We start from the raw sequence: 111,763 nt of genomic DNA, 5'->3' as shown, positions 1-111,763 counted from the left end.
CAGCCGGTCGATGGTCACGCGGTCGAAATGCTTCGTGACTTCAGGCAGCGCAGCGAGCGCCTCGGCCAGCGTGCCGCCCTTTTCGTTGACGGCGCGGCAGGCGTCGTAGACCACGTCGTGCGCCTGCTGCCGGCCGATGTGCGGGGCCATGCCCATCATCACGGCCTCGGCCACGATCAGGCCCTTGGTGATGCCCAGGTTGTGGGCCATGCGGGCCTCGTCCACGATCAGGCCGCCGAGCGCGAACTTCGCCTGATGCAGTGCGCCCGCGGTGAGGATGAAGCTTTCGGGGATCGCGATCCACTCGGCGTGCCACGGACCGGTGGCGCGCTCGAAGTCCTGCACCATCGCGTCGACCATCAGCCCGGCGTGCTGACGCACCGCCTTCGAGGCCGCCAGCATCAGCTCGCTGGAGATGGGGTTGCGCTTCTGCGGCATCGTGCTCGATGCGCCGCGCCCCTTGACGAAGGGCTCGTAGACCTCCGCGAATTCGGTCGACGCCATGATCATGATGTCCAGCGCGATCTTGCCGAGTGAGCCGGTGACCAGTGCCAGGAGATTCACCGCTTCGGCAAAGCCGTCGCGCGCAACATGCCAGGTCGTGGCCGGCACGCCCAGCTTGAGTTCGGCGGCCAGCGCCTTCTGCACGTCGAGGCCCTTGTCGCCGAGAGATGCGAGCGTTCCGGCCGCGCCGGCGAATTCGACCACCGCAACGCGCGGGCGCAATTCGGCAAGGCGCTGCTGGTGCCGGTCGAACATCGCGAGCCAGATCGCCACCTTGTAGCCGAAGGTCACCGGCAGCGCCTGCTGCAGATGGGTGCGGCCGGCCATCGGCGTATCGCGGTGCTTGCGCGCCAGCGAGGCGAGGATGCCGCGCAATTCGCGGATGTCGCCGTCGATGCTGTCGAGGGCGTCGCGCACCTGCAGGGCAACCGCCGTGTCCATGATGTCCTGCGTGGTCGCGCCCCAGTGCACGTAGCGGCCGGCGTCGCCGCACATTCCGACGAGCTGATGCACCAGCGGAAGGATGGGGTAGCCGACGATGTCCGTCTCGTGGCGCATATGGTCGAAGTCGATGCGCTCGATCTTCGATTCGCGTGCGATCACCTCGGCTGCATCGGCGGGGATCACGCCGACCTTCGCCTCGGCCTTCGCCAGCGCGACTTCGACATCGATGTAGCGCTGGACCAACGCCACATCGGAAAATAGCGTTCGCATCTTCTGTGTGCCGAAGGCATCGCGAAACAGAATGGAATCAACAACGGTACTGGCCATGAATTGCGAAGGGGTCGACATGGATGCCTCTGTAAGTCGGGGGAGGTTGAGCGGTGAGGTGGTGCTAATATGTTCGAACATATTGGACTTTAATATGTTCGAACATAACTCCAATTTGGGGTTTACCCTTAAGTCATGAACTCCGTCCTTGAACAGGCGCCTCACAAGGCCAATGCATCGAACATCGCCCGGCATCTGACCGAGGCGATCACCTCGGGTCACTTCGCGGTGGGCGACCTGCTGCCGACCGAACTGGAGCTGTGCAAGCACTACGGCGCGAGCCGCTACACGGTGCGCGCCGCGCTGGCGGAGCTTCAGCAATTCGGGCTGGTGTCGCGGCGCAAGAACGTCGGCACGCGCGTCGTTTCCGCGAAGCCGAGGGCCGCGTTCCGGCCGTCGCTGGCGTCGGTGGACGATCTGGTCCAGTTCGGCGAGGAGCATCTGCGCGTGGTGCAGTCGGTCGCCACCGAGACGATCCACGGCGATCTCGCGAAGGAGCTGGGCTGCGGCGACGGCACATCCTGGCTGCGGATCTCCACGCTGCGCATGGTCGAGGGCGAGGATGCGATGCCGATCGGCTGGACCGACGTGTACATCGATCCCGCCTACGCCGAGATCGAGGAGTTGGTGAAGGCGTCGCCCGGCGCCTTGATCAGCTCATTGATCGAGGAGCGCTACGACCGGCAGATCGCGGAGATCCAGCAGGAAGTCCGCGCGTTCACCATCACCGACGAGGTGTTGGCGAGCAGGCTGCAAGTGCAGTCCGGCGCGTCGGCGCTGAAGATCGTGCGTCGCTATTTCGACGCCGAGGGCGAGCTCTTCGAAGTTTCGGTGTCGGTGCATCCTGCGGACCGGTTTTCGGTTTCGATGCGATTGCGTAGGTGAAGGTGGTTCGACCCCTATCTGAGAAGAGTGCGCGCGCGAAGGCGGTCACAAGAGGGCAGGGGGTCGGCCCATCTCATGCTAGGTACTCGAGATTGCCAGCAGCCCCTCGGGCAACTCGGTTCGTAGTTTTCAAGTCGGCCAGCAGCGGTCGGTCGTGCGCCGACTTTCAACGGGTGGTCGCACCCACCAAGCGGCCCAAATACGCGCGCCATCGCGCAGCAGCGAACCTATGACGGTCCTTGCGACGGCTGGAGTTGATCAGCCCCAGAAGACGATCGAGGGATCGAGGCGGCGGCGGTTGGAAATCAAACCAATCAAAGCCGACACTTCGGTTCGATGCCAGCGATCCTCCGGGTGATCAGCTTCGACGCTCAGTTCCGCGGACGGAAGCGAGTCGAGGGAAAAGCTGGAACGCATTTCCCTTCGCGATGGCCTCGTGCTCGGACTTCGTCAAGCCGGTGAGCGTGCGAAAGCTCTCGACATTGGCTTCGATGCCTGCCGCGGGGGTGAACGGGAAATCGCTGCCGAACAGGATGTGGGTCATCGATGTCAGCCGCCGCAGCCGCTCAATTGCAGCGTCGCTCGCCGATCCAGCCAGGTCGTAGTAGAGCGACGCGAGCACGCGGCTCACCTCCGCTGCACCGCCGGCCGGCCGCTGGTTCAGGAACGGCAGTGACGAGAACGCTGCGATTCGCTCGGCCACCGCGGTCAGCGCGCCGCCCGCGTGCGGAATGATCATGCGGACGTCCGGGTAGCGGGTGAGGGTGCCGGCAAAGATCAGGTCGGTGACGGTGCGCGCAGTGTCCATCGGGAATTCAAGGATGGGCGCAGGCCTTCCGAGGCCCACACTTTCCAGGCATGGGGGCGATGTCGGATGCAGGAACACGGTGGCGCGCCGCCGGTTGAGGTCCGCAAAGATCGGATCCAGCCGCGCATCGCCCAGGTAAACCCCATGCACATTCGTTTCCATGACGATACCGTCAAGACGGAGCACCTCCAGTGCGTATCCGATTTCATCCAGCGAGGCCTGAACGTCCGGCAGCGGCAAGGTTGCGAAGCCGCCAAACCGATTGGGTTTGTTTTTCACCAAGGCGGCCGCGAACTCGTTGACCTCGCGCGCCAGCCGCCGACGCGCCAGCGGATCCTTCAGGAATCCAACCGTCGGGGAGGAGACCGACAACATCGACGCCTCGATGTCGTGCCGATCCATGTGCGCGAGTGCCTTTTCTTCGGACCACTGCGGCACGGGAAAGCCTCCGTCAAGCGTCACCAGCCCTTCGTCAGCCAGAGCCTGCGCATACGTCGGTGGCAGGTAGTGCGAATGCGCGTCAATGAGCCCGCAGCTACAGCGGCTTCCTGTTGGGGTTGTGCGAACGCGGGCGGCGGCATCGACAGCCATCGGCGTGGGATCGGATGGGCTCAACTCGCTGCCTGCGACGGAAGCGCCGCAGCCCGCTGCACTACCCATACCTAGCGCCGCGGAAGACGCGATCCTGCCAAGCGCTGTACGTCGCGACAGGTTCTTCGACTCATGCGTCATGGCTTCACCGACGATGTCCATGGTGTCGGGGCTGGCACGGCGCAGGGTCCGGTGGCCTCGGTACTCCCGAAATCGGCAGGTCCGACGACCTCCAGGTATTCCATATCAGGGGAATAGTCGAACAGGAAGTGGCGGATCCCCGGGGCCTGATGAACGCAGTCCCCCGCTTCCACCAGCGTGTTGCGATCCTCGTACATGAAGCGTGCCCAACCCTTCAACATGTACACGATGTGGAACTGTGCTTCGTGAACGTGCCAGCCGGTGCCCTTCTCTGGCTCTTCATTGGCGCGCACCAAGTGCGCTACGACGCGCCCTCCGGTCGCTTGAGCGACGCCCAGGTCGCGATACGTGAAGAAGTCGCGCAGCCCTCCGGAGACGAAGGATGTGTCGGTAGGCTTGACGTGAGAAAAGCGTGTGGAAAGTTCGGTCATGTTCATGCTTGCGATGTGCAGAGGGGGACGAGCAGCGGCGAGCCGTGGGGCTCAAGGCGCATTGACGTCTATGCGCTCCTTGCGTGCATTGAAGACCTCGACCGTGTCGCCGATCTCGAAACGCATCAGGTCCTCTCCGAGCGCGAGTGGTCCGTCATAGGTGCTGCGTGTACGCGATACGACCTCGGTGGCAGGAACATCCAGCCCCTGATTCGCCTTGAGCACGATGATGTGCGTGAAGGCCGCCACCTTTGGCTTGGCCATCGCGAAGATGCGGCCTGCTTCTTCTGGCGACGTGTGATGGGCGGTGATCTCCTTGAAGCGTGGATAGTCCTTGAGCAGTTGGGGGTCGATGTCCGCGACCTCGTGAAGCAGCAGATCCGCACCCTGCGCCCGTCGAGCAATACGCTCGTCATAGGTGGTGTCGCTGGAGATCACGACCTTCTTGCCTTGGTATTCGATCGTGTAGCCGAAGTTCGGCTCGATGAGGTCACCGTGATGGGTCGGAAACGCGGTGATGCGCACGCCATTGCGCTCATAGACAACCCCCGCTGCGATGTCGTGCGCATCGAACGCGATGCCCGCAGGCGGCAGCTTCTCGTCCGCCAGGCGAATGCGAATGTCTTCCGCAAAGGCAGCGGTCAGATTCTTCGTCATGGCGACGGTGCCCTTTGGGCCGTACACAGCCATCGGCTGCTTCCGTGATGCGAAAGGCGTCGGCAGCCAGCCCGTGAGCCAAAGGTCCGGCAGGCCAACCAGGTGATCGGAATGGAAGTGCGTGATGAAGCTCGCCGTGATGTCTTTGAACGGAACACCGAGCTGGCCCAGACGCACGGTCACGCCACGACCGAGATCGAACAGGAACTTGTCATTGCCAGCCTCAACCAGTGTCGACTGGCTGAAGCGGACATTGCTGGGCACCGGGCTGCCGCTGCCGAGGATGGTGACGTTGAGAGGCGCGGCCAGTGAGTGCGAGGCAAGACCAGAGACGGATGCGGCGACGATCGCCATGCAAACGCCGCGACGCAGCGATGCGGACATGAACCGAGGAAGTTTCATTTTGCTTGTACGGGAAGGTGGAGAAGGAGTTCAGCGACGCCGAGCAGGCGCTGTCTCTTTGAGCAGCAGTGCAACCACCAATCCGACCACGAGCGCTATCGCGGCAAGATGCATGATGTACTGGATGCCGTAGTGGTGCGCCACATAGCCGGCGATCACAGGTGCTATGCCGCCACCAAAGATCTCACCGGTGCCAATCACGATGCCCGAGGCGGTCGACATGAGCGTGGCCGGTACCGATTCGGCGCTGATCGGCCCCACGGTCAGGCAGATCATGCTGAAGATGAAGAAGAGCGTCGCCGCCAGGCTCGCGAAAAGTGCGAATGGCTCGGGTCCGGCATGCATCAGGAAGTACAGGCCGATGCCGGCACCGATGACCGAGATGATCATCACGGGCTTCCGGCCGAGTCGGTCGGACAACGCCGGCATCACGAGCGTACCTAGAGTGCCGCCGAAGCCGATGGCTGAAAGCACATAGCCCATCTGTTCGAGCGTCAGGTGCAGGTAGTCGATCAGGTAGCTGGGCAGCAAGGCGCTGAGCACCACGAGGTTCGTGAGCCAGCACAGCATGCCGATCATGTTGAGCGGGATGTTGCGGTACTTGAAGACGTCGCTCCACGGGTGAGTCGCCGCATCGTGGGTCGCGGTGTGCGCTGCGGCCGACTTCGGATCGGGATCGCGAAGCCCGCGGTACAGCAGGTACGCAACCACGAGGCCCGGGATGGAAACCATGGCGAAGATCCAGTGCCACTCCACGACCTTCAGCAGTTGCGTGACCAGGATCGGCGCGATGCCCAGGCCAAACAGTGGCAAGGCCGCCTGCTGAATCCCCACGTTCATCCCCTGGCGGCTCGGCTTGGAAGCGTCGATGGTGGCGACGATGCTCGCCGGCGTGTAGGCGCCTTCGGCCACACCCATCAGCGCTCGGATGATCATCAAACTCCCGACACCGGTAGCGAGCCCGCTGAGCCCGGCCAGCAGCGAGAAGACGACGATCGCAGGAATGATCACCTTGCGATGACCGAGACGATCGGAGAGGTTGCCCATGAAGAGCGCGGCCACGCCCCAGGCAATGGCGAGCACGCCGGTGATCTGGCCGAGGTCCTGATAGTCGAGGTTCAGTTCCTTCGAGATCACCGGAAACAGCGGCAGGATCATGAAGCGGTCGATGCCGACCAGACCGAACCCGAGGCACAACAGGGTGACGGTCTTCCATTCGTATCCCGAGTTCCTGCGCGTGGCAGGGCGGCTCAGGGGTTGCGCGGCGATGTGTGTGTTCATGGCTTGTCTCCTTCGGTCTTTGTATGGCCGTCGTGTCAGGCGTGAATGGCAAGCGGCTCGTCGGCTTGCGTTGTCGACCGCGCGGGTGCGCCATCCAGCCGCACGCCGTGGCGCTGCAAGTCCGCGGCGAGGTCGTCGACCAGTGTGTTGACTTCATGGGCGTTGTCGACGGCGCCGTACAGGTAGAAGTCCGGCCGCACGAGCATGGTGTCGATGCCGTGCTGCGTCATGTACGGGATGAATTTGTCGTCGAGGTCGACCAGCACCCCAACCCTCGCCGGCGTACCGCGTGCTGCGACCTGCACGCGCTTCGCGCCCAGCTTGTCGAGAAAGGCACGCTGCTTTTCGCCGAGCGCCGCCTCGGCTGCGTTGCTGCGCGATACCAGCAGGAAGCCCAATCCAGCCACCTCGTCGAAGCGCCCTTCGCGAGCACCAGCTAGTACCCTGCCGTGCGGGCTGAGCAATCCGGCAGGCGCCTGCACCGCGCCGTCGGCGCCTCGGCGAAGGATGCCGTCCGTCAGGCTCGGGAAGGCTGGCGGCGGCGGCGCCTCGCCGCTGAAGAAAGCCCGGTCGCGCTCCGCGGCCTTGGCGGCGTCGGGGATACAAATGATCTTGCCGAGGTACATCGACAGGTCGATGACATCGCTCACATGGGGGCGACGCTCGGGCTGGTAGGTGTCGAGCAGGCGGTCATCGGCTTTGCCGTCGAGGACCAGGTTCAGCTTCCACGCCAGGTTCCAGTCGTCGCGCAATCCGGCACACATGCCCTGACCCATGAAAGGCGGCATCACGTGCGCCGCGTCGCCGGCGATCAGCATCCGGCCTTTGCGCCAGGTGTTGGCGAGCAGCGAGCGGAAGGTGTACACCTTGTGCCGCACGATGGTGGCCTGGTCCGGCTTGACCCACGGTGCAAGCAGATCCCACGCGACGTGCTCGTGCTCGAGTTCCTCGCGCGTCTCATGCGGCAGGCGCATGAATTCCCAGCGCCGGAAGTAGCGGCCGTCCTTGACGCCGGCGGGCACGATGGTCGTCGGGCGCGCGGGGTTGCACCATTGCGCTGCAGGCGGAATGTCGAGCGTCACGCCTTCGTTGGGGAGCACGTCGATCACGAGCCAGTCGGCCTCGAACCCGCGGTCCTCCTGCGTGGACCCGATCGCCTGCCGCACCAGGCTGTTCGCGCCATCGGCGCCGATCAGGTACTTGGCGCGCACGGTGCGGCGTTCGTCGGTCTCGAAGTCGCGTACCACCAGCTCGACGTAGTCCGGCGTCTGGGTCGCTTCGATGGCCTCCCAGCCGAGGTTGAGCTCGACGTTCGGGCAGGCGTGCACGACGTCCTCGAACATCTTCTCCAGCGTCGGCTGGTGCACGAAGTTGACCTCCGGTCCGCCGGAGATCGATTCCGACTCCCAATCGATGGCCAGGAGTTCCTTCCAGTCGGCATTGAACCAGCGATACATCGGCCCCTCGTGGCTGACCGCCGGGAGGTCCGTGCTCATGCCCAGCGCGGACAGCACGCGGTACAACTCGTGGTCGATGCACACCGCGCGAGGCAGTGCGAAGCGGACTTTCCAGCGTTCGAACACGGCCACGCTGCGCCCCTGGCGCGCCAACGCAAGGGCCATGATTTCGCTGACCGGGCCGTAGCCGATCTGGACAACGTCGTAGAGGGGGATCTGTGCGGTCATGATGTGTTCCTGGTTCGTGCGGACGCTGGATTGGTTGATCAGCGGTTCGCGAGTTCGTGGTTGAAGATGAAGTCCTCGGGCAGCTCCGGTCCCCAGACATAGAGGGAGTCCTCACCCGGGTGGTCCGCCGAAGGCCACGCGTGGTCGGGCGCAACGAAGTCGATGTCGTAGGAGTACTCGGCGTAGCTGCCCCACGGGTCTCGCACGTAGCGGAAGTAGTTGGAGCCCAGCACGTGCCGCCCAATGCCCCAGCCTTGCGGATAGCCGGCTTGTGCCATCTGCTGCGTGCCGATGCCGACGGCATCGATCGACGGCACGCACCAGCTGCTGTGGTGCAACCCAATGCCCTCGGACTTCGCCAGCGCGATGAGGTGGTGGTCGCTGCCGTGGGGGCTGTGCAGGAAGGCGATCACGGAGCCTGATTGGTCCGAAAGGCGCAGGCCGAGCACGTCCTCGTAGAACCTGCGGGCACGATCCACGTCGGCGCTGAACAACAGGATGTGCGAGAGATAGAGGGGGCGCGTCAGTTGCGCCTTGCTGCGGCTCGGGGAGCGACCGACGTTCGCGCTCTCCGGAGGAATTTCCCTCGGGGAGGGCTGCGAGGGCGAGCTTTTGGCAGCGATGCGCAGTTGCACCGGAAGCCCATCCGGCCCCTGAATCCAAATGCCTTCTGTGCCTGCGTTCGAGGGCGGTGCGATGCGTTCGATCCCATGCTCCGCAAGGCGCCGCTCGAATCGGGGAAGATCATCTGCATAGACGCCGAGGCTGAGCCAAAGCAAGCGCTTGGTCGGGCCCCGGACGATGCGGGCCCAGCGATGCCGATGGCCGAAGGTATGGAGCGCGAGCGCTTCGCCTTCCTCTCGCACGTCCAAGCCAAAGCTTGAGTAGAAGTGCCGCGCCTCCTCGAGGTCCGGCACGCTGAGGACGAATTCGTCGACTGAGTGCACAGCCAGCAGCGGTTCGCGCTTGCCTTGGTTCAGTGTCATCGTTATCTCCATGTCATCGGGCAAAGCTCCGCCCGGGACCGTGCGGAGCACGGCCTTGTCTCTCGTTGGGATTCGACCGACCCGGGTGGGTCAGACCACTTGCTGGCGCTGGGTGCCGAGTGGGCCGGCACTGAGCGTCATGACGTCGCCGCGCCGCAGGAACACAGGATTCGGCTTGACACCGAGGCCGACGCCTTCCGGCGTGCCGGTGATCACCACGTCGCCCGGCAGAAGGGTCATGAATTGGCTGAGGTACGAGACGATCTCGGCGACCGGGAAGATCATGTCGGCCGTGTTGCTGCGCTGCCGGGTCTCGCCGTTGACTGCCAGTTCGAGCGGGATCTTCTGCGGGTCCGGCAGTTCGTCGCTGGTCACGAGCCATGGGCCGATCGGGCCGAAACCGTCGAAGCTCTTGCCCTTGCCCCATTGGCCGTTGCGCTTGATCTGCCAGTCGCGCTCGGAAACGTCGTTCGCCAGGCAATAACCGGCCACATACGAAAGAGCGTCGGCGACCGAGACCTTCTTCGCCTGCGTGCCGATCACGAACCCGAGTTCGATCTCCCAGTCACCCGCTTCCGAACCTTCTGGCAACTCCACGTCGTCATTTGGGCCGGCCAGCGAGGTCAACGCCTTGGTGAAGACCACCGGCTCCTTGGGAATCTCGAGTCCGGATTCAGCCGCGTGCTTGCGGTAGTTGAGCCCGATCGCGACAAATTGCCGGGTACCGGCTACCGGGGCGCCGAGCCGGGTGCCTGCGGGCACCAGCGGCATGCGGCTCAGGTTGATGGCCTTCAGTGCTTCGAGCTTCGCGGGCGCCATCCAGTCGGGCGTGAAGTCAGGAACGAGAAGGGAGAGGTCGCGCGCTTGTCCGTCCGAGTCCAGCGCTCCAGGTTTTTCGGCCCCGACGGGGCCATGGCGTAGCAGCTTCATGGTGATTGCCTTCCGTGTTGATTTAGACTGTTTGTCTAGAACGAACTCTATCCGTGCTGACGTTATCGTCAATATGACAAAGAAGGCAAAATGACAGGGATTTCCCTAGGTACTGGCGACGCGCGCTCAAGGCATATGTCTCGTGTACGCTCGACACCGATGACAGAGCTCAAGAGCGAATCGAAGGTTGAAGATCACCGCGTCAGGGTCGGTGCGCAGCGGCGCGAGAAAACCCGTCTGCGCCTACTGGAAAGTGCCTTGTCGGTGTTCACTGAAAAGGGACCGGATGTGGCCGTCATCGACGACTTCATCGCTGCGGCAGGCGTGTCGCGCGGCACCTTCTACAACCATTTCAAGACCACGAACGAACTGCTGCTGGCACTCGCAACCGCCATGAGCGACGAGGTGCTCCAGATCGTCGATCCCCTTGTGCTTCACCTCGACGATCCGGTGGAGCGCTTTGCGGCGGGCACCCGGCTCTACATGCAGATGGCACTGCGGTACCCAGTGTGGGGCAGCTTCATTACGCAGGTTGGAACGCGCATCGCGACGCGTGGGCAACTGATCGACATCTATCTCACGCGAGATCTCGAACTTGCCAAGAGCAAGAACCGCTTGACGGTCGAAAGCGTGCGCGTGGCACGTGACATCGTGCTCGGCGCGATCTTCTATGGCATCGAGACGATGCTGACCGAGCCCACGCGCGCGAACCATCCCGAACTTATTCTGCAAAGTGTTCTGGTCGGCTTTGGTCTTACGCCCGCGGAAGCAGACCGGATTGCCTTCATGCCGCTCGAGATTCCAGGGGCGGTGGAAGGCCCGATCTTTTCCGGTCTGAAAGCCAGTCCGAAGAGATCGGGATCAAGCGCTAAACGACAGCTCGCGGCCGAGCCTGTCCCCCATCACCAGACTGAGCGTTCTGAAGCCAATGTCGGCTCTCGCCCCATGCGGAAGCTGGCGGCAAAAACCTGAGAGTCGCCGGTGGGCCCACCACGTCGAGTGGAAGAGGGCGGCCACCTTTCAACGCAGACGCCCGGCTCGCCGCTGAAGTTTTACTGAAGTTTCGGATGATCGACTGAAAACTTCAAAGGGTTCCTACATCTAGACAAAGCTGTACCGCTCCGAGTGGTACTTCCCGATCGGCACCTTCATCTCGCCGAGCGCCACTTCGATCGCATCCATCATCACGTCCGGCCCGCAGATGAAGTACTCGTGATCGGCGTAGTGTGGCGGCAGGTGGCGCTTGAACACGTCGGCGCCGATGTAGCCGGTCTCGCCGGTCCATCCCGCGGGTGGTTTCGAAAGAACGTACACCACCGTGAGGTCGATGCGGCGCGAAAGCGCATCCAGTTCTTCGCGAAAGGTCATCGATTCGAGATCCTTGCCGCCGTAGAGCAGGATCAGCGGGCGCCGGTCATCGCGATCGGCGAGGGTGCGGATCATGCTCATCATCGGCGTGATGCCGATGCCGCCCGCGATCAGCACATGCATGTCGGCCGGGTTGCCGATGGTGAATGCGCCATAGGGCCCGTCGAGGTAGACGCGCCGGCCCACCGGCACCTTCGGGATGCCCTGCGTGAAGTCGCCGAGGTTGCGGATCGTCATCTCGACGCGGCCGTCGCTCGCCTCGGCGCTCGACGAGAACGAGAACGGATGGCCGGTGATCTTGAAGGGACTGCCCCACAGCGTGAGCCAGCCGAACTGGCCCGGCCTGAAGCGGAAGCCCGCATGGCCGTCGGGGTGCATTACCAGCGTCGTGGTGTCGCCGCGTTCTGGGCGCACCTCGGTCACGCGATACGGCCGGCGCAGCATGAAGAACGGCTTGAACACGCGCACGTAGAAGAGCAGGGCGATCCAGAAGATCGTCATGCAGATCCACAAGGTGCGCTTCCACGGGTCCGCGAGGTAGAAGCCCCAGCCGACCATGTGCAGCAGCCCACCGCCGACCGCGGCCACCGCGAGCACGATGTGGCTGATGTGCCATAGCTCGTAGCTGATTTTCAGCCGGACGCGCCACAGCGCCATGATCACCAGAAGCACCACCGAGCCCAGCGACAGCACCGCGAAGATGGCGCCCATCGGCACGTCGGCGAGTGAATCGGGCATCGCCAGCTTGTCCGATCCCGCAGCGATGAGGATGGCCGGATGCACCACCACCAGCGCCACCGCGATCAGCGAGATGCGCCGGTGGAAGTGGTAGATGACGTCCTCGCCCCACGGCTCGGTGACGTGCCGGAAGCGCGCGGTGAGGCCGAACTGCAGTCCCATCATCGCGAGCCCGCTGTAGCCCAGCGCGACCGAGAACTCGGTCCAGAAGCCGCGGGCGGGCGGCATTGCGCCTGTGAGCATCGCCAGCAGCGGCGCGAGGATGAACAGCAGATAGATGACGGCCCAGACGGTCTTGCTTCGCATGGGCGCCTCAGATGCAGGTCGTGAGGAGCAGCGACGGACCGAGCGCGAGCACCGCGCTCGCGAATGCCGTGATGACGGTCCAGAGGATGGCTTCGTGCAGGAAGCGGCCGGTCGTGCCGGTGGCGGGGTCGGGCCGTCCGCGCGCGAACTTGTGCCACATCCAGCCGATCACGAGCAGGTGCGCGATGAACACCAGCACGAGGCTCCAGCGCAGCGCGCCGGCCGACCAGCCGAAGGCGCAGCCGATGGCGTGCAGCGCATAGAGAATCACCAGCGCCACGCACCACACGACGAAGGCCGCGGCAAGCCACCAGACGCGGCCGGGTGGCACCAGGACTGCGTTCATTGGGGAACCTCTACGCAGCGGCGCTTCGGTATTCGCCTTGGGAGCGGCCCGGCGGCTCATGGCCTCACTCCCAGGACGGTCACCAGCGCGGGCAGCGACAGCACCAGCCCGAGCGCGATGATGCCGGTGACCAATGTGTAGTCGAGCCACAGCCGTGTCAGCCGCAGGTCGTTGAAGCGGCGCTGCGACACATGCCCGCTGCCGATGCGCTGGGCGTTGCTGATGAGGAACAGCAGGCCCACGCCCGCATGCAGGACCACGTAGCCGAGCAGCACGCAGGCCGTCGAACCCAACGCGTGCTTGCTGGGATCGGGCGTCACGCCCATGATGAGTTGCACCACCTGCGAAATGACCGCCAGCAGCGCGATCGCTGTCAGGCCCATCCAGCCCCAGGGCTTGCCGCCGCGCTGCACGATCCCGAGCGAGCCGCGCGCCGTCGCCACGGCCACCACCAGGCAGGCGATCGCGCCGAAGGCGAGCATCCTGCTGGGTTCGGGCGGCGTCATCTTCTGCCAGTCGGCGCCTGCCAGCCAGAGGTAGAAGGTGCCGAACACCAGCGAAGTGAAGAGCGTGCCGTTGGCCACCAGCGCGCAGATCAGCGACAGCCACGAGGGCGCACTCGCCGATTCGGTGTGCGGCGGCACCTCGACCCCGCGGCCCACCGGCAGCGGACCGTAGTCGCGCGGCAGGCCCGCATGACGCGCGCCGTAGACGAACAGGCCCAGCGTGACCAGCGCGAGCGCCGCCGACACCCAGTAGGCCTTGAACAGGAAGCCCAGCACCACCCCGGCGGTGACGATCGCGGTGACGAGCGGCAGATAGGTCGGGTTCGGCAGCACGATCAGCTGCTCGGGCTTGCCGCTGGTCGCGTGCACGCCGAGGGCTTCCTGCCAGCCGTTGCGCGTGAACCCGAGGTAGCCTTCACCGCGCGCGAGCGTGACGGCGAGTTCGCTCTTGGGTACGCCCTCCGTCTCCGGCCCCACGTGCGGGATCGATGCGAAGGCATAGGGCGCCGGCGGAATCGGCATCGCCCACTCGAAGGTCTGCGCCCGCCACGGGTCGCGCCGCACGCGGCGGCCGTGGCGTAGCTGCACGAAGAGATCGATCACCAGCAGCCCGAAGCCGATGGTCATCACGAAGCCGCCGACCGACGACAGCAGGTTGAGCCAGTTCCAGCCCTCGTCCCCCTGGTAGGTGTAGATGCGCCGCGGCATGCCGAGCAGGCCGGTGAGGTGCATCATGAAGAAGGTCATGTTGAAGCCGATGAAGATCAGCCAGAACGCCGGCACCGAGAGCTGGTGCACCGCGGTGCGTCCGGTGAGCAGCGGCAGCCAGTAGTAGAGCGCGGCCATCATCGGGAACGCGAGCGCGCCGGCCACCACGTAGTGCATGTGTGCGACCACGAAGTAGGTGTCGTGTGCCTGCCAGTCGAACGGCACCATCGCGAGCATCACGCCGGTCAGCCCGCCCATCGCGAACACGAAGAAGAACCCGAAGATGTAGAGCATCGGCACGTCCCAGCGCGGCTTGCCGTGCGACAGCGTCGCGAGCCATGCGAAGACCTGCACCGCGGTCGGCACCGCGACGATCGCCGAGCCGGCCGAGAAGAACGCGAGCGCGAGATGCGGAATGCCCACCGTGAACATGTGGTGCACCCAGATGCCGAAGCTCAGGAAGGCCAGCGCGATGATCGCGACCACGATGATGCGGTAGCCCACCAGCTCGCGCTTGGCGAAGACCGGAATGATGGTCGACAGCACCGCGGCCATCGGCAGGAAGATGATGTAGACGTCCGGGTGGCCGAAGAGCCAGAACAGGTGCTGCCACAAGAGCGAGTCGCCGCCGCGCGTCGGATCGAAGAAGGGCAGGCCGAAGGCGCGCTCGATCTCCAGCAGGATCGAGCCGAGGATCAGCGGCGGGAAGGCGACGATCATCATCATCGCGGTGACGAGGATGTACCAGCCGAAGATCGGCATGCGGTCGAGCGACATGCCCGGCGCGCGCATCTTGAGCACCGAGACCACGATCTCCATCGCGAGCGAGAGCGCCGAGATCTCGACGAAGGTGATGCCCAGCAGCCAGATGTCCGCGTTGAGGCCCGGCGTGTAGACGTTGGAGCTCAGCGGCGTGTACATGAACCAGCCGCCGTCCGGCGCGATGCCGAGGATCAGCGAGGCGGTGACGATCGACGCGCCGAACAGATAGCACCAGTAGCCGTAGGCCGTGAGGCGCGGGAAAGCGAAGTCGCGCGTGCCGAGGATCTTCGGCGTGAGGTAGACGGCGAAGCTCTCCACCATCGGGATGGCGAAGAAGAACAGCATCATCGACCCGTGGATGGTGAAGACCTGGTTGTAGGTCGCCGGATCGAGAAAGCCCGAGTGGGGCGTTGCGAGCTGCACGCGGGTCAGCATGCCGAGCACGCCCGCGATCAGGAAGAACGTGAAGGACGTGATGAACATCCGCATGCCGATGACCGAGTGATTGACCGAGGCCAGCCGCTGCCAGCCCGGGCCGGTCGCCCAGATCCGGGTCAGCTCCCGGTGCAGCCGCAGCGCCTTCGCGCCTTCCGGCTGGGGATCGACGGGTCCGCTCATTTCCTTGCCTCCGGTGCCGCGCGTGCCTGTTCGAGTGCAGCTGAGAATTCGCCCTGCCCGTACACGATCACGCCGAAACGCATGCCCGCATGGCCGAGTCCGCAGAACTCGTCGCAGGTGCCTTCGAAGCGCCCCGGCTGGTCGGCCTGGATGCGCAGGCGGTTGACCCTGCCTGGCACCGCATCGACCTTGCCGGCGAAGCGCGGCACCCAGAAGGCGTGGATCACGTCCTTGCTCGTCACCACCATGTCGACCGGCGTGCCCGCGGGCAGCAGGAGCATGTTGCGCGTCTCGACGCCGCCGTGGTCGGGGTAGCGGAACGTCCAGGTCCACTGCGCCGCGATCGCTTCGACCCGCTGCGGCGGCGCGCTGCCGGGCAGGGGCAGGAGGCGCTCGCCGGTGACCAGCCCGTAGGCCAGCAGCGGCAGCAGCACGATCGCGGGCAGCACCAGGCCGCCCAGCACGACCCAGCGGGTCGGCGACACGCTGGAGCCCCAGCCCGGACGCCGTACGACCTGGATGAAGATGCCCACGACCAGCAGGAAGAGCACCGCCGAGCCGATCAGCATCACCCACCACATGGTGGCGATCGACGCGGCCGCGGGGCCCGAAGGATCGAGCGTCGACAGCGGGCCGCTGCAGCCCGACAAGGCCACCAACGATCCGGCTTGGAGCGCAGCGCGCATGAGGCTAGGATGGCCGCCGATCGACAACGGCATGCGCTTCAAAGGAGAAGAACCATGGCGAACAGAGGCAACGCGACCCAGCCCAAGAGCGAAGTCCTGCTCGAGCTCCAGCGTCTGGACGTCGGCTCCGCCGTCGCGGTGGTGGGTCACCCGCTCCATGTGATGCTGGTGCACTTCCCGGTGGCATTCGTGGTGGCGACGCTCGGTGTCGATGTCTTCTACTGGTGGTCGGGCGACCCCTTCTGGCTGCGTGCGGGCCTCTGGGCGGCGGGCATGGCCTTCTGGAGCGGCGTGGCCGCGAGCATCGTCGGCACCGGCGAGCTGCTGCTGGTGCGCGGCATCCGGGCGCACGAGGCGAGCTGGTCGCATGCGGTCGCGGCGATGACGCTCGTCGCCATCGCCGGCGCGAGCTGGGGCGTGCGTCTGACCGATCCCGCCTCGGTCCTGCCGCACGGGCTGGTGCTGTCCGTGCTCGCCTCCGTCATGGTGGGCTTTGCCGGCTGGCACGGGGGCAAGCTCGTGTTCGATCATGGCATCGGCATCCTGGTGTCGCCGAAGGACTGATGCCACAGGCGTGAGAGTCCGCCGGGCTCGAAGAGCCGCACCGCGAACTGGTTCGAGTCGATATGCGGCTTGGCCAGCACCACCCAGACGATTGCGGTGATCAGCACCAGGTAGGCCACCGTGAGCGTCACGAACGAGATGCGACCGAAGCGGCCGGTGGGCAGGAAGAGCTGGTGCATCACGAGGCCTGCCACCACGTGCAGCATGGCCATCAATCCCACGAACACCATCTTGATGGAGAACCACTCCACGAAGGTCGTCTGCAGGAAGATCAGCGCGGTGCCACTGGCGATGGCGATGAAGGCGGCGGGCGAGGTCAGCTCGACGTAGACCAGCCGCGTCACGCGGTGCAGGCGATCGAGCTCCTGGCCCGGGCCGAGCAGCCGACGCTGCCAGAACAGGAAGGGCAGTGCGATCAGGCCGCCGGACCACACCGCGATGGCGGCGAGATGGACGAACTTGAGGAATGTCGTCACAGCGCGGGCTCGCTCGGTCGCAGGCTGGCCCATGCCGTGTAGAGGCCCACGGCCAGATAGGGCAGCATGGCCGGCACCCACATCAGCAGGCCGGCGAGCTGCTGATCGGCCAGCGGCGTCAGGCCCCATGGGAGCGTGCTCGCGAGGTGCACCGGATAGAGCGGCACGGACGCGAAGACGATCACCGCGCCGAGCAGGCCCATCTGCGCGACTGTTGCGACCAGCGCCACGAGCGCAGGGCCGGACGACTCCACCGGCGCCAGAATCGCACGCCACATCAGCCATGCGCTGCCGAGAAGCGAGAGCTGCATCAGCCAGTAGGCGGGCACGCTCGCGAGGCCCCATGCATAGGGCCCCGGTGCATGCCAGAGCCACAGGATGACGGCATGCGCTGCCACCACCATGGCAAGCGGCGGGTAGCCCAAGGCGCGCACCGGGAAGGCCCTCGAGAGAAGCGGCGCCACCGCGGCAACGAGCACGACGTGGTGGAACACCCGCGCCGAGAACAGAGCCGACGACAGCGCGCACAGCGGCGAGACGAAGACAATGAACATCAGCGCCAGCGCGCTCCAGCCCGCCCGGGCGTCGGCCGAACGGCCGCTGCCGATCACCGCGGCCACGGCGGCGAGCACGGCGATGAGCAGTGGGTCGGTATTCCAGCGAACCCAGAGGTTCTCCGGTAGCGCTGCTGGACCGCAGTAGGCGATCAGGAAGTCGGGCATCGGTCTCCTTCCTCCTTCGGCTCAGGGCGGCGACGCGGCGTCGCCTGACGAATCTGCCGCAGGATAGGCCGAGTAAGCCCGGCGCTCAAGCACCGAGTGTTCGCGTTGACAAACTTTGTGGGGGGTGGCCTATTGGGCAGCCCCTTCCGGGAGTCCGAGCTTGGCCCGAATGGTGCGCGCGGTGAAGGTGGTCTTCATCCCGAGGTGGTCGGAGACGTCGATGTCGCTCATCCCATCCCGGATCAAGCGGGCGGCGTAGGCGTTGCGCACCAGCTGCGGCCCATGGAAGGCGGCCTCGTGGCCCAGCGATTCGAGCGTGCGCTTGACGCAGCTCGTGATCACCCGCTCGGCCAGGTCGGGCGCCACCGGGCTGCAGGCGTCGCCGAGGCCGCCGCCCACCAGTTCCACCGACATGACCTTGTCCGCCTGGCCCAGGAACAGCCGGTTGGACCGCCTGCCTTCCTCTGCGTGGGCGCGCTGCGTCTGGACGATGCGCAGGCCGCGTCGTGCGTCGAGCCAGCCTTTCAGGGCCCTGGCCAGCAGCGGACGGCCGACGAGGGGCCGCGTCACCACCTGACGGTGCCCCGGGGAGCGGATCAACACCGTGCCGTTCGACTGGATGGCGATGTTGCGCGGGATCAGCTTGCAGATCTCGGACAGCTTCAGTCCGCACTCGGCCACGATCAGCCGAAGGGCGAGGTTGCGCGCAGGCGTCCACGCCTGCGGCAGCTCGGCGCGTTCTTCCCTGAACATCCGCTGGGCCATCTTCTCGTAGGCCTTGAGAAAGCCCGGCCCGGGGGGCAGCGGCGGATCGGTTTCGAACTGCGACTCGGGCGCGAGTCGCTTTCGCGCGAGCACGATGGCCGCGGGATTGGCGTGCAGGACCCCGACGGCATGCAGGTGCGTGAACACGCGGTGAATCTCGGCCAGGTAGGTGCGCATGGTGCGCACGCTGGCAGGCGCGCCGCGACGGCCCTCCAGCGATCCGAGGAAGGCTTCGATGTGCGTCTGCCGGACCTCGTCGAGCTTCAGCGACCGCCCCGCCAGCCAGCGGCAGAACTTGCCCCAGAGCGATTGATAGAGGTTATTGCTGTGCTCGGCATAGCGCGGGGCATCGGCATCGCTGGTCGATGTGTCCCGCTTCCAGCTCAGGGTCGAACGCCAGCGGCGGTGCGCGTCGACCGGGTCTTGCAGCCAGGGCAGTTCGTCGGTGCCGCGCGCGATGTTGAAGGCGTAGGTACGGGACATGATGGGGAGTATATGGTGCGGTATATCATGAGTATGCGACAGAAAGGCGGCCGGATGCTGGTCGCGTGTGGAGGCGCAGATCCTCGCGCTAAAGTGCCGCCATTGAAAATGAAATGAAAAGGGCGCATGCATGAGCAGCAGTGTTCAGCCCGGTGATCTCGGCTTCTTCTCGACCCTTGCGCGCATGGGCAGTCTCAGCGCCGCGGCGCGGGAACTGGGCGTGACGACGCCGGCGGTCAGCAAGCACCTCGCACTCATGGAATCGCGACTGGGCGTCGCGCTGGTCAATCGCACGACGCGGCGGATGAGCCTGACACCCGAAGGCGAGCTCTACCTGGAGCACGCGCGCCGCATCCTCTCCGACATCGACGGCCTCGAGGAACTGCTCGGGACGTCGAAGGCCCTGCCCACAGGGCTTTTGCGCGTCAACGCCACGTTGGGGTTCGGAAGAAGTCACGTGGCGCCGATCATTTCCCGTTTCGTGCGCAAGTTCCCGGATGTCGAGGTGCAGCTCCAGCTCTCGGTGAATCCTCCGCCGCTGACGGAGGATTCATTCGATGTCTGCATCCGTTTCGGCGAGCCGCCCGATGCGCGTGTGATCGCGCGCCACATCGCCCCCAACCGCCGGCTGCTGTGCGCCGCGCCGAACTACCTGGCGAAGCGCGGCACCCCCAAGGTGCCGAACGACCTGACCAGGCACAACTGCATCGGCATCCGCCAGGGCGAAGAGGCCTACGGCGTCTGGCGGCTGTCGAGCGGCCGCGGCCGGGCTGCCACCACGCAGTCGATCAAGACGCGTGGCAATCTCACCACCAACGACGGCGAGATCGCGGTCAACTGGGCGCTGGACGGGCACGGGATCCTCATGCGGGCGGAGTGGGACATCCAGCGCCACCTGCAAAGCGGCCGGCTGGTCCAGGTGCTGCCGCAGTACTACACGCCCGACGCGGACATCTATGCGGTGTATCCCCAGCGTCACCAGATGGCCACGCGCGTGCGTGCTTTCGTGGACTTCGCGGCGGTGCAGATGAAGCAGGGGCGGGGGCCCGCCTAGGCTGACATCGGCGATACACCCTCAGACCTCCGACCACATCCGCAGGAGGTTGTGATAGTGGCCCGTGAGCGCGACCGTCTCCTCGTTCTCGCCGTGACGAGCGCGCAGTTTCTGGATGGTCTGGTCGAGTTCGAAGAGCATGCTTCTTCGGCCGTCGTCGCGGATCATGCTCTGCAGCCAGAAGAACGAGCACACGCGCGCCCCGCGCGTCACCGGCTGTACGCGGTGAAGGCTGGTCGAGGGGTAGAGGATCAGGTCGCCTGCCGGCAGTTTGACTTCGTGCGTGCCGTAGGTGTCGACGACTTCGAGTTCCCCGCCGTCGTACTCCCCGGGGTCGCCGAGAAACAGCGTGCACGACAGGTCGGTGCGCAGCTGCTGCCCGGTTCCCGGCAATGTGCGCACCGACCCGTCGATGTGGAAGCCGTAGTGCTCGCCGCCTTCGTAGCGGTTGAACAGCGGTGGAACAAAGCGCAGCGGCAGGGCCGCTGCGAAGAAGAGCGGATTGCGCGCCAACGCGGCGAGGATCATCCCGCCGAGCTCGCGCCCGACGGCCGAGTGTTCAGGCAACTGCCGGTTGCGCTTGACCTGCGCGCCTTGCGCTCCGACGGTTTCACGGCCATCGACCCAGTCGGCCGAATCGAGCGCCGCGCGGATCCTGCGCACCTCGTCCGCGCTCAGTACTTCGGGCACATGCAGCATCATTTCGTCGTTCCTTCAAAAGCAGGAAAGCCCCGGCCTGGCGGCGGGGCTGGATTGTCGCGCCGCAGGGGCGCGACGCCGCAGCAGTGACTCAGAACTGGAAGTTCGCGGTCAGGCGGTAGGTCCGCGGCGCACCCGGCGTGTAGCGGTAGCCGCTCTTGTTGATGGCCGCCACGTATTCCTTGTCCGTCAGGTTGAACACGTTGAACTGAAGGTCCAGGTTCTTGTTGATGCGGTAGGAGGCCATGGCGTCGAAGACCCAGTAGTCCTCGACATAGGCCGGCGTGCCGATGGCGCTATCGGTGCCGCGGTACATCTTGCCGTTGTAGCGCGCACCGATGCCGAGGCCGAGGCCGAACGGCAACTGGTACGTGGTCCAGGCCGAGAATGCGTTTTCCGGCGTGTAGGCCAGGACCGAACCGCCGTCCGCGAGGACCGACGGGCCGCTGAGCACCTTCGCGTTCTGGTGCGTGAAGCCCGTGGTCACGCTCCAGCGGTCGGTGATCGCACCCACGGCGGCGAGCTCGATGCCTTCCACACGCTTCTCGCCGGTCTGGTAGTAGTTGCCGCTGACGGCGTCCTGCACCACTTCGTTGCTCACGTCGGTGCGGAAGAGTGCCGCAGAGACGGCCAGCTTCTTATCGAGCAGATCCCACTTCGTGCCCAGTTCCCAGCTCTTGGTCTTCTGCGGCAGGAAGTCGGTACGGTTCGCGCTGTTGCCGGTGCCACCCGCCGCGAGCGTGAAGTTGTTGCCGCCGGGCGGCTGCGCGCCGGTGCCGTAGGCCAGGTAGACGCTGCTGTTGTCGGTCGGCTTGTAGACCACACCCAGCTTGCCGGTCCACTCGCTGCCGGAAACGCTGTAGGCGCTCGGCGTCAGCACGCCGCTCGTCGCATTGAGCGCCGTGGCCGAGTAGTCGGTCGAATAGTGATCGAAGCGCAGGCCGCCGGTCAGCATCCAGCGTTCGCTGAGCTTCGCGGTGTCGAATGCGTACAGGCCGACGGTGTCGGTCGTGCCGGCCGTGGTCGTGCCATTCGGCAGGCGCAGGTAGCCGTTGACGTACGGGTTCGGCGAGTAGAGATTGGCCGCCGGCCAGCTGCCGCTGTTGCGGATGCCGGGAACGCCGAAGACGGTCGCGTTCTGGCCGTAGTAGCCCACCGAGTCCTGTTCTTCGTGGATCAGCTCGACGCCGGCATTCATCGTGTGGCCGATGCTGCCGGTATTGAACTTCGCGCTGACGTTGGTCTGGTTGGTCAGGATGGTGTTTTCCTGATCCTTGTTGGTCGGATTGCTGCGCGCGATCGTCCAGGTCTGCGGCTGCGAAGGGACACGCGTGACCAGGTTCGCGGAGCTTCCCATGAACGACGTGAGCATGTAGTCCTGCTCGGTCTTGCCGTAGCGGAAGGTGTTGCGCAGCGTCACATCGGGCGTGAAGTCATGCTCGACGCGCGCGGTGAACATCGTCTGCGTGACGTTGTCGAAGTCCCACTGCGTGCCGTAGAAGTTGCTCGAGTCGACCGGCGACGCGGTGGTCAGGAAGCGGCGGCTCGTATCGGGCGACGAGTAGCCCGGCAGGCCGATCGTCGGCACGCCCCCGTCGGGGATGTTGTTCTGCTTGACGTAGAGCACGTCGAAGTACACGCGCGTGGGCGAGTTCAGGCCGAATGCGAGCGACGGCGCGATGCCCCAGCGCTTGTTGTTCACGACATCCCGGCCGGCGGCGTCCGCATCCAGCGTGAATGCGTTGAGGCGGAACGCCGAGCCGATGCCGTCGGGACCGCTCAGGACCTTGTTCCAGTCGATGGTGGCGCGCTTGAAGTCGTCGCTGCCGATGCTCACGGAGCCGAGAAAGCTGTCGGAGAGCTGCGGCTTCTTGGTGATCAGGTTGATGTAGCCCGTCGGCGAGGTCCGGCCCGTGTCGGTGCCGGCCGGGCCCTTGACGACTTCCACCTGCTCGATGTTGAAGGTGTCGCGCGAGACGGAGCCGGTGTCGCGGATGCCGTCGACGAAGATGCTGCTCGAACTGTCGAAGCCGCGCATGTAGATCGAGTCGCCGGTGTTCGTGTTGCCGTTCTCGCCGAGGAAGAAGGTGCCGACGCCCGGCGAGTTGCGCAGCGCCTCGGTCAGCGTCGTGGCGCCTTGCTCGCGCATCACGGTCTCGGGAATGATCTGGATCGTCTGCGGCGTATTGACCAGCGGCGCGGTGAACTTGGGGTTGGCCGAGTTGTCGACCTTGACTTCGGAAGCTGCGCCCTCGACACGAACTTCCTTGAGCGTGTTCGTGGAGGTCTGGGCGGAGACGGGGAGGGTCAGTGCGACGAGGGTGGCAGCGGCTGCGCTGCCAAGCGGCGGCAAGACGCGCGCATGCTTGCGGCTCTTGATGTAGGCCATGAAGGTTCTCCTGAAGGAATGCAGATGAGAGAACTCGACTGGCTGATCGCGTCGGGGCCGAAGGCCCCGCAATTGGCTGGCTGGAGTCTGAGATTCGCGGTTTGCGAAATCTTTTCAAATGATAATGAATCGCAATACTGTTGTAACGAAAAATCCTCGGTTTCGTCGCACTGCAGCAACGTAGGACGGAGCTTCCAACGCCTGAAGAACTCAGGCGATCCGAGATTGCGCGTCGGTATCGTCAGACGCTCGATGGAGAGTCATCGAGCAAGAAGGCTGTGCGCAAAGGTGGTCAGGAAAGCAGTTCGCCGACGGGAACCTCGTACCCGTTGCGAAACGCGCCCACAACCAGACCTTTAACGGTATCCCGAGGCCTCGCGGTGATGAACTTGTTCTCCGCGGCCCGATACACCACGATGGTGTTGCGAAGGCTCTTGCTCAGGATGCGTGCGACGTTGGTGGCCTGGGTGGATGTCGGGTACGTATTCATACTTTTGTCCTCGTTCGATGAGTCGAATAGTAAACCGAACGTATTCAAATGTAAGCAAACAGGGCAAAATATTTACGATGCCGTCCATTTTGGACAACATCCCGATTCTGCTGGCCCGCTTTGCACGAAAACTACGCTTGGCGCCGCTTCCAATGGCGAGGAATCAACCCCTTCCCCGACGCCCGAGTCCAGCGCTCCTTGGTTGCCCTCAAGATCCTGCTGCCGTTCGCCCTGGCGTAGGCGAGGGCCCCGCGCAGGTCGTTCGCGGGCACCTTCGCGTTGCCCAGCCGTCCGGGGCCATCGTGGGATGTCAGCCGCTGAAGCTGGACACGTCCACCGGTTCAATGTCCTGGCTCCTGCAGAAGTTCAGATAGCGATCCATCATCAATTTCCAGTTCTCGATGGCCAGCACCGCGCCTTCGGGCGACATCAGGTTCCAGTCGCCCTGCACGATGTTCAGCGTGATGACCTCGTCCTCGCCGACGCTGATCGGGGTGTGGCGCGAGCCGGCGGTCTCGAAGACGAAGCTGCCCGGGCCGGCGACCCAGTCGTGCTCGATGTACTTCCACTGACCGGCGATCGTCCACACCATCACGGTGCCTGCGTGGTGGTGCATCGGCAGCTCAGTGTGGGGCGGCAGCTTGAGCAGGGTGATCCACTGGCCGCTGACCGGGTCGACCTTGATCAGCTTCAGGAAGATCGTGTCGCTGTAGGGCGCGAAGGGCATCCACGGCAACGACTCGACGTCGATCAGCGCGGTATCGATGGTTTCGTAGAACATGGGCATGGCATTTCCTTGGGTGAGTTGGGCCGGCAGGCCGAAGCGGTGAGTGGTGACGGGGCGGGCGGCGGCCGCACGGCGGCGGTCGACGTCGGTGAAGAACTCGAGCAGGCGTTCGACGACCCAGGCTGGCCGTTCCTCGGGGATCCAGTGGCCGCAGCCTTCGGCGACGCCGCCGCGCACGTCGCGGGCCACGCGCTGCCACGAGTCCATCGCGTAGAGACCGCGGCCGACGTTTTGCGCGCCGCCGCCGTACACCAGGATCGGCATCGGCAGCTTGCCCTGCTTGATGAAGACCTGGTTGTCCTTTGCGTCGCGCGCCATCTCGCGGTAGTAGTTGAAGCCGGCGCGCATTGCCCCGGGCTGGGTGTAGGTGCGCAGGTATTCGCGCTGCGCCTCCTCGGACACCGCGTCGGGCCGCGCGCCGCCCTTGCGGTACATGTGGCGCAGGTACAGTTCCTCGCGCCCGGCGATCAGCGCCTCCGGTAGGTCGGCCTCCGCGTGGAAGCCGAAGTGCCAGCGGCCGAGCGCGGTCATCACGGAGCCGTCGCCCGGCACCGGCGCGTCGAAGATCGCCATCGAGGTGATCGCGTCGCGGTGCTGCGCAGCCAGCGCGTAGGCCACCGGGCCGCCCCAGTCGTGGGCGACGACGTGGAAACTGCGCTCGCCCAGCACGTCGTGCATCAGGCGCCAGACGTCCTGCGACACGGTCTTGGTGTCGTAGCCGGCGGCCGGCCGTGACGACTCGCCGAGTCCACGCAGGTCCACCGCGACTACGCGGTAGCGCTGCATCAGGCCTGGCAGCACGTCGCGCCACATGTACCAGGTCTGCGGCCAGCCGTGCAGGAACACGATCGCCGGGCCCTGGCCACCGCTGACGTAGTGCAGTCGCACGTCGCCGAGATCGGCCCAGTCGTGCTTCAGGTTCAGTTCGAGTGCGCGGTCCATCGCCGTCTCCTTCAGACCGCCCGGTCGCCGACGATCGTGGCGCGGTTCATCTTGCGGTGGCAGGGGGGGTAGTCCATCACCGCGTAGTGCTGGGTGCAGCGGTTGTCCCAGATCGCAACGTCGTTTGCGTTCCAGCGCCAACGCAGCTGGTACTCGGGGATGAAGGCCTGGCTGATCAGGTACTGCAACAACTGGGACGCGCCCGGCTGGAAGTCCTGCCCATAGCGCACGTTCTTCGCGGTGTGGAAGTTGGTGAAGTGCGTCGTGAAGGCGTTGACGAACAGGCTCTTCTTGCCGGTCACCGGATGCGTGCGCACCACCGGGTGCTCGGGGTCGGGGTAGCGCGCCTTCATTGCCAGGCGGTCCTCGATCGGCTTGGCCGCCATGAACGAGGCTTCCATGCTGTGGCGTGCCCGCAGGCCGTCGATGGCTTCCTTGATGTGCCGGGGCAGCCGCTCGTAGGCCAGCTCCATGTTGGCCCACATCGTGTCGCCGCCCACTGGCGGGCATTCGACGCAGCGCAGTACCGCGCCCATCGGCGGGATCTCGCGCCAGGTGGCATCGTTGTGCCAGCTGTTCTCGTAGCGCTCGGGCGGGTTGTCGGGCGTCTTCCAGATGTGGATGATGCCGGGCTCGGTGTCGGCGCTCTGGGCCAGCGGATGGGCCTCCAGCTCGCCGAAGTGGCGCGCGAATGCGGCGTGCTCGGCGTCGGTGATCTGCTGGTTGCGCAGGAAGAGCACCTTGTGCTCGAGCAGCAGCGCCTTGATCACGGCGCCCAGCGCCGGGTTGCGCGACGCCTCGGCCAGGCTCACGCCCTGGATTTCGGCGCCCAGGGCACAGGTCAGTGGTACGACTTTCATGTCTTGTCTCCTTGTCGGGTAGGTGGCTTCGGCCCGGTGGGGCCAATCTGTCGCCGTCGTCCTTCGCGGTTGCGGCGTGATAGGGACTGTGCGCCGACCCGGCCCATCCGGCTTGACTTGCCGGGAAACGCGGTTGACATTTCGGGAACTGCCCGTGAAGCCATGACGATCCTCGTACGCGCCGCGACCCTGACGAACTTCGAGACGGTCGCGTCAGCCTGCGGGCTCGATGCGCGCAGCTTGCTGGCCGAGGTCGGGCTGCCCTCGCGTTGCCTGAGCGATCCCGACCTGATGGTGCCGGCGGCCGCGGTGGGGGCCCTGCTGGAACTGGCGGCCGAGCGCGCCTGCGAGCCGGCCTTCGGGCTGCGCATGGCAGCCGCGCGGCGTTTGTCCAATCTCGGCCCGCTGGGCCTGCTGCTGCGCGACCAGCCGACGCTGCGTCAGGCGCTCGAGGCGTTGGCCACGCGCATCCATATGCACAACGAAGCGATGACGGTCTCGGTCGTGCAGGACGGCCCGCTGGTCGCGATCCGCGAAGAGATGGTGATGGAGGGCCTGCCTTCGGTGCGGCAGTCGGTCGAACTCGCGATGGGCACGACATTCCGCGTGCTCGGCATCTTCCTCGGCGAAGGCTGGCGCCCCCGGCAAGTGGCGTTCCGCCATCCGGCGCCGACCAGTACAACGTGGCACCGACATGTGTTCGGCGACGTGGTCGTTTTCGGGCAGGCCTTCAACGAGATCGTCTGCCGTGCCGCCGACCTCGAGGCCCCCAATCCGGGTGCCGACCCGGTGATGGCGCGCTACTCACAGCGCCTGCTCGAACGCGACCCGGGTGCCAACCCGAGCATGACCGAGCGCGTGCGCCGGCTGATCGTGCTGCTGCTGCCGCGCGGGCACTGCCGGGTCGAGAGCGTCGCCCAGCACCTGGGCGTGGACCGGCGCACCGTGGCCAACCATCTGTCCGCCGAGCACACGACGTTCAGCGCACTCGTCGACGGCATGCGCGAGGACCTGCTGTCGCGCTACCTGGAAGACGGGGCCCGCTCACTGTCCGAAGTCGCGTTGCTGCTCGGGTTCTCCGAACTCAGCGCATTCTCCCGCTGGCATCGCCGACGCTTCGGCGTCGCGCCGCGCACGAGGCGCCGCATCACCCCGTCCTGAAGTCAGGCCAGCCGGCGCCGCCGCGATCGACAGGGAGCCCATGTCGTCAGGCCGTGGGCAGCTTGTGGTCCTTCAACTGTTCGCGCAGGCGGTGCTTGAGCATCTTGCCGGTGGCGCCGAGCGGGATCGCGTCGAGGAAGACCACGTCGTCAGGCGTCCACCACTTGGCGATCTTGCCCTCGTAGAAGGCCAGCAGTTCGTCGCGTGTCACCTCGACATCGGGCTTCTTCACCACCGCCAGCAACGGGCGCTCGTCCCATTTCGGGTGGTAGGCGGCGATGCACGCGGCCATCGCAACGGCCGGGTGGCCCATCGCGATGTTCTCCAGGTCGATCGAGCCGATCCATTCGCCGCCGGACTTGATCACGTCCTTGGCCCGGTCGGTGATCTGCATGAAGCCGTCGGCATCGATCGTCGCGACGTCGCCGGTCGGGAACCAGCCGTTCACGAGCGGATCGCCGCCGGCGCCCTTGAAGTAGCTGCCGATGATCCACGGGCCGCGCACCAGCAGCTCGCCCGAGGTCTTGCCGTCCCAGGGCAGATCCTGGCCATCGGCATCGATGATCTTCATATCGACGCCGAACACCGCGCGCCCCTGCATGGACTGCACGGCAAGCCGCGCGTCGCTGCCCAGGGCCTGCTGGGGGGCCTTGAGCGTGCAGACGGTGCCCAGAGGGCTCATCTCGGTCATGCCCCAGGCATGCAGCACCTGCACGTCGTAGCGTTCCTGGAACGCGCGCATCATCGCCGGCGGGCAGGCCGAGCCGCCGATCACCGTGCGACGCATCGTGGTGAACTTCAGGTTGTTGGATTCGACATGCGACAGCAGCCCCTGCCAGACGGTCGGCACGCCCGCGGACATCGTCACGCCCTCGGACTCGAACAGGTCGTGCAGGCTCTTGCCGTCGAGGTGCGGACCGGGGTAGACCAGCTTGGCGCCGACCGCGCAGCCGACATACGGCAGGCCCCACGCGTTGACGTGGAACATCGGAACGACCGGCAGGATCGTGTCGCGGGCCGAGCAGTTCAGGCTGTCGGGCAATGCGGCGGCGTAGGTGTGCAACAAGGTCGAGCGATGGCTGTAGAGCGCGCCCTTCGGGTTGCCGGTCGTGCCCGACGTGTAGCACAGCGAGCTTGCGCTGTTCTCGTCGAAGCTGGGCCAGTCGAAGCGGTCGCTGGCCTCGGCAAGCAGTTCCTCGTAGCACAGCAGGTTCGGCACCTGACTGGCTGCCGGCATATGGGTCCGGTCGGTCATCGCGACGAAGGCCTTGATGGTCTTCACGCGCCCGGCGATCGCCTCGACCAGCGGCAGAAAGCTCAGGTCGAAGAACAGGATCTGGTCTTCGGCATGGTCGGCGATCCATACCACCTGATCGGGGTGCAGACGCGGATTCAGCGTGTGCAGCACCGCGCCCGAGCCCGAGACGCCGTAGTAGAGCTCCATGTGGCGGTAGCCGTTCCAGGCCAGCGTCGCGACGCGGTCGCCGAACGTCACGCCGCGCCGTGCCAGCGCGTTGGCCACGCGGCGGGCGCGTTCGGCGAGTTCGCGGTAGGTATAGCGGTGGATGTCGCCTTCGACGCGGCGCGAGACGATCTGCTGTTCGCCGTGGTGACGTTCGGCATGGGTCAGCAGGGTGGAGATCAGCAGCGGCTGCTGCATCATCAGTCCGTTCATGGGATTTGCTTCCTTGGGTTTCGGTGGGGACCCGCAGGACGCGAGTCCGGAGTCGAGGATCAGTGGGCGGGGATCATTCCTGCGGGCGCCGCCTGCAGCTTCGTGCCGCGTGCCGCCAGCACGAAGAACGCCGCCGCGGAGATCGCCAGCACGTCGGTAACCAGCAGCACCGCCGTCAGCGCGTGAATCGAGCCGGCCGCGCTCAGGTGGTCGCTTACCGCGCCGACGGCCAGGTTGCCGAGCGCGATCGCGAAGATGTTCAACAGCAGCATCGTGAATCCGGTGACGGTCGAGCGAATCTTGTCCGGCGTCAGGCCCTGGATCAGCGCCAGCGATGGCCCGTAGGTGGCCAGCGGCAGGAAGAAGCCGGCGCACATGCCGAGGTAGAACAGCGCGGAGCCCGCGGGTGCGAAGCGGTAGGCCAGCATCAGCGGGCCGCAAAGTGCGATCAGCAGCACCACGAAGCCGGCGTGGCCGCCCTTCATGCGTCGAGCCACGCGGTCGCTGAGCACGCCGCCGACCACCGCGCCGAGCATGCCGAACACGATCTGCAGGCCACCCATCTGGCGGGCGATGGCCGCGGCGTCGAAGCCGCGTTCGCGCACCAGCCAGAGCTGAGCAAACGACAGCCCGGCGAACACCATGTGCACCAGCACGAAGCCGGCGATGGTGTACATCACGGTCGGAGTCTCGCGCAGCGTCTCGATCATGATCTTCACCTGCCGAAGGAACGGTGCGCCGCGTTCGGTCTCGCCCTGCGCGTCTCGGCGGTCCTTCAGGAACAGCAGCGGAACGCCGATCGCGACACCGACGACGCCCAGCAGGTAGAAGGTGCCGCGCCAGCCCTGCGTTGCGCCCACCGTGCCGGCCAGCAGGAAGCTCAGGCCGATGCCCAGCGGGATGCCCATGAAGAACACCCCCACCGCACTGGCCGGTCGCCGCGCCTGGAACAGCTCGATCACCAGCGACACCGCCGCCGGTACCAGCGCCGCCTCGCCGCTGGCGACCAGGAAGCGTGCGGCCACCATCTGCTCGAAGCTCTGTGCCGCGCCCGAGGCGGCGGTGCAGACGCTCCAGATCAGGATGCCGGCCGCCATCACCCTGGTGCGGCTGAAGCGGTCGGCCAGGGAACCCATGAACAACGCCATGAAGCCGTAGCTGAGCACCCAGACCGCGCCTGTCAGGAGGCCGTACTGCGCATTGCTCAGGCCCAGGTCATGGGTGATCTGCGGCGAGAAGCCGAGCAGCATGTTGCGGTCGATGTGGGCGACGACATGGATCATCAGCAGCGCGATCAGCACGCCGTGGGGTTTGTCTTTCCAGCGCATGGTTGTCTCCTTGGTCGCTGTGAATCGGGGATGCGTCGGATTCTTCGTCACCCGGTGCATCTCGACTTGACCGAACGGGAGTTCGATTTGACATTTCGGGACTTTCGATCCGATGCAATGTCCGCCGTTGTCGCCGATTCCGACCGCTCTGGCGCGCTGCGGCCGAGTGTCAAGCAGGCATCGAAGTCCTGCTCATGGTCCAGTCGACGCCAGGCCGGCAAACCTCATTGGCGATTGATCTGGATCAAGCCGCGTCGGTCAATGGCGCTATGCAATGAACGTCTCAAACCAAAGGCCGGAGACAGCCATGACGGACAAGCTCGAAGACCTGAAAACATGGACCCACCAGCTCGACGATGTCATGCACGAGATGGTGCGCGAAGCCGCAATCTGCGATGTGAAGCTGCTGGACCCTGGTGTGATCGAGGCGGTGCTGCAGAACAACGATTCGGTGTGCGGCCACGAGAACCCGAAGGCCTTCAAGAAGCTGCGCGACATGCTGATGCTGGGATTCATCATGCGCGACAAGGCCTACGAAAAGCTGGGCCCGGTTGAAGCGGACGAATTGATCAGCGCCATTCGCGAGAAGCTGCGCCAGCGCATGGGCGACAGGCTCGGAGGCAGTTCGACGCCGGCATCTTGAGATGAGGAACGACACCATGAAGACCACGCGAAAGAACGACATTCCCGACGAATCTGTCGCAACGGAAATCACGCCACCGGCCAAGCCGGTTCCGGAGCCGGCGGAGAAGAAGGGCAAACCGGGTCAGATCTCGAACAAGGAATACGAGAAAGCGCTGCGCAAGCTGCACGTCGAGCTCGTAAAGATGCAGGAGTGGGTCGTGCGAAAGGGCCTGAAGGTCTGCATCGTCTTCGAGGGACGCGACGGCGCTGGCAAAGGGGGAACGATCAAGGCGCTGACCGAGCGCGTGAGTCCGCGCGTCTTCCGTGTCGTCGCGTTGCCCGCGCCGACCGAGCGTGAGAAGAGCCAGATGTACATTCAGCGCTATCTGCCGCACCTGCCGGCCGCTGGCGAGGTGGTCATCTTCGACCGGAGCTGGTACAACCGCGCGGGCGTCGAGCGGGTGATGGGCTTCTGCACCGAGGAGCAGGTCGAAGGCTTTCTCGAGATGACGCCCCTGGTGGAACGCGCGATCGTCGGCTCGGGCGTGATCCTTCTCAAGTACTGGCTGGAAGTCACCCCTGAAGAGCAGACGCGCCGGCTGGAGGCGCGTGTCAAGGACGGCCGCAAGACCTGGAAGCTCTCGCCGATGGACCTGAAGTCGTACAGCCGCTGGTACGACTACTCGCGTGCCCGCGATGCGATGTTCGCCGCAACCGACACGGGCTTCGCGCCCTGGTACTTCGCTCCGTCGGACATCAAGAAGAAGGTGCGGCTGAACATCATCAGCCACATCCTGGAGCAGGTGCCCTACAAGGATCTGCCTCACGAAAAGATCGTTCTTCCCAAACGGCAGAAGCGCGGCGACTATCGCGAGTCTCACTATTCATTCAAGATCATTCCGGAGAAGTACTGAAGGCCGAGGCCTCTCATGCAGGATCTCGCCAAGCCGCCAGTCGAGCGCGCTCCAATGTTCGCGCGGCTCGAGGACGCGGTGCAAAGGTACGAATCGACCGCAAGGCCAGCACAAGTCAGCGCAGAAGCCTCATCGCCCGCAGGGTGAGCGCGCGCGCCATCGAGTAAGGCAAACAGATCAGCACGGGGCCCAGGACCACGGCGGCGCCAGGATAGGCCCGGCCGTAGATCAGGAACTGCGCGACCATGTCGAGCACGATCGACATACATACCAGATCCCGCACCGCAGCCAGGCCGCTTCGCAGAAGTGCCTTGCGGTCATCCGCACGCGCCAGCAGCGCATAGAGGTAGGGTGAACGCCCCATTTGCGCGTCGACCCTTCCCCCGCGAATTCCAAGAAAGATGGCAACCGCCGGTTGCAGGATGAAGCGCATCCGCCCCGGCCCGGTGAACCGTTGAGGAAGCTCCTGCAGGAACTGATGAGAGAACAGGTAGACGCGCCCGGTCTCGAACGTGTCGACGATCGCGGATGGAAGCGCCGCCAGCAGCACCAGTCCGGCGGCGACGGTGATGATCGTGCTCAACGTCTTTCGGCTGAATTTCATCGTGGACCTCGACGCGCTTCGTACGCGGATGATGCGACACGTTCCAGTGCCGGGCTTGCGCCCGAGCAAGTTTTCGAGCCGGGCACCGTACCCGGATTGATTCAGATCAACGTGCGTGCCGCGCACGCGTCTAACCTCCTTCGGATAGTCGCCTGATCTCGAAGGAGTCGCCATGAAGAGCAAGTCCGAAAAGCCGGTGCAGAGCACAGCGGAGCCGCACGGCGCAGCCCCGTACATGAGCGCCGATCAGCGAGCAGCCCAGGGTCGGAAATTGCGCGACAAGGTACCTCGCGCATCGCACGCCGGATGGTCCGAGCCGCGCAACCGCCACGACCCGCTCGAGATACTCCTTGAATCGAACAAGGGCCGGATTCCGGAACTGGTTCCGATCCGGTTCGGCCGGATGTCGTCGTCTCCCTTCGCGTTCTATCGGGGCGCAGCCGCGCTCATGGCGGCCGACCTCGCCACGACGCCGGTCAGCGGGCTGCGGGTGCAAGCGTGCGGCGACGCGCATCTGATGAACTTCGGCGGCTTTGCCACGCCCGAGCGCAACATCATCTTCGACGTGAACGATCTGGACGAAACCCTGCCCGCGCCGTTCGAGTGGGATCTGAAGCGGCTCGCGGCCAGCGTGGTCATCGCGGCCGAGCACTTGATGTTCCCCAACAGCGACACGGCGCGCCTCGCGGGGGACATCGTCAAGGAGTATCGCGAGCGGATGTTCGACTACGCCGGAATGCGTGCGCTGGACATCTGGTACGACAAGATCGACCTGCGCAAGTACTCCGACAGAACGGGAGACCCGGGAATCGTGGCCGATGCGCGAAAGCGCCTGGCGGAGAGGATCGAGACGGAGCAGCGCAAGACCGTGGTCGACCACCTGTATCCGAAACTGGTCTCCGAACAGGGAACGCTCCCCCGGATCAAGGACGACCCACCCTTGATCTACCACCCGAATCTCGAACAGGCCCCGGGTCTCGAATCCGGCTACAGCGACGCCATTGCGCGTTACCGGGAAAGCCTGCCCGAGCATGTCAGGACGCTCTTCGACAGGTTCCATTTCGTCGACCTCGCCGTCAAGGTGGTGGGTGTGGGAAGCGTCGGAACGATGTGCGCCGTGTGTCTCTTTGTCGCCGGCGACGGGGATCCGCTGTTCCTGCAGGTGAAGGAAGCGAAGGCCTCTGTGCTCGAGCCGTATGCGGGAAAGAGTCTGCATCCCAATCACGGACAACGTGTGATCGCGGGCCAGCGTCTGATGCAGTCCGCGAGCGACGTGTTCCTGGGTTGGACGAAGGGAGCGAACGGACAGCATTTCTACATCCGGCAGCTTCGCGACATGAAGATGTCGGCCGTCATCGAAGACTGGGATTCGGGAATCCTGCGCCAGTACGGGCGCATGTGCGCGCACGCCCTGGCCCGCGCGCACGCGCGATCCGGCGACCCGGCGGCCATCGCGGGATACATGGGGTCCGGACAGTCCTTCGAGGACGCTGTGGGCGAGTTCGCGACCGAATACAGCCAGCAGAACCGCAGGGACTATCGCGCGTTCCTCAAGGCGATCCGGTCGGGCAGGATCGAGGCGGTCGTCGAGGGCTGACCTCCTCGCGGCTAAGGATTCGCGGTCGCCTTCCCGTGATGGGACGCGGCGCCTTCCTGCTGCAATTCGCGAAACGCCGGCGTCTCGCGCAGCAAGCGGCCTCCCAGTTCACGGAGGCGGTCGACGGCTTCATCGGGCAGGGCAAAGGTGGTCGGCAGATTCATGAAGTAGCGCCGCTCCTCCGGGTCCGCGATGGATTCGAAGCTCACGTCGATGGCATCGAAGCGCAGCTTCGGCACCGACGCTTCGGCTTGCGCCTTCGACATGCCCGCGAGCTGCCGTTCGGCCACTTCGAGCCGGCGCTTGTCGGCCCAGCGTTCGGCGATGTCCTTCAGCAGTTCGACCGACTCCGACGAGAAATGATCGATCGGCACGCTCGATGACTGGAAGAGCTGCGAGACGATGCCTGGAGGATGCGATCGGCGATCCCAGTCGGTATCCGGCGCAGAGCGCGAGTTGACGACGACCACCACGATTCTGCGCAATTGCCTCAACCCGATCTGCTCCTGGTACGCGCGGCTGGCCTCCAGCTCTTCGAACGCCTCCAGCAGTCCGCGCAAGCCGAGGTTGTCGGAAACACCTCCGTCGACCACATGAAGATAGGGGCGGTTCTCGCTGTCCTGGAAGCTCTGCATGTCGCGGTAGCGAAGCAGGGCGCGCCCGGCCGGGCGCGAGGGATCTCCCGAGCGCGTGACGTCGCTCACCCACGGCGGCAGGATCGTGCCGCAGCTGCCGCCGTAGTTGTAGTACGTGACCGGCGAAAGCACGGCAGGCACGGCGGAAGACGTCGCCGCCGCGCGGGCCAGGCGCACCTTGCCGACATCGGAGCACAGCAGGTCGAAGTGATCCTGCGAGAACTGAAAGCGCGCGCCGGTCGAGAGGTCGGTGCCCGTGACGGCGGTGATGGGCGTGGGCTTGTCCATCAGGTCGTCGAAGGTCGCGCCGTTGAAAAGGATCTCGTCGTAGTAGTCGGCCGCCATTTCGGAGCGGCCGTAGAGGCCGCTGGTGAGCGCGAACCAGTTGATCGGGTTCAACAGGCGCCACGTCAGCGCACCCTGCACATCCCGCTTCAGAAAGCGGGACTCGTATTCCGCAAACAGCTTGTCCCCATACAGTGCGTACGCGAGTGCGGTGAAGCTGCCACCGGAGACACCCGCAATGGCGTCGACCTCGGCGAGGAGATTCACGCTCTTGCCGTTGACCTCGATGTTCGTGCGGCGAAGCTCTTCGAGCACGCCGTACGAAAAGGCCGCCGCGCGTGTGCCGCCGCCGGAGAAGGTCAGCAGAAACAGCGTGTCAGGGTTGTTCTTGGCACTGTGCGTGTGCCTGAGCCTGTTGCCGACGCGGTAGCCGCTGTCCAGGTCGACGTGGTCGATGCGGGGGTTGACCGGCGCGAGCGCGGCGCATCCCCCAAGAGCCAGTGCTGCTGGCAATACAAGGGCGCAAGCCAATCTGCAGGAAAGTCCGGCCTTTGGGCCGACATGTGGATTCAAGTGGGTTCCCCTTCCTCGCGGGATCGCAGGCCAAGACTGGCCTTTGTACCCGGACCTCCAACGATGTGCTTGATCCGAATCAAGCACATCGTCGTCGAGGTTCAGCGGTTGGCCTCCTGGTTCCGGGTTGACTCATATCAAGGTCACTCCCCGATGCGAGGCGTAAGTTTTGTTCGGGGCGTCTTGTCCCTTTCAACAATCATGCTGCTGCTGGCAGCTTCCCGTTAGGAGCGAAGAATGCAAAACACACGCAGGAAACTCATGCTGGCTTTCGGGGCACTGGGCCTCACCGCCGGATTCGCCACCATGCCGGCGCACGCATCGGACGCGGAAGATGCCAAGGCGCTGGTTCACAAGGCGCAGACGACGATTAATGCCTTTACGCACAACAAAGACTTCTCCGGACTCGGGGCCGAACTCGGAAAGGCCAAAGGTGTACTGATCTTCCCGAAGGTTCTGAAGGCCGGCTTCGTTCTGGGAGGCTCGGGCGGCACCGGCGTGCTGCTTGCGAACGACGGCAAGGGCGGCTGGGTCGGACCTGCGTTCTACACGATGGGTTCGGCCAGTTTCGGATTCCAGGCCGGCGCATCGGCTGCGGAGGTGGTCATCCTGGTGCGCACGCAGAAGGCCCTCGACTCGCTGCTCACAAGCAAGGTGAAGCTCGGTGGCGACGCGTCGGTCGCGGTCTGGAAGAAGGGCATGGGGGCCGGTGGGACGATCGATGCGGACTTCGTGGGATATTCAGCCGTCAAGGGCGCGTTCGCAGGCCTGGCGATCGACGGCTCGGTTCTTGATGTTCGCGAGTCGCTCAACACCGCCTTCTACGGCAAGCCGGTGACGCCGTCCGACATCCTCGTGAAGCGCGAGGTCAGCAACCCTGCCGCGGCGGGTTTGCTCGCGGCCGTATCAAAGGTCGCGAAGTAGGTTTCGCAAACCAGCCGGCTTTCGGATCGATCGAATAGGTCTCTCCACCGGCGCCTTCCCATTGGATGTTGCCATCCTCGTCCAGCGTGAGCCGATAGGCGATCGAGGGATAGGAAGTCTGAACGAACCGATCCAAGCGCGTGGCCATGGTGGGGCTGCGCTTGACATAGCCCGTATAGGCGGACTTCTCGTCGGTTGCGCAGCCAGGGAATTTGTCAGGATGCGCACCCGGACACCCCTTTGGGCGAGGGCTGCCGGGCCGACGGATCGACCGCACGGCCGAACGGTGTGTCGGCGGAAGGTTCGAGCGCGTAAGTCGCGGGCCGGTCGTGCAGCGGCGGCAGGCCGGCGCAGCCAACAAGCAGTCCTCCAGCTTCTCGTCACCAGTGGCGAAATCCCGATCGCGTCCTGCTCACGCGGGATGACCCGAGCCCGTTCGAGCACGGCCGCCCTGCACATGCATCAAGGTCATCGTTGCGTGTGATCGTGCGCCGCGGTCCCGGGAGACTCAAACTCGTCGATGGCGTCGGCCACCGAGATCCTGCGTCCAAAATAGCCCACACTCTCCTCCAGCCCTTCGGCACGAAGGATGTCGCGTACCGACGCATGCGCGGCGACAAGCCGCATCCGGATCCCCGCCTCGGCGAGTTCCTGATGCAACCTGGCCAGCATCTTCGCGCCGGCCAAGTCGACCTGGGCAGTGGTCGACAAGTCGCCGATCACCAGCTTCACCGCACCGGGGGCGGAGCGCAGCATCTTCCGCACGCTCTCCAGTACGTGCTCGACGTTGAAATAGAGCAGGGCCGCGTCGACGCGAAAGACCAGCACACCCGGCTGCAGCGTGTTATCGGGATTCCGCTCGATGTCAGAGAACTTCCGCGTGCCCGCTATGCGGCCGAGTTCGGCCACGTGCGGGTGCGCGACGCGACGGATCAACAACGCCAGCGACGCGAGTACCGCAACGATCACGCCGTTCAGGATGCCCAGTAGCAATACCGCGACGAAAGCGATCATCGACACTGTGAACTCGTAGCGGCTGACCCGCCACAGTCGCTTCATCTCGCCGATATTCACCAGCCCCTTGACTGCCACCAGAACGATGGCAGCGAGGACCACATTGGGCAGGTTCTTCAGCCCGCCGCTCAGGAACATGAGGCACAGGCCGATCGTGATCGAGGCAAACACCAGCGCGAGCGGGGTCTTGGCGCCAGCCTTGTCGTTCACCGACGATTGCGACAGGCCTCCAGCCACTGGGTAGGCCTGAAACAACGCTGCACCCAGGTTGGCAGCACCGAGGCCGAGCAGCTCCTGGCGTGGGTCGATCTCGTACTTGTGCGCTTCGGCCAGGGCGCGTGCGGCCGAGACGCTCTCGACGTACGAAAGCAGCAAGCATGCGAATGCGAGCGGGACCACGCCCTGCACGTCGCGCACCCGCAAACCTGGCAATTTGAAGTCCGGCAGGCCCTGAGGCAGCGCACCGACGACCTTGAACCCGAGTTCGCCGAGCGAGGTCAAGGACATCACGACGATGGATGCCACCACCACGAACAACGCGGCCGGTCGGCCCGGGAGGAACTTCTCGGCCAGCAGGAGCAGGACGAGGGCGACAAGACCGAAAGCGAGCACAGCGAGGTTTGTCTGCGGGATCTGACCGCCAAGGATGAAGAGACGTTCGAAGAAGTCTTCGCCGCCGCCCTTGACTCCGAACAGCTTGGGAAGCTGGGTCAGCGCGATCGTGCACGCCGCTCCCGCCTTGAAGCCGAGCAGGATGGTCTCGCTGATGAAGTTGACCAGAGAACTCAGGCGCAGCAGCCATGCCAGCACACACATGACAGCGATCAGCATCGCGGTCAGCGCGGCAATGCTCGCCCAGCGCTCGGGGTCGCCTTGTGCCATGCCGGCCACGGTCACGCCGACGAGCATCGAGATGGCGGAAGTCGGGCCGATCGCCAGCTGGCGTGACGATCCAAAAAACGCATAGAAGAGCCCGCCGACCAGATAGCAGTAGATGCCGTACTGTGGCGGCAGGCCGGCGAGCGAGGCATAGGCCAGCGACACCGGGATGCCATAAGCGGCCAAAGTCAAACCGGCGATGGCGTCGTTCGCCAGCCACTTGGACTGATAGGACGACAGCCACTTCGCCGGAGGAAAGACAGTGCGCCAGCCGCGCGCTTCTGCATCCGTCCCGATCAGACTCGCGGAATGAACTTCTTGGGTCATGACGAACCTCCAGTGGCTTCGCGATGCGCCCTCATTGCGCATTGGTATCAACAAGGTGGGCCAGTCGAGATTGCGCGCCCGGGCCATGTGGCAAGTTGACGAATATCAAACACGATGCGCACCGCGCACTCGGCACACCCCTTGATGTACGTCAACCTCTCGGCGGCGTAGTGTCGGAGGATCGAGGCAGGCGATAGCCATACGGACACTTGTCCGGTTTGAAAGCCTCACATGCAGATCCTCAGCCGACTCTTTCGCGAGACCAGGGACAGGACCGAACGCCGCAACGACGGACTGGATCGACTGGTCGCCCGGGTACTTCGCATCAATCCGTGCTTGCGACGAGCATATAGGCACGAGGAGCACCTGCAAACGGCGCTGGCATGGTCTGCGAGCTTTCTGGGCAAGCTCGTCACGGAACTTCCCTTGCCACGTCTTCTGAACTCGCAGAGTTGGGCAAGGGATCCATACCTGCAGGCTTTTTTTGCCACAGCCGACCAGGTGTCCGCCACCTTGGCGAATTCACACGAGTTGAATCGCTTCTTCCAGCAGTCGCACCCGCTGAAGGAGGCCTTCGCAGTGCTGGGAATGGACATGACGGAAAGCCGCAATCTCGACGTGATCGAGAACGGCAGCGTGGTGCGCCGGCACGTTGCAGCGATTGGCTCATGTCCTGAGACCCGTCAGTTGAGCGCCTGTCAATCCAACGGATCCGAACTGCTCAAGGAAATCGTCAATCGCCTGATCGATCAGTTGGCCCTGGATGCGCTCGAAATGATTGTGATGGAACCCGAGCGGTGTGACATGCTCGAATGCGAACGTGCGCTGTTTGGCAGACGCCATTTGATCCTGGAGCGACTGGGCATCGGCATCCCTTCAATGGCCGGCGGCGGGCCGCATGACGGCGCCGAAGAGGCCCAGCTTGGTGCTCTGCTTGATGAGAGCGACCACGATCTACGGGGTTTGGGTCTGCTCCCGGAGGCGTTCGAGGATCAACTCCAGCGCACTTGCGGCGTGCTCTTGCGGCCGGACCTGCACATCCAGGGGGCGACGAAGCTTGTACGGCTTGGTGAAGCCGACGGCTTGTCTCCGGCCGCTACTGCGGCTGGACCACGTACCACGCCGCTGGGCGTGGTGCGCATTCCGGGAAGCCCATCGCGCGAATTTGCAATCACGCTGGTGCGAGTGGCCATGATCGACATGCCGCAGCCCACGAACGCGTGGGATCAGCCGATCCGCATCTACGGCTGATCGACGCGCATCCGACTGGACGCGATCGGACACATGACGAACAGGATGACAGTCAGCAGCATCATGGATCCGCAACGCGGCGAGCATCGCCATACAGGCCCAGATCTGCCCGTCGTTCATCTCGTCGAAGCAGAAGGTGCATTTGAACTCGCCCCGGATCTGTTGGCGGTTCTGGAGTCAGCAGGCTATCGGGTCATTGCCTTCAGATCTGTCGAGGATGCGCTTCATCGAGACATGGGCGCACATCCGGGCTGCATCGTCCTGGGGGTCCGGATGCTCGGGCCAGGCGGCCTTGATCTGCACGCGCTGCTCGCTTCCCAGTCGGACTTGCCCGTCATCCTCGTCACCGCCAGCACCACCGCGAGAGAAGTCGTGCGCGCGATGAAGCAAGGGGCAGCCGACCTGTTCTGCAAGCCTTGGGACGATGAGGCGTTCTTGTCGGCCGTCAACAAGGCCGTCACGGAACATCGGAGCCGAGCCGAAACCCGCGAAAAGCAAGCTGCACTGCAATTGCGTCGAGAGAGCCTTTCACGGCGAGAGATGGAGGTGTTTGATTTGATGATCCTTGGCGTGACGAGCAGGGGCATTTGCGAGCAGCTGGGATTGGCGGAGCGGACCCTCAAGCATCATCGTTCGCGCGTCATGCAGAAGATGGGGGTGAAGTCCGTCATTGAGTTGGTGCTTGCCGTCGAGGGTTCGAAGGACAGGCCCAGTCACCCTACCCGGAACATCGACCATGCGACGCCTTGACGCGCTCGAGCTGCGCCCCAGTCTGGCCCAGATCGGTGGTCGCCTGACGCGGGGCGCCACGCTGACCGGCTACGAGGATTTGGCCCGTTCCAAGGGCCTCGATCCCGTCAGCATGTCCAGGAGTGCAGGCCTGCCGCTCAAAGTGCTCTCAGATCCCGATACGCTGGTCAGTATCGACTCAGTGGCAACGTTGCTCGAGGCGTCGGCTCGCGAGTCGCGCGAGCAAGCCTTCGGGCTGCTACTGGCCGAGAAGCAACGCGTCGGCAACTATGGGGTGCTTGCCGCTGTGCTGCGCGAGGAGCCGACCTTGGGCGCCGCGCTGCAATCGCTTGCGCGCTATATGTGGGTGCAGAACGACGGCCTGCGCCTCAGGGTCGACGATATGGGCCACTTCACGATGGTTCTTCTGGAAATCAGGCTCCAGAAACAGGGCCGCTCTCGCCAGGGGATCGAGATGGCGGCGGGCACGATCCTGCGCACACTGCGGGCGCTGACGCAGGGGAGCTTCCGACCTGTCAGCGTCTGCTTCAGCCATACGCGGCCTCGGGATCTATTGACTCACCACCGCGTACTCGCGACGGCGCTCGATTTCTCGCAGCCATTCGATGCGATCGTCTGCCGCAGTGGCGACCTTGCCCTGCCAGTCCCTTCGGCAGATCCGGAACTCGGCCGCGCCCTGAAGGGCCTTCTCGATCAGCACCGCGCCAGCTCGAAGGAACAGCCGCTCGACGGGGTACGCCAGATCGTCAAGATCCTTCTTCCCCTCGGGAACTGCTCTGTCGAGCGGGTCGCCGAGCGACTCGGCACGCACCGCCGCACGCTGAATCGTCAGCTCGCGACCGCTGGAAAGAGCGTCTCTGCGGTCATCGAGGACACGCGCGCCGAGATGGCCGAGACCTATCTCGCCGGCGGCATGCGAAACTTTTGCGAGGTAGCCTACCTCCTTGGCTTTACCTCGGGTGCGGAGTTCTCGCGCTGGTTTCGAGGGCGCTTCGGCATGACGGCCTCGCAATGGATAAGTTCGATGCGAGGCGAACGAACAGAAACGGGGCGATGAAGAGCGATGCTCCCAGACATTGCAACGTCCGCACAGCAATCCGGATGCAGCTTTCCTGAACTGGGCCACGTTGCATACGCGTTCACGGTAGAGCCCGATTCCAACAATCCTGTGCCTTTGAAGAGATTGATCGGGTGATGTGAAGCGCCTGCCCCCGATTCGGCCCTAACCTCGATCCTGCCTAAAGCGATTGCTCGGGCAAAACCTCAATGAGACATGTGTGGACGCACGTCGGGCCATGCGACTTCCATGCCGATCATGGCACGCGCATAGAAATAATTGAGACGTGCGCGCTCCGTGAGGGAGTCGATGTCGACATGGCCCAGGCCATCGCATGGAAAGCTGTATGAGCGGCGGTTAGAAAAGAGGGCGTCGAAGCGGAGTTCGTAGGCGCCGTCAGAGATTGGGTTGGCCATTTGAGTCTCCTGGTTGATTGATCCTGCGAAATCACTCTAGGCCGGGTGCATTGCGAACCCATCAATGGTGCGAAACTGAAGGCAACATTGAGTGAATGAACGGTGCCTTCACGATTGCAGCACGACGGGCTGCACCTGAGGCTCGACAACATGGGTCAATGCACGATGGTTCTTCGGGAGTTCAGGCTTCAGAAGCGGGACCGCTCCCGTCAGGGCATTGAGGTGGCGGCGCACGCGGACCTCAAATGCGGACTCCAGAGCGAGGATTCGGTCAGTAGACGTCGCGGCGATAGCGATCGGCCGCCGACAGTTCACCCATCACCGCTGTGCCGAGGATCTGCCTGAGCGCCGCATCGACGCCCGACGCCATGCCGTTCAGGCTGCCGCAGACATAGATCGCCGCGCCGCTTGCGATCCACTGCGACACCTGTTCATGGGCCTGCAGCAGGCGGTGCTGCACGTAGAGCGCCTCTTCCTGGTCCCGCGAGAAGACCATGTCGACGCGACCGAGAACGCCGCCCTGCTGCCACGATGCGATCTCGTCCCGGCACAGGAAGTCGCATCGCGCGTTGCGTTCGCCGAAGACGAGCCAGTTCTCGCGCCGACCCCTTGCCGCCCTGGCGCGCAGGTGGCTGCGAAGTCCTGCCAGTCCGGTGCCATTGCCGATGAGGATCAGCGGGCGATCGGCATTGCCGCCAAGCCGGAAGCCGCGATGCGGGCGGATGCGGAAAGTCGCCGTGTCGCCGATGGGGAGGGTGGAGGTCAACAGGCCGGAGGCGGCGCCCAGCGTGCCGTCGGGGTGCCGTTCCTGTCGAACGAGGAACTGCATTTCTCCGTCGGCCGCGATCGAGGCGATCGAGTATTCGCGCGGGCGACCCGGATCGCTGTCGAGCGTGATCTGCGCGGTGTCGCCGGACTCCCAATGCGCAGCGCTTCCGTCCGCGGGCGTGAACGCCAGCTCGAAGATCGGCCCGCCCGCGCTGCCTTCGTTGAGCAGCGTTCGCCGCACGAGGCGCCATGGCTGTGGTGCCGAGACAGGGGCTTCCGCCACGGCCTCGGCGTTGCTGCCGCTGCAATGCGCCTGCCACGCAGCGAGTTGAACCGCATCGCCGTTGTCCACCTCGATGCGTTCGGACTGGCGCCTGGCGCCTTTGGCGTGCAGCCATTCATCGAGTGCACGGCCGAAGGCGCAGAAGTTGGCGTACTGCCGGTCACCCAGGGCGAGCACCGCATACCGGAGCGACGACAGATCAGCCACCGCGCCGCCCATCACGCGCTCGGCGAAGACGCTCGCGCCATCCGGCGCGTCGCCCTCGCCGTAAGTGCTCGCGATGAAATAGGCGCTGCCCGCCCTGCGCAGGGTTTCCGCATCGGCATCGTTGAGCGGCATCAACCGCGAAGGTGTGCCGCGCTCATGAAGCCAGCGCGCCGTCTTCCACGCCAGGGTTTCGGCGTTCCCGGTCTGGCTGGCGAAAAGCACCAGGGCCTGCTGGCCCGTATCGCCGCCGGCCAGCGCAGCAGCTGCGCGGGCGTTGTCGGCGCGAAGCCGGCGCTGCCGCCAGTACACGCTCGCGCAGAGCGCCGCATAGGCGAGCACGGTCATGCCCGCCCCGATGGCGCGCCATGCGGGATCGTTCATGAGGCGTGGACTTGCGCGCGTGCCGCCCAGTCGTCGGTGGCACACGCCAGGTGCCTGCCCCCGTCTTCCTTGACGAACAGCGCGGCAAGCTTGTGCCGCTGCGCAAACGCGAAGCCGTCCTCCGGACCGAGCACGGTGAGCACCGTGGCCAGCGCGTCCGCATGCATGCACTGCGGATGAAGCACGGTGACGGAAACGAGCGGGTGCCTCACCGGCTCTCCGGTGCGCGGATCGATCGTGTGCGACCACCGCTGTCCATCCAGCTCGCGCGCGTGCCAGCGATTGCCGGAGGTCGCGACGGCCATGTCGGTGAGCGCAACCGGAACCGATTGGGGACCGGCCTCCACCAGCACGCGCCAGGGCGCGCCGAACGGACGCCGGCCTGCGCAGCGCACTTCGCCCCCGACTTCCACGAGAAAGTTTCGAAGGCCGAGCGCTTGCAGCGAATCTGCCACGCGGTCCACCGAAAAGCCCTTCGCGATACCGGACAGATCCAGTCGCACGCCACCGGGCTGCGTGATCGTGCGTGCCGCGCCGTCGAACTGCAGCTGCTGCCAGCCAACGCGAGCGCGCGCGGCAGCGAGTTCGGACGGCGAGGGCAGGTGTGTGACCGGGCTGGCGTGCGAACCGAATCCCCAGAGCGACACCAGCGACCCGATCGTCGGATCGATCGCCCCACCGCTGGCGGCCGCCCAGTGCAGCGCGCCATCGAGCACCTCGGCGAATTCCGGTTCGAGCACATGGCGGCTGCCCGCAGGCGCCTCGTTGAATTGAGCGATGCGCGAGCCGGGCTCCCAGGTGCTCATCTGCGCGATGACCCGATCCAGCGCGCCCTCGATGGCCGCCCGGATCGCCTCGAGCGGCACCATCGAGGGATTGTCCAGACGGACGCTCCAGGTGGTCCCCATCGTTCGGCCACCCAGGCTTTGCAGGCTCGCGGGGTCCGCAAGCCGGGGAGCGGCGCTGTTCGCATAGCCGCCGGGTCGCCAGGTCGCGAAGGAAACGCGCGGCGATGTCGGGTTCGCCGGGGACGTCAGGGCATCACTTCCAGAGTCGCGGCGTAGCTCAGGCGCCGTTCCTTGGCGGCCGGCACGGAGGTCTTCGTGTCCTTGCCGGTGGCCTCGAGCCAGTACATGCCGGCCTCGGGCCAGGTGACCGAGAACTGGCCATTGGCGTCGGTGCGGACCGTGGTCTCGTTGATCTTGTCGCGATAGCGCGTATTGCCCTGCGTGATCGTCACGTCGAAGTTCTTCGCCGGCTGTCCGTCGATCTGCAGCGCGAAGCCGGCCTTCTCGCCCTTCACCAGGTCGGTGGGGTTGGCGGCGATGAGCTCCAGCCCCTTGCCGCTCGGCTTCAGCGCGCTCGGCTTGCCGACCGTGACGAAGGTCTCGATGCGCCCGGCGGACTGCGTGACTTCGACCTCCTGCGCATCGGCGGGGATCTGGCTCGTGATGTTCTCCGGCGTGCCGCGCGCGCGCTTGACCTGGCCGGTGGCCTTGTCCTTCCAGCGCGCGAAGACGCCGCCGTTCAGCACCGCGACCCGGTAGGTGCCCGGCTGCACGAGGTTCAGGTCGAACACGCTGCGCAGCTTGCCCTCGTGGATGTTCTCGGGCTTGATCGTGCTGCCGTCCGGCGCAGTGACGACGAGGTTGTCGAGCCCCATCGGGCGGTGGTTGAAGAAGAAGAGGTCGTTCGAGACCGCGGCATCGACCGTGATCCAGTCGCCCTTCGACAGCACCGTGCTCGACGGGAGCAGCCAGACGTTGTGTGCGTGGACCGCGGCGCTGGCGGAAAGAGCGAAGGCGATCGAGGCAATGCGGGTGGCAATCTTCATCATGAATTCCCGAAGTCGAGGATGGAAGGGGTTCAGGGGGCGAGGTCGAGCTTGATCTCGCCGAGCTCGCTGGTCCCGGCGACGGTCGCCGTGTCCGCCTTGGCCGGCGGCCACTGGAAGGGGATGCCCACGATCTCGCGCCCGCCGACTTCGCGCGCTGCTTCGACATGAAGCTTGTAGGCGCCCGGCGCCAGCTTGGGCATCTGGGCTGAGCCTTCGGTGAAGGCGAGCTGGTGCTTGCCCGCGGGCCGCGTCGCACTGCTCACCCCGTCGACCGGCATCTGCAGTTCACGCCCCGTGCGGCGCCACCACTGGCGCAGGTCCTTGAGCCATTTTGTGCCTTCGCCCTCGGCATTGCCCTTGTTCTTGACGTCGTACCAAACCGCCAGCGTCGTCGCGACCGACTGGTCCGGCCGCTCGATCCACGCGGCGACGTAAGGGCGGTGGTACTCCGCGACATTGAGGCGCGGCACTTCGATGTTGACGGAGAGCCCTCCGGCGAAGGCCGGCGCGCCCAGGAGCGCAACGAGAGCGAGGGAGTAGCGAACTTGCACGAAAACCTCTTTCCGAAGAATCAATGGATGAACAACAAGGCGAGCAGCACCGGAATCACGAGCCCCATCCCGGCCACCGGCCAGGTGAGGGGCCTGTTGCCCGCGTGCATCTTGAGAATGAACAGGCCGGTGATCGAGAACACCAGCGCCGCCACGGCGAAGATGTCGATGAACCAGCTCCAGGCCGCGCCGGTGTTGCGGCCCTTGTGCAGATCGTTGAAGTAGGAGAGCCAACCGCGGTCGGTGCGCTCGTACTCGATCTCGCCGTCGTCGAGGTTGAGCCGCAGCCACGCGTCGCCGCCCGGACGCGGCAGCGAAAGATAGATCTCGTCATCGGACCACTCGGCCTCGCGGCCTGCGGTCTGGACCGACCATTCGTGCCGGACCCACGCCTGGAGCGCCTCGGGCAACTCGGCCTTGCCCTTGTTCGACCTGGCTTCGGGCACCGCCTGCACGAGCTGCTCGCGCAGGTGTGCATCGATCTTCGCGATGCGATTCGTGACCTGGGGCTTGGCTTCGATGCTCGCCGCATGGTTGAGCGTGAAGCCGGTGACGGCAAACAGCACCATCCCCACGAGGCAAACCGCGGAGCTGATCCAGTGCCATTCGTGCAAGGTTTTCAGCCAGTAGGCGCGGCGGCGGGCGTTGGGAGCAGAGGTCATTGGAGCCCGCCATTCTAGACATCAAATGCGAATGAATGTCATTTGCGGAAATCTGGGTCCAGGAGGGCTGGACTTGCCTTTCAGCCGGAAACCCTTTGCTCTCGGTCCTTTGATGCTACGAATTTCATAGCAAGTGAAGTTAAGTAAAGGGATTCGTTCAGGTGAGCGCCGCCCTGCCGAAATTTCTCCATGCGTGAGAATCGGCGCCATGCCGAGCGCACCTCATCCCCTTCTCGCTCAAGCCGAACAGCTGTTCCGCTCCGGCGGCGCGCCCCAGGCCGAGGCCATGCTGCGCGCCATCATCGACAAGCCGGACGCACCCGCGCGTGCCTTCGAGCTTCTGGCTTTCATCCACGGCAACCAGGGCGACCTGGCAGGCTGCGAGCACTACCTTGCAAGCGCGGTCGCCTTGCCCGACTGCTCCGCCGAAGCGCACTTCTACCTGGGCCGTGTTCGCCTCCAGCGCGGAAGCGCGCGCGAAGCCATCGCCTGTTTCGAGCGCGCGATCCGGGAGGCCGGCGAATTCTTCGAAGCGCTGCATGAAATCGGCGTCGCCCACAGCGCGACGGGCGAGCATGCGCTCGCGCTCGCCGCGTTCGAGCGCGCGGCACGCATCAACGACCGGGTGCCGGAACTGCAGCTCAATCTCGGCAGCAGCCTGCTGGCATTGCAGCGTCCGCAGCAGGCCGTGGTGCACTTCGAGCGCGCGCTGAAGCTCCAGCCCCAGCTTGCCCGCGCCTGGTCGGAGCGTGCCATGGCGCTGGCCGAGCTCGGCCGGCTGGACGATGCCATTGCGAGCTGCGAGCGCGCCCTTCAGTTCGCACCGCAGGATGTCTACGCATCGATGAACCGCGTGGCGCTACTCGAAAGCACCGGCCGCCAGGACGCCGCGCGCGAAGCCTTGTCGCGCCTCGCGCAGCTGCCCGCCGACACCGGCTACCTGCGCGGCTACTGGCTGCATGACCGCATGCTCGCGTGCCGCTGGGACGGATACCCATCGCTGCTGCAGGAGACCTGCGGTCGCGTGCTGGCCGGCGAACAAGCGGCCGAGCCCTTTGCCCTGCTGCCGACCGGCGCGGACCCGGAAGTGCTGCTGGCTTGCGCAAAGCGCTACGCGCAGGACCATGCGGTGCCGGCTCGCGGCCCGGCACCCGCGCCTCCCGACGCAGCGCCGCGCCGCCTGCGCATCGGCTACTTTTCATCCGGCTTCGGTCCGCATCCGACTTCCCAGCTCATCGCGCGTCTCTTCGAGTGCCACGACCGCGCGCGCTTCGAGAGCTTCGGTTTCTCGTTCGGCCCGCCGATCTCGGATCCGCTGGGCCGGCGCGTCATGCAGTCGCTCGATCATTTCGACGAGGTGGCGAACCGCGACGATGCACAGATCGCGGCGCTGGCGCGCGAAGCCGGCATCGACATCGCGATCGACCTCAACGGCTACATCGAAGGCTCGCGCCCCGGCATCTTCGCCCACCGCGCCGCACCGCTGCAGGTCAGCTATCTCGGCTATCCCGGAACGATGGGTGCGGACTTCATCGACTACATCCTTGCCGACGCGGTCGTCATCCGGCCCGAAGAGCAGCGCTTCTACAGCGAGAAGGTCGTCCGTCTGCCGGGCTCCTACCAGTGCAACGACGAGCTGGCCGAGGTCGCGCCCTGCACGTCGACGCGCGCGCAGGCCGGGCTGCCGGCGGACGGCTTCGTGTTCGCCTGTTTCAACAACAACTACAAGATCACGCCCGACGTCTTCGAGGTGTGGATGCGCCTCCTGTCGGCCGTGCCCGGCAGCGTGCTCTGGCTGCTGGAAGGCCACGCCGGCGCGCCGTCGTCGCTCGCGGCCGAGGCGCGGCGGCTCGGCGTCGATCCGTCGCGCATCGTGTGGGCGAAGCGCTCGTCGCACGCGGAACATCTGTCGCGCCACGCGCTGGCGGACCTGTTCCTCGACACCTTCCACTACAACGCCCACACCACCTGCAGCGATGCGCTGCGTGCCGGACTGCCCGTGCTCACGCGCGAGGGAGACACCTTCGCGGCACGCGTGGCTTCGAGCCTGCTCGGCGCGATGGGGCTGCCCGAACTCGTGACGCACGATGTCGCGTCGTACGAGGCGCGCGCACTCGAGCTCGCAGGTTCGTCCCAGCAACTCGCGGCGGTGCGCGGCAAGCTGCTGCAGCAGCGCGAAGCCAGCGGCGTCTTCGATGCGCGCCGCTTCACCCGCCACTTCGAGGCCGCATGCGAGGCGATGTGGGCGCGCCATGTCGCGGGCCTGCCGCCCGAGCCGATCGACGTCGCCCCGTTCGCGGCGTGACCGCCGTCAGGGCTGTGCGGCGCGGATGCTGACGCCGGCGCTCACGAAGTTGCCGCCGCCATGATGTTGCGGCGCCCGTCTTGCCAGCGTCATCCTTCAACGGCATCATGCGCGGCGCTGAGGAAGGAGCCCGCTGATGAAAACGTGGATTCGCCATGCCGCCGCTCTCGCAACCCTTGCCATCGCTGCCGGTGCCGCTGCCACCGCGCAGGCGGCCGGCACCGTCGGCAACACACTGCCGCCAGGCTTTCCCGCGATCGAGGACACCTCGCTCGGCAAGCCGCTCATCGGCTTCGGCGCGGCCGGCCCGGTGGCGCGAACGCCGGTGATCTTCATCCACGGCAACAACGACACGCCGTTCGCGACCGCCTGCAATCCCTATGGCCGGGCGCAGGCGCTGGCGCAGTTCCTCGCGGACAACGGCTACTCGACCAGCGAGCTCTGGGGCATCGGCTACCAGGGCGACCAGTGCGACCTGGCCGCCGACCCCACGCGCCGCTCGAGCATCGCCCACACCAACGCGGCCAATGTGCCCGACCTGCGCCGCTTCATCCGCGCGGTGATGAACTTCACCGGCGCGAAGCAGGTGGACATCGTCGGCCACAGCCTCGGCGTGACGCTCGCGCGCGAATGGATGCGGCAGGACGAGGCGCAGGACATGGTGCGCCGCTTCGTCGCCATCGACGGGCCCAACCACGGGATCATCAACTGCTCGCCGGACCCGGCCAACTATTGGCAGGCGGCAGCGGCCGGCGGCTTTACGCCGCAAAGCGAGCTGTGCCAGGAGCTCGGCTCGCCCGACACGCCCTTCCTGCAACTGCTCAACGGACGCAGCGGCGGCAGGGAAAACGACGGTCCCACGAAGGTGCTGGTCATCCGCAACGGCGACGCGAGCTTCGTCTACTTCCCGGTGCAGGACGGCTCGATCGCGCCGGTGCCCGCGGTCGATTCGTTCGGCAAGCCGACGGATTTCTCCAAGAGCGCGCGCCTGCGCGGTGCACGCGAGATCGTGCTCACCGGGCAGGGCGCCTACGACCCCTTCCTGCACACCGGCCACCTGGGCATCCTGAATTCGCCGCAGACCTGGCAGGCCACGCTCGACTTCCTCACCGGCCGCTCGAAGGACAAGGACAAGGACGACTGAGCTTCCGTCCGGGGGGATCGAGCCGCTATGCTGGGCGGCGATGAATCCCCAGAAGACGCTGCTCGTTGTCTATCACACGATGACCGGCGGCACCGCGCAGATGGCGCAGGCGGCCGTCGAAGGCGCACGCGACGAACCCGGCGTGCAGGTGAGGCTGCTGCGCGCGACGGAGGCCGGCCCCGACGATGTGCTGGGCGCCGACGGCTACATCTTCGCCACGCCCGAGAACCTCGCTGCGATCGCAGGGCTGATGAAGGACTTCTTCGACCGCTGCTACTACCCCGCGCTAGACCGCATCAACGGCCGGCCCTACGCCGTGCTGGTGTGCGCGGGGAGCGACGGGCAGAACGCAGTGCGGCAGATCGACCGCATCGCCACCGGCTGGCGGCTCAGGTCCGTCGCGCCGGCGTTCATCGTGTGCACGCATGCCCAGACGCCCGAAGCCATCCTGCGGCCCAAGCAGATCGGCCAAGAGGATCTGGTTCAATGCCGCGAACTCGGCGCGGCGCTGGCCGCCGGAATGGCACTCGGGGTCTACTGAAGCGGCCTTATCGGCTATGCCTTCTGGCGGTTGCGCCCGGCCTTCACCGGTCTAGCATCCGCGCCATGGAGCCGAGGATCGACAAACGCTGGCGGGTCCCCCTCCCGGTCTATCGCAGGCTGCGCGTCTTCGCCTTCGACCCGGGCACCACCGCGCGCCTGGACACCGCGGTCATGAACGAGATGACGCTGCTGGTGCCCTGGGAAGACCTGAAGCCCGGCCCCGTCGGCGAATACATCGCGGTGGTGGACAAGGACGAGCACGGCCGCCAGGTGCATCCCGCCGTCGACCTCGACGATCCGCAGATCCTCGCGAACGACGGGCTCGCGCCCTCGGACGGCAATCCGCAGTTCCACCATCAGATGGCGTACGCGGTTGCGATGCGCACCATCCGCAACTTCGAGCGTGCGCTCGGGCGTTCGATCCACTGGCCGCCGAGCGTGAAGGGTCGCCGCGTCAGCTACCGGCGCCAGTTCCCCATCTATCCGCACTACACGAAGGATGCCAACGCCTACTACAAGCCCGGCGACGGCCTCTGCTTCGGCTACTTCCGCGCGCAGCAGTCCTCGGCCTACGAGGGCACGACGATCTTCACCTGCCTGTCGCAGGACGTGATCGCGCACGAGATCACGCACGCGATGCTCGACGGCATGCGCATCTCCTTCAAGGGCCAGCACCCGGACGTGCTTGCGCTGCACGAGGCCTACGCCGATCTCATCGCGGTGCTGCAGCACTTCTGGCCCTCGGACGTGTTCCGCGGCCAGATCGCCGGGATCCAGGGCCGGCTGGAGAACTCGCGCCGGCTCGGCGCGATCGCCCCGCAGTTCGGCGAGGCGATCGGGCGGCCCGAGGGCATCCGCAATGCGCTCGGGTCGATCGACGAGGCCGGCGCCTGGCATCCGCGCAAGCCCGATCCGAAGGCCTACGCCGCGACGCTGGAGCCGCACGATCGCGGCGCGATCGTGGTGAGCGCGGTCTTCGAGGCGCTGAAGAAGATCTACGAGGCGCGCACCGCCGACCTGCGCCGCATCGCCACCCAGGGCACCGGCATCCTTCCCGAGGGCCAGTTGCATCCCGACCTCGTGAACCGGCTTGCGCAGGAGGCCTCGCGCTCGGCGCAGCGCGTGCTGGAGATGATCATCCGCGCGCTGGACTACATGCCGCCCGTCGAGACCACCAGCGGCGACTTCCTGCGCGCGATCGTCACCGCCGACCACGACCTGCGCCCGGTGGACGAAGGCAACTACCGGCTCGCGTTCATCGACGCCTTCCGCAGCTACGGCATCCTGCCGCCGGACGTGGGCACGCTTTCGCAGGACACGATCCTCTGGCGCGCACCGGCGAAGTCCGCGGCAACCCGCGCGGTGAGCGAGTTCGTGCGCGAACTGTCGCGCGAGTTCACGCCCTGGACGCTGCCGCACGACCGCGAGGCACTCTGGCAGATGCTCGAAGGCAAGCGTGCGCTGCTGCACCAGCGGCTGTCGGACAGCCCGATCGCCGCGATCGGCCCGATCGATCTGCGCCGCCACTTCGAGGTCGAGTCGTTCCATCCGCGCGAGCGCAGCGACGTGTCGGGCAACTTCGCGTTCCAGTGGGTCATCAAGCTGGTGCAGGAAATGCAGGTTGCGCCGGCCCCGAAGGCCCGGGGCAAGGCGCTCGAGCTCACGGTCGAGGTCGACACCCGGCCCTGGGCCGGCGTCACGCTCATCGTCGACGGCGACACTGGAAATGTGCTCTACCAGATCGAGCGCAAGACACCGAAGGCGAACGCGAAGCAAAGCACCCCGCTGGCGCCGAAGATCGAAGCGATCCCCATCGCCCCGTCCACGCAGCGCCTGGTACGCGTGTTCGCCTTCGACCCCAGCATGGGCCGCCAGCGCGAGACCGCCGGCATCAACGAGACGCTGATCCGCGTGCCCTGGGAGCGCGATGCCAACGGCCGCGACATCCTCGGACCCGGGCCGACCGGCGAATACGTCGAGGTGGTCGATCGCGATCCGGCGAGCCGCTGCTTCTATGAGCCGGTCGATCTCAACGACCGCTACGTGGTGGCGCAGCACGGCTTGCCGCCATCGGAAAGCAGCCCGCAGTTCCATCAGCAGATGGTCTACGCGGTCGCGATGCGGACCATTCGCACCTTCGAGCGCGCGCTCGGCCGGCTGGCCCTGTGGCGTTCGCACAATGCGAGGGACGCCGGGGGCGGCCCCAGCGAGGAGTACGTGCAGCGCCTGCGCATCTACCCGCATGCGCTGCGCGAGGCCAACGCCTACTACAGCCCGGACAAGAAGGCGCTGCTCTTCGGTTACTTCTCGGCGCCGGCGGTCGAAGAGAGCGGCGCCCGGCTCACCGTCTTCAGCTGCCTGTCGCACGACATCGTTGCGCACGAGGTCACGCACGCGCTGCTCGACGGCATGCACCGGCGCTTCAGCGAAGCGAGCAACCCCGACGTGCTCGCCTTTCATGAGGCCTTCGCGGACATCGTCGCGCTGTTCCAGCACTTCTCGCTGCCCGAAGTGCTTCGGCAGCAGATCGCGTCGACGCGCGGCGACCTCGCCGGCCAGAGCCAGCTCGGCCAGCTTGCGCAGGAGTTCGGCCAGGCGATCGGCAACCGGGGTGCGCTGCGCAGCGCGATCGGCGCCATCGACGAGAAGACCGGCCGCTGGCAGCGACAGGAAGGGCATCCCGACGACTACCAGCGCTCCATGGAGCCGCACGAACGCGGCGCGGTGCTGGTGGCCGCGGTGTTCGACGCGTTTCTTTCCATCTACAAGAGCCGCGTCGCCGACCTGTTCCGCATCGCGAGCGAGGGCACCGGCGTGACGCGCGAAGGCAACCTGGACCCCGACCTGATCGGCCGCCTCGCCGACGAGGCCTCGCAATCGGCGCGGCAGGTGCTCGACATGTGCATCCGTGCGCTCGACTACTGCCCGCCGGTGGACATCAACTTCGGCGACTACCTGCGCGCGCTCATCACCGCCGATTTCGAGAACGACCCGGTCGATGACGAGCATCGCCGCGTGGCTTTCATCGAGGCCTTCCGGCGGCGCGGCATCGTGCCGGAGAACGTGCGCGCCTTCTCGGTCGAAGGCCTGCTGTGGCGTGCCGCCACGGCCGCGCCCGACGAGAACGAGCATGTGATGGTCGGCATCGCCAAGGAGTGGGCCAAGGACATCCGCTCCTGGGGCCTGTCGAAAGACCGCAAGGCGCTCTTCGAGATGACGCGCGACCGTCGGGCGGCGCTGCATGCGTACCTGAGGCCGCGTCTCGCGGAGGAGAAGGTCGTGCTCGCCGGGCTCGACCCCGAGCTGCCGTTCGAAGTGCACTCGCTGCGGCCCTCGATCCGGATGGACTGGGAGGGGCGGCCCAACTTCCAGTGGGTGATCGAGCTCACGCAGCGCATCCCCCAGTACGTCGACGGCGAAAAGGCACGCGGCGACCGCAAGGCCGACTACTACTTCCGCGGCGGATGCACGCTGCTCGTCGATGCCGAGACCGGCGAGGTGCGCTACAGCATCAAGAAGAAGCTCACTGACGAGCGCAAGGGGCGGCAGCGCCGCTTCTTCATGGACGAGGGAAGCCGCAGTCTCGCGGCGACCTATTTCGGCCCGCCGGGCGCCGAGGAGCGGGAGCCCTTCGCGGTCCTGCACCGTCATTGAAGCGAAGGAGCACGAGGTGGAATCCGCCGTCCGAATCCGCATGTTCCGCCAGGGCCTGGGCGATTCGTTCCTGCTGAGCTTTCCGGGCGATGCCGGCGAGGTGCATGTGCTCATCGACTTCGGCGTGCTGCTCGGCACGCCCGATGCGAAGGCGAAGATGCAGAAGGTGGCGGGCCACATCGTGTCCGCGACTGCTGGCAAGCTCGACGTGATGGTCGCCACGCACGAGCACTGGGACCATGTCTCGGGCTTCGCGCAGGCGCAGGCGCTGCTGGAGCGCGACAAGCTCCAGGTCGGCGAATCCTGGGTCGCGTGGACCGAGAAGCCCGGCGAGCCGCTCGCCGACGAATTGCGCGGGCGTCGCGCGGCAGCGCTGAACCGGATCGCGGCGGCGAGCCGGCAGATCGGCGCGAGTGCGGACCCCTCGGCGCAGAAGAGCGCGGCGCGGCTGAACGCGATCCTGGAGTTCTGGGGAGGGCAGGGCGCGGCCGCGCGCGCCACCACTCGCACGGCGATGGACTGGGTCAAGTCGCGCACCGCGCCGCGCCCGCCTCGCTACCTGTTCCCCGGCGAGACCTTCACCCTGCCCGGCGCGAAGCGCGTGCGCGTGTATGTGCTCGGCCCGCCGCACGACAGGAAGTGGATCAGGAAGAGCGATCCGACGAAAAGCGCGAGCGAGGTCTACCAGCTCGCCGCTGCGAGCGGCGCGGACTTCAGCCTGTTCTCGGCCATCGACGCGCTGGAGGCGGGCGCGATGCCCGGCGATCAGCCCTTCGACGAGTGGTTCCGCATCAGCGAGAAGTCTGCGCGCCGCAGCCGCTACTTCCGCGACCGCTACGAAAAGGGCCCGGCGTGGCGGCGCATCGAGAACGACTGGCTCGGCCCGGCCGGTGCGCTCGCGCTGCAGCTCGACTCCGACACCAACAACACCAGCCTCGTCCTCGCCTTCGAGCTCGAGGACTCGGGCGAGGTGCTGCTGTTTCCCGCCGATGCGCAGGTCGGCAACTGGCTCTCGTGGGACGAGATCGAATGGAGCGTCGACGCGGGCCATGGCGCCGCGGCCCGGAAGGTCAGGGCCGAGCAACTGCTCGCGCGGACCATCTTCTACAAGATCGGCCACCACGGCAGCCACAACGCGACATTGCGCGAGAAGGGCCTGGAGCGGATGACCGACGACGGCCTGGTCGCGATGCTGCCGCTCGACCGGCCCACTGCCTCAAAGATGGAATGGAACATGCCGTTCCCGTCGCTCCACGAGAGGCTCGGCGAGCGTTGCAGGGGCCGCATCCTCGACCTCGAGCTCGGCATGCCCGAAAAGCCGCCTGCGATGTCCGACGCCGACTGGACGCGGTTCCAGCAGCGGGTCGATGTGCAGGACGACTGGATCGACTACCGCATCCCGCTCTGAAGCTCGGCCCTGGGCTTCGCCGCTATCATTTCGCTGCTCGCGGAGCCGGGCCTCGGTCGTGGGATGCGAAGCGCACGGCGACATCGAACGCAGCCGCGGCACATCCGTTTCGAGTTTCGATTCAGGCAGGACCCCTCATGACACTCATCACTCGCCGCCGCCTCGCCGCGTGGGCCGGCTCGCTGCTGCTCGGCACCTCCTTCGTCGCGCAGGCCGCCGACAACTTTCCCTCGAAGCCCATCCGGATCCTGGTCGGCTATACCGCGGGCGGCGCGGTGGATGCGGTCGCGCGCGCCGTGGGGCTGCGCATGTCGACGATCCTCGGCCAGCCGGTGATCGTCGAGAACAAGCCCGGTGCGGGCACCAACATCGCGGTGAAGACGCTCACCACGAGCCCGCCCGATGGCTACACCCTGTTGCTCGCGGCCAATGCGCTGGCGGTGAACCCGGCGCTCTTCAAGCCCGCGCCCTACGACCTCGACCGCGACTTCACGCCCATCAGTCTCGTGGGCCGCGTGCCGGTGGTGTTCACGGTGCGCGAGGATTCGGACATCAGGACGCTCGCGCAACTCGTTGCCGCTGCCAAGGCCAAGCCGGGCGGCGTGACGGTCGCAACGCCGGGCAACGGCTCGACGCCGCACTTGGCGATGGAACTGTTCCAGCACACCGCTGGCCTGTCGCTGCGCCATGTGCCCTACAAGGGCGGCGCGCCGGCGCTCACCGACGCGCTCGGCGGCCATGTGGACGTGGTTGCAGTCAACGCGCTCGAAGCCCTGCCGCTCGCCAAGGCCGGCAAGCTGCGGGTGCTCGCGGTGATGAGCAGCGAGCGTTCGGCGGTGCTGCCCGGCGTGCCGACCGTCGCCGAATCCGGCTACCCGGGCTTCGAGGCCAGCGTGTGGTATGGCCTCGTGGCGCCGGCCGGCCTGCCGAAGCCGGTGCAGGCGCGCCTGCACGAAGCAGTGCAGAAGGCGATCGAATCCAGCGAGGTGCGCGACCTGCTCGCCACCGCGGGCGGCGTGCCGCTGCCGGGACCTTCGGAGCAGTTCGACAAGTTGCTCAAGAGCGAGGCGGCGCGCTACGGCAAGCTGATTCGCGAAGCCAACATCCAACCCGACTGAGAGGCGGCCGATGCAGGACGGAATCACGCGCCGGCAGGCGATGCTCTCGGCGGCTGGCGGTGCGCTGCTCGCCACGTCGCGCGGCGCGTTCGCGCAGGCCGCCTACCCCACGCGGCCCATCCATTTGATCGTGCCGTTCACGCCGGGCGGCTCTTCCGACGTCCTCGCGCGCGCGATCGGCATGGAGCTCGGCCTTGCATGGAAGCAGCCGGTGGTGATCGAGAACGTGCCCGGCGCGGGCGGATCGCTCGGCGCCGAAAGGGTCGCGAAGGCGCCCGCCGACGGCTACACGCTGCTCATGGGGCATATCGGCACGCTGGCCATCAATCCCTCGCTGTATCCCAAGCTCAACTACCAGCCGCTGCAGAGCTTTGCGCCGGTCGCATGGGTCGCGCGCGTGCCGAACGTGCTCGTGGTGCATGCCTCGGTGCCGGCGCGCTCGCTCGCCGAGCTGATCGCGCTCGCGAAGGCCAAGCCCGGCCAGCTTGCCTACGGCTCGGGCGGCAATGGCAGCGCCGCGCACATCACGATGGAATACCTCAAGCTGCAGACCGGGGCGTCGTTCCTTCACATCCCGTACCGCGGGACCGCGCCAGCGGTGCAGGATCTGCTGGCGGGGCAGGTGCAAGTGCTGTTCACCGGCGCGCCGGCGCTGCTGCCGCACATCAAGGCCGGCAAGCTGCGCGCGCTGGCGGTGTCCAGCCCGAAGCGCATCGCCCTGCTGCCCGAGGTGCCGACGGTGGCCGAAAGCGGCGTGCCCGGCACGAAGGGCTTCGAGGCCGACCAGTGGTACGGCATCACGGCGCCCGCGGGAACGCCCGTGGAAGTGGTGACCGCGCTCAACCGGCAGATCAACCAGTCGCTCAACTCGGCGGAAGTCAAGTCGCGGCTCGCGGCCGAGGGCGCGGAAGCGACGCCCGCGTCACCCGAAGAGTTCGGCAAGCTGATCGCGACCGAACTGAAGCGCTGGGAGCCCGTGATCCGCAACGCACACGTCACCGTCGACTGAACCAGGAGAAGACACCATGGGCATCAAGCTCGGCATCATCGGCTACGGCGAAGTGGGGCGGATCTTCGGCCGCGGCCTGCTCCCGAAAACGGACATCGACCGCATCGCGGTGTGGGACCTGCGCTTCGCCGACCCGGCGGCGGGCGAGGCCGCCCGCGATGCTGCGCGCGCCGATGGCATGCGTGTGGCAGACGGCATGGCCGATCTGTGCGAAGGCGCGGAGCTGCTGATCTCGGCGGTCACGGCGTCGAACACGCTCGACGTCGCGCAGGAAGCCGCACGCCGCGTGGGCGCGGGTGCGCGCTTCCTGGATCTCAACTCGGCCTCGCCCGGCACCAAGCAGCGCGCCGCGGCCGCGATCGATGGCGCCGGCGCGCACTACGTCGAAGCGGGCGTGATGACCTCGGTGCCGCCCTACGGCATCCGGGTGCCGATGCTGCTCGGCGGCGCGCAGGCCGCATCGCTCGCGCAGATGCTGGCCGGCTGGGGCATGGATGCGCGCGCGGTCAGCGATCGCATCGGTGTGGCCTCGGCGATCAAGATGAGCCGCAGCATCATGATCAAGGGGCTGGAGGCGCTCGTCATCGAAAGCTACACCACCGCGCGCCGCTACGGCGTGGAGGCGCACGTGCTGCCGACGCTGAAGGAAACCTTTCCGCAGATCGACTGGGACAAGCAGGGCGCCTACTTCTTCAGCCGCGTGGTGCAGCATGGCAAGCGCCGCGCGGAAGAGATGCGCGAAGCGGCGGCCACCGTGCGCGAGGCCGGCTTCGAGCCGCTCATGACCGCCGCGATCGCCGACAAGCAGGACTGGGTGTCCCGCCAGGCGCAGGGCGGCGTGTTCGAAGGCGTGGACGCCCAGAACCCGTGGGAGGCGTATGCGGACCGGCTGATCGAGCACAGCGCCGGCAAGGGTCCGTCGCGCTGAGCAAATCGCGCGAAGGCAGCAGCCCGATGGCGCCCGCGCAGCCGGGGTCTCAGCGTGTCGAGCAGACCTTGACCGTGACCTTGCAGGGCTCGGTCGGCAGGTAGCTCTCACAGGTGCCGACGGCGGTCTTGATGGCCGCCGCCTCGGTCGGCGCGACGCCTGCGCCCCATTCGCCGAAGTTGCCGGTCGCGAGCGCGGCGCAGGAGCGGTCGAAATAGGCGCGCACCTCGCATTGGCCCGAGCGGCTCGCCACGCGATTGCACTGGGCGAGCGCGGCGCGCTCCGCCTCGCCGCGCGAGGGCTGGTTGTACGAGAAGCCGTAGGCACCCTGGCGGGACGCGATCGCGCCCCAGCTCGCCCCCGGGTCGGCGTGTGCCGGCAGGCTCGCCGTGCCGGCAAGAATCCCGCTGCCTGCCAGCGCCAGAGGGGCCAATGCGCGCCACACGCGCGTTCGAAATGTCATCTTCGTCTTTCTGTTTCCGGGGGCATCGAGGCCCGATCGTGACGAGATGGACAACGCGCGCGCCCGAAGGTTCGCCGACGCTAGCCGCCTTCGAGCCAGTCGCTAAGATAGCCGCCGGCCACACCACGCGGGCGAAAGGACGCCACCACCATGAGTGTCGACGAGCAGGTTCGAAGAAACTACAGCCGATACGCTGCCGGCAAGCCCCGTTCGGCGTACTTGCGGGCGCGCAAGCGGCGAGGGCTGCTGATCTTCTTCGCAACGGTCGTGGTCGTCGCGGCGGCCTCGTTTTTCGCGTTCGACTACCTCGCCGAAAGCGAACCGACACCGCTGGCCCGCGAGGCCGCCGCCTCGGTCGCGTCGCCCTCCGACAGCATCCAGAAACCGAAGGAGCGGACCGCCGCGCTCCCGCCCCTCAACCTGCCCGCCGACGAGGCGCCGCACGGCTCCGCCATGGAGTGGTGGTACTACAGCGGCGTCCTCGATGCGAAGGGCGGGCAGCGCTTCGGGTTTCACATGGTCGTCTTTGTCGCCAACGGACTGATCAAGCACACGGTGATGCATGCGGCGCTGACCGATCTCCAGACCGGCAAGCGCTACACCAGCCAGCTGCGAACCGCCGGCACGCCAGCGAACGCCGGGATCAACGGCTTCGACTTCCGGCAGGAAGGCTGGCAGGTCACCGAGACGCCCACGTCGCGCAAGCTGCACGCCGCGATCGACGGCGGGGCCCAGGTGTCGCTCGCGCTGCAGGGCGGCGGGCAGGTGGTGGCGCATCGCGCGCCGGGTTCGGAAACGCCGGGCCTGCTCGATTTCGGCGCGAGCGGCATCAGCTACTACTACTCGCGACCCCGCCTCCAGGCCGCTGGCGAGATCACCGTCGGCGGCAAGCCGATGAAGGTCCACGGCGACATCTGGTTCGATCACCAGTGGGGCGAGTTCGACGTTCTCACGCTTGGCTGGAACTGGTTCGCGCTGCACCTGTCGGACGGCTCGGACCTGATGCTCTACGAGCTGTTCGACATGGAAGGCCGCAGCGTCATGACCGCCGGCACGATCTCGAATGTGCAGGGGTCGGTGCCGCTCAAGGCCGGCGAGATCGAGCTGGTCGCCGGCAACCAGTGGACCAGCCCGAGGACGCGCATCGCCTATCCGACCGAGTGGCGTCTCAAGCTGCCTTCGGGCGTGCTCGACGTCAAGCCGTTCCAGCCCGACAGCGAGTTCGACTCAAGCGTGACCAGTGCCAACATCTACTGGGAAGGCCCTGTGAAGGTCTCCGGCGTACTGACCGGTGAGGGATTCCTCGAACTGAGCGGCTACGACCGCCTGAGCGCGAAGCAGGCCGTCCGCAAGTAGTGGCAACAGCAGCAAGCAGCGCGCTCGCGCTGTAGGAATTCAGCGAGGTTCGGTTTCGGGCTCCGCCTGGTTGCTGCCCGTCAAGAGGGGAGGTCGAGGCTCAATGCTCAATGCGACTTGACCTGCATCGCCATTGCACTCATCCCTGCGCGACTCTTCGAAGCCTGGCTTCGTCCAGTACTGTCAGCTTTCCGCGGTGTTGCTCCACCAGGCCATCGCGCGCCCAGTCCTGCAGGACCTGATTGATGCGCTGGCGCGTCGCGCCCACGAGTTGGGCCAGGGTTTCCTGCGAGAGATGCAACTCGATGCGCACGCCGTGCGAGTTCGACGCACCGAAGCCCTCTGCGAGGGCGAGCAAGCGGCTTGCGAGCCTTGCCTCGAAGCTTTGCGTGGAGAACTCTTCGAAAGCCCCGGCCACCAATCGCAGGCGCGCACATTCGAGGCGCAGGAACAGGCGCGGCAGTGCAGGGTGCCGATCGAGCAATGCTTCGAAGTCGGCTGGCTGCAGCCACAGAAGCGTGGTGGGCTTGTGCGCCTGAGCGTCGTGGGTACGGGGCAGGCCATCGAAGGCTGAAATTTCGCCGAACCAAGCCCCGGGCTCGTAGAAGGTGAGGATCGCCTCCTGTCCGCCGCGCGTGACGCCACTGATGCGAACCGAGCCGTCGAGCACGCCGTAGAAGCCCTCGTAGGCGTCTCCACGACGAAAGAGGTATTGCCCTTGCGCGAGCTCGCGCCGGCGCACGCGCGCGAACACGTCGTCGCGGATCTCCGCGGCGAGCTCTGCGAACCAGGGGTTCGACAAGAGGACTGCCTGCTGCCGCGGTGTCAGTTCGAGCATGCCAATGTCTCCATGGCGTCACGGGTGCAAATATCCGACAAACGCGGCAAGGCGGGACGCCAGACAATTTTTATCAGATCGGCGACTGCCTGCATGAGCGTTCTGCACTTTCCTGTGTTCCGAAATCGCGGGGCACACAACCATGAAAAGAGAGGTGACACCATGGCCTTGATCGACGCACTTGTCGCGCCACCGAGCCGCACGCCGGACGAACGACGGCCCTCCGGGCTCTTGCTGGGCCTCGAGGGTCGCGCCCTGCTCGAATGGGCCACGATGCCGGTGTTCCTGCCGTGGCTCATGCACAGTGTGCCGCGTGGGGATGGGCATCCGGTCCTGGTGTTGCCCGGACTGCTCGCGGATGACCTGTCCACCGACCCATTGCGCCGCTTCCTGCGCTCGCGCGGCTACAACGTGCACGGATGGCGACAGGGCTTCAACTTCGGCCCCCGCGCGGGCGTGCTCGAAGCGCTGATGGAGCAGTTGGACGCGCTGCACACGAGTTCGGGCCGCACCGTCAGCCTGGTCGGCTGGAGCCTGGGAGGCATCTACGCGCGCGAAATGGCGCGCGCCGCGCCTGCGCAGGTTCGCCAGGTCATCACGCTCGGCAGCCCCTTCCACGGGGATCCCGCCACCGGCACCCATGCCTGGCACCTGTATCGCGCCGTCAACCGCCACAAGGACATGGCCGACCGTGCACTCCCGCAGCACCCGCCACCGGTGCCCACGACCTCGATCTATTCGCGGTGCGACGGCGTGGTCGGCTGGGGCTGTAGTGTGGAGCGGCGCGGCGACCACACGGACAACATCGAGGTGAACAGCAGCAGCCACATGGGCATGGGCGTCCATCCCCTGGTGTGGTACGCGGTGGGTGACCGGCTCGCCTTACCTGAAGGCCAGTGGCAGCACTTCTGCCCGCGAGGGTGGGTGCAGCTGCTCTATCCCTTCGACACGCCGCACCGGTAGGGCGCTCGCTCGGCGGCCAGCGCCAGACCACCGGCGAGCGGCCGCGTTCATGCCCTCCGGGCGTCCGCGTCGGGCAGAAGGATCGAGCGCCGCGGGGCCGCCATGAGCCGCTTCACCATCGGCTCGAAGGTCTCGATCGGCAGGATTTCCCGGCTCGGATCGAAGGCCGGGTTGTCGTAGAGCTCGATGAACTCCGCCGTGCGTTCGTAGTGCGGATGGCCTTTGAACTTGTCGCGCAGGTTGCGGTCCAGGCCGACGTGATGAAAGAAGTTGTAGCCCTGGAAGATCGCGTGGTTGTCCACCATCCAGTGGTTGGCCTCTGACACGAAGGGCTTGAGGATCGCGCCGGCAATCTCCTGGTGGTTGTACGAGCCCAGCGTGTCGCCGATGTCGTGCAGCAGTGCGCAGACGACGTATTCCTCGTCGCGTCCGTCGCGCAGCGCCAGGGTGGCAGTCTGCAGGCAATGGCTGTAGCGGTCGATGGGAAAACCGCCGTAGTCACCCTGCAGGAGTTTCAGGTGGGCCAGCACACGGTCGGCGAGTGCCTGGGCGTGCTGGATCGCCTGCGGCACGATGATTTCGAAGTCTTCTTTCGTGCTGTCTTCCATCCGTTTGAAAGTTGCGCGTGCATTCATGTGGGTCGCGATGGTTTGGGGCATGGGGTTCTCCTTTGGATCGTGTGGGAAGTAGAGGACTCAGGCGCGCGCCGGCCCGCCTGCGAAGGCCCGGCGCATGCCCAGCGTCACTGCGATCGAGGCGAGCACGAACATCGCGCACAGGATGTAGATCGCGAGGTCGAGGCTGCCGGTCTGCGTCTTGATCGCACCCACCACCGCGGGGCTGATGCCCGCGATGCTGGCCAGCGCGTTGATGTAGGCGATGCCGCCGGCGGCCCGGTCTTTCGAGAGGTAGCGCGTGACCATGGCCCAGAAGACCGGCGTGGACGACACCAATCCCGAGCCGCCGACCGCGATCGCGACCAGGGTCCATGCCAGGCTGTGGTGCGTGGTCCAGCTCAATGCGAGGAAGCCCGCGGCAGCGACCAGCAAGGCCAGGCCGTAGTGCAACCGCTGTTCGTTGTGCCGGTCCGCGCGTCGCCCGTAGAGCACCATCGCGATGATGCCGAAGACATTCGGGATCACCGCGTAGAGGCCCACCATCTGCAGGTCGGCCACGCCCAGGTCCTTGATGATCGTGGGCGTCCAGAAGGCAAGGAAGTACCCGGCGCACCCCGCGACGAAGGCGCCCATTGCCAGCAGGTACACCTTCGGGTCGCGCAGCATGCCTCCGAAGGCATGCGCTTCGGGCTCGACGTTGCCTTCGCGGCTGAGCGCACGCTCCACCAGGTCGCGTTCACCCGCCGTGAGCCAGCGGGCTTCCCTCGGGCCGTTGGGCAGCAGGAACAGGACGATGACACCCAGCACCACGGTCGGCAGGCCTTCGATCAGGAACATCCACTGCCAGCCCTCCCATCCATGCAGGCCGTGCATGTTCTTGAGGATCCAGCCCGACACCGGGCTCGTGATGAAGGCGGCGGCGACCTGCGCGGTGATGAACAGCGCCAGCACGCGCGCGCGGCGTTCGGTGGGGTACCAGAAGGTCAGGTACAGCACGATGCCGGGGAAGAAGCCGGCTTCGAACACGCCCAACAGGAAGCGTGCGATGTAGAACTGGGTCGGCGTCTGCACGAACATCGTGGCGGCCGATACCAGCCCCCACAGCACCATGATGCGCATGATCGTCGCGCGCGCACCCAGGCGCTTGAGCAGCAGGTTGCTGGGCACTTCGAAGATGACATACCCGATGAGAACATCGTGGCACCCAAGCCGTAGACGGCGTCGCTGAAGCCCAGCGAGCTCTTCATCTGCAACTGCGCAAAGCCGATGTTGGCGCGGTCGACGAAGTTGAGCAGATAGCAGACGAAGAGAAAGGGGATCAGGCGGTGTGTGATCTTCTTGTAGACCGCTTCGGCGTCGCCGGTCGAGGCGCGGTCGATCGCAAGCGGAACCGGCGCAGTGGCGGATAGGGTGGGCAATTTTGTCTCCTGGGGTTAGGGGGTGATCCGGCGAGGCCATCGAGTGCTCTTCTCGGCTCGGGGCGCGGATCTTCCCGCCGGGCGCCTTGATCTCTCTGTCATCTTTTTGCAGTCGCTGACGCCATGGAGACATGGCATTGACCGTGTCCCGCACGCGCCAAGCCTGCAAAAAGCTGACAGACGAAGGAGGGGACCGGAAAACACAATCCCTGCCTTCGCAAGCAAGGAACCGCCCCATGTCAGAAGCGCCCTGGATCAAGTCTTACCCCGCGGGAGTCCGCTGGGACGCCGAGTTGCACTCCGCCGGCGTGCTGGGCATGCTGGACGAGGCCGTGCGCCGCTGGCCCGACCATGCGGCGTTGAGCTATTCCGGCCGCACGTTCAGCTACCGCGAGTTGTCGGGCCTGGTCGATCGCACGGCCGCCGGGCTGCAGCGCCTGGGCGTCGGGCCCGGCGTGCACGTGGGTCTGTACCTGCCGAACGTGCCGCAGTACGTCTTCGCCTTCATGGGCATCCTGCGCGCGGGCGGCACGGTGGTGAACTATTCGCCGCTGGATGCCGCAGAGGTGCTCGCGCACAAGATCGAGGACAGCCAGACCGACATCCTCATCACGCTGGACCTCGTGTCGCTGTATCCGAAGATGAGCGCGCTGATGGGCGGCACGCGGCTCCAGGCGCTGGTCGTGGGCGCCATGGGCGAGTACGGTGCCGCGCCCGACGAAAGCCAGGCGCAGCTGGCGGCGAGCGACCTGGTGAGCGCCGTCCAGTTCGACGCGCAGTGCCTGCGCTTCGCGGAACTGCTGGACAACGACGGCCGTCCCCAACACCACCCGCTCACGGACCCCGAACGCAGCATCGCCGTGCTGCAGTACACCGGCGGCACGACCGGCCTGCCGAAGGGGGCCATGCTCACGCACGCCAATCTGGCCGCGGCTGTCACGCAGGTGATCGTGACCAACGTCGACAACGCGAATTTGCTGCACCACGGCCGCGAGCGCTGCCTGGCCGTGCTGCCGATGTTCCACGTCTTCGCGATGGTGTGCGACCTGCTGTTTCCGCTCAGTATCGGGGCGGAAATCGTGCTCGAACCACGCTTCGACGCAGGCGCGGTGCTGCGCACCATCGGCGACCGGCGCATCAGCTGCTTCCCCGGCGTGCCCACCATGTTCACCGCGCTCGCCAGCCATCCGCAGGTGAGCGAGTACGACCTCCGTTCGCTCAAGGTCTGCGCCTCTGGCGGCGCGCCGCTGCCGGTGGAACTGATGCGCCGCTTCGTCGACTTGACCGGCTGCAGGCTCACCGAGGCCTGGGGCATGACCGAGACCTCGGCCTGCGGCACCTTCACTCCCACACTGGGGCAGCACAAGGCCGGCTCCTGCGGCATTCCGCAGCCGGGCGTGACGATCCGGTTCCTCGACGTGGAAGACCCCGCGCGCGTGCTCCCTTACGGGGAGCGCGGAGAGATCGCGATCGCCGGCCCCAACGTGATGCCCGGCTACTGGAGGAACGACGAAGCCACGCGCGAGAGCTTCACTTGCGATGGCTGCTTCCGCACCGGTGATGTCGGCTACATGGACGAGGACGGCTATCTCTACATCGTCGACCGCACCAAGGACATGCTGCTGTGCGGGGGCTTCAACGTCTATCCGCGCGTGATCGAGGAAGCGATCCACGAGCATCCGGCCGTCGAGGAGGTGCTCGTGATCGGTATCCCCGACGACTTCCGGGGCGAATCGCCCAAGGCCTACGTCAAGCTGCGCGCCGGACAGCCGCAGTTCACGCTCGACGAACTCAAGCTGTTCCTGAAGAACCGGCTGGGCAAGCACGAGATGGTTCACGCGCTGGAATTCCGGAGCGAACTACCCAAGACCGCCGTGGGGAAGCTGTCCAAGAAGATGCTCAAGGACGAGGTGGAGGTCCAGTCCTCCGCGCTCGCCCCCACACCCTGAACCGAATCGAGGAACCGCGATGAACCACCTGAGCGGCATGGACGCCTTGTTCCTGCATGTCGAGTCCGCCGAAATGCCGATGCACGTCGGTTGCCTCAACGTGCTGAGCCTGCCCGGGGGCCATGACGGCGATTTCTACGAAGACGTCAAGACCTTCGTCGCCCAGCGCATGCACCTGGCCACCGTCTTCACCCGCAAGCTCGCGCTGATGCCCTTCGACTTGTCCAACCCGGTCTGGGTCGAGGACGAGGACATCGACCTGGACCACCACATCCGCCACATCACCCTGCCACGCCCCGGCAGCAACCGGCAACTGCAGCAGGCCGTCGCGCGGCAGCATTCGATGCTGCTGGATCGAAGCCGGCCCCTGTGGGAGATGGTGATCATCGACGGTCTCAAGAGCGGCGAAGTGGCGCTCTACACCAAGCTCCACCACGCCGGCATCGATGGCCAGGCGGGCATCGAACTGGGCCGCGCCATGTTCGACACGAGCGCCACGCCCCGGAAGATCAAGCCACCGCGGCCGAAGCTTCGGCGCAACCAGTACCAGTTGGGCGTGGCGGAACTGGCCGGCGCGGCGCTTCGCAACACGGCGCACCAGTACATCAAGCTGTTCCGGATGCTGCCCGAGATGGCGAATGCGGCGCAGCGGCTGACGCCTCCGATCGGTGAGTGGACCAAGGGCATTGCCGGGTCTATCGGAACAGTGTCGGACATCGTCGCCCCGCGCACGCCGCTGAACGTGGCCATCACCAACCAGCGCAGTTTCGTGGGCCGCACCGTGCCGGTTGCGGAGGTGAAGCAGATCGCCCAGCAGTTCGGCGTTTCGTTCAACGACGTGGTGATGGCCACCACGGCGGGCGCGCTGCGGCGCTACCTGCTCGACGGCGGCGAGTTGCCCGACGAATCGATGCGCGCAGCCGCTCCCGTGAGTCTTCGTGAGGAAGGGGACGCGACGGCGAACAACCAGGTCAGCATGCTCGTGATGGATCTCGCCACCGACGAGCCCGATCCGATCCTTCGCCTCAAGCGAATTTGCGGCACGTCGAGCCAGCGCAAGACGACATTGAACCAGCTCAAGTCGGCGATCCCGATGGACTTTCCGATGTTCGCGGCGCCTTGGCTCGTCTCCGGCATGGCGTCGATGTTCGGTCGTTCGCGGCTGGCCGACTGGACGCCGCCGGCGGCCAATCTGGTGATCTCCAATGTGGCCGGGGTGCCGGTGCCGCTCTACTTCGCCGGCGCCAAGGTGGAGAGCTACTACCCGGTGTCGATCGCAACGCACGGCATGGCGCTCAACGTGACGGTCACCAGCTACAACGGCCGGCTCGACTACGGGCTGATCGCCTGCCGCAAGGCGTTGCCGGATCTCGACGAACTCGGGGAACACCTGCTCGTCGAGCACCGTGAACTCCTGGCACTGGCGAGACGACAGGCGGCGCACGCGTCCTGACCTCCTTGGCGGAACACCTGGCGTGCGTGCCTCGATCCGACCTGCAGAAGCGGACCGGAGTGCCAATATCGGACAGATTTCCGGGTGAATGTGGCGCAGCATCCCGGCAGGAGAAGCGATTGAATGACAAGCGACGCCTTCATCTTCACGATCCTGTTCCTGACCCTGGGTCCGATCAAGATGATCCCCACCTTCGCGAATCTCACCAAGGAGATGACGCTCGCGCAGAAGCGGGGGTTGGCGATTCGCGGGATGCTGATGGCCCTGGCGATCTGCCTCTACGTGTCACTCCTTGGCCGAGGCATCGTGCGGAGCTACCAGATTTCGCTCGATGCACTCGGCCTCGCCACCGGGTTCATCCTTCTCGTCTCGGCGCTGCGAGCCATCTTCCCGCCCACTCAGCCGCCGGACAGGAAACGGGACCAGCCTTCGCTCTGGCAGCTGGCCATCTCCCCTGTCGCATCCCCGATCGTGGTCACGCCTGTCGGCATCGCCGCCATTCTCATCTTCGTCATGCAGGCGCCCGGTGTTCCCGGCATGCAGTGGTCGATCGCGAAGGCACTGCTGATCCTGCTGGGCCTGGACTTCCTCGTGATGTTCTTCATCGACCGCATCACCCGGGTACCGGGCCTGATGATGGCCCTGCAGGTGCTGGGCACCGTTCTCGTCGTGGTGCAGGTGGCCTTGTCGTTCGAGACCTTCCTGGTTGCGCTCAAGAGCCTGGGCGTGATCCATCATTGAGCGCGCGCGGCCGTCGCTGCACCATCCCCGCTGTCATAGGAGCATGAGCATGAGAATTGCAATCGCCGGGTTGTACGAAGAGGTCAATACCTTCGCCGTCGAAACCATGGGGCTGGCCAGGATCACCGGCAGCTTTGCAACCGGCTTCCAGAAGTTCTCCGGTGACGCGCTGGTGGCCCGTACCAAGGGGACTCGAACCTACATGGGCGGTTATCTGGACGCCCTCGGAGAGCGGGCCGACATCGAGATCGTGCCGCTCACCGTGTGGATGTTCGGAGCCGGCCCCACCATCGAGCGGGCGGCTTACGAGGAGATGAAGAAGGAACTCCTCGATGGATTCGCCGCGGCGATGCCGATCGATGCCGTGGCGCTGCAACTCCATGGCGCAGCCATCGCCGAAGGCATCGACGATGTCGAATACGACCTCACCGCAGCCATCCGCAAGCTCGTAGGGCCCAAGGTCAAGATGGTCTGTTCCACCGATCTGCACGGCAACGTGACCGACGGCTTCCTGGAGCAGATGGACCTGATCACGACGGTGGTTCACTATCCGCATATCGACGAATACGATGCCGCCTATCGCGCGGGCAAGCTCCTTCCGGACATGGTCGACGGCAAGGTCCAGCCAGTAGGCCGCTTCGAACACCTGCCCTTCATCATGCAGATGTGCTCCACCATGGAGGGCACGCTCTTCGAGCCGATCCGAAAGAAGGTCGAGGAATTCTCCAAACGAGACGGAATCATCGAGTTCGCCTACTTCTACGGGTTCCCGCTGACCGACATCTCGTTCAATACCGCGACCGTCAACTGCTGGGCCACCAGCGAGGACCTCGCCGCGAGCACTGCCAGGGAATTCGCGTCATGGGTCTGGGAGAACCGCCGATCCTTCGTGGTTGCACCTGTCCCCGCCGCGGAGGCGGTTCAGGCCGCGTTGACCGCGCTGGCCGCGCAAGGAAGGGTGAAGCCGGACGAAGCCAGTACTCCTTCGGGCCTTGAAGAGGCACTCGCGCGCCTGGCCACCCCGCCGGCAGATCAGCTTCGCTTCTACGGATTCCTGCCTGATGCCAAGACTCCGGGCCCAGTGGTGATCGCAGAGAAATCCGACAACCCGGGGTGCGGCGCTCCAGGGGACTCCACCCATGTGCTTTGGGAACTGCTCCGCAACCGCGTGCAGCAGGCGGCTGTCTCCTCCATTCGCGATGTCGAGACCGTCCAGCAAGCCATGAAAGCTGGCGTTGGCGCCATCATCGATGTCGTGCTCGGCGGCAAGCTCAGCAAGCAGAGCGGCGAACCCGTACGCGGCAAGGCCTACGTGAAGACCATCAGCGACGGCCGCTACACGACGGTGTCTCCCATGGGGCTCGGCGGGAAGATCGACATGGGCCCAGCCGTGGGACTCATGATCGACGGCGTGGACGTCGCGGTGATCTCCGGCGGGATGCAGCCTTTCGACAACGGGCAGTTGAGGATGGTCGGCTTCGACCCGCGCGACTACAGGATCGTGGTCGTCAAATCCGCCAATCACTTCCGCGCCTGGTGGACGGATGTCGCCAGCCAGATCATCGACTGCGATCCGCCCGGCATCGCATCCAACGACCTCACCACCTTCGTCTATAGCCGGAAGACGCGGAAGCTGTTTCCTCTTGATGCGGACGCCGTCTATCCCGAATCGAGCGCCCGGGCCTGAGGTCGGGCCACGCGTCGTGGACCTGAATTGCTGCATGAACCCGCAGCGCTCTACTGACGCTCGACACAAGCGGCGGCTTCGATCCAGCGGTCAAAGCTGCGCGATCTTCTCGACCGCCGCCTTGTCGAGCAGCAGGACGCGGCCATAGTGATGTTCCACCAGACCGGCACGCTTCCATGCATTCAGGATGTTGTTGACGCGCTGGCGGGTCGAACCGGTCAGCCGCGCCAGCGTTTCGTGCGACAGCTCGAGCCCGATCGCTATTCCACGCTCGACCTCCAGGCCGTGGTCCCGCGCCAGCAACAGCAGGCGCATCGCCAAACGTTGTTTCGTGGTTCTCGATGAATAGGTCTCCAACGCCCCCAGCACCAGCGACAGGCGCTCGGCCTCCAGTTGGAGCAAAGCGCGGCTGAAGACCGGCCACTTCGCCATCAAGGCCTCGAAGTCGGCGGCGGGGACGTGCGCCAGCACCGCGTTGCCGCAAGCCTGGGCGCCGAAGAACCGCCGCTGGCCAGCCAACAGGGCCACCTCGCCGCACCAGGTGCCGCTGCCATAGAAGTCGAGCAGCGTCTCCCGCCCATCCAGCGTGACGCTGCTGACGCGCAGGATTCCTTCGAGCACGGCGTAGACGCCATCGGGCATCTCCTCGCGGCAGAAGGCCCACTCGCCCTCGCTCAGCATGCGTACACGCACACGGGAAACAACATCGGCCCGTACGGGTTCGGGTAGCCGGGCGAACCAGGGGTTCGATGTCAACGCGGCGCGGATTCCGTGCAACAGCACGGGCTCTGTTGTCATGGTTGCCCTCTTTGGCGGCATCCGTGCCGACCGTGTATCGACGTCATAAGTGCCCGTTCCAGACAGACAGGCGCTGAATCGCTTCAACAGAATAGATGCGTCCAGCACATTGGCAATCGTGCCCTGCAGTTCGGCGTACCGGCCAGAGAAGTTTAGGCCATGTGCGACGCGAACCTTGACCCTTGTCAACTAGGAGCCATTCCCATGAAGTTGATTGCCATGAGCCTGATGCTCGCAGCTGCGGCCGCCACGGCCCAACCCGCCGAGCCGATTCCCGTCACCGCCGCGCGCCAGGGCTTCACGCCGGCGCAGGCGGCCGATTTGCTGAAACGCTTCAACAACGAGGAGTCCTTGAAGGGCGGCGATGTGTCGCTGTTCGCCTTCTCCAACTTCAGCGAAGTGCAGCGCACCGCCGTCATCGCGCGCAACGGGCCGGTGGTGACGCTCGAACGCAAGCTCGACCCGAAGATCGGACAGGTGCGCTTCAAGGGCGATCTGGGCGACCTGACGCTGGTCGACTACCTGGCCAGCCCGAAGTCGCGCGCGCAGGGCTTCGTCGTCGTGCACAAAGGTCGCATCGTGTTCGAGGACTATCCCGGCATGAAACCCAACGACTACCACGTCTGGATGTCGACGACCAAGACGGTGTCCAGCCTGATGCTGCGGCTGCTGGTGGAGGAGGGCAAGGTCGACGTCAACCAGCCCGTGGTGACCTACCTGCCATGGCTGCGCGGCAGCGAGTGGCAGGACGTGAAGGTCATCGATGCACTCGACATGGCCACAGGCATGGCGACGATCGAGAACGACGCCACCCGCGCCGACCCCGATTCCACCTACACCCGCATGAACCTGGCCGGTTCGGGCGTGCCCCATAACGGCAAGGTCGAGTCGTTGAAGGAAGTGCTGGCCTCCGCCAAGCGCATTGGCCCGCCGGGCGTGACCTACGCATACGGCTCGCCGAACACGCTGTTGCTGCCGCTGATCGTCGAGGAGGTCACGGGCCGCCGCTGGGTCGACCTGTTCGAGGAACGCGTCTGGAGCAAGATGAACGCCGAAGGCGACATGCTGATGGGCGTCACGCCCGACGGCCTCGCGTTGTCGCACGGCCTGGCCATCACCCGGCTGCGCGACCTGGCGCGCTACGGCATGCTCTACACGCCGAGCTGGAACAAGGCGGCGCGCGAGCGCATCGTCTCCACCGCCTACCTGGCCGAGTTGCAGAAGGGCGGCAACCCCGACGCCTACCGCAGTGGCGACAACATCGAGCGCCAGATCAAGCGCTTCGGCGAGGCCCCGCTGTCCTTCCACTGGCAATGGGACGCGGTGTTCGCCGACGGCGATCTGTGGAAGTCGGGCTTCCAGGGCCAGGGGCTGTATGTCTCGCCGAAACGCGACCTGGTGGTGGTCTTCTTCTCCACCACCTACAACGACCTGCCGGGTTATGCGCGCGCAATCGCCAAGTCCCTGCCTGCGGTCCGCTGAGCCTGCCGCGACGATGGGGACCTTCGGACGCCTGTTCATGCCGAAACGCATGCCATGGTGGGCGCTCGCGCTGCTCGTTGCCGGTGTGTTGACCCCGCCGATGGGCTGGGCCCAGACATCGGCCGATGAGGCGGCGATGCTGCCTTTGGCCGAACGGCCCACGCTGCTCGGCGGCCCGAACAGCCCCGAGCAGTGGCTTCGCGACCGGGGAGTCGGCATCGATGCGTCATGGACCGGATTCGGCCAGGCACTGACATCGCCGAGCAGTGGCGACAACAGCATGCAGGGAGGTGGCAAGCTGAATGCCAAGTTCAACTTCGACTTCTCCAAGCTCGGCCTGTGGCAGGGCTTCTCCGCCAGCGCGCTCTACGAGCAGAAGTGGGGCCATGGCGCCAACGGCTTCAACGGCGTGCTGCTGCCGGTCAATACCCAGATGTACGAGCCGAAAGACAGGGACTCGGCCGTCTCGCTCACCTTCACGCAGCGTTTCAGCGACACCGTGTCGCTGACCGCAGGGAAGTTCAACATGGTCGACGCGGCTTCCGCCACGCCCATCGTCGGCGGCGGCGGCATCAACACGTTCTGGAACCTGAACTTCGCGGCGCCGCCGAGCGGGATCGTGCCCGCCTACATCACCGGCTTTTCATTGAGCGTCAAGACCGAGCCTGCGAACTACACCCTGATGGTCTACGACCCGAAGGACTCCCAGAACGACTCAGGGCTGAGCGGGTGGGGCAAGAATGGGATCAATACTCGCCTCGCGGTTCAGTTCCCGGTGAAGATCGGCGGCCTCGACGGCTACCAGACGATCGTCGGGGCGTTCAGCACCCAGGACACGGTCGACCTGGCCGACCTTCCGCAGATCGTGCTTCCCATACCTCGCGGCCCCAGCACCCGCGTCGACGTCAAGGGCAACTCCTGGTACCTGGGCTACAACTTCCAGCAGTATCTCTGGCAGAACCCCGCGACGCCGACCGAGGGTTGGGGCATCTTCGGCCAGGCTTTCATTGCCGATGGCAACCCGAATGTCTACCGCTGGTTCACCAACCTGGGTGTCGCCGGCTCCAGCCCGATTCCGGGCCGCAGCCGCGATCGCTTCGGTATCGGCTACTTCAGGACATCGTTCAGCCACGACTTGACGAACAGCCTGAAGATCATCACGGGCGCCACGATCGACGACGAGAGTGGCGTGGAGGTCTTCTACAACGCGGCACTGACGCCTTGGTTGCGCCTGGGCCTGGACCTCCAGTACATTCGCCCCGGGGTCCGCGGGCAGGGCAACGCAACCTTTGCAGGCATGAGCATGCAGGTCAAGTTCTGACGATGAAGCACGAAGTCGAAGACCGATTTGCGGCGGGCAAGACCTTGCGCGAAAAGTGCGCGCGAGAGGCGCACGCCGGCTGGAAGGCGCCCGCGGATCGTCGCGACCCGGTCGATCTTCTGGTCGAATCGAGCGCCGGCCGCCTCCCTCAACTGATCCCGATCCGCTACGGGCGAATGACGCTGTCGCCCTTTACCTTCTACCGAGGCGCCGCGGCGATCATGGCGGCAGACCTGGCGCGCACGCCCTCGTCCGGCATCCGGGTCCAGGCCTGCGGCGACTGCCATCTGATGAACTTCGGCGGCTTCGCCACGCCCGAGCGCCATATCGTCTTCGACATCAACGATTTCGACGAGACGTTGCCCGCACCATGGGAATGGGACGTGAAACGGCTGGCAACGAGCTTCGTGGTTGCGGGGTATGACAACGGTTTCTCGAAATCCGAGGCCCGGGAAGTGGCGACGTTGGTGGTCAGACACTACCGAGAGCACCTGCGTCGCTATGCGCACATGGGCGTGCTGGAGCGTTGGTATGAGCGGATCGACACCGATGATCTGATCGAGACCCTCAAGACGAAGAGGTGGAAGGACTGGATGCAGGCGCAGGTGGACAAGGCCGCATCCAGGAACGTGCTCGAGGACGATTTCCCAAAGCTCGCGAGCGTCGTGAACGGCAAGGTCCGTATCAAGGACAACCCGCCGCTGATCTTTCATGCGACGGAGAATGTCCATGAATACCTTCACTTCGTGGACGCTGCATATCGTCGCTATCGAGAGACCTTGAGCGAGGAGCGCAAGGCTCTGCTCGATCAGTTCGAGTTCCAGGACATCGCCGCAAAAGTTGTCGGCATCGGCAGCGTGGGCACTGCATGCGGGGTATTCCTGCTGATGGCCGGCAAGGACGATCCGCTGTTCCTGCAGGTGAAGGAGGCGAGGCCGAGCGTGCTGGAGGCCTATGCGGGCAAGAGCCGGTTTCCCAATCACGGCCAACGTGTCGTTGCCGGCCAGCGCCTGATGCAGGCGGCCAGCGACATGTTCCTCGGCTGGACCGAAGATCGGGGACGGAACTTCTATATCCGGCAACTGCGCGACATCAAGATAAAGCCCTTGGTCGAAGTGGCGGACGTGGCCCGCTTGCAGCAGTATGCGCAATGGTGTGGTTGGGCGCTGGCACGCGCCCACGCCAAGGCGGGCGATGCGGCCTTGATCAGCGGCTACCTCGGCACCGGCGGCCGCTTCGACGACGCGGTGGCCAAGTTCGCTTTGGACTATGCCGAACAGAACGCCCTCGACCATCAGGCCCTGCGCCGCGCAATCGCCTCCGGCAGGATCGAGGCTATGCACGAGTGACCGACTACTCGACGAATGTCCTCATGTTCCGTCCTGCGCGCCGCGCGGCGGTCGTCCGAGCTGCTGCTCGACATGCAGCACTTCGCGCAATACCTCCAGCAGCGCGTCGGGCGTGACGCTGATCGAATCGATTCCCAGCTCGACCAGCCAACGGGCCAGCTCGGGATAGTCCGCGGGCGCCTGCCCACAGATGCCGACGTGCCGCCCGTTGCGCCGGCCCCCGACGATGGCTTGTTCGATCATGGCTTTCACACCTTCGTCGCGCTCGTCGAAGTCGAAGGCCACCAGCTCCGAATCGCGATCGACGCCCAGCACGAGTTGCGTCAGGTCGTTGGAGCCGATCGAGAAGCCGTCGAACAGCCGGGAGAACGCGTCGATTTGAAGCACGTTGTTCGGGATCTCGCACATCACCAGGATCTGCAGGCCACCGACGCCCCGCGCGAGCCCTTGCGCCGCCATCGCCTCGAGCACGCGCTCGGCTTCCTGCACGCGCCGGCAGAAGGGAATCATCAGCTGCACGTTGACGAGCCCCATCTCCTCGCGCACGCGGCGCATCGCCGCGCACTCCAGCGCGAAGCCCTCGGCGTAGGCTGGATGCGCGTAGCGCGATGCGCCGCGAAAGCCGATCATCGGGTTTTCCTCGTGGGGCTCGAACCAGCGGCCGCCGAGAAGGCTGGCGTATTCGTTGGTCTTGAAGTCGGACATGCGCACGATCACCGGCCGTGGGTAGAAGGCCGCCGCGATGGTGCCGACCCCTTCGGCAAGCTGGCGCACAAAATAGTCCGCCGGCCGCGCGAAACCCCGCGCCAGATGGAGGACGCGCTCGCGCATTGCCGCATCGTCGATCTTCTCGGGGTGCAGCAGCGCCATGGGGTGGGCCTGGATGTGTTCCGCGACGATGAACTCCATGCGCGCCAGCCCCACGCCGTCGGCGGGTAGCAGGCCGGTCTGAAACGCGAGGTCGGGATTGCCGACATTCACCATCACGCGAGTCTGCGGCCGGGGGAGCTGTGCAACGTCGGTGGTGGTGGTGGACCACTGCAGGGCGCCGGCATAGACGTGCCCCACCGCGCCCTCGGCGCAGGAGACCGTGACCTCTGCGCCGGTGCGCAGGCGGGCGGTGGCGTTTTCGCAGCCGACTACGGCCGGGATTCCCAGTTCGCGAGCGACGATGGCGGCATGGCAGGTGCGCCCGCCGCGATTGGTGACCACAGCGGCGGCAGACTTCATCACGGTGCCCCAGTCGGGCATGGTGCTGTCGGCCACCAGCACCTCGCCCGGGCGGAAGCTGGCGAGCTGCGAGACATCGTCGATCACGCGCACCTTGCCAGAGGCGATCCTGTTGCCCACGGCCCGGCCGCTCGCCAGCACCTCGCCGTGGGCCTGCAGGTGATGCTGCTCGACCAGGCCCGGCGGCCGTTGCGAGGCGACGGTCTCAGGCCGGGCCTGCACGATGTAGAGCTGGCCGTCCACGCCGTCCCGGGCCCACTCGATGTCCATCGGCATGGGCCTGCCGGCTTTGCGGCTGTAGTGCGCCTCGATCCTGATCGCGACGTCGGCCAGTTCCAGCACCTGCTCGTCGCCGACGCAGAAGCGCTCGCGGTCCTGCGGGGAGGTTGGCACGTTGCGCACGGTCTCGCGGCCGGCGGTTCCAGTGGCGTAGACCATGCGCAATTCCTTCGATCCCGCTCTGCGGCGCAGCACCGCGCGATGGCCCTGGTTGAAGGTGGGCTTGAAGACATGGAACTCGTCCGGGTCGACCGTGCCCTGCACGACGTTTTCGCCCAATCCCCAGGCACCGGTGATGAAGACAACGTCACGAAAGCCGGTTTCCGTGTCGAGCGTGAACGCCACGCCGGCGGCTGCGCGATCGGAGCGCACCATCTTCATCACGCCCACGGACTGGAACACCTTGAGATGATCGAGGCCGTGCTCGACCCGATAGCTCATGGCGCGATCCTTGAACAGACTGGCAAAGCAGCGTCGCACGGCGTCGAGCAGCCTGGCCTCTCCCGAGATGTTCAGGAAGCTCTCGTGCTGGCCCGCGAAGCTGGCGGTGGGCAGGTCCTCCGCCGTGGCGGAACTGCGGACGGCGAAACTCGCGTCCACCCCGTATTGCTCCAGCAACCGCCCGTGCGCGGAGGCGATCTGGTCCGCCAACTCGGCGGGCAGCGTGGCGCCGTAGACGATGTCCCGCGCCTTGGCAGCGCGACGCGCCAGTTCGTCGACGTCGCGGGTGTCCAGCCCCTGGAGCAGCTCGCGCAGACGCGCCCAGGCCCCGGCCTCATCGAGCGTTCGGCGGTAAGCGTGGGCGGTGATCGCGAATCCGTTCGGCACCCGCACGCCTTGGCGCGAGAGCTCGCGGTACATCTCGCCGAGCGAGGCATTCTTGCCGCCAACCTGGGCGATGTCGGCCGTGCCGATATCGTCAAACCATCGGATGAAGTCCATGGAGTTGTCTCCTTGTAGCTTTCGATTGATTCAACTTCAGCGTGCAGCGGGTTGGTGGACTGCATGCCCGATCCGGTTGGCTGGCCGCAGCGCGCCCAGGATGGCCACCGGCGACGGTCCGCCTATTTCAGGCCTTGCCTGCCCCGCGCCCCTTGCGCCAGCGCAAGCTTGTCAAGGATCGCATTCGAGATCCCCCAGTGGGGCCACGGCTCGGCCCATGCGACGGGCGAAGCGGCGTCAGTCCTCGCGCCCTTGCGTCAGCTGCCGGACGATGACATCGCGGCCGAACCGCTCCGTCGGTGCTTCGGGATCGATCCAGTCCGGCAGGTCCAGGAGCAGGTACGCGGCCAGGCCCTCGAGCCGCGGCTCGTAGGTTCGTCGCAATTGCCAGATGGCGTTCGACGCAATCGCATCGTCGTGCCAGCCCGGAAGGATGCGCCGGATCGTGGGCGTGAGCAGTTGCAGGGAAGCGAGGTCGAGCCGGCGTGCCGACACCTCCCGCAGCGGCGCCACGCGCAGCGACTCGCTGGCCTCATCCAGAACGCGCCTCAAGGCCGTGAATGTGGCGGTGGCCTGCTGGCGGCGCGCATCGTCGGCCCCGGCGATCAGCAGCGTGCAGACATCCATCACCACGGCCAGCGATCCCAGCCAGGAATGGCCCTCATGCTGCGACCGGTAGAACGCCAGCATCGGGTAGACGGCATTGCTCTCGATCAGGTCGCTGGCCCAGATCTCCCAGTCCCGCAGCCAGCGTTCCAGTTCTTCGGGACCGCCATGGACGTGCCAGACGAGCAGGGCGGCGGCGGTCGGCGGCGAGCCGGCCCGCGCGGAGAACTCGATGAGCTGGAGGTCGCGGCGCGTGAAGTGCTGATACAGCACCGGCAGGTAGCCGATGGTCAGCGCGATGAAGGCGAAGCCGGTGCCGGCTTCGAGAATCACCAGCAATCGTGCCGCCCAGTGGCCTGGCACGTTGTCACCGTAGCCGAGTGTGAAGAAGGCGTCGCCGCTGATGATGATGTCGCCGATCAGCGCATCGATCCCCGTGGCGCGGCCGGGCACCAGCCCGTGCAAGGCCCATTGCATGAACCCGAATCCGATGACCAGGGATGCGGCCCAGAGGCCGAACAGCAGGACCATCGAGAGTGGCCCATAGACCCCGAGGAAATCCTCGCGCCGACGGCCGGCAGGCCAGAGGCGGGCACACCGCGCCCAGAGATCCCAGGTGCATTTGAAGAAGTAGCGATTCAGGCGCACTTGCCGACGCACGGGGCGGGGCAGAAGCACGACCTCGAAGGCGTCGAGCAGGGTCGCCAGCACCATGATGGCGCCTAGCAGGAAAGCGGACAGGGACATTGGCGGATCATCATGCCCGATCGGGCAGCGGATTTGATGGGCACACGAGGATCGGCCGCGGACCCGGACGGCATTTGGCTTGTTGCTCTGACGTCGAGCCCAGGTTCACGCCGATCCGCTCGCTGACCATCCGGCCAGGAGTAGCCCGGTTGCCGCGATCCAGCTGCCGGCCACGCGAACGACGATTCGTGCCCACTGCAGGCGCATGGCGACCACCTGCGCCGACGCCAAGGCGATCAAGACGAAGGTAGAGCCCACGATCCCTACGAGCCCACTCGCCTCTCGGCCCATCATGGCGATGCCCGCGCCATTCAGCCACCCATGGAGAAGTCCCACGGCGGCGGCGAGCACGGCCAACAGACGCAAGCTCAGCCTGATGTCGGCCGCCACGAGAGTGCCGAGAAGGAGCAGGGACAAGGACGCGACGCCATCGGGCAGGCCCGCCGTGCCGCTGTGAAATCCGGCCAGGCCGCCGGCGAACCATGCCCCAGGCAGCACAAACAAGGCCATGCGCCCCGCGGCTGCGCCGTTCAGCCCCGACAGTAGCGCCAGGCCGACCACTGGCAACAGATCCTCGACGCTCAAGAACAAGTGCGAAATGCCGTCGTAGACAGGACCGAGGCCCGTGGTTGCCAGATGAGCCCCGGCCGTCCCGGACCAAAGCAGCAGCCACGCGCCGGCAACAGCCGTTGCACCTCGCTTGCTCATAGCGCCCGCCACAGGAAAAGCACGCCCGCTGCGCCGATGGCGGCGCCGGCCAAGCGCAACCCCGTCCGCCCCCATGGCCATCGATGGATCAACCCGATCGCGACTCCCGTCGCGTGCAGACAGCCGGTGGCCACAACGAAGCCGACGCTGTAGAGATGGCCGCTGTGTCCGGGTGGCAGTTCAGTACCGTGCGCATGGCCGTGGAATACCGCGAAGAGCCCAACGATCGCGATGGCGACCCCCAATGGGGGACGTGACTGCGTTGCCACCATCGAGCCGAGCAGAATCCCGGAAGCCGCAATTCCGATCTCGACCCCCGGCAGCGGCACCCCGATGAGCCCGAGGAATCCACCGAACGCCATGACCATTGGGAAAGCCACGGGCAGCAACCAGATCGCCGGCGCCCCAAGCTGCGCCCCCCACAGGCCGACCGCGACCATCGCCACCACGTGATCGAGGCCCGAGACCGGGTGCATCAAGCCGCTCAGGAAGCCGGCGGCCTGACCTTGCGCCACGTGCGCCGCAGCCGGCGTGGCGAGGAACACGCTCGCGCACAGCAGCACCGACCGGGCGACTACTTGTCGCGCGAGCGCGTGCGCTTGTGCCGCCTTCATAGCAGCACCACGCATCGCTGAATCGTCCAGAACGCGCCGAGCGAGCCGACGACATATCCCGGCACAGCCTGCCCCCAGCGCGACCAGCGGATCTCGAGGATGCGGAACGCGCGCCCGAGCAGCAGCACAAGCATGACGAAGGCCAACTGGCCGATCTCGACGCCCACGTTGAACAGCAGCAACGCGACCGGAATCTCCGCCCTGGGCAGTCCCATGGCCGAGAGGCCGCTCGCGAATCCGAAGCCGTGCAGCAATCCGAACGCGAATGCCACCACCCAAGGATGACGGATCGTGAAGCTCGTGTCGCCCCGCCTCACGCGAATGATCTCCGGGCCAAGAAACAGGATGGACAGCGCAATCGCGGCATTGAGCGGCACCAGCGGCGCGCTCGCATAGCCCAGGGTGGCGACAGCGAGCGTGATGCTGTGGGCAATGGTGAACGCCGTGATCGTCTTGGCGAGCATCCAGCGGTCACGCACGATCAGTAGCAGGCCAAGCACGAACAACAGGTGATCGACGCCGAGAAGGATGTGTTGCACGCCGAGCTGAAAGTATGAAAGCGCCCGTTGCGCGCCGCTCGTGGCCGCGCCGAGGGTGAACGTCGGATTGACCGGGCGCAGCAGATCGTTCTCGACCCTGCCATCGGCGTGCTGGATGCGCACGAGCACATCGGTCATCGTGGTCTCGAGCCCCGCGATGCGAATCGTCTTGCCTGCCAGCCCGCCGTTGCAGCTCAACGTGCCGTGGACCACCACGGCACCCGGCGAAAGCTGCTGCCGGTCCGGCGTTGCAAGGCGGCAGCCATCCGGCACTTCGGGCGCAATCTGGATCTCGACCTCGCCGCCGGTCGGCCGCTTCCACAGGAACGCATAGGTGGATGCGTCGCTTTCGCGAAGCTCGAGGTAGCCGGGCCGCAACTCGTGGGCCTGCGCCGCGCCTGTGGCGCCGAGGGCAATACATGCGACGGCCATCTGCCGCCAGAGATGCGGCAGCCAGCGCGTGATCATGAACCGCCTCCGGCCGTGGCCGGCGCTTCGACGGCGCTTGCGCGTGCGTCGTCGACGACGACGGTGTACTTTGCCAGCAGCCGCTGGTACATCGCGGCAAGCTGGCGCTTGCGGCGATCTTCCAGGAACTCGCGCTCCACTTGCGCGCGCACCGTGGCGAGGTCCGGCAACGAGCCACCGATGAAGTCGCGCACCAGCACCAGGTGCAATCCGTAGCCTGACTTGATCGGCCCCGTCCACCTGTCCTTGGCGGATGCCTCGATGAGCCGGGCGAAACCCTCGCCAAACACGCGGTCGATGTCACGCTCGCCCGAGAGCTCGATCTCCTGCGGCAGCATCGTCGGATCGCCCACTTCGTCGACCGGCGCGGCGGGGCCCGCGGCGTCGAGCCGGCCGAGGATCGTGCGGGCATCGGCATCTGCCGCACGGCCGCGCCGGTCGGGACTCACGTAGACCTGGCGAAAAGCGATCCGCGACTCCACACGGAAGGCATCGGCATGCGCGCCAAGCCAGGCCTCCAGTTCACGGTCGGATGGCGGCGCGACCTCGGCAGCATCCTCGACCAGGAACTCGAGCTTCTGCCGCAGGCGTCGGCGAATGACGGTGTCGTCCCGATCGAGCCCGGTCGCGAAGGCCTGACGCACCGCGACCTCCTCGCGGACCCAGTCATCAATCAAGCCCTTCAATTCGGCTTCGGTCGGAGGGCGCTGCCAAGCCTTGGTATAGCCTGCCGCCAGATGCTCGATCTGCCCCGACGTGATCGCAATCCGCGTTCCGCCCGGGCCGGCATCGCCGTACCAATGGGAGCCCAGGAAGATGGCGGCCCCGATCGCCACGAAATGCACCAGAGGCTCCCGAAGCAGGGACTTCAACTGCATCTGGCGGGCTCCTTTGATGCGACGTTCGAATCCGACCTGGGCTCAGGGCGTGTACCAGATCGGCGCCGTATAGGCGCGCTCCTGGAGCGCCATGGTCGTGTCCGCGAGCGCCTTGATGCCGAAGCGCTTTGCGTCGTAGGCTGTCCAGCGCGGGGTCGGAATCTCGACCACGCGGGCGTAGTAGAAGGCCCGCTGCCTGGGATCGAATTCAGGGTCCTTCCAGACAGCGATGAGTTCCGGCCCACCGATCGAGTTGGTCCAGGTCGCGCTTTCGACGTCCACGGTATTGCCCACCGGTGTCGGGCACCGGCCGTCGGCACCGATCGAACGCCCGCCGGAAACCGCGACGTCGTAGATGCGCTCCTGCGTCTTGCCATCCTTGTCGAGCCAGCCCTTGATGATCTGGATGCGGTCGAGATTGGCGCCGATCGGGTCCTTCAATGCCGCAACGAGGAAGGTTGGAGGCTTGCCCTGCGGAGCATTGTTCAGGTCCCCGCCCATCGGCACTCCCTTGGCGTAGCCCACGGCGGCCGGCATTCGATTGGTCGCGTCGCCGGGCGAGAACTCCCATCCACCGAAGAAGCGAACGACCATGCGCGGACCGGTGGTGGCGTAGGTCTCGCGACGCTTCATCGCGTCGAAGATCGCCTCGCGCGTGTTCTCGGTGGCCCACACCGCAGCGTAGCCCGAGGCGCTGACCTCCCAGTCCATGATCTTGACACCGGTCTTCGGGTTGTCCACGAACACCTTGGTCAGACGCTCCGGGCTCGGCTCCTGTGGCGCCGTCTTGCCGAAGAAGTTGTCTTCTTCCATCGCGGACAGGCCTGTGTGCGCATCGCTGCTGCCGATCATGCCGAACTTGTACGGGTTGGTGCCGAGCTGGGCCTCCAGCTTGAGCCCGTTCTTGAGTGCCGACCGCGCATATTCGTACTCGAGCATGTCTTTCCTCTTCGCCTCGCTTCCGTCGAGGTTGCCCTTGTCCCAGATCTCGTAGCTCGCGAACTCGTCATTGGGCGAGAGGAACGGATGGGCCTCTCCGGTGCCCTTGGTCTGCGTGACCTCGTACAAAGGCTCCCATCGGGCGCGCGTCTGCACGTAAGTCCTGTCGAGCTTCTTGCCGAACGCCTCGACCAGCGGGAACATGCGCCCGTTGCTCAGATTGCCGTTGTGGGCGATGGCCAGCACTTCGCTGCCGGTCTTCTGCTCCGTGGCGGTCATCCACTTCCACAGGTCGACCGGGTTGTCGCTGCCCAGTGGCGGCAGGGTTGTGAACGGTTCGACCAGGATGGCCTGGGCGCCGTTGCCGCGAAAGATGACATTGCGGTGCAGGTTGTTGCCGCCGGTGTTCGAGGTCCATTCGTAGCCGATGAATGCCGTGAAGCGCCCGGGCTCGTTATAGGCTTCCGCCGCCTTGATGGTCTGCTGCCAGGCGTTTCGGTAGGCCGGCGTTCCGGGTGTCGGAAATCCCTTGGGCATTTGCCCTCTACCAAAGCTGCCGATGATGTCCAGCGCAGCATCCGCACCCTGTCCACCCTTGATCTGGTCGTACCACTTGCGACCCTGAGGTGTCGCGAGCAGCTCGGGATCACCGCTCATCAATTGGGGAAAGAAGCCCATGCCATCCGAGTGATCGGCCACGACCAGGAAGTCGAGCGGGCGCGAGAGTTTGACCGGCTGGCCGCTGTTGGAGGTGATCTCCTCGCCTCGCGCGAAGCGGTACGCATCCTTGGGTGTGAGGCGCGCGCCGAAGGCGCCGGCGTCCATCGAGAAGGCCGTATGCAGGTGGGTGTCGCCGAACAGCGGTTGTGTCGGGAAGTTGCGGCCCGCGTAAGGCGAGTAACCGGCCTTCGATGGGAATACCTTTTCCAGCCTGGCCTTGTCCGCGGAGCCGATTTCGGTCTGGTCCGCGGCCAACGCAGTGGATGCGACGCTTCCGAACAAGGAGGCCGCCGCAAGGGCAACAGAAAATGATGGTTGGCGCACGGTCAGGCTCCTTCTCGTGATCTTGTTCCTCGCCCCCGCAGTCTAGGCAGGGGCAACAAGGGCCAATTGACAAAGATCAATCCGCCTCTCGAGAGGCCGTGCCCCTATTTCACGGTATATCCGCGCCCCTCGAGGCATGCGGCGCGCGCCTTTCCGAACGCTGCCTGTTTCTGCTGCGATGCAGCCGCCTGCTGTTGACTGGCGGAGCTCGCGGCGGCGGCATTCTGTCGCCGGCTTTGCCCGCGCGCAGCCGCCGCACCGGCGGCCGCACCGGCACTCGCGTTTCCGCCGACGGCTTCGCCGACGATCGCCCCTCGCGCCGCACCGCGTGCACCTGCACCCGGGGTCGTCCCCGTTGCGGTGGTAGGTGGTTTCGCCGCAGGTGCCTGCGGCGGCGGCTTGGCCGGATCGAATCCGGACTGGTTCACCGCCCACGAGTAGCAGGCGGCTTCGTCGCTCTTTTGTTGTTCTGGGCTCTGTCCCTTGGCTGGGTACACGAACTGTTGCGCGCCGGCGCTCGAGATCAACATGGCGGACAAAGCCAGACAGCACAGGTTCCGTTGCGTCATTTTCGTTTCCTTTCGGGTTGGTTGATCGTGGGTTAGTTGATCGTGGTCGCGGCGAAGGCCACCGCCTATCGCCCCTCGGGCAAGGCATGCGCAGCGTCGTCGGCAGGGCTGATGGCGATGGTCGCCCCTGCATCCTTGAGCAGGCGCTTGAACTCTGGTGAGTCCCTGACGATCGTTGCCGCAGCGGCGCGGAGTCGATCGACTGCCTCCGGCGGAAGGACGAATGACGTCGGCAAATTGTTCAGGTAGCTGCGTTCCGTCTCATCCTTGAGCGCGGGAAACGAAACATCGATGACGTAGAGGTCCACCGATGGCGTCGTCAGCAGCTTCGCCGTCGCAGGGTCCTTGTTCTGGACGAACGCCGGAGACGCCGCCAATCGCCGCAACGTCTGCCATCGAGCGACGATGTCCTTGAGCGTCTCGACGGTGTCGTACGAATAGTGATCGATGGGGACGCCGGTCGCCTTGATGAGGAGGGCGATCTCGCTGGGAGGACGTTCTTTCTCGGGCCAGTCGGACTTTGGCGTGGAGCGCGAATTGACGATGAACAGGACGATTCTTCGCGCGTTGTCCAAGGGTGTCGGCTCCCCCACGGACTTCAAGGCTTCCATGTTGTCGAGTGTCTCCAGGATCCCGCGCATTCCGAGGTTGTCCGAGAGTCCGCCGTCGAGCAGGTGGATGTAAGGCTGGTGCACGCTGTCTTCGTACGCAAGAAGATCCTGCACATGCGCGAGGTAACGCGCGGCCGGGCGCGGCGTTGCAGGTGCCGCCGGATCTGAAAATGCCGCAAAGGCCGCGGGCACAGCGTAGTTGCAGGTGCCGCCATAGTTGTGGAGGGTCACGGGCGAGAACGCCAGCGGCACCGCGGAGGATGCCGTGGCCGCGCGAGACAGCGGGACGGCATTGAGGTCCGAGCAAAGAACGTCGAATATCCCCTGATGAAATCCGATGCGCGCGCCGCTCGTGATGTCCGTTGCCGAGGCGACGACGAACGGGCCCTTGCCGTTGTCGAGGTCTGCGAACGTCGCTCCATGGAAGAGGATTTCGTCGTAGAGCTTGGAGGCGGTCTCGGAGCGTCCCCATGCAGTCCATGTCGAAGGATTGAGCACGCGGTGAAGCAAGTCTCCCTGCACGTTGCGCTTGAGGAAACTCGACGCGTAGAAATCAAACAGGTTCTCGCCGTAGAGGCCGTAGGCCAAGGCGGTGAAGCTGCCCCCGGACACGCCTGTAATCACATCCACCTCATCGAGCATTCGAATCTTGATGCCCTTGGGGCCGGTGAGCTCCATGGTCCGCAGCGCCTCCAGCACACCGTAGGAGAAGGCCGCAGCGCGGGTGCCGCCTCCTGAGAAAGCGAGAACCACCAGGTTCTCCTTGTCCTTGAATTGCGTGGCGCGCGTCACGTACCTGTAGCCGGTGCTTCGGTCAATCTTCGCAATCGGCGGGTTGACCGGATATGACGTGGCGCAGCCCCCGATCAGCAGGGCCATCCCGAACACATAGAGCAGGTAAGGCAAGGAGCCGAGCATGGGCCACCCGAGTCATGGGAGAAGGCAGTATTCAATCGAGCGCACCCAGCAAGATTGACGCAGATCAACTGGCCCAACGATGCGCTCGGCGATTGCAGGCATCCGCTCGGACTTGAAGCTCGGGCCCTTGCCCGGGAGCACCGTTTCCGTGAGTTCCAGCAGCATCCTCAACGCCCTGGACTTTGGCGCCATGGGCACGCTCGAAGCCCGCAAGGGTGACTGGGGTGGCATGCTCGACATGCAGTACGTGAAGCTCGGCGTGTCCAACCGGGTCGCCGGGGGGCTCCTGGGTGGTTACAACGTCGACTTCGTGCAGCAGATCTACACGCTGGCCGGCGCCCGCTACGTCCGTGCCAAGACGGACCTCGACATCTCGCCGAGCCTGAGCGGACCCGGTGGGCAGATCGGATCGTTGACGCGACGCGCCCCGAGCAAGGTGCTACCCACAAAGGGCAAGAACCGCCGCCGCCGTCAGCCGTTGGCCATCTGCGCGCAAGTCCCGGTGCCGATCGACCCTCTCATATCCACGAACGAGAACCTGCTTGCGTCACGAGATTCCTTGCCGCCGGTATAGATTCTCAGCACGATGACCGAGCCCCCGGCGGGGTCGATGAAGAGTGCCATCGCAGAGTCGTCGTGGTCATCACCCCTTTGCTTGACCTGGAAGGTCAGCCTCCACACGGTGCTTCCGGCGCTCAGGTAGCGAACCGATCCAGTGGCCTCGTCATAGAGCAGCATTTCACCCACGCGCTGGAAGTGCATCAGGATGGGATCTTCTTTCTGCTGCTCGAGCGCGCCCCCGGGCTTGACCTCGTAGACGTGGCGAAGGGTGCACCGCCAGACGGCCGCATGAGCCAGGTTGCCACAAGAGGCAAGCCACACGACAAGCAGCAACCGAAAACAGACCATGAGGCACCTTCGGGTGGGTCCAGGTGAGCACCATTCTGCCCGCGAAGACGAGCTTGCCGACCGCCGCCGGGGGACCAGGAGCACCTGAAAAGTTGGTCGAACGAGAAATTACCTTGGTGCATCAGCGAAAATTCCGCGATGCGTCGTTTGCTTTTCTCGATCCTTCTGGCCCTCCCGTTCACCCTGCACGCGGCACCTCAAACCTGCCTGGTCGTTGGCGTCTCCGACGGCGACACCTTGAAGGCCCGCTGCGGCCGGCCCGGTAACTACGAGGAGATCAAGGTGCGGCTCAACGGCATCGACGCCCCGGAGAAGCACCAGCCCTTCGGTGAGCGAGCGAAGCAAGCGATGTCTGATCTGATCTACATGAAGGACGCCGAACTCGATTGCATCAAGACCGATCGCTACGGACGATCGGTCTGCAAGGTGCATGTCGCTCCGGCATCGGCGCCGAACGGACCGAAAACTCTTGATGCCGGCTTGGCGATGGTTACCGTCGGGATGGCCTGGTGGTATCGCGCCTACGCGCGCGAGCAAACGCCCCAGGAGCGAGGGCAGTACGAGTTCGCCGAGATGGAAGCAAAGGCCAAGCGGGTCGGGCTGTGGCGCGATCCTGACCCGGTAGCCCCATGGGACTGGCGGAAAGCCCAGCGTGAGCACTGAATGGCCGCGTGCGAGGCTGCCTTGACGATCCAAGACCTGATCAACCAAACGATGGTGCTGGCCTACAGGCTGTCCGGGTACGCATTGCTCAACCTGGCGGACGATGTCGCCATCCTGGCGTTCATGTTCTGTTGATCGCGTCCCCGCGTAGGGGTCACACGGCAGGCAGAAGAGGCTGACAGAATTGGGCCGGCAGCCCGAAGGAGCTAGATTGCCGGCATCACCTCCGCCAAAGCAATGATCTGCTCGCGAACCCAGCGCACGCCTGGGTCGTCCTCGCGATAGCGATGCCACTGCAGGACTTCGGTCAGCCTGGGTGTTTCCAGCGGGGGCTCCAGCAGTCTCAGCGGCATCGCCTGCACGAACTGCTTCGCCAAGCGGGTCTGGACGGTCGCGATCCGGTGGGTGCCGACGACGAAGCGCGGCATCAGCAGAAAGCCGTGCGCGACCACTTCGATGCGGCGGGTGCTGCCGTGTTGATTGGCGTACCACTGCTCGAACCACGGGTTGCTTCCTTGGTCCGCCTGATACACGACATGACCGAGCGACTGGTATTGGTCGAGCGTGATGCCGTCCTGCAGAGCCTTGTTCTGCTGGCATGCGATCACGTGGTAGGTGTCTTCGAAGAGGATCGCCTGCGGATGCTCTGGCAGCGTCAGATGCGCCGGCGTGACCAGGAAGTCGACGCGCCCTTGGTCCAGGTCCTGCGCCATGCCGCTATGTGTCGGCCGCACGTCGAAGGTCAGGTGCGGGGCCATCTGCGCAATGCGACGCAGCGCCTCGGCGAGCAGCACCTGCGTCACATAGTCGGAGGCGATCACACGGAAGTGCCGATGCGCCGTAGCAGGCTCGAACTCGGGCTTCACGCCCAACGTCGCATCGACCTGCAGGATGATGTTGCGCACCGGATCGATCAGGCTTTCCGCACGCGGCGTCAACTGCATGCTCCGGCCGAGCGGCACGAGCAGCGGGTCTTCGAAGTAGTCGCGCAGGCGTGAGAGCACGCCACTCATGGCGGACTGTGTCATGTGCATGCGCTCGGCAGCGCGGGTCACGTTGCGCTCGGCCAGCAGTGCGTCGAGTGCGATCAGCAGGTTCAGGTCGATGCGCTGGTAACGCATTCTTTGTCTCCGTCGGGTTGCAGCGATCTTAGGGCAGCGAGGTATCGGGCCGCGCGATGGCTGCCATCGGGAGATTCGGTTTGTGCACGGAGATGGCCGCACCTAAGCTGCGCGCACTTTTCCTCCAGAGCATGATCAAGAACAACCCACTTCGCGGCTGGCAGGTCGATCGGGCCGCGATCCGACATGTCGGCCACGACCTCCAGCGCCCTGAATGCGTGCTGGCCGAGCGCGATGGCACCTTGTGGGCCGCGGACGCGCGTGGCGGCGTGATGCGCATCGCACCTGACGGCACGCAGCGGCTGGTCGCTCCTTCATCACCCACCGATGGCCACACGCCGACGGACTTCGACAAACGCTATGTGCAGAGCCAGGGGTCGCTGCCCAACGGGCTGGCGTTCCTGCCCAATGGCGACATCGTCATTGCCAACTGGGGCAGCGATTCGGTCGAGGTCATGAGCCGCGAAGGCCAGGTGCGCCGTCTCTTCGACCGCATCGATGGCCGGCCGCTGGGCAAGGCCAACTTCGTGCTGCGCGACCGGCGCGGGCGCATCTGGCTCACGGTCACGACCCGCATGCAGCCGTGGACCGATTCGATCAACGCCCGCGCGCGCGATGGCTACATCGCGCTCATCGACGAGCGCGGTGCACGCATCGTGGCGGACGGATTCGAAGGCACCAACGAAGTCCGCATGGACGCCAACGAGGAGTGGCTGTACGTCGTGGAGAGCAATGCCCGTCGCATCTCGCGCCTCGAGGTGCGGAACGACGGCTCGCTCGGCACGCGCGAGACCTATGGCCCCGAGCGCTTGCCCGGCTTCCCCGACGGCTTCGCCTTCGATGCGTTCGGCAACCTCTGGGCCACGCTGGTCATGAGCGACCGCCTGGTGGCGATCACGCCCGAGGGCGACCTGCTGACGCTGCTGGACGACGGAAACCCCGAGGCCACGCGCGCCCTCGACGCCCACTACGAAGCCCGCACGCTCACGCCTGAGATCATGGCCGCCGCCTGCGGAACGCTTGCACCGTGGATGGCGAGCCTGACCTTCGGCGGTCCGGATCTGCAGATCGTCTACCTCGGCAGCCTGCGCGGCACCACCTTGCCCAGCTTTCGCTCCCCCGTCGCGGGGCTGGCCCCTGTCCACTGGAACGAAGACCTCCACGCATGAAGCTCGCCACACTCAGGAACGGCCACAAGGACGGCCGCCTCGTCGTCGTCTCGCGCGACCTGCAACGCGCGGTCGCCGCCGATGGCATCGCGCCATCGATGCTCGACGCCATCGAACGATGGAGCGACACCGCGCCGCGCCTTGCTGCGCTCTACGAGGCACTGAACGCCGGCATTGCCGCGGACGCCTTCCACTTCGACACCACCGCTGCAGCAGCCCCATTGCCGCGCGCGCCGCAGTGGTGCGACGGCTCGGCCTTCCTGAACCACGGACGGCTGATGGAAAAGGCCTTCAACATCGATCCGATTCCGGACAGCGACAAAGTGCCTTTGATGTACCAGGGCGGCTCCGACGACTTGCTCGGGCCGCGCGACGACCTGCCCTTGCCGGACGAAGCGCATGGCATCGACTTCGAAGGCGAGTTCGGTGTCATCGTCGACGAGGTGCCGATGGGTTGCCCCGCGTCCGCGGCGCTGGGCCGCGTACTGCTGCTGGTGCAAATCAACGATGTGAGCCTGCGCGCTTTCGGCCCCCGCGAGATGCGAACGGGGTTCGGCTTCTTCCAGGCCAAGCCGTCGTCGAGCTTCGCGCCGGTGGCGGTCACGCCCGACGAGATCGGCGATGCCTGGAAGGACGCGCGCGTGCATCTGGACCTCACGGTCGAATTCAACGGCCGATGGTTCGGTGATCCCAACGGGCGCGAGATGAACTTCGGCTTCGACCAGCTCATCGCCCACGCGGCGACCACGCGGCGGCTGTCGGCGGGCACCATCATCGGCTCGGGCACTGTCTCGAACGCCGGCGGCGCGAAGGGATCGGCATGCATTGCGGAGCGCCGTGCGATCGAGCTGATCGAAAAGGGCGCGAGCGCCACACCCTTCATGCGCTTCGGCGACCGCGTCCGCATGGAAGCGCGCTGGAACGACCGACCGGTCTTCGGCGCCATCGACCAGCGCATCGTGAAGGCGCCCCGGGCAGCCGCTTGAAGGAGACCGCCATGCCGCGCTTTGTCGACCTGTCGATCTATCTCGAAAACGATGTGCTGTCGGACCCGCCTCCGCTCGCACCGAAGATCACCTACCAGAAGCACGCGGAAACGCTGCCCGAGTTCATGCAGCTGATTCCGGGCACGAAGCCGGAGGACTATCCGGAGGGCGAAGCGGCGGCCGCCGAATGGGTGAGCCTTTCCACGCACAACGGCACGCACCTGGACGCGCCTTATCACTTCCATTCGACGCAGGATGCGAGGCTGGGAGGCAGCCGGCCTTCGATCACCATCGACCAAGTGCCGCTGGACTGGTGCTTCCGGCCCGGCGTGAAACTCGACTTCCGCCACTTTCCCGATGGCTACGTCGCCACCGCGAAGGACGTCGAGGTGGAGCTGCAACGCATCGGCCACGTGCTTCGCCCGATGGAGATCGTGGTGGTCAACACGCGCGCCGGTGAACGCTACGGCCACAGCGACTTTGTTTCCGCCGGATGCGGCATGGGCTACGAGGCCACCATGTACCTGCTGGAGCGCGGCGTGCGCCTGACCGGCACGGATGCCTGGAGCTGGGATGCGCCGTTCAGCTACACCGCACAGCGCATCGCGGAAACCGGCGACACCTCGCTGATCTGGGAAGGGCACAAGGCCGGGCGCGACATCGGTTACTGCCACCTGGAGAAGCTGCACAACCTCGAATCGCTTCCCGGCGATGGCTTCACCATCTGCTGCTTCCCCCACAAGATCCGCGGCGCGTCCGCAGGCTGGACGCGGGCCGTGGCGATCTTCGAGGACTGACGATGAAGGTGCTCGTGACGGGCGCTGGTGGCTTCATCGGCGCGCATCTGCTGGGGCTGCTACGGTCGCAGGGCGCGATCGGCGGACGTGCGATCGATTCGCTCGTGGCATTGGATCATCGGCTCGATTCGATGGCCGGCGTCATCACCCTCGAAGGTGACCTCGCCTGCCGCGACATCCAGCGGCGCATCGCGCAACTGGCGCCGGATGTGTGCTTCCACCTCGCCGCGGTGCCGGGTGGAGCGGCCGAAGCAGATCCCTTGCTGAGCCGGCGCATCAACCTCGATGCCACGCTGGACCTCTTCCAGACGCTGGCCGATGCGGCGCCGCGCGGGCGAGCGCCGGTGGTTGTCTATGCCAGCACGATCGCGGTGTACGGCAGTCCGTTGCCCGACCCGGTGACGCCTGCGACGCCGCTGCGTCCGCCGATGGTCTACGGCGCGCACAAGCTGGCGTGCGAAATCCTGCTCACCGACTTCACGCGGCGTGGCCTGCTGGACGGCCGATCGCTGCGTCTGCCGGGCATCGTCGCGCGGCCGCGTGCGCCGTCCGGGCTGGTGTCCGCGTTCATGAGCGACCTGATGCATGCACTGGCGGCCGGGGAGCCTTTCACATGCCCTGTGAGTGCCGATGCGACGGCATGGTGGATGTCCGCCCGCCGGTGTGTGCAGAACCTTGCTCACGCTGCAAGCATGGATCCCGGCAACGCGGAACGCGCATGGCCCTTGCCGGTGTTGCGCCTCTCCATCTCGCAAGTCGTCCACACGCTCTCACGAATTCATGCTGTCCATGGAGAGCGCCTGGTGCGCTATTCGCCGCAGCGTTCCGTGGAGGCTGTCTTCGGCCGCTATCCGGTGCTGGACGACCGCGTCTCGCGAGCGCTCGGGCTGCGAGACGACGGAACGCCAGAAGCACTGGTGCGACGCGCACTCGATTTGGGCTACCGCGACCAGGCGGCCCCGGAACCCGCGTGGGCATGAACCTTCTTTTCAATTGCGGCGAGTGCCGTCTTTAACCATGACCTTTCATAACCCGACCCGTCGCCGTCTCCTGCGCAGTGCCGCCGCGGTGCCGCTCCTGCCCATTGCGCCGCTGGCGTCCACCGCGATGGCGCAAGGCTCGACCGCCTATCCCACGCGCCCGATCACCTGGGTCGTGCCGTATCCGGCCGGCGGCTTCGGCGATGCCTTGTCACGCATGCTGGCGCAGAAGCTCTCGGCGAGCCTCAAGCAGCCCGTGATCGTGGACAACCGCCCCGGTGCCGGCGGCCAGATCGGCGTGAACTTCGCCAAGCAGCAGCCGGCCGATGGCTACACGCTGCTGTACGGGGACCTCGGGCCGTTTTCGATGAATGCGGGCCTCTACCCGAAGCTGAGCTACGACACGCTGAAGGACTTCACACCGCTCTCGCGCCTGCTGGTGTCGCCCACGCTGGTGATCGTGCCCGCCAACAGCCGGCTGCAGTCCTGGCAGGACCTGTTGCAGGCCGCGCGCGACAAGGGTCTCAACTACGGCTCCTACGGCATGGGTAGCCAGCCGCACATCTGGATGGAGATGCTGAACGCCGAGATCAAGGGCAAGCTCACCCATGTGGCCTACAAGGGCGGCGCGCCCGCGGTGCAGGACCTGCTGGCCGGCCACATCGATCTCATGCTCGACGTGACGCCGAGCAGCATTCCAATGGTGCGCGAGGGCAAGGCCCGCGCGCTCGCGGTGGTGGGCAGCGAGCGCAGGTTGCCGCAGTTGCCGCAGGTGCCGACCGTCGCGGAGCTGGGCCTGCCTTCGCTCAACGTCCCCGGCTGGACCGGCGCCGTGGTGAAGGCCGGAACGCCCGAGCCGATCGCCAACCTGCTGCACGACGAGCTCGTGAAGGCGGTTCAGCCCCCCGATGTGGTGCAGCGCTACACCGACCTCGGTCTCGTGGTGGCGCCGAGCTCGCGTGCCGAGTTCGGCGAACTCATCCGCACCGAAACCGCTCGCTGGGGCAAGGTGATTCACGAAGTCGGAGTACGTCTTGAGTAAGACACAAGCGTCGGCGCTCTTCGATCTGCACGGCCAGGTGGTGCTGGTCACCGGCGCCTCGGGCGGACTGGGTCAGGCGATCGCGCTGGCCTGTGCGGGGCAGGGCGCCGACCTGGTTCTCTCCGACCGCGAGGGAGATGCCGCGGAAGCCGCGCATGCCGTCGCCGCGCGTTGCCGCGACATGGGCGTGCGGGCCGGCGTCATCGCCGCGGACCTGTCCGATGCGGAACAGGCCGATGCGCTCGGTGCGCGTGCCATCGAGATGTTCGGTCGCATCGACACGCTGGTGTGCAATGCCGGCATGCAAGGGCCCGCGGGACCGCTGCTCGCCACTGACCGAAGCGACTGGGAGCGCGTGTTCCAGGTGAACCTCGCGAGCGCGCATGCGCTTTGCGCGTCGCTGGTGCCGCCGATGGCCGAGCGCGGCAGAGGCTGCGTGATCCTCATGGCCAGCATCGCCGCGCTGCGGGGCAACCGCGCGATCGGGCTCTACGGCATGAGCAAGGCGGCGCTCGCGCAGATAGCACGCAACCTGGCTGTGGAATGGGGTCCGCACGGCGTGCGGGCGAACGCGATTGCGCCGGGTCTGATCCGCACGCCGCTCGCCGCCGATCTGCTGGCGGACCCGGCCTTCATGACCCGTCGCCTTGCGATGACACCGCTGCGCCGCATCGGCGAGCCGCATGAGGTAGCTGGCGTGGCAGCGATGCTGGCGTCGCCTGCTGGGGCCTTCATCAGCGGGCAGACACTGGTCGTCGACGGCGGCACGCTGGTCTCGGACGGCGACTGACCCCCATGTTCAAGTACTTCCCCACCCACTACGTCTGGAACCTCTCGGTCGACCTCGCCATCGAGATGGGCGCACGCATCGGCGAGATCGAAGCCATGTGCGCACCCCTGCAGGAGGCCGCGAAGCAACCCGATGCGGCCGCCTCGATCGCCTTTCGCGAAAGCTGGGAGCGCATGGCCGACCAGCTCTGCGAACTCGCGCGCGAGGATGAAGCGCGCGGCCGTCTGATCTCGGCCGGTGACAAGCTCGGGCGAGCCGCCACCTACCTGATCACCGCCGAGCGTCTGCAGGCGCACGGCGCGCCCGGCCGTGCGCTGCTGTACCGCCGCTTTCTCGACACCTTCGCGCGCGGCGTGCGGCTTGCAGGCGAGAACTGCGAACGCGTCGAGATCCCGTATGGCGACGCGCATATCGCAGGCCTCTACGTGCGTGCCGAAGGCGTGCCGCCCGGTGGCCGTGCACCGGTGCTCGTGCAGGTCAACGGGCTCGACTCGACCAAGGAAATGAAATATCGCGTGGGCTTGCCGCGCTGGCTCGCGCAGCGCGGCGTGGCATCGCTGGTCATCGACCAGCCGGGCTCCGGCGAAGCGCTGCGCCTTCATGGCATGACGGCGCTCGTCGAATCGGAACGCTGGGCGACGCCGGTCGTGGACTGGCTCGAACAGCGCGCGGACATCGATCCGCATCGCATCGGCATGGAAGGCGTGTCGCTCGGCGGCTACTTCTGTCCGCGCGCGGTCGCTTTCGAGCCGCGATTTGCCTGCGGGGTGGTGTGGGGCGCCAACCATGACTGGCGCGATGTGCAGCTCAAGCGACTGGCGCGCGAAGGCAGCCTTCCGGTTCCGCACTACTGGGAGCACGTCCGCTGGGTCTGGGGCGCGAAGGACCAGGCCGATTTCCTGCGCATCGCGGAGCGGGTGCATCTGGATGGCGTCGTCGAAAAGATCCGCGTGCCCTTCCTCGTGACGCACGGCCAGAAGGATTCGCAGATTCCGCTGCACTGGGCCCAGCGCACCTACGACCAGCTCGTGAACAGCCCGAAGCGCGAGCTCAAGTTGTTCACGGATCGCGAAGGCGGCGAGCAGCACTCCAGCTTCGACAACTCGGCCAACGCCGGTGCGTACATCGCCGACTGGGTGGCCGAGACGCTCGGCGGGCGCACTGCTTTGCCCATCACAAAGGCACCGGAGACCACCCTATGACGAATCGAAGAACCTTCCTTGCCGGCGCGCTCGCAGGGCTGGCACCCATCGCGGGCATACGCGGCGCCTGGGCGGCTGACGACGCCTTTCCCCAGAGGCCTATCAAGCTGGTCGTGCCCAACCCGCCCGGCGGCCCCTCCGACATCGTCGCGCGCTTCCTCGCCGAATCGATGCGCGCGACGCTCGGCCAGCCGCTGGTCATCGACAACCGGCCTGGTGCCGCGGGCCTCATCGGCACCGCGGCGGTCGCCAGCTCACCCGCCGACGGCTACACGGTGCTGGTCACGTCGCGCTCGAACCACATCGTCGCGCCGCTGGTTCAGCAAGGCGCACAGGTCGACCCTGCGCGCGAGTTCGCACCCGTGGGCCTTGCGCTTCGTGCAGTCGGCATCCTCGCGACGCCGGGCAAATCGCCATGGCGGACGCTGCGCGAATTCATCGCGCAGGCCAAGGCGCAGCCCGGCAAGCTGTTCTACGGCAGCGCGGGCATCGGCGCGACCAACCACATCGCGATCGAACAGTTCAAGTCGCTGGCGGGTATCGATCTGGTCCATGTTCCGTACAAGGGATCGGGCCCGCTGATCACCGGTCTCATGGGCGGCGAAGTCCAGCTCGCGCTGCTGGATTTCTCGTCGGCGCAAGCCGGCCTCAAGGGCGGCACCATCGCACCGCTCGCACAGACGGCTTCGCGCCGCCTCAGCTCGATGGCCGAGGTGCCGACACTCGCCGAATCGGGCTTCCCGCATTTCGACCCGTCGTTCTGGATCGGACTCGCGGCGCCGCGCGCAACACCAGCGCCGGTGATCGCGCGCCTGAACAAGGCGCTGGACGTGGCACTCGCGGACACGCAGATGAAGGCCCGCGCGCAGATCAATGGCTGGGAACTGGTGGGCGGATTGCCACAGGTACTCGAAGCCACCATCCGTCAGGACATGGCCGACTTCCCGTCGCTGGTGCGTCGCCTGGAACTGAAGACCTGACCGCCCGTGCCCCACCCCCGTTCGCAATACGCAACAGAAGCAAAGAGGCAAGAGGATGACAACACCGAACACGATTTCGCGGCGCACCGCGCTCGGCATGGCTGGCGTGCTGCTGGCTGGAGCAACGGTCGCCGCGCGCGCACAGGCCCCATATCCATCGCGACCCGTGCGCCTCATCGTTCCGTTTCCGGCCGGCACGTCGCCCGACGTGATCGCGCGGCTGTGGGGCGACGAATTCGCAAAGGCCACCGGCCAGCCGGTCGTGGTGGAAAACCGCTCCGGCGCCAGCACCATCATCGGGGCGCAGACCGCTGCCAGTGCGCCTGCGGATGGGTACACGCTGCTCTGGACGGTGAACAACACCTTCTCGATCAATCCCTACGTCTACAAGAAGCTGCCCTACAAGGCCGAGGACTTCGTACCGGTCACGCGGATTCTTTCGGTGCCTTATGTGCTGGTCACATCCAATGAGTCGAAGATCCGCTCGCTGCAGGACCTGGTCCGCGAAGCGAAGGCCAGGCCGGATGCGATGACCTACGCAAGCGCTGGCATCGGGCAGGGCACGCATGTGGCCATGGCTCGCTTGCTCAACCAGGCGGGCGTGTCGATGACGCACGTGCCCTACAAGGATTACTTCCTGCCGGACGTCATCGCGCAGCGTGTCGACGTCGCCTTCGACGCGAGTACCGGCGCGATTCCGCAGGTAAAGGCCGGCAAGGTCCGCGCGCTCGGCGTTTCCAGTCCCCATCGCATCGAAGGCCTGCCCGACGTGCCCGCAATCGCCGAGATCTATCCGGGATTCGTGGGTGATTCGTGGCACGGCATCTTCGCGCCCAAGGGAACGCCGCAACCAGCGCTCGCGGTCTTGCTCGCAAACTCACAACGCATCGTCTCCGCAGCGGATTTCCGCGCCAAGCTGCAAGGCTATGGCTTGACGCCGGTGGGTGAGCCACCGGAAGCCTTCAGGCGCTTCCTGGACGAAGATGCGCGCGCCTGGGCCAAGGTGGTCAAGGACAACAAGATCGCCGCCGAATAGTGAGCCCCACACCTTTCGCTCAGATGTCGAGCACTAACCGCGGCGTGAGGCTGCCGGAGCAGCAGACCATGATCGCCTGGTTGGCCGCCTTCTCTTCGTTGGAGAGGTAGTCGTCGCGGTGGTCGGGCGTGCCTTCCAGCACCGGCGTGGAGCAGGTGCCGCAGACGCCCTGGGAGCAGGCGTATTGGATCGGGACGCCGGCATCGAGCAGAGTGTCCAGGAGGGTCTTTCCAGCCTCCACGCCCAGAGTTTTGCCACTGCGGGCCAATCGCACCTCGTAGCCGCCGGCGGTGGCCGCCTCTTGGCTGGCGCTGAAGCGCTCAAGGTGAACACGCTGTGGCGCCAGACCGGCGCAGGCGGTGGTAAAGGTGTCGAGCATGCCGTTCGGACCGCAGCAGTACAGATGCGATCCGGCCGGGGCGTCACACACGATGGCTACGATGTCCGGGCGTCCCATGTCCTCGCTGGTGCAGTACAGGTTCACCGACGTGCCGCTGCGGTCCAGCGTGCTCAGTTCCTGCACGTAGGCCGCGCGCTGGCGCGAGCGCACCGCGTAGTGCAAGCGCCAGGCGCGGCCAAGCGTATTCAGGCGTGCGGCCATCGCCATGAACGGCGTGACGCCGATCCCGCCCGCGATGAAGATCGAAAGCGGCGCGTCTTCGTACAGGGGAAAGTCGTTGATCGGGACGCTGCTCGCGAGACGATCGCCGGGCCGCGGCATGCTGTGCATCCAGGCCGAACCGCCGCGGCTGTCCGCCGCGCGGTCGACCGCGATCACATAGTGGTGGCGGTCGCCCGGGTCGTTCACCAGCGAGTAGCTGCGCTGCAGGCCGCCGGGTAGTTGCAGGTCGATGTGCGCACCCGCAGTGAAGGCCGGCAGCGGCGCGTCGCCCGCGGAGACGAACTCGTACGACACGATGCCTTCCGCCTCGCGGCGCAACTGACGCAGAAGCAGTTGCAGCCCGCTCACGGCGTGTAGCCGAAGCCGGCATCCAGGCGTGCCGTCATGTGCTCGGCGTGGTCCTGCCACTGCACGCCGGCGGGCAGCGTGAGCGAGACGGCGCGCACCATGAAGGTCGACGGGTCACTGATGCCCTGCGGTTGGGTGCCGCTGCCCTGCAGCATGCGCACCGTGTCCAGCAGCAGGCGCCGCGTCATCGCGACGCCGGTGTCGCTGATGCCGAGGTTCTCCTTGCTGCGGTCGTAGATCGCGGCCACGCCCGACTGACAGGCCGCATCCTGCACCCACAGGCCCGGCAGGCCGGAGAACCACGTCTTGGTCTGCGCGTCGTAGTTGAAGAGATAGCCGTTTTGCCGGGTGAACTTGGTCCAGTACTTCGCGAAAGGCTCGGTGGCCGGTCGGGGCGCGAATGCGTCCTGGCTGGCATGGCCGGTCTCGCGGCCCGCGTGGCCCTTCTCGAACAGCGCGCGCGACTTGTCGTAGAGCTTCTCCGAGGGGTGGTAGGAGAACATGATGCACAGCGTGTTGTAGTCGTCGAGCGGCACCCACGCGTGGCCCGACAGTTCGGGGTACTGCGACTGCGGCGGCACCAGCGTCCAGAAAGGCAGGAGGAACTGGTTCACCCGCCAGTAGCTGGTCTCGTCGTCGAGCTTGCGGCGCGAAGCGATGCTCATGCCGAACGGCTGGCGCTGGCATTGGAAGGTGGGGCGCAGGTCGCGCTTGGCGATCCAGTCGCTGATGGCGCCTTGCGCATCGATGCGGCCATGCAGGATCGGCGCGTGCGCCGAGTCGATCTCGCCTTCCACCGCCTGCAGCCAGTTGCATTCCTGTACGCGGAAGCTGACGTGAACGCGCTCGGCAGGCACGAGGTTCCATTCCATCTCCGGCAGCGGCGGCGGGTTGTCCTGCTGCGGGCCCATGTAGGCCCAGGCGATGCCGTTGCGTTCGCGGCAGGCGTAGGCCTTGAGGCGGACCTTGTCCTTCAGTCGGCTCTCGGGCAATTCGGCCGGCAGGTCCTGCACATGGCCGTCGGTGCCGAACTTCCAGCCGTGATAGACGCATCGCAGGCCGCAATCCTCGTTGCGACCGAAGACCAGCGGCGCGCCACGGTGCGGGCAGGCATGGTCCACGAGGCCGAGTCTGCCTTCGCTGTCGCGAAAGGCAATGAGGTCTTCGCCCAGCAGCCGCACCCGCTGCGGCATGCCGCCCGCTGGCAGGTCGCTGGTGGGAAGGAAGGGAAGCCAGTACAGGCGCATCAGGCTGCCCATGGCGGTGCCTGGGCCGACGCGCACGAGCGTTTCGTTGTCTTCAGGGGAGAGCATGAGAGGCTCCGTGATATGAGGGTGATTGGATTATTGGTTAAACCATTCTAATATCGAACTCGGCAAAGCGAAAGATGGAGCGAGGCATTGCAACTCGGGGTATTACCGAAGAATGATCCATTGGTCTGTCCATTATGCTTTTGAGTCGAATTCGTTTCCTCAGGAGTCCTGTCATGCACATGCCACGCTGCGGCCGTCGCACCGCCCTTGTCCGGATCGCCGCGGGTGCCGCCGCCCTTGCCGTTTCCCCCGGTCGCCTGCTCGCGCAGGGGACCTGGCCCGAGAGGCCCATCACACTGATCACGCCCTTCGGAGGCGCCGTCGACATCCTGGCGCGGCTGATCGCCGCCGACCTTGGCGGCCGGCTGGGGCAGACCGTGATCGTGGAGCAGAAGATCGGCGGTTCGGGAACCATCGGCATGGCGGCAGTGGCCCGTGCGCGACCCGACGGCTACACGATCGGCATGGGCACGACCACGTCGCTGACCTCCGCGCCGCACCTCATCAAGAGCCCGGGCTACGACGTCGAGAAGTCCTTTACCTACCTCGGTCTGATCCAGACCTCGCGCCAGGTCCTGACGGTGTCGCCCAAGCTGGGCGTGGACACGCTGCAGGACTTCATCGCACTGGCCAAGTCCAAGCCCGGCACGCTCAACTTCGGATCAAGCGGCGTGGGCAACAGCATCCACCTGGCGGTGGAGCAGTTCAACGCGGCCGTCGGCATCAAGGCGGTGCACGTGCCTTTCAAGACCGGCAACGAAACCGACACGGCCATGATTGCCGGCGAAGTGCAGTACACGATCGCTTCGCTCGCCACTTCGCTGCCGCTCATCCAGGCCGGGCGCATCAAGGCGCTGGCGGTGACGGGCGAGGGCCGTGATCCGGCGTTGCCGAACGTGCCCAACCTGAATGAGTCCGGCCTGCCGGTGCGGATTCCGGATCAGCTCTTCGGCATGGTCGGGCCGGCCAACATGCCCGCTCCGGTGACGTCGAAGCTTCTGAAGGCAGTCGCGGACATGCAGGCCGATCCCGCGTTCCAGGAGTCCGTGCGCCGAACCGGTGGCGTGCCTTCGCTGGTGCACGGCGAGGCCTTTCGCAAGCTGGCGCTGAGCGACAGCCAGACCTGGGGCGATCTCATCAAGCGCCTGGGCATCACGCTCAGCAGCTGAGGCGCCCGCATGCAACAGAAAAGGACCGCGCTGATCGCTGGCGCGAGCGGCATCGTGGGGCGCGGCATTGCCGAGCGGCTGGTCGGTGAAGGCTGGCGCGTGCTGTGCGCGAGCCGCTCGGGCGGCGGTGCCTTGCCGGGAACCGAAGGTGTGGCGGTCGACCTGCTGGATGCAGCAGCCTGCTCGAGGGCCGTGGCGCCGCACACGGGCATCACGCATGTGTTCCATGCGGCCTTCCAGCCGGCGCCCAGCCGCGCGGCGGAAGTGGCACCCAACCTGGCGATGCTGCGCAATGTGGTCGAAGCGGCGCAGCAGGCCTCGCCGGCGCTGCGCAAGGTGGTGCTCGTCACGGGCGCGAAGTTCTACGGCATCCAGTGGGGCGCAAGCCCGACGCCTTGCCGCGAGAGCGATCCGCGACAACTGCCGCCGAATTTCTACTACGACCAGGAGGACTGGTTGTGCGAAGCCAGTCGCGGCGCGCGCTGGCGCTGGGTCAACCTGATTCCGCCCTTCGTCTCCGGCTATGCGGTCGGCAACCCGATGAACCTGGTGCTTGGCATCGGCCTCTACGCTGCGGTGTGCAAGGAACTGGACATGCCACTGCGCTTTCCCGGCAGCGCGGGGGCCTACGAGGCCCTGCACCAGATCGCGGACGCCCGGCAGATCGGGGCGGCCGCTGCCTGGGCCGCGGATGCGCCGGCGGCGGAGGACGAGGCCTTCAACGTCACCAATGGCGACCCGGCGCGTTGGCGTCACACGTGGCCTGCAATCGCAGAAGCACTCGGAATGCCCTTCGGCGAGCCGAAGACCCTTCCGCTCGCGGACATGATGCCGGCCCAGCAGGCCGTGTGGGACCGCATCGCGCGCAGACACGGCCTGCGGAAAATCGACATCGGCCAGATCGTCGACTGGCGATGGATGGACTACATGCTGCGCCAGTCACACGACATCGTGCTGGCGACAGCGAAGATCCGACGCGCTGGCTTCCACGACTGCATCGAGACCGATGCGACGCTGGTGCAGCGCCTGCGCGAACTGCAGGCCAGCGAGGTATTGCCTGCATGAGCAGCAATCCTCGGCATCGCGAAGTCCGCGCGCTCACACTCGGCTTTCTCTCGCTCGGTGCCAATGCGGCGCCGCTGGATGTGCTCTCCGCGGCCGCCAACGCCGGCTTCGGCGCCGTGGGCTTGCGCATCAGCGGTCGCCATCCCGGTGATCCATGGCCGCAGCCAGATGCCGAGGGCGATGGTCTGGAACGGGTGCGTGCGCGGGCCGAAGCGCTGTCGATCCGCATCTCCAGCATCTCTGGCTACTACATCTCGGAGAAGACCAGCCTGTCGCACCTGCTCGCGAATGTGGAAGCCGCGCACCGCACCGGTGCACCGCTGATCTTGCAGGGATGCTTCGAGCCCGACCTGGCGCGCGTGTCGAAGCTGCTGCGCGGCTACGCGCGCGCTGCAGCCGATGCCGGTGTGCGCATCGCACTCGAGTTCATGCCAATGAGCGCGCTCAAGACGATCGGCGACGCCCAGCGCGTGATCGCGGACAGCGACGCCCGCAACGTGGGCCTGCTGATCGACTCGCTCCATCTCGCGCGCTCAGGCGCGGACGTTGCCGAGGTGCGTGCGCTCGACCCCCGATCGATCTACCTCACGCAACTGTGCGACGCACCGGCGGTGCGTGCACCGGACACGACTCTCTTCGACGAAGCGATGTCGGGTCGCATGTACTTGGGGGATGGCGGCCTTGACCTGAAGGGGCTCGTCGCGGCCTTGTCGCCGGACGCGGAGATCGAACTGGAAACGCCCGTCGTCGCCGACGCTGCGCTCCCGGCCGCCGAGCGCGCTCGGCGCGCAGCGGAGAAGGCCGCGGCCTTCTTCGCGTCGCACTTCGGCTGAAGCGCCTCAGTTGCGGGCGGACTTCAGGCCGCCGAAGGTCGGGCGTCGCTTTCCGAGAATCGCCTCGACCTGCGCGGCCGGCTCCGGCGCCGCGAAGGCAGCGGCCTGGCTCGCGGCTTCCAGTGCGAAGGCGCTCTGCCTGTCGCTGTCGAGCGAGGCATTCAGCATCGCCTTGGCGAGTGCCACCGCGGTCGGCGCGGCCTGGGCCATGCGCTCGGCCATTTCGCGCGCACGCGCTTCGAGGGCTTCGCTCTCGTGCACTTCCATCACGATGCCGAGTTCGCGGGCTTCCTCGACGCCAACGTCCCGGGTGGAAAACACCAGCTCCTTTGCGCGCTGCAGTCCCACGACGCGCGGCAGGAGATAGAGCGCGCCGAGGTCCGGCACCAGGCCCAGCCGCAAGTGGGCCATGGCGAACTTCACGCGCGGGCTGGCGATGATCATGTCCGCGCACAGCGCAAGCGCGAAGCCGGCACCGATCGCGGGACCGTCGATCGCGGCGATCAGGGGGCAGCCCACGTTCAGCAGATCGTCGGTGAGGCGAAGCCCGGCGTTGATGCGCCGCTGCCAGTAGGCGGGGCCCGCATGCGCGTGCTCCTGCAGCGCATGGAGGTTGCCGCCGGCGCAGAAGGCGCTCGCGCCGCCGGTGAGGACAAGCGCGCGCACGGCAGGGTCGTTGCGCACCTGCTCCAGCACGGCCATGAGGTCGGTGCGCAGCGGTACGTCCAGCGGGTTGTGGATCTCCGGGCGGGTGAGGCGAATCCAGCCGACCGCGTTCTCCACCGAGAAGTCGAGCGTCTCCATCTGTGCTGTGCTCAGGCCGGCTTGAACATCGGGACCATCGCGCCGCCCTCTGCAGGCTTGAACGTGACCTCGACCCGTTGGCCGATCTTCAGATCGTCGAGATCGCAGTCGACGATGTTGGTCAGCATCGTGATGCCCTCATCGAGCGTGACGTAGGCGATCGCAAACGGAATGGGCCCGGCACGGCGCGTGACGCTCACGCTGTAGATCGTGCCCAGTCCAGAGAGGCTGCACCACTCGGTGTCGCCCAAGCAGAAGGGGCAGAGTGCGCGCGGATACCAGTGGACCTTGCCGCAGCTGGTACAGCGCCGGGTGCACAGAAGGCCTTCCTTGGCCTTTGCCCAGAAATGCTCGGTGGCGGCGTCGACAGTCACGGCTGCCAGTGGGCGGTCGGTGTATTGAGTGGTCATCGCTTATTGCCTTTCCATGATCAGGGTGGCGCTGCCGTGGCGCGAGCCGAGCAACCCGCCTGTGCCCTGGGCCAGAGCCAGGGTGCAGCCGGGCACCTGGACCTTCGGGTGCGCTTCCCCGCGCAACTGGCGCACGGCTTCGATCACCTTCGTGATGCCGCCGCGGTTGGCCGGATGGTTGTTGCACAGGCCGCCACCGTCCGTGTTGAAAGGCAGCTTGCCGACGCCCGAGATCAGGTTGCCGTCGGCCACGAAGCGGCCGCCCTCGCCCTTCTTGCAGAAGCCGAGGTCTTCCAGCTGCATCAGCACGGTGATGGTGAAGCTGTCGTAGATGGATGCGTACTGGATGTCGGCCGGGCTCACGCCCGCTTCCTTGAACGCGATCGGGCCGGAGATCGCAGCGCCCGACCAGGTCAGGTCGACCTGGCCGCCGAGCTGGCCCTTGATGGTTTCGCCTGCGCCGAGGATATTGATCACCGGGCGCTTCAGACGTGCGGCGATCTCGGGCCGCACCACCACCAGTGCGCCGCCGCCGTCGCTCACCACGCAGCAATCCAGCTTGTGCAGCGGATCGGAAATCATCGGTGAGGCCAGCACTTCCTCCACGGTCACCGGCTCGCGCAGCATCGCGTTCGGGTTGTGCTGCGCATGGGCGGCGGCCGCCACCTTGATCCAGGCGAGCTGCTCGCTGGTGGTGCCGTATTCGTGCATGTGCCGGGCGGCGGCCAACGCGTACATGTTGACCGTGACGGGGCTGTAGGGCATCTCCCAGGGCACGTCCGGCGTGTTGGCCGTGACGAGCCGGGGCGCGACGCCGCTCGATCCTTCGCTGCGCGGGCGACCCGCCAGGGTCACCAGCGCGACATCGCATTTGCCGGCGGCGATCGCCTGCGCAGCGTGCGACACGTGGATCAGGTAGGCCGATCCGCCGGTGTCGGTCGTGTCGACATGGCGCAGCCGTGTCAGGCCCAGGTAGTCGGCCATGTTGTTGGCACCCAGGCCGGGCGCGTCGCCGGCGCAGAAATAGCCGTCGACGTCCTGCAGGGTGAGCCCGGCGTCCGCCAGCGCGCCGCGCGCGCATTCGGCGTGCAACTGCGCGACGGTCTTGTCGGGGGCCCTGCGTGTCGGGTGTTCGTAGGCGCCTGCGATGCAGGCCTTGCGTTTGATGGTCATGTGTTTGCTCCAGCCACTGTTCGCGAGTAGGATATCATTGGTTCAACCATCGAACAAGCTAACAAGGAGCAGCAAAAGTGGATCCCATCGTCAGCCTGCAAGGGCGCACCATCGTCGTCACCGGGGCCGGCCAGGGCATCGGCAAGGGCATTGTGGAACTGGCCATCGACCTCGGCGCCAACGTGGTGGCCGTCGACCTCAATGGACAGACGCTCGATGCCGCTGTCTCGCCGCTGCCGCAAGCGCGCGTGCTTGCGGTGCAAGGCAGCGTGGCTGACCCGGCCGTTGCAGACCGCGCGGTTGCAGAAGCGGTCGCCAAGTTCGGCGCGGTGCACGGCCTTGTCAACAACGCCGGCATCATCCGCCCCGCCATGATCGACAAGATGACCGACCAGCAGTGGCAGGAGGTGATCGATGTGCACCTCACCGGTTCCTTCTACTGGATGCGCGCCACGGGCCGGCACATGGTCGAGCGGGCCAAGGGCGGAGACAAGACGGGCGGCTCGATCGTGAACATCTCGTCCGACGCGGGCCGCAAGGGTTCGATCGGCCAGATCAACTACGCGGCGGCCAAGGCCGGCATGCTGGGCATGACCATGACGGCCGCGCGCGAATGGGGTCGCTACAACATCCGCACCAACTCGATCTGCTTCGGCGTGGTCGAAACGCCGATGACCGAAGTCGTGCGCGGCGAGAAGTTCCGCGACCAGATGCTCGCGCAGATTCCATTGGGCCGCTGGTCTACGCCGGGCGAGGTGGTGAAGAGCGTGTGCTACCTGCTGTCGGATGGATCGAGCTACATCACGGGCCAGCATCTGGGCGTGAACGGCGGCTTCCACATCAGCCTCTGACATGACGGGCGACAGCGTCCTCCTGGAGCGCGCGGACGGCGTGGCCGTCCTCACGCTGAACCGGCCGTCGGCAAAGAACGCGATCGACATCCTGACCACCGACGCGCTCGTTGCCGCGTTGCGGGCGCTGCGTGCCGACGATGACATCCGCGCCGTCGTGCTGACGGGTGCGGGCGGCGACTTTTGTGCAGGCGGCGACGTCAAGGGCATGGCCGACGGCGGCGCGCGCACGGTCGAGCAGCGACGTGCGGGCATGGCGCGCTACGCCGAACTGGCACGCGCGTTGGCGGCGCTGGACAAGCCGCTGATTGCCGCAGTCGATGGGGTCGCATTCGGTGCCGGCCTCAGCATGGCGCTCTATGCCGACATCGTGCTGGTGAGCACGCGCGCGCGGCTGGCCATGGTGTTCCATCGAATCGGCCTCGTGCCCGATGTCGGAGCCTGGTACCAGTTGCCGCGCGTAGTGGGACTGCAGCGTGCCAAGGACCTCATCTACTCGGCGCGCGAGTTCGGCGCCGACGAGGCCTTGCGCATGAACCTCGCGCTGGAGGCTCTCGCACCGGAGGCCCTGATGCCGCGTGCAATGGAGCTGGCCCGAAGTCTCGCGAATGCGTCGCCGACCGCATTCAGCCTCTCCAAGCGCGCGCTGGCCTCGACGCTGCAGAGCGATCTGGAGACCATGCTGGACATGGAGGCGTCCTCGCAGGCGATTGCCTCGTCCAGCGCGTACTTTCGTGAGGCGATCCGTCGCTTCGCGGGCAAGGAGCCGGCGCAGTTCCGCTGGCCGAACAAGGATTGAAAGCATGATCGACTACGAGAAGACCAAGGCTTGGCGTTCCGATCCGGTGCGCCACAGCTACACCGAGCGCGACACCATCCTCTATGCCCTTGGGGTTGGCTTCGCCGCCGATCCGCTGGCGCTGGAAGAACTGCGCTTCGTCTACGAAAAGGAACTCCAGGCCGTGCCGACGATGGCCGCGGTCCTGGCCTCGCCGGGCTTCTGGATGCGCGATCGCAAGGAACTCGGCATCGACTACCTGAAGCTGGTGCACGGCGAGCAGGGCGTCACGATCCATTCGCCATTGCCCGCATCCGGCACGTTGATCGGCGAGAGCCGCGTCACGCGCATCGTCGACAAGGGCGAAGGCAAGGGCGCGACGATGCATGTGGAGAAGACTCTCACCGACGAGGCGACAGGCCGCCAGATCGCCACGTCGGAGATGGTGCTGTTCCTGCGTGGCGACGGAGGGTTCTCGAAGAACGGCGGTGGCGACGAGCCCGCACCGGCTGCGCCCGCAACACCGGACGCCGCGCCTGAGGTGACGATCGAGATGCCGACCCAAGCAGATGCAGCGGTGCTGTACCGGCTCTCCGGCGACATCAACCCGCTGCACATCGATCCCGCAGTGGCGGCCAAGGCGGGCTTTCCGCGGCCGATCCTTCACGGGCTCGCAACCTATGGCAACGCATGCCGCGGCATCCTGGCGAGGTTCTGCGGGCACGATGCCTCGCGCATGAAGTCGATCCGTGCGCGACTGACGTCCCCGGTCTACCCCGGCGAAACGCTGGTGCTCGATTGCTGGCGCCTGGGCTCCGAGGAGATCGCCTTCCGTGCCAGCGTGAAGGAGCGCGGCGTGCAGGTGCTTGCCAACGGGCGCGCAGTCCTGGGGGCCTGATGGCCACGCCGGTCGCGGCCAGCGTGCCGAACCTGCGCGACCTGGGCGGCATCGGCACGGCGTCGGGTCATGTCATTGCGCCCGGTCGACTCTGGCGTTCCAGCCATTTCGGCGCGGTCGCGGACGACGAGCTGGAAGCGCTGCGCGCCATCGGATTCCGTTCGGTGATCGACCTGCGAGGCACGGACGAGCGGATGCGCGTGCCCTCCCGCCTGTTGCAGTTCGGGATCAGGGAGTCGCATCTGGCGATCGAGCCGCGCGCGATGGGCGCGCTGCGCGAACTGCGCGAGGCGGGGGAACCCGACCAGTCCGCGCTGACCGCCATCATGTTCGAGGTCTATCGCCGCTTCGTGAACGAGCACGCGCCTGTCTTCGCTTCGCTCCTGCGGCTGGTCGCCGATGAGGCAACGCCGCTTCCTTTGGTGATTCACTGCACCGCCGGAAAGGACCGCACCGGCTGGGCGGCGGCGTTGTTGCTGCTTGCGCTCGGAGTGCCGCGAGAAGCGGTGCTCGATGACTTCCTGGCAAGCAACGGGCGCTGGTCCATGCAGGGCGTCTCGGCCGACTGGGCACTGCTCGCCTCGGTCCGCGCCGACTATATGCAATGCGCATTCGACGAAATCGAAAGCCGCTGGGGCTCGATGGACGCCTATCTGGAAGGACCGCTCGGTCTTGATCGACAGGCGCGCAGCAGGTTGTGTGCGCGCCTGCTTGTCCACCGCTGACCGCTGAGGATCAGAGCTTCACTCGCCCCGCATCGACCAGCTTCTGCGTGAGGGCAAGCTGGTCCTTCATGAAGCGCCGCGTCTTGTCGGCGCTCCATGGCGCCGGTTCGAAGCCTAGCTCAAGAAGCTTTGCGCGCACCTCCGGCATCGCGACGATGCGCCCCATTTCAGCGGTCAACTTGTCCACGATCGCCTTCGGCGTCTTCGCTGGCACGAAGGCAGCGGCCCAGCCGGGCATGTCGACCTCGGGATAGCCCAGCTCGGCGAAGGTCGGCACGTCGGGGTACACGGGAAAGCGCTCGGCGCTCGCGACGGCGAGCGGCTTGATCTTGCCGGGGTAGCGATTCACGCCGCCGACCGACGTCACTGCCGCATCGATCTGGCTGCCGATCAGGTCCTGAAGCGCAGGGGTCTCGCCCTTGTAAGGCACGTGCACGGTGTCGATGCCGGCCGCCATGTTGAACAGTTCGCCGACGAAGTGACCGCCCGAGCCCTGGCCATAGGAGCCGTAGGAGAGCTTGCCGGGCCGCGTCTTCGCGAGCGCCACGTATTGCTTGAGCGTGGAGACCGGCAGGCTCTCGCGGACGCCGAGCGCGATCGGCGTGAGCGCCAGCATGCCCACCGGCTGCAGGTCTTCGAGCCGGTAGCCGGGCTTCGGCATCAGCACTGTGTTGCTGAGGAGCGCGCTGTAGCCGATCAGCACCGTGTATCCGTCGGCCGGCGCCTGCGACACCGTTGCAGCGGCGATGGCGCCACTTGCGCCGGACTTGGATTCGACGATGCAAGGCTGGCCCCAGGCATCGGTCAGCTTCTGGCCGATGAGCCGCATCATGGTGTCGTGGCCCCCGCCCGCCGGCGTGGGAATCACGAACTTGATGACCTGTGAAGGGAAGGGCTGCGACTGCGCCTGCGCGAGCGGCAGGACGCCCGCACCGAGCGAGCCGAGGGCTGCTGCAAGCGTCTGGCGTCGGGTGAAGTTCATTGCGATGTCTCCTTGTGTGATGGATTCGAGTGCTATACGATTCGTTGTGATCATTGGTTCAACCATAGATTAAACGACAAAGTGAATAATTCATCCACCCCAACATTCACGGCAGCAAGTGGGTTCGATGTGGCCGAGACGACCGCGCTCGATGGGTTGATACGCCTACGGCCGCGCAAGCGGTCGCGACGATGCGCGCATTGCGCACTGGCACTGTCACCTCGCATTCAACATGTTCCGCCTCGCGGCCATCCAGCAGGGCGTGGCCCGGCGCGCACTCGACGGCAACGCGGCCAACAGCCGGGCAGCCGCCGTGGCGGCGCGCGTTCAAGCCACTGCAGATGCGGGCTGGGCGGCGACGAAGGAGTCCCGATGACAAACAACCTGCCCCTCTCGATGCGTGCATGGCGCGTCGAGGAAATCAGCGACCGTGGCGAGATGCATCTTCGCGACGTGGAGGTGCCGCGACCCGGCCCCGACCAATACCTGGTGCGCGTGGAGGCCGCGGGCCTCGCCTTTGGTGACACCTTGATCGTGCGCGGCAAGTATCAGGTCAAGCCGCCATTGCCCTTCACCCCCGGCTCCGAAGTGCTGGGCACCATCGTGGCGGGGGAAGGCGGCGATCTCCCGGTTGGCACGCGCGTCGCGAGTTCTTCGCGGCAGGGTGGCTTCGCGCAATACGCCCTCGTGCCGTGCAGCGAAGCGGTCGCGATTCCACAGGACATCGACCCGGGCGACGCGCTCGCGCTGCGCAGCAACTATCCGACTTCACTGTTCGCCCTGCGCATGGCCGGGCGCCTGCAGCCGGGCGAGACGCTGCTCGTGCATGCCGCGGCCGGTGGCGTCGGCAGTGCGGCGCTGCAACTCGGCAAGCTGATGGGCGCGCGTGTGATCGCCACCGCGGGCGGACCACGGAAGGTGCAAGCGTGTCTCGATGCGGGTGCGGATGCTGCGCTGGACTACGGCGATCCCGATTGGGTCGATGCCTTTCGCAAGGTCGCGCCCGGCGGCGCCGACGTGATCTACGACCCCGTGGGCGGCGAGATCGGCGCGCAGAGCCTGCGCTGCCTTGCCTTTGGCGCGCGCTACCTCGTCATCGGCTTCGCGGCCGGCACGCTCACGCAGTTGCCGGCGAACAGGCTGCTCCTTCACAACGCCAGTGCGGTTGGCGTGCTATGGGGAGAGGTGCGCAAGCGCGACATCGCGCTGGCCGCGCAGCTCACGCGCGAGGTCTATGGCTGGCATGCCGAAGGCCGCATCCGCCTCATGCCCGGGCCTTCGTTCGACTTCGACGACGCACAGGCGGCCTTGGCCGCGCTCGAAGGCCGCTCCACAGTGGGCAAGGCCTGGCTTCGCGTTCCGCATTAGCGGCGCCTCTCTCGGTACTTTCCCCGATTCGGTCTGTCCCAGGACTTCATCCTTGCGCGCTCGTATGCG

Annotated in this window: 100 protein-coding genes and 1 pseudogene (2 of these 101 running past the window's edge); 49 read left to right on the top strand and 52 right to left on the bottom strand. The window is 66.0% G+C overall.

Annotated features, from left to right (window positions below; genetic code table 11):
• On the bottom strand, positions 1-1,275 hold the 5' portion of the coding sequence (pcaB, locus tag BLW05_RS24990) for a 3-carboxy-cis,cis-muconate cycloisomerase (RefSeq protein ID WP_371126971.1). The gene continues 81 nt to the left of window position 1, outside the view; the window shows 1,275 of its 1,356 coding nt (coding positions 1-1,275); its start codon is at positions 1,273-1,275; its stop codon lies beyond the left edge, outside the window.
• Positions 1,276-1,410: 135 nt separating this feature from the next.
• Here pcaB and BLW05_RS24985 point away from each other — a divergent pair, with 135 nt between their 5' ends.
• Complete coding sequence (locus BLW05_RS24985; protein ID WP_093166255.1) at positions 1,411-2,160, top strand: GntR family transcriptional regulator; 750 nt, start codon at positions 1,411-1,413, stop codon at positions 2,158-2,160.
• A gap of 358 nt (positions 2,161-2,518) precedes the next feature.
• Here the strand turns inward: BLW05_RS24985 and BLW05_RS24980 are convergent, their stop codons facing one another.
• The 7 genes from BLW05_RS24980 to BLW05_RS24950 all read right to left on the bottom strand — a co-directional run bounded on the left by BLW05_RS24980 (position 2,519) and on the right by BLW05_RS24950 (position 10,072).
• Entirely contained in the window at positions 2,519-3,721 is a 1,203-nt protein-coding gene (locus BLW05_RS24980; RefSeq protein WP_256330482.1) for an amidohydrolase family protein, read from the bottom strand.
• Entirely contained in the window at positions 3,697-4,137 is a 441-nt protein-coding gene (locus BLW05_RS24975) for a cupin domain-containing protein (RefSeq protein ID WP_371126968.1), read from the bottom strand. Before BLW05_RS24975 ends, BLW05_RS24980 begins: the two co-directional genes overlap by 25 nt.
• A gap of 45 nt (positions 4,138-4,182) precedes the next feature.
• Positions 4,183-5,142 carry an MBL fold metallo-hydrolase gene (locus BLW05_RS24970; protein ID WP_093166297.1) on the bottom strand — a complete coding sequence of 320 codons (960 nt, stop codon included), beginning with the start codon at positions 5,140-5,142 and terminating at the stop codon, positions 4,183-4,185.
• A 78-nt stretch (positions 5,143-5,220) separates the two neighbouring features.
• Positions 5,221-6,471, bottom strand: coding sequence for an MFS transporter (locus BLW05_RS24965; RefSeq protein WP_093166253.1), 1,251 nt, complete (start codon positions 6,469-6,471; stop codon positions 5,221-5,223).
• Positions 6,472-6,506: 35 nt separating this feature from the next.
• A complete protein-coding gene (locus tag BLW05_RS24960) occupies positions 6,507-8,156 on the bottom strand; it encodes a bifunctional 3-(3-hydroxy-phenyl)propionate/3-hydroxycinnamic acid hydroxylase MhpA (protein ID WP_093166252.1) in 1,650 nt (549 codons plus the stop codon).
• Positions 8,157-8,194: 38 nt separating this feature from the next.
• Positions 8,195-9,142, bottom strand: coding sequence for a VOC family protein (locus BLW05_RS24955; protein WP_093166251.1), 948 nt, complete (start codon positions 9,140-9,142; stop codon positions 8,195-8,197).
• A gap of 90 nt (positions 9,143-9,232) precedes the next feature.
• A complete protein-coding gene (locus tag BLW05_RS24950; RefSeq protein ID WP_093166250.1) occupies positions 9,233-10,072 on the bottom strand; it encodes a fumarylacetoacetate hydrolase family protein in 840 nt (279 codons plus the stop codon).
• A 159-nt stretch (positions 10,073-10,231) separates the two neighbouring features.
• Here BLW05_RS24950 and BLW05_RS24945 point away from each other — a divergent pair, with 159 nt between their 5' ends.
• Complete coding sequence (locus tag BLW05_RS24945) at positions 10,232-11,044, top strand: TetR/AcrR family transcriptional regulator (protein ID WP_093166249.1); 813 nt, start codon at positions 10,232-10,234, stop codon at positions 11,042-11,044.
• Between the two features lie 129 nt (positions 11,045-11,173).
• On the opposite strand, the gene BLW05_RS24940 is transcribed toward BLW05_RS24945, so the two are convergent.
• The 4 genes from BLW05_RS24940 to coxB are packed head-to-tail and all read right to left on the bottom strand — an operon-like array spanning position 11,174 to position 16,143.
• Positions 11,174-12,484 (bottom strand): ferredoxin reductase family protein, encoded by a 1,311-nt coding sequence (locus tag BLW05_RS24940; RefSeq protein WP_093166248.1) that lies wholly within the window; start codon positions 12,482-12,484, stop codon positions 11,174-11,176.
• 7 nt (positions 12,485-12,491) lie between these two features.
• Entirely contained in the window at positions 12,492-12,830 is a 339-nt protein-coding gene (locus BLW05_RS24935; protein WP_093166247.1) for a hypothetical protein, read from the bottom strand.
• A 56-nt stretch (positions 12,831-12,886) separates the two neighbouring features.
• Positions 12,887-15,424 (bottom strand): cytochrome c oxidase subunit I, encoded by a 2,538-nt coding sequence (ctaD, locus tag BLW05_RS24930; protein ID WP_093166246.1) that lies wholly within the window; start codon positions 15,422-15,424, stop codon positions 12,887-12,889.
• Positions 15,421-16,143: a cytochrome c oxidase subunit II gene (gene coxB, locus BLW05_RS24925; RefSeq protein WP_256330481.1), complete on the bottom strand. Its 723-nt coding sequence runs from the start codon at positions 16,141-16,143 to the stop codon at positions 15,421-15,423. The genes ctaD and coxB overlap by 4 nt, the downstream gene beginning before the upstream one ends.
• A 21-nt stretch (positions 16,144-16,164) precedes the next feature.
• Here coxB and BLW05_RS24920 point away from each other — a divergent pair, with 21 nt between their 5' ends.
• A complete protein-coding gene (locus BLW05_RS24920) occupies positions 16,165-16,674 on the top strand; it encodes a DUF2231 domain-containing protein (protein WP_093166245.1) in 510 nt (169 codons plus the stop codon).
• Here the strand turns inward: BLW05_RS24920 and BLW05_RS24915 are convergent.
• The 3 genes from BLW05_RS24915 to BLW05_RS24905 form a co-directional block, all read right to left on the bottom strand.
• Positions 16,638-17,150: a CopD family protein gene (locus BLW05_RS24915; protein WP_093166244.1), complete on the bottom strand. Its 513-nt coding sequence runs from the start codon at positions 17,148-17,150 to the stop codon at positions 16,638-16,640. The genes BLW05_RS24920 and BLW05_RS24915 overlap by 37 nt on opposite strands.
• Entirely contained in the window at positions 17,147-17,872 is a 726-nt protein-coding gene (locus tag BLW05_RS24910; RefSeq protein WP_093166243.1) for a cytochrome c oxidase assembly protein, read from the bottom strand. The genes BLW05_RS24915 and BLW05_RS24910 overlap by 4 nt, the downstream gene beginning before the upstream one ends.
• Positions 17,873-18,001: 129 nt before the next feature.
• Entirely contained in the window at positions 18,002-19,120 is a 1,119-nt protein-coding gene (locus BLW05_RS24905; protein WP_093166242.1) for a site-specific integrase, read from the bottom strand.
• A gap of 130 nt (positions 19,121-19,250) precedes the next feature.
• Between BLW05_RS24905 and BLW05_RS24900 the strand changes: the two genes are divergently transcribed.
• Positions 19,251-20,174 (top strand): LysR family transcriptional regulator, encoded by a 924-nt coding sequence (locus BLW05_RS24900; protein WP_093166241.1) that lies wholly within the window; start codon positions 19,251-19,253, stop codon positions 20,172-20,174.
• 21 nt (positions 20,175-20,195) lie between these two features.
• Here the strand turns inward: BLW05_RS24900 and BLW05_RS24895 are convergent, their stop codons facing one another.
• From BLW05_RS24895 to BLW05_RS24870, 5 genes are all read right to left on the bottom strand, one after another.
• Positions 20,196-20,876, bottom strand: coding sequence for a Fe2+-dependent dioxygenase (locus BLW05_RS24895; protein ID WP_093166240.1), 681 nt, complete (start codon positions 20,874-20,876; stop codon positions 20,196-20,198).
• Between the two features lie 88 nt (positions 20,877-20,964).
• Positions 20,965-23,262: a catecholate siderophore receptor Fiu gene (locus tag BLW05_RS24890; RefSeq protein ID WP_093166239.1), complete on the bottom strand. Its 2,298-nt coding sequence runs from the start codon at positions 23,260-23,262 to the stop codon at positions 20,965-20,967.
• Between the two features lie 292 nt (positions 23,263-23,554).
• Positions 23,555-23,752 (bottom strand): hypothetical protein, encoded by a 198-nt coding sequence (locus tag BLW05_RS24885; RefSeq protein ID WP_093166238.1) that lies wholly within the window; start codon positions 23,750-23,752, stop codon positions 23,555-23,557.
• 310 nt (positions 23,753-24,062) lie between these two features.
• Positions 24,063-25,481: an alpha/beta fold hydrolase gene (locus BLW05_RS36860; RefSeq protein WP_371126967.1), complete on the bottom strand. Its 1,419-nt coding sequence runs from the start codon at positions 25,479-25,481 to the stop codon at positions 24,063-24,065.
• A gap of 11 nt (positions 25,482-25,492) precedes the next feature.
• On the bottom strand, positions 25,493-26,341 hold the full coding sequence (locus tag BLW05_RS24870) for a TauD/TfdA dioxygenase family protein (RefSeq protein ID WP_093166237.1): 849 nt from the start codon (positions 26,339-26,341) through the stop codon (positions 25,493-25,495).
• 162 nt (positions 26,342-26,503) lie between these two features.
• Here BLW05_RS24870 and BLW05_RS24865 point away from each other — a divergent pair, with 162 nt between their 5' ends.
• Positions 26,504-27,502, top strand: coding sequence for an AraC family transcriptional regulator (locus BLW05_RS24865; protein ID WP_093166236.1), 999 nt, complete (start codon positions 26,504-26,506; stop codon positions 27,500-27,502).
• Between the two features lie 46 nt (positions 27,503-27,548).
• Here the strand turns inward: BLW05_RS24865 and BLW05_RS24860 are convergent, their stop codons facing one another.
• Positions 27,549-29,177 carry a 3-(methylthio)propionyl-CoA ligase gene (locus BLW05_RS24860; RefSeq protein ID WP_093166235.1) on the bottom strand — a complete coding sequence of 543 codons (1,629 nt, stop codon included), beginning with the start codon at positions 29,175-29,177 and terminating at the stop codon, positions 27,549-27,551.
• Between the two features lie 59 nt (positions 29,178-29,236).
• Positions 29,237-30,505 carry an MFS transporter gene (locus BLW05_RS24855; RefSeq protein WP_093166234.1) on the bottom strand — a complete coding sequence of 423 codons (1,269 nt, stop codon included), beginning with the start codon at positions 30,503-30,505 and terminating at the stop codon, positions 29,237-29,239.
• A 307-nt stretch (positions 30,506-30,812) separates the two neighbouring features.
• On the opposite strand from BLW05_RS24855, the gene BLW05_RS24850 reads away from it, so the two are divergent.
• Both BLW05_RS24850 and ppk2 read left to right on the top strand, forming a co-directional pair.
• Positions 30,813-31,148 carry a hypothetical protein gene (locus BLW05_RS24850; protein ID WP_093166233.1) on the top strand — a complete coding sequence of 112 codons (336 nt, stop codon included), beginning with the start codon at positions 30,813-30,815 and terminating at the stop codon, positions 31,146-31,148.
• 16 nt (positions 31,149-31,164) lie between these two features.
• A complete protein-coding gene (gene ppk2, locus BLW05_RS24845; RefSeq protein ID WP_093166294.1) occupies positions 31,165-32,043 on the top strand; it encodes a polyphosphate kinase 2 in 879 nt (292 codons plus the stop codon).
• 115 nt (positions 32,044-32,158) lie between these two features.
• Here the strand turns inward: ppk2 and BLW05_RS24840 are convergent, their stop codons facing one another.
• Entirely contained in the window at positions 32,159-32,647 is a 489-nt protein-coding gene (locus tag BLW05_RS24840; RefSeq protein WP_093166232.1) for a hypothetical protein, read from the bottom strand.
• Between the two features lie 172 nt (positions 32,648-32,819).
• On the opposite strand from BLW05_RS24840, the gene BLW05_RS24835 reads away from it, so the two are divergent.
• Positions 32,820-34,244, top strand: a complete 1,425-nt coding sequence (locus BLW05_RS24835; RefSeq protein ID WP_256330480.1) for a DUF2252 domain-containing protein — start codon at positions 32,820-32,822, stop codon at positions 34,242-34,244.
• A gap of 11 nt (positions 34,245-34,255) precedes the next feature.
• Here BLW05_RS24835 and BLW05_RS24830 read toward each other — a convergent pair whose 3' ends face one another.
• A complete protein-coding gene (locus tag BLW05_RS24830; RefSeq protein WP_218135221.1) occupies positions 34,256-35,677 on the bottom strand; it encodes a patatin-like phospholipase family protein in 1,422 nt (473 codons plus the stop codon).
• A 297-nt stretch (positions 35,678-35,974) separates the two neighbouring features.
• On the opposite strand from BLW05_RS24830, the gene BLW05_RS24825 reads away from it, so the two are divergent.
• Positions 35,975-36,661, top strand: a complete 687-nt coding sequence (locus BLW05_RS24825; RefSeq protein WP_093166230.1) for a lipid-binding SYLF domain-containing protein — start codon at positions 35,975-35,977, stop codon at positions 36,659-36,661.
• 468 nt (positions 36,662-37,129) lie between these two features.
• Here the strand turns inward: BLW05_RS24825 and BLW05_RS24820 are convergent, their stop codons facing one another.
• Entirely contained in the window at positions 37,130-38,881 is a 1,752-nt protein-coding gene (locus BLW05_RS24820; RefSeq protein WP_093166229.1) for a SulP family inorganic anion transporter, read from the bottom strand.
• A 231-nt stretch (positions 38,882-39,112) separates the two neighbouring features.
• Here BLW05_RS24820 and BLW05_RS24815 point away from each other — a divergent pair, with 231 nt between their 5' ends.
• The 3 genes from BLW05_RS24815 to BLW05_RS24805 all read left to right on the top strand — a co-directional run bounded on the left by BLW05_RS24815 (position 39,113) and on the right by BLW05_RS24805 (position 41,939).
• On the top strand, positions 39,113-40,132 hold the full coding sequence (locus tag BLW05_RS24815) for a hypothetical protein (RefSeq protein ID WP_093166228.1): 1,020 nt from the start codon (positions 39,113-39,115) through the stop codon (positions 40,130-40,132).
• Between the two features lie 63 nt (positions 40,133-40,195).
• A complete protein-coding gene (locus BLW05_RS24810) occupies positions 40,196-40,882 on the top strand; it encodes a response regulator transcription factor (protein ID WP_177142801.1) in 687 nt (228 codons plus the stop codon).
• Complete coding sequence (locus BLW05_RS24805) at positions 40,869-41,939, top strand: AraC family transcriptional regulator (RefSeq protein WP_093166226.1); 1,071 nt, start codon at positions 40,869-40,871, stop codon at positions 41,937-41,939. Before BLW05_RS24810 ends, BLW05_RS24805 begins: the two co-directional genes overlap by 14 nt.
• A gap of 206 nt (positions 41,940-42,145) precedes the next feature.
• Here the strand turns inward: BLW05_RS24805 and BLW05_RS24800 are convergent, their stop codons facing one another.
• The 6 genes from BLW05_RS24800 to BLW05_RS24775 all read right to left on the bottom strand — a co-directional run bounded on the left by BLW05_RS24800 (position 42,146) and on the right by BLW05_RS24775 (position 47,044).
• Complete coding sequence (locus BLW05_RS24800) at positions 42,146-42,355, bottom strand: hypothetical protein (RefSeq protein ID WP_093166225.1); 210 nt, start codon at positions 42,353-42,355, stop codon at positions 42,146-42,148.
• A 271-nt stretch (positions 42,356-42,626) separates the two neighbouring features.
• On the bottom strand, positions 42,627-43,994 hold the full coding sequence (locus tag BLW05_RS24795; protein ID WP_093166224.1) for a sulfite reductase subunit alpha: 1,368 nt from the start codon (positions 43,992-43,994) through the stop codon (positions 42,627-42,629).
• On the bottom strand, positions 43,991-44,902 hold the full coding sequence (locus BLW05_RS24790; RefSeq protein ID WP_256330479.1) for an FAD:protein FMN transferase: 912 nt from the start codon (positions 44,900-44,902) through the stop codon (positions 43,991-43,993). Before BLW05_RS24790 ends, BLW05_RS24795 begins: the two co-directional genes overlap by 4 nt.
• Positions 44,903-45,027: 125 nt before the next feature.
• Positions 45,028-45,828, bottom strand: coding sequence for a DUF4198 domain-containing protein (locus BLW05_RS24785; RefSeq protein ID WP_093166291.1), 801 nt, complete (start codon positions 45,826-45,828; stop codon positions 45,028-45,030).
• A gap of 32 nt (positions 45,829-45,860) precedes the next feature.
• Positions 45,861-46,382 (bottom strand): DUF2271 domain-containing protein, encoded by a 522-nt coding sequence (locus tag BLW05_RS24780; protein ID WP_093166223.1) that lies wholly within the window; start codon positions 46,380-46,382, stop codon positions 45,861-45,863.
• A gap of 20 nt (positions 46,383-46,402) precedes the next feature.
• Positions 46,403-47,044, bottom strand: a complete 642-nt coding sequence (locus BLW05_RS24775) for a PepSY-associated TM helix domain-containing protein (RefSeq protein ID WP_093166222.1) — start codon at positions 47,042-47,044, stop codon at positions 46,403-46,405.
• Between the two features lie 208 nt (positions 47,045-47,252).
• On the opposite strand from BLW05_RS24775, the gene BLW05_RS24770 reads away from it, so the two are divergent.
• The 8 genes from BLW05_RS24770 (at position 47,253) to BLW05_RS24735 (ending at position 59,153) form a co-directional block, all read left to right on the top strand.
• Entirely contained in the window at positions 47,253-49,349 is a 2,097-nt protein-coding gene (locus BLW05_RS24770; protein WP_093166221.1) for an O-linked N-acetylglucosamine transferase, SPINDLY family protein, read from the top strand.
• Between the two features lie 136 nt (positions 49,350-49,485).
• Positions 49,486-50,493: an alpha/beta fold hydrolase gene (locus BLW05_RS24765; RefSeq protein ID WP_093166220.1), complete on the top strand. Its 1,008-nt coding sequence runs from the start codon at positions 49,486-49,488 to the stop codon at positions 50,491-50,493.
• A gap of 40 nt (positions 50,494-50,533) precedes the next feature.
• Positions 50,534-51,034: a flavodoxin family protein gene (locus tag BLW05_RS24760; protein WP_093166219.1), complete on the top strand. Its 501-nt coding sequence runs from the start codon at positions 50,534-50,536 to the stop codon at positions 51,032-51,034.
• 65 nt (positions 51,035-51,099) lie between these two features.
• Positions 51,100-54,690 carry a gluzincin family metallopeptidase gene (locus tag BLW05_RS24755; protein ID WP_093166218.1) on the top strand — a complete coding sequence of 1,197 codons (3,591 nt, stop codon included), beginning with the start codon at positions 51,100-51,102 and terminating at the stop codon, positions 54,688-54,690.
• 16 nt (positions 54,691-54,706) lie between these two features.
• Positions 54,707-56,098: a ComEC/Rec2 family competence protein gene (locus BLW05_RS24750; protein WP_143044912.1), complete on the top strand. Its 1,392-nt coding sequence runs from the start codon at positions 54,707-54,709 to the stop codon at positions 56,096-56,098.
• A gap of 137 nt (positions 56,099-56,235) precedes the next feature.
• The gene (locus BLW05_RS24745) at positions 56,236-57,216 is read left to right on the top strand and encodes a Bug family tripartite tricarboxylate transporter substrate binding protein (RefSeq protein ID WP_093166216.1); all 981 of its coding nucleotides are present in this window, start codon (positions 56,236-56,238) and stop codon (positions 57,214-57,216) included.
• A 10-nt stretch (positions 57,217-57,226) separates the two neighbouring features.
• Positions 57,227-58,225: a Bug family tripartite tricarboxylate transporter substrate binding protein gene (locus BLW05_RS24740; RefSeq protein WP_093166215.1), complete on the top strand. Its 999-nt coding sequence runs from the start codon at positions 57,227-57,229 to the stop codon at positions 58,223-58,225.
• Between the two features lie 16 nt (positions 58,226-58,241).
• On the top strand, positions 58,242-59,153 hold the full coding sequence (locus tag BLW05_RS24735) for an NAD(P)-dependent oxidoreductase (RefSeq protein ID WP_093166214.1): 912 nt from the start codon (positions 58,242-58,244) through the stop codon (positions 59,151-59,153).
• 49 nt (positions 59,154-59,202) lie between these two features.
• On the opposite strand, the gene BLW05_RS24730 is transcribed toward BLW05_RS24735, so the two are convergent.
• Positions 59,203-59,616: a DUF4189 domain-containing protein gene (locus BLW05_RS24730; RefSeq protein WP_093166213.1), complete on the bottom strand. Its 414-nt coding sequence runs from the start codon at positions 59,614-59,616 to the stop codon at positions 59,203-59,205.
• Positions 59,617-59,766: 150 nt separating this feature from the next.
• Here BLW05_RS24730 and BLW05_RS24725 point away from each other — a divergent pair, with 150 nt between their 5' ends.
• On the top strand, positions 59,767-60,972 hold the full coding sequence (locus tag BLW05_RS24725; protein ID WP_093166212.1) for a lipocalin family protein: 1,206 nt from the start codon (positions 59,767-59,769) through the stop codon (positions 60,970-60,972).
• A 139-nt stretch (positions 60,973-61,111) separates the two neighbouring features.
• On the opposite strand, the gene BLW05_RS24720 is transcribed toward BLW05_RS24725, so the two are convergent.
• Positions 61,112-61,810 (bottom strand): Crp/Fnr family transcriptional regulator, encoded by a 699-nt coding sequence (locus tag BLW05_RS24720; protein ID WP_093166211.1) that lies wholly within the window; start codon positions 61,808-61,810, stop codon positions 61,112-61,114.
• A 162-nt stretch (positions 61,811-61,972) separates the two neighbouring features.
• Here BLW05_RS24720 and BLW05_RS24715 point away from each other — a divergent pair, with 162 nt between their 5' ends.
• Positions 61,973-62,773, top strand: coding sequence for an esterase/lipase family protein (locus BLW05_RS24715; RefSeq protein WP_093166210.1), 801 nt, complete (start codon positions 61,973-61,975; stop codon positions 62,771-62,773).
• A 47-nt stretch (positions 62,774-62,820) separates the two neighbouring features.
• On the opposite strand, the gene BLW05_RS24710 is transcribed toward BLW05_RS24715, so the two are convergent.
• Positions 62,821-63,408, bottom strand: coding sequence for an HD domain-containing protein (locus tag BLW05_RS24710; RefSeq protein WP_093166290.1), 588 nt, complete (start codon positions 63,406-63,408; stop codon positions 62,821-62,823).
• A gap of 60 nt (positions 63,409-63,468) precedes the next feature.
• Complete coding sequence (locus BLW05_RS24705) at positions 63,469-64,557, bottom strand: MFS transporter (protein ID WP_256330478.1); 1,089 nt, start codon at positions 64,555-64,557, stop codon at positions 63,469-63,471.
• A gap of 487 nt (positions 64,558-65,044) precedes the next feature.
• Here BLW05_RS24705 and BLW05_RS24700 point away from each other — a divergent pair, with 487 nt between their 5' ends.
• The 4 genes from BLW05_RS24700 to BLW05_RS24685 all read left to right on the top strand — a co-directional run bounded on the left by BLW05_RS24700 (position 65,045) and on the right by BLW05_RS24685 (position 70,638).
• Complete coding sequence (locus BLW05_RS24700) at positions 65,045-66,757, top strand: long-chain-fatty-acid--CoA ligase (protein WP_093166209.1); 1,713 nt, start codon at positions 65,045-65,047, stop codon at positions 66,755-66,757.
• A gap of 19 nt (positions 66,758-66,776) precedes the next feature.
• Complete coding sequence (locus tag BLW05_RS24695) at positions 66,777-68,210, top strand: WS/DGAT/MGAT family O-acyltransferase (RefSeq protein ID WP_093166208.1); 1,434 nt, start codon at positions 66,777-66,779, stop codon at positions 68,208-68,210.
• A 123-nt stretch (positions 68,211-68,333) separates the two neighbouring features.
• A complete protein-coding gene (locus tag BLW05_RS24690; protein WP_093166207.1) occupies positions 68,334-68,951 on the top strand; it encodes a MarC family protein in 618 nt (205 codons plus the stop codon).
• A 49-nt stretch (positions 68,952-69,000) separates the two neighbouring features.
• Positions 69,001-70,638 carry a M81 family metallopeptidase gene (locus tag BLW05_RS24685; protein WP_177142800.1) on the top strand — a complete coding sequence of 546 codons (1,638 nt, stop codon included), beginning with the start codon at positions 69,001-69,003 and terminating at the stop codon, positions 70,636-70,638.
• A 90-nt stretch (positions 70,639-70,728) separates the two neighbouring features.
• Here BLW05_RS24685 and BLW05_RS24680 read toward each other — a convergent pair whose 3' ends face one another.
• Entirely contained in the window at positions 70,729-71,625 is an 897-nt protein-coding gene (locus BLW05_RS24680; protein ID WP_143044911.1) for a Crp/Fnr family transcriptional regulator, read from the bottom strand.
• Between the two features lie 15 nt (positions 71,626-71,640).
• Here BLW05_RS24680 and BLW05_RS24675 point away from each other — a divergent pair, with 15 nt between their 5' ends.
• From BLW05_RS24675 to BLW05_RS24665, 3 genes are read left to right on the top strand one after another with little or no spacing between them, the layout of a single operon-like run.
• Positions 71,641-72,918, top strand: coding sequence for a serine hydrolase domain-containing protein (locus BLW05_RS24675; RefSeq protein ID WP_177142799.1), 1,278 nt, complete (start codon positions 71,641-71,643; stop codon positions 72,916-72,918).
• Positions 72,919-72,955: 37 nt separating this feature from the next.
• On the top strand, positions 72,956-74,239 hold the full coding sequence (locus tag BLW05_RS24670) for a carbohydrate porin (RefSeq protein WP_177142798.1): 1,284 nt from the start codon (positions 72,956-72,958) through the stop codon (positions 74,237-74,239).
• Positions 74,240-74,241: 2 nt separating this feature from the next.
• Positions 74,242-75,588: a DUF2252 domain-containing protein gene (locus BLW05_RS24665; protein WP_093166202.1), complete on the top strand. Its 1,347-nt coding sequence runs from the start codon at positions 74,242-74,244 to the stop codon at positions 75,586-75,588.
• Between the two features lie 21 nt (positions 75,589-75,609).
• Here the strand turns inward: BLW05_RS24665 and ppsA are convergent, their stop codons facing one another.
• The 9 genes from ppsA to BLW05_RS24620 all read right to left on the bottom strand — a co-directional run bounded on the left by ppsA (position 75,610) and on the right by BLW05_RS24620 (position 86,641).
• On the bottom strand, positions 75,610-78,039 hold the full coding sequence (ppsA, locus tag BLW05_RS24660; protein ID WP_093166201.1) for a phosphoenolpyruvate synthase: 2,430 nt from the start codon (positions 78,037-78,039) through the stop codon (positions 75,610-75,612).
• Between the two features lie 237 nt (positions 78,040-78,276).
• On the bottom strand, positions 78,277-79,392 hold the full coding sequence (locus BLW05_RS24655; protein WP_093166200.1) for a potassium channel family protein: 1,116 nt from the start codon (positions 79,390-79,392) through the stop codon (positions 78,277-78,279).
• Positions 79,393-79,497: 105 nt separating this feature from the next.
• The gene (locus BLW05_RS24650; RefSeq protein WP_177142797.1) at positions 79,498-80,100 is read right to left on the bottom strand and encodes a HupE/UreJ family protein; all 603 of its coding nucleotides are present in this window, start codon (positions 80,098-80,100) and stop codon (positions 79,498-79,500) included.
• On the bottom strand, positions 80,097-80,714 hold the full coding sequence (locus BLW05_RS24645; RefSeq protein WP_093166198.1) for a HupE/UreJ family protein: 618 nt from the start codon (positions 80,712-80,714) through the stop codon (positions 80,097-80,099). The genes BLW05_RS24650 and BLW05_RS24645 overlap by 4 nt, the downstream gene beginning before the upstream one ends.
• The gene (locus BLW05_RS24640; RefSeq protein WP_218135220.1) at positions 80,711-81,721 is read right to left on the bottom strand and encodes a HupE/UreJ family protein; all 1,011 of its coding nucleotides are present in this window, start codon (positions 81,719-81,721) and stop codon (positions 80,711-80,713) included. Before BLW05_RS24640 ends, BLW05_RS24645 begins: the two co-directional genes overlap by 4 nt.
• Positions 81,718-82,599 (bottom strand): peptidyl-prolyl cis-trans isomerase, encoded by an 882-nt coding sequence (locus tag BLW05_RS24635; protein ID WP_093166197.1) that lies wholly within the window; start codon positions 82,597-82,599, stop codon positions 81,718-81,720. Before BLW05_RS24635 ends, BLW05_RS24640 begins: the two co-directional genes overlap by 4 nt.
• A gap of 42 nt (positions 82,600-82,641) precedes the next feature.
• Positions 82,642-84,582: a DUF3604 domain-containing protein gene (locus BLW05_RS24630; RefSeq protein WP_093166196.1), complete on the bottom strand. Its 1,941-nt coding sequence runs from the start codon at positions 84,580-84,582 to the stop codon at positions 82,642-82,644.
• A 104-nt stretch (positions 84,583-84,686) separates the two neighbouring features.
• Positions 84,687-85,151, bottom strand: coding sequence for a hypothetical protein (locus BLW05_RS24625; RefSeq protein ID WP_093166195.1), 465 nt, complete (start codon positions 85,149-85,151; stop codon positions 84,687-84,689).
• A gap of 65 nt (positions 85,152-85,216) precedes the next feature.
• Complete coding sequence (locus BLW05_RS24620) at positions 85,217-86,641, bottom strand: patatin-like phospholipase family protein (protein WP_256330477.1); 1,425 nt, start codon at positions 86,639-86,641, stop codon at positions 85,217-85,219.
• A gap of 187 nt (positions 86,642-86,828) precedes the next feature.
• On the opposite strand from BLW05_RS24620, the gene BLW05_RS35530 reads away from it, so the two are divergent.
• Both BLW05_RS35530 and BLW05_RS24605 read left to right on the top strand, forming a co-directional pair.
• Positions 86,829-87,254: a hypothetical protein gene (locus tag BLW05_RS35530; protein ID WP_143044910.1), complete on the top strand. Its 426-nt coding sequence runs from the start codon at positions 86,829-86,831 to the stop codon at positions 87,252-87,254.
• Positions 87,255-87,727: 473 nt separating this feature from the next.
• Complete coding sequence (locus BLW05_RS24605) at positions 87,728-88,252, top strand: thermonuclease family protein (RefSeq protein WP_093166191.1); 525 nt, start codon at positions 87,728-87,730, stop codon at positions 88,250-88,252.
• Between the two features lie 206 nt (positions 88,253-88,458).
• Here the strand turns inward: BLW05_RS24605 and BLW05_RS24600 are convergent, their stop codons facing one another.
• Positions 88,459-89,373, bottom strand: a complete 915-nt coding sequence (locus BLW05_RS24600) for a LysR family transcriptional regulator (RefSeq protein WP_093166190.1) — start codon at positions 89,371-89,373, stop codon at positions 88,459-88,461.
• Positions 89,374-89,465: 92 nt separating this feature from the next.
• Here BLW05_RS24600 and BLW05_RS24595 point away from each other — a divergent pair, with 92 nt between their 5' ends.
• From BLW05_RS24595 to BLW05_RS24555, 9 genes are read left to right on the top strand one after another with little or no spacing between them, the layout of a single operon-like run.
• On the top strand, positions 89,466-90,542 hold the full coding sequence (locus BLW05_RS24595) for an SMP-30/gluconolactonase/LRE family protein (RefSeq protein ID WP_256330476.1): 1,077 nt from the start codon (positions 89,466-89,468) through the stop codon (positions 90,540-90,542).
• On the top strand, positions 90,539-91,528 hold the full coding sequence (locus tag BLW05_RS24590) for a fumarylacetoacetate hydrolase family protein (RefSeq protein WP_093166189.1): 990 nt from the start codon (positions 90,539-90,541) through the stop codon (positions 91,526-91,528). Before BLW05_RS24595 ends, BLW05_RS24590 begins: the two co-directional genes overlap by 4 nt.
• An 11-nt stretch (positions 91,529-91,539) precedes the next feature.
• Entirely contained in the window at positions 91,540-92,325 is a 786-nt protein-coding gene (locus BLW05_RS24585) for a cyclase family protein (RefSeq protein ID WP_093166188.1), read from the top strand.
• A gap of 2 nt (positions 92,326-92,327) precedes the next feature.
• Entirely contained in the window at positions 92,328-93,305 is a 978-nt protein-coding gene (locus BLW05_RS24580; protein ID WP_093166187.1) for an NAD-dependent epimerase/dehydratase family protein, read from the top strand.
• Positions 93,306-93,342: 37 nt separating this feature from the next.
• The gene (locus BLW05_RS24575) at positions 93,343-94,347 is read left to right on the top strand and encodes a Bug family tripartite tricarboxylate transporter substrate binding protein (protein WP_093166186.1); all 1,005 of its coding nucleotides are present in this window, start codon (positions 93,343-93,345) and stop codon (positions 94,345-94,347) included.
• Complete coding sequence (locus tag BLW05_RS24570; RefSeq protein WP_093166185.1) at positions 94,340-95,137, top strand: SDR family NAD(P)-dependent oxidoreductase; 798 nt, start codon at positions 94,340-94,342, stop codon at positions 95,135-95,137. Before BLW05_RS24575 ends, BLW05_RS24570 begins: the two co-directional genes overlap by 8 nt.
• 5 nt (positions 95,138-95,142) lie before the next feature.
• Entirely contained in the window at positions 95,143-96,339 is a 1,197-nt protein-coding gene (locus BLW05_RS24565; protein WP_093166184.1) for an alpha/beta hydrolase family protein, read from the top strand.
• The gene (locus BLW05_RS24560; protein WP_093166183.1) at positions 96,336-97,319 is read left to right on the top strand and encodes a Bug family tripartite tricarboxylate transporter substrate binding protein; all 984 of its coding nucleotides are present in this window, start codon (positions 96,336-96,338) and stop codon (positions 97,317-97,319) included. The genes BLW05_RS24565 and BLW05_RS24560 overlap by 4 nt, the downstream gene beginning before the upstream one ends.
• 55 nt (positions 97,320-97,374) lie before the next feature.
• Positions 97,375-98,355 carry a Bug family tripartite tricarboxylate transporter substrate binding protein gene (locus BLW05_RS24555; protein WP_093166182.1) on the top strand — a complete coding sequence of 327 codons (981 nt, stop codon included), beginning with the start codon at positions 97,375-97,377 and terminating at the stop codon, positions 98,353-98,355.
• A 19-nt stretch (positions 98,356-98,374) separates the two neighbouring features.
• Here BLW05_RS24555 and BLW05_RS24550 read toward each other — a convergent pair whose 3' ends face one another.
• Together BLW05_RS24550 and BLW05_RS24545 are read right to left on the bottom strand one after the other, a co-directional pair.
• Positions 98,375-99,325 (bottom strand): PDR/VanB family oxidoreductase, encoded by a 951-nt coding sequence (locus BLW05_RS24550; RefSeq protein WP_256330475.1) that lies wholly within the window; start codon positions 99,323-99,325, stop codon positions 98,375-98,377.
• Positions 99,322-100,638: a Rieske 2Fe-2S domain-containing protein gene (locus tag BLW05_RS24545; protein ID WP_093166181.1), complete on the bottom strand. Its 1,317-nt coding sequence runs from the start codon at positions 100,636-100,638 to the stop codon at positions 99,322-99,324. Before BLW05_RS24545 ends, BLW05_RS24550 begins: the two co-directional genes overlap by 4 nt.
• Before the next feature lie 173 nt (positions 100,639-100,811).
• Here BLW05_RS24545 and BLW05_RS24540 point away from each other — a divergent pair, with 173 nt between their 5' ends.
• The 3 genes from BLW05_RS24540 to BLW05_RS24530 are packed head-to-tail and all read left to right on the top strand — an operon-like array spanning position 100,812 to position 103,705.
• Complete coding sequence (locus BLW05_RS24540) at positions 100,812-101,807, top strand: Bug family tripartite tricarboxylate transporter substrate binding protein (protein WP_177142796.1); 996 nt, start codon at positions 100,812-100,814, stop codon at positions 101,805-101,807.
• A gap of 9 nt (positions 101,808-101,816) precedes the next feature.
• Positions 101,817-102,872, top strand: coding sequence for an SDR family oxidoreductase (locus tag BLW05_RS24535; RefSeq protein WP_093166179.1), 1,056 nt, complete (start codon positions 101,817-101,819; stop codon positions 102,870-102,872).
• Positions 102,869-103,705 carry a sugar phosphate isomerase/epimerase family protein gene (locus tag BLW05_RS24530; RefSeq protein ID WP_177142795.1) on the top strand — a complete coding sequence of 279 codons (837 nt, stop codon included), beginning with the start codon at positions 102,869-102,871 and terminating at the stop codon, positions 103,703-103,705. The genes BLW05_RS24535 and BLW05_RS24530 overlap by 4 nt, the downstream gene beginning before the upstream one ends.
• Before the next feature lie 6 nt (positions 103,706-103,711).
• On the opposite strand, the gene BLW05_RS24525 is transcribed toward BLW05_RS24530, so the two are convergent.
• From BLW05_RS24525 to BLW05_RS24515, 3 genes are read right to left on the bottom strand one after another with little or no spacing between them, the layout of a single operon-like run.
• On the bottom strand, positions 103,712-104,509 hold the full coding sequence (locus BLW05_RS24525; protein WP_093166177.1) for an enoyl-CoA hydratase/isomerase family protein: 798 nt from the start codon (positions 104,507-104,509) through the stop codon (positions 103,712-103,714).
• A gap of 11 nt (positions 104,510-104,520) precedes the next feature.
• Entirely contained in the window at positions 104,521-104,919 is a 399-nt protein-coding gene (locus tag BLW05_RS24520) for a Zn-ribbon domain-containing OB-fold protein (RefSeq protein WP_093166176.1), read from the bottom strand.
• Positions 104,920-104,922: 3 nt separating this feature from the next.
• On the bottom strand, positions 104,923-106,092 hold the full coding sequence (locus BLW05_RS24515; RefSeq protein WP_093166175.1) for a thiolase domain-containing protein: 1,170 nt from the start codon (positions 106,090-106,092) through the stop codon (positions 104,923-104,925).
• Between the two features lie 77 nt (positions 106,093-106,169).
• Here BLW05_RS24515 and BLW05_RS24510 point away from each other — a divergent pair, with 77 nt between their 5' ends.
• Genes BLW05_RS24510 through BLW05_RS24495 form a run of 4 tightly spaced genes read left to right on the top strand, consistent with a single transcriptional unit; the run spans position 106,170 to position 109,344 of the window.
• Entirely contained in the window at positions 106,170-106,943 is a 774-nt protein-coding gene (locus BLW05_RS24510) for an SDR family NAD(P)-dependent oxidoreductase (protein WP_093166174.1), read from the top strand.
• A 1-nt stretch (position 106,944) separates the two neighbouring features.
• Complete coding sequence (locus BLW05_RS24505) at positions 106,945-107,742, top strand: enoyl-CoA hydratase/isomerase family protein (protein ID WP_093166173.1); 798 nt, start codon at positions 106,945-106,947, stop codon at positions 107,740-107,742.
• Between the two features lie 4 nt (positions 107,743-107,746).
• Positions 107,747-108,619, top strand: a complete 873-nt coding sequence (locus BLW05_RS24500; protein ID WP_093166172.1) for a MaoC/PaaZ C-terminal domain-containing protein — start codon at positions 107,747-107,749, stop codon at positions 108,617-108,619.
• On the top strand, positions 108,619-109,344 hold the full coding sequence (locus BLW05_RS24495; protein ID WP_093166171.1) for a tyrosine-protein phosphatase: 726 nt from the start codon (positions 108,619-108,621) through the stop codon (positions 109,342-109,344). Before BLW05_RS24500 ends, BLW05_RS24495 begins: the two co-directional genes overlap by 1 nt.
• A gap of 10 nt (positions 109,345-109,354) precedes the next feature.
• On the opposite strand, the gene BLW05_RS24490 is transcribed toward BLW05_RS24495, so the two are convergent.
• Entirely contained in the window at positions 109,355-110,326 is a 972-nt protein-coding gene (locus BLW05_RS24490; protein WP_177142794.1) for a Bug family tripartite tricarboxylate transporter substrate binding protein, read from the bottom strand.
• 372 nt (positions 110,327-110,698) lie between these two features.
• Between BLW05_RS24490 and BLW05_RS24485 the strand changes: the two genes are divergently transcribed.
• A complete protein-coding gene (locus BLW05_RS24485) occupies positions 110,699-111,694 on the top strand; it encodes an NADPH:quinone oxidoreductase family protein (RefSeq protein WP_093166169.1) in 996 nt (331 codons plus the stop codon).
• A gap of 30 nt (positions 111,695-111,724) precedes the next feature.
• Positions 111,725-111,763: pseudogene (locus BLW05_RS24480) on the top strand (acyl-CoA dehydrogenase family protein); its annotated part runs 84 nt beyond the window's last position; the annotation flags it as partial.

This window comes from Variovorax sp. YR216, from assembly GCF_900107745.1.
Taxonomy (GTDB): Bacteria; Pseudomonadota; Gammaproteobacteria; order Burkholderiales; family Burkholderiaceae_C; genus Variovorax.
Note: the sequence above shows the minus strand (reverse complement) of the source record. Positions and strands in the feature narration are given on the sequence as shown.

What these genes read in the sequence shown, in the direction of transcription:
- BLW05_RS24605 (WP_093166191.1), top strand. Translation starts at nt 87,728, where the DNA reads ATGCGTCGTTTGCTTTTCTCGATCCTTCTGGCCCTCCCGTTCACCCTG.
- BLW05_RS24825 (WP_093166230.1), top strand. Translation starts at nt 35,975, where the DNA reads ATGCAAAACACACGCAGGAAACTCATGCTGGCTTTCGGGGCACTGGGC.
- BLW05_RS24805 (WP_093166226.1), top strand. Translation starts at nt 40,869, where the DNA reads ATGCGACGCCTTGACGCGCTCGAGCTGCGCCCCAGTCTGGCCCAGATC.
- BLW05_RS24865 (WP_093166236.1), top strand. Translation starts at nt 26,504, where the DNA reads ATGACGATCCTCGTACGCGCCGCGACCCTGACGAACTTCGAGACGGTC.
- ppsA (WP_093166201.1), bottom strand. Translation starts at nt 78,039, where the DNA reads ATGGACTTCATCCGATGGTTTGACGATATCGGCACGGCCGACATCGCC.
- BLW05_RS24835 (WP_256330480.1), top strand. Translation starts at nt 32,820, where the DNA reads ATGAAGAGCAAGTCCGAAAAGCCGGTGCAGAGCACAGCGGAGCCGCAC.
- BLW05_RS24685 (WP_177142800.1), top strand. Translation starts at nt 69,001, where the DNA reads ATGAGAATTGCAATCGCCGGGTTGTACGAAGAGGTCAATACCTTCGCC.
- BLW05_RS24710 (WP_093166290.1), bottom strand. Translation starts at nt 63,408, where the DNA reads ATGAATGCACGCGCAACTTTCAAACGGATGGAAGACAGCACGAAAGAA.
- BLW05_RS24850 (WP_093166233.1), top strand. Translation starts at nt 30,813, where the DNA reads ATGACGGACAAGCTCGAAGACCTGAAAACATGGACCCACCAGCTCGAC.
- BLW05_RS24935 (WP_093166247.1), bottom strand. Translation starts at nt 12,830, where the DNA reads ATGAACGCAGTCCTGGTGCCACCCGGCCGCGTCTGGTGGCTTGCCGCG.
- BLW05_RS24540 (WP_177142796.1), top strand. Translation starts at nt 100,812, where the DNA reads ATGCACATGCCACGCTGCGGCCGTCGCACCGCCCTTGTCCGGATCGCC.
- BLW05_RS24810 (WP_177142801.1), top strand. Translation starts at nt 40,196, where the DNA reads ATGGATCCGCAACGCGGCGAGCATCGCCATACAGGCCCAGATCTGCCC.
- BLW05_RS24965 (WP_093166253.1), bottom strand. Translation starts at nt 6,471, where the DNA reads ATGAACACACACATCGCCGCGCAACCCCTGAGCCGCCCTGCCACGCGC.
- BLW05_RS24590 (WP_093166189.1), top strand. Translation starts at nt 90,539, where the DNA reads ATGAAGCTCGCCACACTCAGGAACGGCCACAAGGACGGCCGCCTCGTC.
- BLW05_RS24890 (WP_093166239.1), bottom strand. Translation starts at nt 23,262, where the DNA reads ATGGCCTACATCAAGAGCCGCAAGCATGCGCGCGTCTTGCCGCCGCTT.
- BLW05_RS24725 (WP_093166212.1), top strand. Translation starts at nt 59,767, where the DNA reads ATGAGTGTCGACGAGCAGGTTCGAAGAAACTACAGCCGATACGCTGCC.
- BLW05_RS24755 (WP_093166218.1), top strand. Translation starts at nt 51,100, where the DNA reads ATGGAGCCGAGGATCGACAAACGCTGGCGGGTCCCCCTCCCGGTCTAT.
- BLW05_RS24565 (WP_093166184.1), top strand. Translation starts at nt 95,143, where the DNA reads ATGTTCAAGTACTTCCCCACCCACTACGTCTGGAACCTCTCGGTCGAC.
- BLW05_RS24675 (WP_177142799.1), top strand. Translation starts at nt 71,641, where the DNA reads ATGAAGTTGATTGCCATGAGCCTGATGCTCGCAGCTGCGGCCGCCACG.
- BLW05_RS24500 (WP_093166172.1), top strand. Translation starts at nt 107,747, where the DNA reads ATGATCGACTACGAGAAGACCAAGGCTTGGCGTTCCGATCCGGTGCGC.
- BLW05_RS24535 (WP_093166179.1), top strand. Translation starts at nt 101,817, where the DNA reads ATGCAACAGAAAAGGACCGCGCTGATCGCTGGCGCGAGCGGCATCGTG.
- BLW05_RS24760 (WP_093166219.1), top strand. Translation starts at nt 50,534, where the DNA reads ATGAATCCCCAGAAGACGCTGCTCGTTGTCTATCACACGATGACCGGC.
- BLW05_RS24795 (WP_093166224.1), bottom strand. Translation starts at nt 43,994, where the DNA reads ATGAACGATCCCGCATGGCGCGCCATCGGGGCGGGCATGACCGTGCTC.
- BLW05_RS24885 (WP_093166238.1), bottom strand. Translation starts at nt 23,752, where the DNA reads ATGAATACGTACCCGACATCCACCCAGGCCACCAACGTCGCACGCATC.
- BLW05_RS24955 (WP_093166251.1), bottom strand. Translation starts at nt 9,142, where the DNA reads ATGACACTGAACCAAGGCAAGCGCGAACCGCTGCTGGCTGTGCACTCA.
- BLW05_RS24580 (WP_093166187.1), top strand. Translation starts at nt 92,328, where the DNA reads ATGAAGGTGCTCGTGACGGGCGCTGGTGGCTTCATCGGCGCGCATCTG.
- BLW05_RS24940 (WP_093166248.1), bottom strand. Translation starts at nt 12,484, where the DNA reads ATGCGAAGCAAGACCGTCTGGGCCGTCATCTATCTGCTGTTCATCCTC.
- BLW05_RS24625 (WP_093166195.1), bottom strand. Translation starts at nt 85,151, where the DNA reads ATGACGCAACGGAACCTGTGCTGTCTGGCTTTGTCCGCCATGTTGATC.
- BLW05_RS24905 (WP_093166242.1), bottom strand. Translation starts at nt 19,120, where the DNA reads ATGTCCCGTACCTACGCCTTCAACATCGCGCGCGGCACCGACGAACTG.
- BLW05_RS24855 (WP_093166234.1), bottom strand. Translation starts at nt 30,505, where the DNA reads ATGCGCTGGAAAGACAAACCCCACGGCGTGCTGATCGCGCTGCTGATG.
- BLW05_RS24820 (WP_093166229.1), bottom strand. Translation starts at nt 38,881, where the DNA reads ATGACCCAAGAAGTTCATTCCGCGAGTCTGATCGGGACGGATGCAGAA.
- BLW05_RS24840 (WP_093166232.1), bottom strand. Translation starts at nt 32,647, where the DNA reads ATGAAATTCAGCCGAAAGACGTTGAGCACGATCATCACCGTCGCCGCC.
- BLW05_RS24600 (WP_093166190.1), bottom strand. Translation starts at nt 89,373, where the DNA reads ATGCGTTACCAGCGCATCGACCTGAACCTGCTGATCGCACTCGACGCA.
- BLW05_RS24815 (WP_093166228.1), top strand. Translation starts at nt 39,113, where the DNA reads ATGCAGATCCTCAGCCGACTCTTTCGCGAGACCAGGGACAGGACCGAA.
- BLW05_RS24665 (WP_093166202.1), top strand. Translation starts at nt 74,242, where the DNA reads ATGAAGCACGAAGTCGAAGACCGATTTGCGGCGGGCAAGACCTTGCGC.
- BLW05_RS24900 (WP_093166241.1), top strand. Translation starts at nt 19,251, where the DNA reads ATGAGCAGCAGTGTTCAGCCCGGTGATCTCGGCTTCTTCTCGACCCTT.
- BLW05_RS24740 (WP_093166215.1), top strand. Translation starts at nt 57,227, where the DNA reads ATGCAGGACGGAATCACGCGCCGGCAGGCGATGCTCTCGGCGGCTGGC.
- BLW05_RS24735 (WP_093166214.1), top strand. Translation starts at nt 58,242, where the DNA reads ATGGGCATCAAGCTCGGCATCATCGGCTACGGCGAAGTGGGGCGGATC.
- BLW05_RS24555 (WP_093166182.1), top strand. Translation starts at nt 97,375, where the DNA reads ATGACAACACCGAACACGATTTCGCGGCGCACCGCGCTCGGCATGGCT.
- BLW05_RS24515 (WP_093166175.1), bottom strand. Translation starts at nt 106,092, where the DNA reads ATGACCATCAAACGCAAGGCCTGCATCGCAGGCGCCTACGAACACCCG.
- BLW05_RS24560 (WP_093166183.1), top strand. Translation starts at nt 96,336, where the DNA reads ATGACGAATCGAAGAACCTTCCTTGCCGGCGCGCTCGCAGGGCTGGCA.
- BLW05_RS24530 (WP_177142795.1), top strand. Translation starts at nt 102,869, where the DNA reads ATGAGCAGCAATCCTCGGCATCGCGAAGTCCGCGCGCTCACACTCGGC.
- BLW05_RS24595 (WP_256330476.1), top strand. Translation starts at nt 89,466, where the DNA reads ATGGCCGCACCTAAGCTGCGCGCACTTTTCCTCCAGAGCATGATCAAG.
- BLW05_RS24860 (WP_093166235.1), bottom strand. Translation starts at nt 29,177, where the DNA reads ATGAACGGACTGATGATGCAGCAGCCGCTGCTGATCTCCACCCTGCTG.
- BLW05_RS24545 (WP_093166181.1), bottom strand. Translation starts at nt 100,638, where the DNA reads ATGCTCTCCCCTGAAGACAACGAAACGCTCGTGCGCGTCGGCCCAGGC.
- BLW05_RS24655 (WP_093166200.1), bottom strand. Translation starts at nt 79,392, where the DNA reads ATGTCCCTGTCCGCTTTCCTGCTAGGCGCCATCATGGTGCTGGCGACC.
- BLW05_RS36860 (WP_371126967.1), bottom strand. Translation starts at nt 25,481, where the DNA reads ATGGACCGCGCACTCGAACTGAACCTGAAGCACGACTGGGCCGATCTC.
- BLW05_RS24670 (WP_177142798.1), top strand. Translation starts at nt 72,956, where the DNA reads ATGCCGAAACGCATGCCATGGTGGGCGCTCGCGCTGCTCGTTGCCGGT.
- BLW05_RS24575 (WP_093166186.1), top strand. Translation starts at nt 93,343, where the DNA reads ATGACCTTTCATAACCCGACCCGTCGCCGTCTCCTGCGCAGTGCCGCC.
- BLW05_RS24970 (WP_093166297.1), bottom strand. Translation starts at nt 5,142, where the DNA reads ATGGCGATCGTCGCCGCATCCGTCTCTGGTCTTGCCTCGCACTCACTG.
- BLW05_RS24765 (WP_093166220.1), top strand. Translation starts at nt 49,486, where the DNA reads ATGAAAACGTGGATTCGCCATGCCGCCGCTCTCGCAACCCTTGCCATC.
- BLW05_RS24960 (WP_093166252.1), bottom strand. Translation starts at nt 8,156, where the DNA reads ATGACCGCACAGATCCCCCTCTACGACGTTGTCCAGATCGGCTACGGC.
- BLW05_RS24645 (WP_093166198.1), bottom strand. Translation starts at nt 80,714, where the DNA reads ATGAAGGCGGCACAAGCGCACGCGCTCGCGCGACAAGTAGTCGCCCGG.
- BLW05_RS24640 (WP_218135220.1), bottom strand. Translation starts at nt 81,721, where the DNA reads ATGATCACGCGCTGGCTGCCGCATCTCTGGCGGCAGATGGCCGTCGCA.
- BLW05_RS24790 (WP_256330479.1), bottom strand. Translation starts at nt 44,902, where the DNA reads ATGGGGACCACCTGGAGCGTCCGTCTGGACAATCCCTCGATGGTGCCG.
- BLW05_RS24950 (WP_093166250.1), bottom strand. Translation starts at nt 10,072, where the DNA reads ATGAAGCTGCTACGCCATGGCCCCGTCGGGGCCGAAAAACCTGGAGCG.
- BLW05_RS24895 (WP_093166240.1), bottom strand. Translation starts at nt 20,876, where the DNA reads ATGATGCTGCATGTGCCCGAAGTACTGAGCGCGGACGAGGTGCGCAGG.
- coxB (WP_256330481.1), bottom strand. Translation starts at nt 16,143, where the DNA reads ATGCCGTTGTCGATCGGCGGCCATCCTAGCCTCATGCGCGCTGCGCTC.
- ctaD (WP_093166246.1), bottom strand. Translation starts at nt 15,424, where the DNA reads ATGAGCGGACCCGTCGATCCCCAGCCGGAAGGCGCGAAGGCGCTGCGG.
- BLW05_RS24745 (WP_093166216.1), top strand. Translation starts at nt 56,236, where the DNA reads ATGACACTCATCACTCGCCGCCGCCTCGCCGCGTGGGCCGGCTCGCTG.
- BLW05_RS24585 (WP_093166188.1), top strand. Translation starts at nt 91,540, where the DNA reads ATGCCGCGCTTTGTCGACCTGTCGATCTATCTCGAAAACGATGTGCTG.
- BLW05_RS24980 (WP_256330482.1), bottom strand. Translation starts at nt 3,721, where the DNA reads ATGGACATCGTCGGTGAAGCCATGACGCATGAGTCGAAGAACCTGTCG.
- BLW05_RS24870 (WP_093166237.1), bottom strand. Translation starts at nt 26,341, where the DNA reads ATGAAAGTCGTACCACTGACCTGTGCCCTGGGCGCCGAAATCCAGGGC.
- BLW05_RS24770 (WP_093166221.1), top strand. Translation starts at nt 47,253, where the DNA reads ATGCCGAGCGCACCTCATCCCCTTCTCGCTCAAGCCGAACAGCTGTTC.
- BLW05_RS24985 (WP_093166255.1), top strand. Translation starts at nt 1,411, where the DNA reads ATGAACTCCGTCCTTGAACAGGCGCCTCACAAGGCCAATGCATCGAAC.
- BLW05_RS24910 (WP_093166243.1), bottom strand. Translation starts at nt 17,872, where the DNA reads ATGCCCGACTTCCTGATCGCCTACTGCGGTCCAGCAGCGCTACCGGAG.
- BLW05_RS24920 (WP_093166245.1), top strand. Translation starts at nt 16,165, where the DNA reads ATGGCGAACAGAGGCAACGCGACCCAGCCCAAGAGCGAAGTCCTGCTC.
- BLW05_RS24635 (WP_093166197.1), bottom strand. Translation starts at nt 82,599, where the DNA reads ATGCAGTTGAAGTCCCTGCTTCGGGAGCCTCTGGTGCATTTCGTGGCG.
- BLW05_RS24785 (WP_093166291.1), bottom strand. Translation starts at nt 45,828, where the DNA reads ATGAAGATTGCCACCCGCATTGCCTCGATCGCCTTCGCTCTTTCCGCC.
- BLW05_RS24715 (WP_093166210.1), top strand. Translation starts at nt 61,973, where the DNA reads ATGGCCTTGATCGACGCACTTGTCGCGCCACCGAGCCGCACGCCGGAC.
- BLW05_RS24650 (WP_177142797.1), bottom strand. Translation starts at nt 80,100, where the DNA reads ATGAGCAAGCGAGGTGCAACGGCTGTTGCCGGCGCGTGGCTGCTGCTT.
- ppk2 (WP_093166294.1), top strand. Translation starts at nt 31,165, where the DNA reads ATGAAGACCACGCGAAAGAACGACATTCCCGACGAATCTGTCGCAACG.
- BLW05_RS24695 (WP_093166208.1), top strand. Translation starts at nt 66,777, where the DNA reads ATGAACCACCTGAGCGGCATGGACGCCTTGTTCCTGCATGTCGAGTCC.
- BLW05_RS24485 (WP_093166169.1), top strand. Translation starts at nt 110,699, where the DNA reads ATGACAAACAACCTGCCCCTCTCGATGCGTGCATGGCGCGTCGAGGAA.
- BLW05_RS24730 (WP_093166213.1), bottom strand. Translation starts at nt 59,616, where the DNA reads ATGACATTTCGAACGCGCGTGTGGCGCGCATTGGCCCCTCTGGCGCTG.
- BLW05_RS24525 (WP_093166177.1), bottom strand. Translation starts at nt 104,509, where the DNA reads ATGGAGACGCTCGACTTCTCGGTGGAGAACGCGGTCGGCTGGATTCGC.
- BLW05_RS24505 (WP_093166173.1), top strand. Translation starts at nt 106,945, where the DNA reads ATGACGGGCGACAGCGTCCTCCTGGAGCGCGCGGACGGCGTGGCCGTC.
- BLW05_RS24620 (WP_256330477.1), bottom strand. Translation starts at nt 86,641, where the DNA reads ATGGCCCTGCTGATCGGGGGCTGCGCCACGTCATATCCGGTCAACCCG.
- BLW05_RS24800 (WP_093166225.1), bottom strand. Translation starts at nt 42,355, where the DNA reads ATGGCCAACCCAATCTCTGACGGCGCCTACGAACTCCGCTTCGACGCC.
- BLW05_RS24945 (WP_093166249.1), top strand. Translation starts at nt 10,232, where the DNA reads ATGACAGAGCTCAAGAGCGAATCGAAGGTTGAAGATCACCGCGTCAGG.
- BLW05_RS24775 (WP_093166222.1), bottom strand. Translation starts at nt 47,044, where the DNA reads ATGACCTCTGCTCCCAACGCCCGCCGCCGCGCCTACTGGCTGAAAACC.
- BLW05_RS24520 (WP_093166176.1), bottom strand. Translation starts at nt 104,919, where the DNA reads ATGACCACTCAATACACCGACCGCCCACTGGCAGCCGTGACTGTCGAC.
- BLW05_RS24975 (WP_371126968.1), bottom strand. Translation starts at nt 4,137, where the DNA reads ATGAACATGACCGAACTTTCCACACGCTTTTCTCACGTCAAGCCTACC.
- BLW05_RS24700 (WP_093166209.1), top strand. Translation starts at nt 65,045, where the DNA reads ATGTCAGAAGCGCCCTGGATCAAGTCTTACCCCGCGGGAGTCCGCTGG.
- BLW05_RS24720 (WP_093166211.1), bottom strand. Translation starts at nt 61,810, where the DNA reads ATGCTCGAACTGACACCGCGGCAGCAGGCAGTCCTCTTGTCGAACCCC.
- BLW05_RS24495 (WP_093166171.1), top strand. Translation starts at nt 108,619, where the DNA reads ATGGCCACGCCGGTCGCGGCCAGCGTGCCGAACCTGCGCGACCTGGGC.
- BLW05_RS24490 (WP_177142794.1), bottom strand. Translation starts at nt 110,326, where the DNA reads ATGAACTTCACCCGACGCCAGACGCTTGCAGCAGCCCTCGGCTCGCTC.
- BLW05_RS24690 (WP_093166207.1), top strand. Translation starts at nt 68,334, where the DNA reads ATGACAAGCGACGCCTTCATCTTCACGATCCTGTTCCTGACCCTGGGT.